99 protein-coding genes, 1 tRNA gene and 2 riboswitches (2 of these 102 cut by a window edge) are annotated in these 115,002 nt (G+C 70.5%); of the genes, 61 read left to right on the forward strand and 39 right to left on the reverse strand.

Going from position 1 to position 115,002, the window contains the following annotated elements; all coding sequences use genetic code 11:
• Together ACFWQG_RS00345 and ACFWQG_RS00350 are read left to right on the forward strand one after the other, a co-directional pair.
• Positions 1-656, forward strand: partial view of an Fpg/Nei family DNA glycosylase gene (locus ACFWQG_RS00345; protein ID WP_378505581.1) — the 3' portion only. 220 nt of this gene lie to the left of the window's left edge; only the last 656 of its 876 coding nucleotides appear in the window; the start codon falls outside the window, past its left edge; its stop codon occupies positions 654-656.
• Positions 657-751: 95 nt separating this feature from the next.
• Positions 752-1,309, forward strand: a complete 558-nt coding sequence (locus ACFWQG_RS00350; protein ID WP_378505582.1) for a hypothetical protein — start codon at positions 752-754, stop codon at positions 1,307-1,309.
• A 118-nt stretch (positions 1,310-1,427) separates the two neighbouring features.
• On the opposite strand, the gene ACFWQG_RS00355 is transcribed toward ACFWQG_RS00350, so the two are convergent.
• From ACFWQG_RS00355 to ACFWQG_RS00365, 3 genes are all read right to left on the reverse strand, one after another.
• On the reverse strand, positions 1,428-1,556 hold the full coding sequence (locus ACFWQG_RS00355; protein ID WP_378505583.1) for a hypothetical protein: 129 nt from the start codon (positions 1,554-1,556) through the stop codon (positions 1,428-1,430).
• A gap of 166 nt (positions 1,557-1,722) precedes the next feature.
• Positions 1,723-3,210 (reverse strand): carboxylesterase/lipase family protein, encoded by a 1,488-nt coding sequence (locus tag ACFWQG_RS00360; protein ID WP_378505584.1) that lies wholly within the window; start codon positions 3,208-3,210, stop codon positions 1,723-1,725.
• On the reverse strand, positions 3,203-4,654 hold the full coding sequence (locus tag ACFWQG_RS00365) for a dihydrolipoyl dehydrogenase family protein (RefSeq protein WP_378505585.1): 1,452 nt from the start codon (positions 4,652-4,654) through the stop codon (positions 3,203-3,205). Before ACFWQG_RS00365 ends, ACFWQG_RS00360 begins: the two co-directional genes overlap by 8 nt.
• A gap of 123 nt (positions 4,655-4,777) precedes the next feature.
• Between ACFWQG_RS00365 and ACFWQG_RS00370 the strand changes: the two genes are divergently transcribed.
• Positions 4,778-5,599 carry an FAD:protein FMN transferase gene (locus tag ACFWQG_RS00370; RefSeq protein WP_378505586.1) on the forward strand — a complete coding sequence of 274 codons (822 nt, stop codon included), beginning with the start codon at positions 4,778-4,780 and terminating at the stop codon, positions 5,597-5,599.
• Positions 5,600-5,617: 18 nt separating this feature from the next.
• Here ACFWQG_RS00370 and pgi read toward each other — a convergent pair whose 3' ends face one another.
• Positions 5,618-7,267 (reverse strand): glucose-6-phosphate isomerase, encoded by a 1,650-nt coding sequence (pgi, locus tag ACFWQG_RS00375; protein ID WP_378505587.1) that lies wholly within the window; start codon positions 7,265-7,267, stop codon positions 5,618-5,620.
• A 185-nt stretch (positions 7,268-7,452) separates the two neighbouring features.
• Positions 7,453-7,595, forward strand: a riboswitch (cobalamin riboswitch).
• A gap of 181 nt (positions 7,596-7,776) precedes the next feature.
• Between pgi and metE the strand changes: the two genes are divergently transcribed.
• Complete coding sequence (metE, locus tag ACFWQG_RS00380; protein WP_378505588.1) at positions 7,777-10,059, forward strand: 5-methyltetrahydropteroyltriglutamate--homocysteine S-methyltransferase; 2,283 nt, start codon at positions 7,777-7,779, stop codon at positions 10,057-10,059.
• 78 nt (positions 10,060-10,137) lie between these two features.
• On the opposite strand, the gene ACFWQG_RS00385 is transcribed toward metE, so the two are convergent.
• Positions 10,138-11,562, reverse strand: coding sequence for a short-chain fatty acyl-CoA regulator family protein (locus tag ACFWQG_RS00385; protein ID WP_378505589.1), 1,425 nt, complete (start codon positions 11,560-11,562; stop codon positions 10,138-10,140).
• Positions 11,563-11,861: 299 nt separating this feature from the next.
• Here ACFWQG_RS00385 and prpD point away from each other — a divergent pair, with 299 nt between their 5' ends.
• The 8 genes from prpD to ACFWQG_RS00425 all read left to right on the forward strand — a co-directional run bounded on the left by prpD (position 11,862) and on the right by ACFWQG_RS00425 (position 20,794).
• Positions 11,862-13,364 (forward strand): 2-methylcitrate dehydratase PrpD, encoded by a 1,503-nt coding sequence (gene prpD / locus ACFWQG_RS00390; RefSeq protein WP_378505590.1) that lies wholly within the window; start codon positions 11,862-11,864, stop codon positions 13,362-13,364.
• Between the two features lies 1 nt (position 13,365).
• A complete protein-coding gene (gene prpB / locus ACFWQG_RS00395; protein WP_378505591.1) occupies positions 13,366-14,280 on the forward strand; it encodes a methylisocitrate lyase in 915 nt (304 codons plus the stop codon).
• Positions 14,277-15,398 carry a bifunctional 2-methylcitrate synthase/citrate synthase gene (locus ACFWQG_RS00400; RefSeq protein ID WP_378505592.1) on the forward strand — a complete coding sequence of 374 codons (1,122 nt, stop codon included), beginning with the start codon at positions 14,277-14,279 and terminating at the stop codon, positions 15,396-15,398. The genes prpB and ACFWQG_RS00400 overlap by 4 nt, the downstream gene beginning before the upstream one ends.
• An 11-nt stretch (positions 15,399-15,409) precedes the next feature.
• Entirely contained in the window at positions 15,410-15,703 is a 294-nt protein-coding gene (locus tag ACFWQG_RS00405; RefSeq protein WP_378505593.1) for a hypothetical protein, read from the forward strand.
• Between the two features lie 33 nt (positions 15,704-15,736).
• Positions 15,737-15,929: riboswitch (cobalamin riboswitch) on the forward strand.
• Positions 15,930-15,955: 26 nt separating this feature from the next.
• A complete protein-coding gene (locus tag ACFWQG_RS00410; RefSeq protein ID WP_378505594.1) occupies positions 15,956-17,542 on the forward strand; it encodes an ABC transporter substrate-binding protein in 1,587 nt (528 codons plus the stop codon).
• Positions 17,539-18,498, forward strand: coding sequence for an ABC transporter permease (locus ACFWQG_RS00415; protein WP_378505595.1), 960 nt, complete (start codon positions 17,539-17,541; stop codon positions 18,496-18,498). Before ACFWQG_RS00410 ends, ACFWQG_RS00415 begins: the two co-directional genes overlap by 4 nt.
• Before the next feature lie 215 nt (positions 18,499-18,713).
• Positions 18,714-19,331 carry an ABC transporter permease gene (locus ACFWQG_RS00420; RefSeq protein WP_378505596.1) on the forward strand — a complete coding sequence of 206 codons (618 nt, stop codon included), beginning with the start codon at positions 18,714-18,716 and terminating at the stop codon, positions 19,329-19,331.
• Positions 19,328-20,794: an ABC transporter ATP-binding protein gene (locus ACFWQG_RS00425; RefSeq protein WP_378505597.1), complete on the forward strand. Its 1,467-nt coding sequence runs from the start codon at positions 19,328-19,330 to the stop codon at positions 20,792-20,794. Before ACFWQG_RS00420 ends, ACFWQG_RS00425 begins: the two co-directional genes overlap by 4 nt.
• Here ACFWQG_RS00425 and ACFWQG_RS00430 read toward each other — a convergent pair.
• Both ACFWQG_RS00430 and ACFWQG_RS00435 read right to left on the reverse strand, forming a co-directional pair.
• Entirely contained in the window at positions 20,708-21,754 is a 1,047-nt protein-coding gene (locus ACFWQG_RS00430) for an LLM class flavin-dependent oxidoreductase (RefSeq protein WP_378505598.1), read from the reverse strand. The genes ACFWQG_RS00425 and ACFWQG_RS00430 overlap by 87 nt on opposite strands.
• Positions 21,755-21,803: 49 nt before the next feature.
• The gene (locus ACFWQG_RS00435; protein WP_378505599.1) at positions 21,804-22,130 is read right to left on the reverse strand and encodes a chorismate mutase; all 327 of its coding nucleotides are present in this window, start codon (positions 22,128-22,130) and stop codon (positions 21,804-21,806) included.
• Between the two features lie 280 nt (positions 22,131-22,410).
• On the opposite strand from ACFWQG_RS00435, the gene pcrA reads away from it, so the two are divergent.
• A complete protein-coding gene (gene pcrA, locus ACFWQG_RS00440) occupies positions 22,411-24,885 on the forward strand; it encodes a DNA helicase PcrA (RefSeq protein ID WP_378505600.1) in 2,475 nt (824 codons plus the stop codon).
• 49 nt (positions 24,886-24,934) lie between these two features.
• On the opposite strand, the gene ACFWQG_RS00445 is transcribed toward pcrA, so the two are convergent.
• Positions 24,935-25,843: a M23 family metallopeptidase gene (locus ACFWQG_RS00445; protein ID WP_378506027.1), complete on the reverse strand. Its 909-nt coding sequence runs from the start codon at positions 25,841-25,843 to the stop codon at positions 24,935-24,937.
• A gap of 739 nt (positions 25,844-26,582) precedes the next feature.
• Here ACFWQG_RS00445 and sucC point away from each other — a divergent pair.
• The 6 genes from sucC (at position 26,583) to purH (ending at position 33,634) form a co-directional block, all read left to right on the forward strand.
• Positions 26,583-27,752 (forward strand): ADP-forming succinate--CoA ligase subunit beta, encoded by a 1,170-nt coding sequence (sucC, locus tag ACFWQG_RS00450; RefSeq protein ID WP_378505601.1) that lies wholly within the window; start codon positions 26,583-26,585, stop codon positions 27,750-27,752.
• Between the two features lie 13 nt (positions 27,753-27,765).
• A complete protein-coding gene (sucD, locus tag ACFWQG_RS00455) occupies positions 27,766-28,680 on the forward strand; it encodes a succinate--CoA ligase subunit alpha (protein WP_378505602.1) in 915 nt (304 codons plus the stop codon).
• Positions 28,681-28,874: 194 nt separating this feature from the next.
• A complete protein-coding gene (locus tag ACFWQG_RS00460) occupies positions 28,875-29,747 on the forward strand; it encodes a DUF5336 domain-containing protein (protein WP_378505603.1) in 873 nt (290 codons plus the stop codon).
• Positions 29,748-29,759: 12 nt separating this feature from the next.
• Positions 29,760-31,370 (forward strand): DUF6350 family protein, encoded by a 1,611-nt coding sequence (locus ACFWQG_RS00465; protein WP_378505604.1) that lies wholly within the window; start codon positions 29,760-29,762, stop codon positions 31,368-31,370.
• A 72-nt stretch (positions 31,371-31,442) separates the two neighbouring features.
• Positions 31,443-32,084 (forward strand): phosphoribosylglycinamide formyltransferase, encoded by a 642-nt coding sequence (gene purN / locus ACFWQG_RS00470; RefSeq protein ID WP_378506028.1) that lies wholly within the window; start codon positions 31,443-31,445, stop codon positions 32,082-32,084.
• Complete coding sequence (purH, locus tag ACFWQG_RS00475) at positions 32,081-33,634, forward strand: bifunctional phosphoribosylaminoimidazolecarboxamide formyltransferase/IMP cyclohydrolase (RefSeq protein ID WP_378505605.1); 1,554 nt, start codon at positions 32,081-32,083, stop codon at positions 33,632-33,634. Before purN ends, purH begins: the two co-directional genes overlap by 4 nt.
• Before the next feature lie 82 nt (positions 33,635-33,716).
• Here the strand turns inward: purH and ACFWQG_RS00480 are convergent, their stop codons facing one another.
• The 3 genes from ACFWQG_RS00480 to ACFWQG_RS00490 all read right to left on the reverse strand — a co-directional run bounded on the left by ACFWQG_RS00480 (position 33,717) and on the right by ACFWQG_RS00490 (position 36,065).
• A complete protein-coding gene (locus ACFWQG_RS00480; RefSeq protein ID WP_378505606.1) occupies positions 33,717-33,908 on the reverse strand; it encodes a hypothetical protein in 192 nt (63 codons plus the stop codon).
• Positions 33,909-34,473: 565 nt separating this feature from the next.
• On the reverse strand, positions 34,474-35,445 hold the full coding sequence (locus tag ACFWQG_RS00485) for an alpha/beta hydrolase family protein (RefSeq protein ID WP_378505607.1): 972 nt from the start codon (positions 35,443-35,445) through the stop codon (positions 34,474-34,476).
• A gap of 47 nt (positions 35,446-35,492) precedes the next feature.
• Positions 35,493-36,065 (reverse strand): DUF4126 domain-containing protein, encoded by a 573-nt coding sequence (locus ACFWQG_RS00490; RefSeq protein WP_378505608.1) that lies wholly within the window; start codon positions 36,063-36,065, stop codon positions 35,493-35,495.
• 102 nt (positions 36,066-36,167) lie between these two features.
• On the opposite strand from ACFWQG_RS00490, the gene ACFWQG_RS00495 reads away from it, so the two are divergent.
• Together ACFWQG_RS00495 and ACFWQG_RS00500 are read left to right on the forward strand one after the other, a co-directional pair.
• The gene (locus ACFWQG_RS00495) at positions 36,168-37,577 is read left to right on the forward strand and encodes a sigma 54-interacting transcriptional regulator (RefSeq protein WP_378505609.1); all 1,410 of its coding nucleotides are present in this window, start codon (positions 36,168-36,170) and stop codon (positions 37,575-37,577) included.
• Positions 37,577-39,526, forward strand: coding sequence for a VWA domain-containing protein (locus ACFWQG_RS00500; protein ID WP_378505610.1), 1,950 nt, complete (start codon positions 37,577-37,579; stop codon positions 39,524-39,526). Before ACFWQG_RS00495 ends, ACFWQG_RS00500 begins: the two co-directional genes overlap by 1 nt.
• Before the next feature lie 71 nt (positions 39,527-39,597).
• Here the strand turns inward: ACFWQG_RS00500 and ACFWQG_RS00505 are convergent, their stop codons facing one another.
• Positions 39,598-40,524 carry an AEC family transporter gene (locus ACFWQG_RS00505; protein ID WP_378505611.1) on the reverse strand — a complete coding sequence of 309 codons (927 nt, stop codon included), beginning with the start codon at positions 40,522-40,524 and terminating at the stop codon, positions 39,598-39,600.
• Between the two features lie 104 nt (positions 40,525-40,628).
• Here ACFWQG_RS00505 and ACFWQG_RS00510 point away from each other — a divergent pair, with 104 nt between their 5' ends.
• Positions 40,629-41,420 carry an RsiV family protein gene (locus ACFWQG_RS00510; protein ID WP_378505612.1) on the forward strand — a complete coding sequence of 264 codons (792 nt, stop codon included), beginning with the start codon at positions 40,629-40,631 and terminating at the stop codon, positions 41,418-41,420.
• Positions 41,421-41,480: 60 nt separating this feature from the next.
• On the opposite strand, the gene rpsR is transcribed toward ACFWQG_RS00510, so the two are convergent.
• The gene (gene rpsR, locus ACFWQG_RS00515; protein ID WP_050062834.1) at positions 41,481-41,738 is read right to left on the reverse strand and encodes a 30S ribosomal protein S18; all 258 of its coding nucleotides are present in this window, start codon (positions 41,736-41,738) and stop codon (positions 41,481-41,483) included.
• A gap of 455 nt (positions 41,739-42,193) precedes the next feature.
• Here rpsR and cycA point away from each other — a divergent pair, with 455 nt between their 5' ends.
• The 7 genes from cycA to ACFWQG_RS00550 all read left to right on the forward strand — a co-directional run bounded on the left by cycA (position 42,194) and on the right by ACFWQG_RS00550 (position 48,837).
• A complete protein-coding gene (cycA, locus tag ACFWQG_RS00520; protein ID WP_378505613.1) occupies positions 42,194-43,630 on the forward strand; it encodes a D-serine/D-alanine/glycine transporter in 1,437 nt (478 codons plus the stop codon).
• Positions 43,631-43,666: 36 nt separating this feature from the next.
• Positions 43,667-44,278 (forward strand): trimeric intracellular cation channel family protein, encoded by a 612-nt coding sequence (locus tag ACFWQG_RS00525; protein ID WP_378505614.1) that lies wholly within the window; start codon positions 43,667-43,669, stop codon positions 44,276-44,278.
• Between the two features lie 73 nt (positions 44,279-44,351).
• The gene (locus ACFWQG_RS00530; protein WP_378505615.1) at positions 44,352-45,038 is read left to right on the forward strand and encodes a response regulator transcription factor; all 687 of its coding nucleotides are present in this window, start codon (positions 44,352-44,354) and stop codon (positions 45,036-45,038) included.
• On the forward strand, positions 45,038-46,510 hold the full coding sequence (locus ACFWQG_RS00535; RefSeq protein ID WP_378505616.1) for an ATP-binding protein: 1,473 nt from the start codon (positions 45,038-45,040) through the stop codon (positions 46,508-46,510). The genes ACFWQG_RS00530 and ACFWQG_RS00535 overlap by 1 nt, the downstream gene beginning before the upstream one ends.
• A 103-nt stretch (positions 46,511-46,613) precedes the next feature.
• The gene (locus ACFWQG_RS00540; RefSeq protein ID WP_378505617.1) at positions 46,614-48,074 is read left to right on the forward strand and encodes a trypsin-like peptidase domain-containing protein; all 1,461 of its coding nucleotides are present in this window, start codon (positions 46,614-46,616) and stop codon (positions 48,072-48,074) included.
• A 71-nt stretch (positions 48,075-48,145) separates the two neighbouring features.
• Complete coding sequence (locus tag ACFWQG_RS00545; protein ID WP_378505618.1) at positions 48,146-48,643, forward strand: molybdenum cofactor biosynthesis protein B; 498 nt, start codon at positions 48,146-48,148, stop codon at positions 48,641-48,643.
• Entirely contained in the window at positions 48,640-48,837 is a 198-nt protein-coding gene (locus tag ACFWQG_RS00550) for a hypothetical protein (protein WP_378505619.1), read from the forward strand. Before ACFWQG_RS00545 ends, ACFWQG_RS00550 begins: the two co-directional genes overlap by 4 nt.
• A 72-nt stretch (positions 48,838-48,909) precedes the next feature.
• Here ACFWQG_RS00550 and mscL (ACFWQG_RS00555) read toward each other — a convergent pair whose 3' ends face one another.
• The 5 genes from mscL (ACFWQG_RS00555) to ACFWQG_RS00575 all read right to left on the reverse strand — a co-directional run bounded on the left by mscL (ACFWQG_RS00555) (position 48,910) and on the right by ACFWQG_RS00575 (position 51,942).
• Entirely contained in the window at positions 48,910-49,305 is a 396-nt protein-coding gene (gene mscL, locus ACFWQG_RS00555) for a large conductance mechanosensitive channel protein MscL (protein WP_378505620.1), read from the reverse strand.
• 372 nt (positions 49,306-49,677) lie between these two features.
• Positions 49,678-50,067: a large conductance mechanosensitive channel protein MscL gene (gene mscL, locus ACFWQG_RS00560; protein ID WP_378505621.1), complete on the reverse strand. Its 390-nt coding sequence runs from the start codon at positions 50,065-50,067 to the stop codon at positions 49,678-49,680.
• 125 nt (positions 50,068-50,192) lie between these two features.
• The gene (locus ACFWQG_RS00565; RefSeq protein ID WP_378505622.1) at positions 50,193-50,855 is read right to left on the reverse strand and encodes an SAF domain-containing protein; all 663 of its coding nucleotides are present in this window, start codon (positions 50,853-50,855) and stop codon (positions 50,193-50,195) included.
• 85 nt (positions 50,856-50,940) lie between these two features.
• On the reverse strand, positions 50,941-51,216 hold the full coding sequence (locus ACFWQG_RS00570; RefSeq protein ID WP_378505623.1) for an FmdB family zinc ribbon protein: 276 nt from the start codon (positions 51,214-51,216) through the stop codon (positions 50,941-50,943).
• Between the two features lie 96 nt (positions 51,217-51,312).
• Positions 51,313-51,942 carry a 5-formyltetrahydrofolate cyclo-ligase gene (locus ACFWQG_RS00575; RefSeq protein WP_378505624.1) on the reverse strand — a complete coding sequence of 210 codons (630 nt, stop codon included), beginning with the start codon at positions 51,940-51,942 and terminating at the stop codon, positions 51,313-51,315.
• A gap of 52 nt (positions 51,943-51,994) precedes the next feature.
• On the opposite strand from ACFWQG_RS00575, the gene ACFWQG_RS00580 reads away from it, so the two are divergent.
• The 6 genes from ACFWQG_RS00580 (at position 51,995) to ACFWQG_RS00605 (ending at position 57,701) form a co-directional block, all read left to right on the forward strand.
• Positions 51,995-52,915 (forward strand): UTP--glucose-1-phosphate uridylyltransferase, encoded by a 921-nt coding sequence (locus tag ACFWQG_RS00580; protein WP_378505625.1) that lies wholly within the window; start codon positions 51,995-51,997, stop codon positions 52,913-52,915.
• 23 nt (positions 52,916-52,938) lie between these two features.
• A complete protein-coding gene (gene glp, locus ACFWQG_RS00585) occupies positions 52,939-54,198 on the forward strand; it encodes a gephyrin-like molybdotransferase Glp (protein WP_378505626.1) in 1,260 nt (419 codons plus the stop codon).
• A 4-nt stretch (positions 54,199-54,202) separates the two neighbouring features.
• Entirely contained in the window at positions 54,203-54,859 is a 657-nt protein-coding gene (locus tag ACFWQG_RS00590) for a GNAT family N-acetyltransferase (protein ID WP_378505627.1), read from the forward strand.
• 195 nt (positions 54,860-55,054) lie between these two features.
• On the forward strand, positions 55,055-55,867 hold the full coding sequence (glpR, locus tag ACFWQG_RS00595) for a gephyrin-like molybdotransferase receptor GlpR (RefSeq protein WP_378505628.1): 813 nt from the start codon (positions 55,055-55,057) through the stop codon (positions 55,865-55,867).
• 88 nt (positions 55,868-55,955) lie between these two features.
• A tRNA-Ala gene (locus ACFWQG_RS00600) sits at positions 55,956-56,031 on the forward strand.
• A gap of 236 nt (positions 56,032-56,267) precedes the next feature.
• The gene (locus tag ACFWQG_RS00605; protein ID WP_378505629.1) at positions 56,268-57,701 is read left to right on the forward strand and encodes an Ig-like domain-containing protein; all 1,434 of its coding nucleotides are present in this window, start codon (positions 56,268-56,270) and stop codon (positions 57,699-57,701) included.
• An 88-nt stretch (positions 57,702-57,789) separates the two neighbouring features.
• Here the strand turns inward: ACFWQG_RS00605 and ACFWQG_RS00610 are convergent, their stop codons facing one another.
• A complete protein-coding gene (locus tag ACFWQG_RS00610) occupies positions 57,790-59,556 on the reverse strand; it encodes an AMP-dependent synthetase/ligase (protein ID WP_378505630.1) in 1,767 nt (588 codons plus the stop codon).
• Positions 59,557-59,702: 146 nt separating this feature from the next.
• Here ACFWQG_RS00610 and ACFWQG_RS00615 point away from each other — a divergent pair, with 146 nt between their 5' ends.
• The 3 genes from ACFWQG_RS00615 to ACFWQG_RS00625 all read left to right on the forward strand — a co-directional run bounded on the left by ACFWQG_RS00615 (position 59,703) and on the right by ACFWQG_RS00625 (position 62,421).
• Positions 59,703-59,858 carry a hypothetical protein gene (locus ACFWQG_RS00615; protein WP_378505631.1) on the forward strand — a complete coding sequence of 52 codons (156 nt, stop codon included), beginning with the start codon at positions 59,703-59,705 and terminating at the stop codon, positions 59,856-59,858.
• Between the two features lie 105 nt (positions 59,859-59,963).
• Positions 59,964-60,800 (forward strand): SDR family oxidoreductase, encoded by an 837-nt coding sequence (locus ACFWQG_RS00620; protein WP_378505632.1) that lies wholly within the window; start codon positions 59,964-59,966, stop codon positions 60,798-60,800.
• Positions 60,801-61,011: 211 nt separating this feature from the next.
• The gene (locus ACFWQG_RS00625; protein WP_378505633.1) at positions 61,012-62,421 is read left to right on the forward strand and encodes an Ig-like domain-containing protein; all 1,410 of its coding nucleotides are present in this window, start codon (positions 61,012-61,014) and stop codon (positions 62,419-62,421) included.
• Positions 62,422-62,482: 61 nt separating this feature from the next.
• Here the strand turns inward: ACFWQG_RS00625 and ACFWQG_RS00630 are convergent, their stop codons facing one another.
• A complete protein-coding gene (locus ACFWQG_RS00630; protein WP_378505634.1) occupies positions 62,483-63,175 on the reverse strand; it encodes an ABC transporter ATP-binding protein in 693 nt (230 codons plus the stop codon).
• Between the two features lie 17 nt (positions 63,176-63,192).
• Complete coding sequence (locus ACFWQG_RS00635) at positions 63,193-64,260, reverse strand: FtsX-like permease family protein (RefSeq protein WP_378505635.1); 1,068 nt, start codon at positions 64,258-64,260, stop codon at positions 63,193-63,195.
• 128 nt (positions 64,261-64,388) lie between these two features.
• Here ACFWQG_RS00635 and ACFWQG_RS00640 point away from each other — a divergent pair, with 128 nt between their 5' ends.
• The 3 genes from ACFWQG_RS00640 to arcA all read left to right on the forward strand — a co-directional run bounded on the left by ACFWQG_RS00640 (position 64,389) and on the right by arcA (position 67,488).
• Positions 64,389-65,582 (forward strand): sensor histidine kinase, encoded by a 1,194-nt coding sequence (locus ACFWQG_RS00640; protein WP_378505636.1) that lies wholly within the window; start codon positions 64,389-64,391, stop codon positions 65,580-65,582.
• The gene (locus ACFWQG_RS00645; RefSeq protein ID WP_378505637.1) at positions 65,579-66,202 is read left to right on the forward strand and encodes a response regulator; all 624 of its coding nucleotides are present in this window, start codon (positions 65,579-65,581) and stop codon (positions 66,200-66,202) included. The genes ACFWQG_RS00640 and ACFWQG_RS00645 overlap by 4 nt, the downstream gene beginning before the upstream one ends.
• Positions 66,203-66,282: 80 nt before the next feature.
• Entirely contained in the window at positions 66,283-67,488 is a 1,206-nt protein-coding gene (gene arcA / locus ACFWQG_RS00650; protein WP_378505638.1) for an arginine deiminase, read from the forward strand.
• On the opposite strand, the gene arsC is transcribed toward arcA, so the two are convergent.
• The gene (gene arsC / locus ACFWQG_RS00655; protein ID WP_378505639.1) at positions 67,485-67,859 is read right to left on the reverse strand and encodes an arsenate reductase (glutaredoxin); all 375 of its coding nucleotides are present in this window, start codon (positions 67,857-67,859) and stop codon (positions 67,485-67,487) included. The genes arcA and arsC overlap by 4 nt on opposite strands.
• Positions 67,860-67,926: 67 nt before the next feature.
• Here arsC and ACFWQG_RS00660 point away from each other — a divergent pair, with 67 nt between their 5' ends.
• From ACFWQG_RS00660 to ACFWQG_RS00680, 5 genes are all read left to right on the forward strand, one after another.
• Positions 67,927-68,364, forward strand: coding sequence for a nuclear transport factor 2 family protein (locus ACFWQG_RS00660; RefSeq protein WP_378505640.1), 438 nt, complete (start codon positions 67,927-67,929; stop codon positions 68,362-68,364).
• A 36-nt stretch (positions 68,365-68,400) separates the two neighbouring features.
• On the forward strand, positions 68,401-68,760 hold the full coding sequence (locus ACFWQG_RS00665) for a GntR family transcriptional regulator (protein ID WP_378505641.1): 360 nt from the start codon (positions 68,401-68,403) through the stop codon (positions 68,758-68,760).
• 40 nt (positions 68,761-68,800) lie between these two features.
• A complete protein-coding gene (locus tag ACFWQG_RS00670; protein ID WP_378505642.1) occupies positions 68,801-69,193 on the forward strand; it encodes a DUF2784 domain-containing protein in 393 nt (130 codons plus the stop codon).
• Positions 69,194-69,257: 64 nt separating this feature from the next.
• A complete protein-coding gene (locus ACFWQG_RS00675; protein WP_378505643.1) occupies positions 69,258-69,689 on the forward strand; it encodes a DoxX family protein in 432 nt (143 codons plus the stop codon).
• Positions 69,690-69,756: 67 nt separating this feature from the next.
• Complete coding sequence (locus ACFWQG_RS00680; protein WP_378505644.1) at positions 69,757-71,421, forward strand: BCCT family transporter; 1,665 nt, start codon at positions 69,757-69,759, stop codon at positions 71,419-71,421.
• 4 nt (positions 71,422-71,425) lie between these two features.
• On the opposite strand, the gene ACFWQG_RS00685 is transcribed toward ACFWQG_RS00680, so the two are convergent.
• A complete protein-coding gene (locus ACFWQG_RS00685; protein WP_378505645.1) occupies positions 71,426-72,985 on the reverse strand; it encodes a dolichyl-phosphate-mannose--protein mannosyltransferase in 1,560 nt (519 codons plus the stop codon).
• A gap of 23 nt (positions 72,986-73,008) precedes the next feature.
• Between ACFWQG_RS00685 and rsmI the strand changes: the two genes are divergently transcribed.
• Entirely contained in the window at positions 73,009-73,839 is an 831-nt protein-coding gene (rsmI, locus tag ACFWQG_RS00690) for a 16S rRNA (cytidine(1402)-2'-O)-methyltransferase (protein WP_378505646.1), read from the forward strand.
• 399 nt (positions 73,840-74,238) lie between these two features.
• The gene (locus ACFWQG_RS00695) at positions 74,239-78,291 is read left to right on the forward strand and encodes an NACHT and WD repeat domain-containing protein (protein WP_378505647.1); all 4,053 of its coding nucleotides are present in this window, start codon (positions 74,239-74,241) and stop codon (positions 78,289-78,291) included.
• Here ACFWQG_RS00695 and ACFWQG_RS00700 read toward each other — a convergent pair.
• From ACFWQG_RS00700 to metG, 3 genes are all read right to left on the reverse strand, one after another.
• Positions 78,249-79,562 (reverse strand): aminodeoxychorismate synthase component I, encoded by a 1,314-nt coding sequence (locus tag ACFWQG_RS00700; RefSeq protein WP_378505648.1) that lies wholly within the window; start codon positions 79,560-79,562, stop codon positions 78,249-78,251. The genes ACFWQG_RS00695 and ACFWQG_RS00700 overlap by 43 nt on opposite strands.
• A 59-nt stretch (positions 79,563-79,621) precedes the next feature.
• Positions 79,622-80,701, reverse strand: a complete 1,080-nt coding sequence (locus tag ACFWQG_RS00705; protein WP_378505649.1) for a DUF2786 domain-containing protein — start codon at positions 80,699-80,701, stop codon at positions 79,622-79,624.
• Between the two features lie 65 nt (positions 80,702-80,766).
• The gene (metG, locus tag ACFWQG_RS00710; RefSeq protein WP_378505650.1) at positions 80,767-82,323 is read right to left on the reverse strand and encodes a methionine--tRNA ligase; all 1,557 of its coding nucleotides are present in this window, start codon (positions 82,321-82,323) and stop codon (positions 80,767-80,769) included.
• A gap of 20 nt (positions 82,324-82,343) precedes the next feature.
• Between metG and ACFWQG_RS00715 the strand changes: the two genes are divergently transcribed.
• Positions 82,344-83,183: a TatD family hydrolase gene (locus ACFWQG_RS00715; protein ID WP_378505651.1), complete on the forward strand. Its 840-nt coding sequence runs from the start codon at positions 82,344-82,346 to the stop codon at positions 83,181-83,183.
• Positions 83,184-83,230: 47 nt separating this feature from the next.
• Here ACFWQG_RS00715 and ACFWQG_RS00720 read toward each other — a convergent pair whose 3' ends face one another.
• On the reverse strand, positions 83,231-83,980 hold the full coding sequence (locus tag ACFWQG_RS00720) for an amino acid ABC transporter ATP-binding protein (protein WP_378505652.1): 750 nt from the start codon (positions 83,978-83,980) through the stop codon (positions 83,231-83,233).
• The gene (locus ACFWQG_RS00725) at positions 83,977-85,428 is read right to left on the reverse strand and encodes an amino acid ABC transporter substrate-binding protein/permease (RefSeq protein WP_378505653.1); all 1,452 of its coding nucleotides are present in this window, start codon (positions 85,426-85,428) and stop codon (positions 83,977-83,979) included. The genes ACFWQG_RS00720 and ACFWQG_RS00725 overlap by 4 nt, the downstream gene beginning before the upstream one ends.
• Before the next feature lie 190 nt (positions 85,429-85,618).
• Between ACFWQG_RS00725 and ACFWQG_RS00730 the strand changes: the two genes are divergently transcribed.
• Positions 85,619-86,746 (forward strand): transglycosylase family protein, encoded by a 1,128-nt coding sequence (locus ACFWQG_RS00730; RefSeq protein WP_378505654.1) that lies wholly within the window; start codon positions 85,619-85,621, stop codon positions 86,744-86,746.
• 23 nt (positions 86,747-86,769) lie between these two features.
• On the forward strand, positions 86,770-87,672 hold the full coding sequence (gene rsmA, locus ACFWQG_RS00735; RefSeq protein WP_378505655.1) for a 16S rRNA (adenine(1518)-N(6)/adenine(1519)-N(6))-dimethyltransferase RsmA: 903 nt from the start codon (positions 86,770-86,772) through the stop codon (positions 87,670-87,672).
• A gap of 79 nt (positions 87,673-87,751) precedes the next feature.
• Here rsmA and ACFWQG_RS00740 read toward each other — a convergent pair whose 3' ends face one another.
• From ACFWQG_RS00740 to ACFWQG_RS00750, 3 genes are read right to left on the reverse strand one after another with little or no spacing between them, the layout of a single operon-like run.
• Entirely contained in the window at positions 87,752-89,980 is a 2,229-nt protein-coding gene (locus ACFWQG_RS00740; RefSeq protein WP_378506029.1) for a heavy metal translocating P-type ATPase, read from the reverse strand.
• A gap of 24 nt (positions 89,981-90,004) precedes the next feature.
• On the reverse strand, positions 90,005-90,916 hold the full coding sequence (locus tag ACFWQG_RS00745; RefSeq protein WP_378505656.1) for a hypothetical protein: 912 nt from the start codon (positions 90,914-90,916) through the stop codon (positions 90,005-90,007).
• Entirely contained in the window at positions 90,913-91,119 is a 207-nt protein-coding gene (locus ACFWQG_RS00750; RefSeq protein ID WP_378505657.1) for a heavy-metal-associated domain-containing protein, read from the reverse strand. The genes ACFWQG_RS00745 and ACFWQG_RS00750 overlap by 4 nt, the downstream gene beginning before the upstream one ends.
• Positions 91,120-91,301: 182 nt before the next feature.
• Between ACFWQG_RS00750 and ACFWQG_RS00755 the strand changes: the two genes are divergently transcribed.
• Both ACFWQG_RS00755 and ACFWQG_RS00760 read left to right on the forward strand, forming a co-directional pair.
• Positions 91,302-92,729 carry an MFS transporter gene (locus ACFWQG_RS00755; protein WP_378505658.1) on the forward strand — a complete coding sequence of 476 codons (1,428 nt, stop codon included), beginning with the start codon at positions 91,302-91,304 and terminating at the stop codon, positions 92,727-92,729.
• Positions 92,726-92,869: a hypothetical protein gene (locus tag ACFWQG_RS00760; RefSeq protein WP_378505659.1), complete on the forward strand. Its 144-nt coding sequence runs from the start codon at positions 92,726-92,728 to the stop codon at positions 92,867-92,869. The genes ACFWQG_RS00755 and ACFWQG_RS00760 overlap by 4 nt, the downstream gene beginning before the upstream one ends.
• A gap of 71 nt (positions 92,870-92,940) precedes the next feature.
• On the opposite strand, the gene ACFWQG_RS00765 is transcribed toward ACFWQG_RS00760, so the two are convergent.
• Positions 92,941-98,427, reverse strand: coding sequence for a carboxyl transferase domain-containing protein (locus ACFWQG_RS00765; RefSeq protein ID WP_378505660.1), 5,487 nt, complete (start codon positions 98,425-98,427; stop codon positions 92,941-92,943).
• A gap of 711 nt (positions 98,428-99,138) precedes the next feature.
• On the opposite strand from ACFWQG_RS00765, the gene ACFWQG_RS00770 reads away from it, so the two are divergent.
• From ACFWQG_RS00770 to ACFWQG_RS00800, 7 genes are all read left to right on the forward strand, one after another.
• Positions 99,139-100,527, forward strand: coding sequence for a wax ester/triacylglycerol synthase family O-acyltransferase (locus tag ACFWQG_RS00770; RefSeq protein WP_378505661.1), 1,389 nt, complete (start codon positions 99,139-99,141; stop codon positions 100,525-100,527).
• A 53-nt stretch (positions 100,528-100,580) separates the two neighbouring features.
• Positions 100,581-100,775, forward strand: a complete 195-nt coding sequence (locus tag ACFWQG_RS00775; RefSeq protein ID WP_378505662.1) for a hypothetical protein — start codon at positions 100,581-100,583, stop codon at positions 100,773-100,775.
• Positions 100,776-100,917: 142 nt separating this feature from the next.
• On the forward strand, positions 100,918-101,853 hold the full coding sequence (locus ACFWQG_RS00780) for a 4-(cytidine 5'-diphospho)-2-C-methyl-D-erythritol kinase (RefSeq protein ID WP_378505663.1): 936 nt from the start codon (positions 100,918-100,920) through the stop codon (positions 101,851-101,853).
• Positions 101,853-103,631, forward strand: coding sequence for an ABC-F family ATP-binding cassette domain-containing protein (locus tag ACFWQG_RS00785; RefSeq protein WP_378505664.1), 1,779 nt, complete (start codon positions 101,853-101,855; stop codon positions 103,629-103,631). The genes ACFWQG_RS00780 and ACFWQG_RS00785 overlap by 1 nt, the downstream gene beginning before the upstream one ends.
• Positions 103,632-103,749: 118 nt before the next feature.
• Positions 103,750-104,241, forward strand: a complete 492-nt coding sequence (locus tag ACFWQG_RS00790; RefSeq protein WP_378505665.1) for a nuclear transport factor 2 family protein — start codon at positions 103,750-103,752, stop codon at positions 104,239-104,241.
• Positions 104,242-104,272: 31 nt separating this feature from the next.
• On the forward strand, positions 104,273-105,127 hold the full coding sequence (locus tag ACFWQG_RS00795; protein WP_378505666.1) for an SDR family oxidoreductase: 855 nt from the start codon (positions 104,273-104,275) through the stop codon (positions 105,125-105,127).
• A 275-nt stretch (positions 105,128-105,402) separates the two neighbouring features.
• The gene (locus ACFWQG_RS00800; RefSeq protein WP_378505667.1) at positions 105,403-106,194 is read left to right on the forward strand and encodes a hypothetical protein; all 792 of its coding nucleotides are present in this window, start codon (positions 105,403-105,405) and stop codon (positions 106,192-106,194) included.
• Between the two features lie 27 nt (positions 106,195-106,221).
• On the opposite strand, the gene pnuC is transcribed toward ACFWQG_RS00800, so the two are convergent.
• Positions 106,222-106,884, reverse strand: coding sequence for a nicotinamide riboside transporter PnuC (pnuC, locus tag ACFWQG_RS00805; protein ID WP_378505668.1), 663 nt, complete (start codon positions 106,882-106,884; stop codon positions 106,222-106,224).
• On the reverse strand, positions 106,884-108,542 hold the full coding sequence (locus ACFWQG_RS00810) for a peptide chain release factor 3 (protein ID WP_378505669.1): 1,659 nt from the start codon (positions 108,540-108,542) through the stop codon (positions 106,884-106,886). Before ACFWQG_RS00810 ends, pnuC begins: the two co-directional genes overlap by 1 nt.
• Before the next feature lie 218 nt (positions 108,543-108,760).
• On the opposite strand from ACFWQG_RS00810, the gene ACFWQG_RS00815 reads away from it, so the two are divergent.
• Positions 108,761-110,395 (forward strand): fatty acyl-AMP ligase, encoded by a 1,635-nt coding sequence (locus ACFWQG_RS00815; protein ID WP_378505670.1) that lies wholly within the window; start codon positions 108,761-108,763, stop codon positions 110,393-110,395.
• A 4-nt stretch (positions 110,396-110,399) separates the two neighbouring features.
• Here the strand turns inward: ACFWQG_RS00815 and ACFWQG_RS00820 are convergent, their stop codons facing one another.
• The 5 genes from ACFWQG_RS00820 to ACFWQG_RS00840 all read right to left on the reverse strand — a co-directional run.
• Positions 110,400-112,028, reverse strand: a complete 1,629-nt coding sequence (locus tag ACFWQG_RS00820; protein ID WP_378505671.1) for a LuxR C-terminal-related transcriptional regulator — start codon at positions 112,026-112,028, stop codon at positions 110,400-110,402.
• Positions 112,029-112,046: 18 nt separating this feature from the next.
• Positions 112,047-113,156 carry a flavin-containing monooxygenase gene (locus ACFWQG_RS00825; RefSeq protein ID WP_378505672.1) on the reverse strand — a complete coding sequence of 370 codons (1,110 nt, stop codon included), beginning with the start codon at positions 113,154-113,156 and terminating at the stop codon, positions 112,047-112,049.
• 143 nt (positions 113,157-113,299) lie between these two features.
• Positions 113,300-113,878: an aminoacyl-tRNA hydrolase gene (gene pth, locus ACFWQG_RS00830; protein ID WP_378505673.1), complete on the reverse strand. Its 579-nt coding sequence runs from the start codon at positions 113,876-113,878 to the stop codon at positions 113,300-113,302.
• 94 nt (positions 113,879-113,972) lie between these two features.
• Positions 113,973-114,593 carry a 50S ribosomal protein L25/general stress protein Ctc gene (locus ACFWQG_RS00835; RefSeq protein ID WP_378505674.1) on the reverse strand — a complete coding sequence of 207 codons (621 nt, stop codon included), beginning with the start codon at positions 114,591-114,593 and terminating at the stop codon, positions 113,973-113,975.
• 176 nt (positions 114,594-114,769) lie between these two features.
• A protein-coding gene (locus ACFWQG_RS00840; RefSeq protein ID WP_378505675.1) for a GAF domain-containing protein crosses the window boundary here: on the reverse strand, positions 114,770-115,002 show its 3' end. It continues 1,063 nt past the right edge of the window; only the last 233 of its 1,296 coding nucleotides appear in the window; the start codon falls outside the window, past its right edge; its stop codon occupies positions 114,770-114,772.

Consider the following 115,002-nt stretch of genomic DNA (forward strand, 5'->3'; position numbering starts at 1 on the left):
ACCTCTCCCGGGCAGGCTGGCTGCGCTGGCAGGACAACCCCGGCCAGACGCCGCCGAAACCGGGGAAGGGTCCGCTGGCGTTGCGACTGCACCTGTTCGCACCGGACGGCACCACCCCCGCGATCGACCTCACCGAGGCCGGAACCCAGAAGCGGCTTGCGGTCTGGTTGGTGCGCACCCCCGCCGAGGTGCCCGGCGTCGCGAGGCTCGGGCCGGACGCGCTCGACGTCACCGATACCGCGCTCGCGAACCTGTTGTCGAGGTCGGCGGCGCGGATCAAGAACGTGCTCACCGACCAGTCGTTGCTTGCCGGGATCGGCAACGCCTACTCCGACGAAATCTTGCACGAGGCGCGGCTCTCGCCGTTTGCGACGGCGAACAAGTTGTCGCCGGAGCAGGTTTCCATGCTGCACGCGGTGATGCGCTCGGTGCTCGGCGACGCCGTCACCCGGTCGGTCGGCCAGGACGCGGCTCGGCTCAAGGGGGAGAAGCGTTCCGGGATGCGGGTGCATGCCCGCACCGGGCTGCCCTGCCCGGTCTGCGGGGACACGGTGCGCGAGGTCTCGTTCGCGGACCGGTCCTTCCAGTACTGCCCGACCTGCCAGACCGGCGGTAAGGTCCTCGCGGACCGGCGGATGTCGAAACTGCTGAAGTGACCCGAACGGTCCGGTTCCCCCGATTTCGGGGGAGGCCGGGCTACCGTTCGGGTCGGCCCTGCACCGGGCAGGGTGGCAACTCGGGAGGTGCACTCTTGTTCGGACGGACCATGATCGGCATCATCGCCGTGAGCGCGGCACTGTTCACCGCGGGCTGCGGCAGCGACGACTCGACGCCGACAACCACCACGCCGACACCAACAACAACCACCACCACGACGGCCGCAGCGACGACCACCACCACGACACCGGCGTCCGCGCCTGCGCAGGCCCCTGCCGGGGTGCCGGTCCCGGCATCCGAGGTGCCGCACCACGGGGCGGTTCCACCGACGCAGGTCCCGACCCCGGCGGCGGGCCCGGTCGGGGCGGACGGCTCGACCGGCAACAACCTGACCGCGGAATACTGTGCGCAGAACGAGGATCCGGGCTGCCCGGCCGGGAGCTTCGTCGGGCCGAATGCGATCCCGAACCCGGATGGCAGCGGCAACTACGTGCCGTGTGAGGGGACCATCTGCACCAACCCGGATCACGGTGCAGGCACGGACCCGCAGGAGAACGGCGGCGCGGTGATGGAGAACCCGAATGGCGACGGGGAGGCGGTGCCGTGCGAGGGCACCATCTGCACCAACCCGAACAACGGTGCGGGGGAATAGCACTCGCGAACCAACCCACCCGAGATCGTGGCGATTCCACGGTCTCCGGCGCACATGATTCGAGTGGGGTCCCGGCCGGGGCCCCACTCGAATCATTGGTGCGGCGGTGTCGGGTCCGCTACCCGGCGAGTTCCTCGGCCGCCCCGGCGGAACCGGTGAAGAAGCTCACCGCGCCAAGCAGGTCGCTCGCCGCGCCGGTGAAGTCGGCGGCGAAGTCGAGGAACGGAATGATCTCGGCGGAACCCATCAGTGCTCTCCTGTGTCAGTGCATCGAACAGTGGACGGGACGGGGACGTCCCGGGAATGAGCATCCGGCGCGGCCGCGGCGTATCGCAATGCCGTTGACGCGACCTTGACGGCGGCCGCCGCGGATCTTGACGCGCACCCTCACCGGCGGTGCCGGTAGTCCAACCTCACCGGCGGTGCCGGTAGTCCACCCACGCCCGGCGCTTGTCCCCGTCCGGGTCGTGCTCGATGCGGGCGGGGGCATCGACGATCAGCGTTTCCCGGTTCTCGATGCTGTACCGCGGCCAGGTGTCCCGTGGCCTGCCGTACCTGGCGAAGTGCAGCCAGTGCGTTTGCACGATGTTGGTGACCATGCGCAGGCCGTCCCTCCCGCCGAGCGCGGACGCGGCCTTCCCGAGCGGGTGGTCGACCGCTCCGAATACCGCGAGCAGTTCGGTGGCGTGCGTTGCGCCGAACCCGGTCCAGCGCAGCAGGTTCGGTGCGAAGTCATAGCGGTAGGAGTAGGTCGGGGCGGTTGCGGTGTGTCCCTGCGCGACGAGGATCGACGGCTCCCAGAAGGTGACGTCGCCGCCGAGTTGCACCGCGGCGCGCCGCCCAGGGTAGCGGGGGTAGGCGGTGAGGATGCGTGCCCTCACCCGCGGCTGTGTCTCGGCGAACATCTTCTCGATCCGCACCGGGTCGGTGGGGATGATGTCGAGGAAGCGCGGGAACATCGTGCCCTCGTTGGCGTTGGTGCCGACGATCAGCGGCACCGGATGCGCATGACCGGCGGCGAACGCGTCGAGCGGATGCCGGGGCAGCAGGTCCCCGTCCACGACCGGTGCGAACGCGCGGGTCCCCGGCGCCTCGTCGGCGCCGCGCGCGACGAGGGCGTCGCCTGCACGGACCATCGCCTCGGGAGTGGCCTCGGTGAGGGCCCGGACGGGGTCGCCGTCCGCACCGAGCAGCTCGAGGAACTCCGCCGACCACGCCTTGGCGCGGTCGCGGCCGTACGCGGATGCGGCGGGCGGGCTTTCGGCGATCGCCTGCCGGAACAGTCCGGCCGCGGCCGGCGTGCACATCAGGGTGGTGACGGCGTTGGCTCCGGATGACTCCCCCAACACCGTGACGTTCTCGGGGTCGCCACCGAACGCGGCGATGTTGCGCTGCACCCACTGCAGCGCCGCGATCTGATCACGCAGGCCGAGATTGGAGTCGAATCGCCGCCGGGGTGAGGAGAGGGCGGTGAAGTCGAGATAGCCGAGTGCGCCGAGGCGGTAGCCGATCGAGACGTACACGATGTCGCCGCGGCGGACGAGCGCGTCACCGCGGTACAGCGGGGTGGACGCCGCTCCGCCGCTGTATGCGCCGCCGTGGATGAACACCAGCACGGGCCGGGGTTCGATGCTCGGGGTCGCTGGGGTGAGAACGTTCAGGGTCAGACAGTCCTCACCGGACCGACCCGGCCCGGCCATCCGCCCCGACTGCGGGGGCGCACAACCGAATTCGGTGGCGTCGCGTACCGCCGTCCATGGGGTGAGCGGCTGGGGAGACCGCAGGCGCAGGTCGCCGACCGGTGGGGTCGCGTAGGGGATCCCGCGCCACGACCGCAACCCGTGCTGTTCACGGCCCTGCACCGGCCCGTCGGCGGTGGTGACGACCAGGGGATCAGCCACGGCGTGCCTCCAGCAGGCGCAGCCACACCTCGGCGACCGTCGGGTAGGCGGGAACCGCGTGCCACAGGGTGTCCAGGGGCACCGATCCGACGACCGCGACGGTGGCGGCGTGTAGCAGTTCGGCGACCTCGGTGCCCACGAACGTCGCCCCGAGCAGGGTGTCGGATGCGCGGTCGATGACGAGCTTCGCGTGCCCGGCGAAGTCGTCTCGGGCCAGGGAGGATCCGGCGACGGCGATGTCCAGCTCGACTGTCTCCACATCGAAACCCGCTGTGCGGGCGTCCTGCTCGGTCCGGCCGACCGAGGCGACCTCCGGGGTGGTGAACACCACCTGCGGGACGGCGGCCCGGTCGGAGGTCGCCGCGTGCCGGGACCCGTCGATCGGCCGGGACTCGGCGCGGGCGGCAATCACGTCGCCGCAGACCCGGCCGTGGTACTTGCCCATGTGGGTCAGGGGCGTGCGCCCGGCGGCGTCGCCGACCGCGTACAGCCACTCGCCGGGTGCCCCGACGACGGTGAGGTGATCGTCGGTGCGGAGGGTGTCGATCCCGAGTGTGGACAGGCCGAGGTCACCGGTGGCAGGCCTGCGTCCTGCCGCGACGAGCACCTCGTCCACCGGCAGGTCGGTGCCGTCGCGGAGGGTGAGGGTCACCGGTCCGCCGTGGATCCGGCCGATGCCGGTGTCGCGTGGTGCGTCCCGGTGCACCGATGCCACCTCGGTGCCCGTCCGGACCGCCACCCCGCGGGACCGGAGTGCGGCAGCAACGGCGTCCCCGGCGAACGGTTCCGCCGTCGTCAGCAGGCCGGGCCCGCGGACCAGGAGCGTCACCTCGCTGGCCCCGAGGTCGAGCAGCCAGGTCGCGGCCTCGCAGGCGACGACGCCGCCGCCGACGATCGCGATCCGCTCCGGAACGTCGACCAGGTTGGTTGCGTCGCGGGACGTCCACGGCAGCGCCTCCCGCAGTCCCGGGGTGGCGGGGACGGTCGCGGTCGATCCGGTGGCGAGGACGACGGCGCAGCGGGCCAGCACGGTCCGGGCCCCGTCCGCCCCGGTGACCTCGACGGTGCGTTCGCCGGTCACCCGGCCCGCCCCGCGGATCACGTCGACGCCGACCCCGGCCGCCCAGCGGACCTGCCCGGCGTCGTCATGATGGGAGGTGAAGGTGTCCCGCCGCGCGAGCACCGCCGGGACGTCGAGCGCGCTGTCTCCCAGCGGTTCCCGCACCCCGGGCATCGCTCGCGCGGAACCGCGGACGGACCCGGGACGGAGCAACGCCTTGCTGGGCATGCAAGCCCAGTACGAGCACTCGCCGCCGAGCAGTTCGTGCTCGACGATCACGGCGGTCCGGTCGGAACCCGCGACGGCATACTGTGCGGCGATCTCGCCGGCCGGGCCGCCGCCGATGACGACGACGTCGTACTCGTTCGCTGCTGCTTGCGGCATGGGACCACCGTAGAGTGCCCACGGAATTCCTTCAGTTCATCCACAGGAACGGGGCGCATACTGGAGGTTCAACACCCGTCCGGCCGCGGGTGGCATTGTCGAATCGTCGTGGAGTGCAGTGTGATGGCCCCGAGTTCGGTGTGGAAGATGTGGGGGAGCGAAGTCGAGGTGCGGGTCACCGAGTGGGCGGCCCTCGCCGATGCGGCTGCGCTGACGGAGGCCGCGATGACGCAGGTGAAGGCCGTCTGCGACCTCGGGAGCGGGGATGCGGAGATCCACCGCCTCAACCAGGCGCAGGGCACCCCCGTCCGGGTCAGCACCGAACTCGGCGGTCTGATTCGTGCTGCCCTGTGGGCGGCCCGGATGACGGGCGGTGCGGTGACACCGGTGTCGATCGAGACCCGAGATCCGATCGGCGCGGTCCCGATCGCCCCGTGCTTCCACGACGTGCGGGTCGATGGCGACACCGTCTTCGCACCGTTCGGCACGTTCCTCGACCTCACCGCGACCGCGAAGGCCGGGACCGCGCATCGGGTGGCCCGCCGCGCCGCCGACGACCTCGAGTGCGGGGTGCTGGTGCGGGTCGACGACGTCGTCGCGACCTGGGGGCACTGCCCGATCGGCGGGTGGCAGGTCGAGACGGGCGTCGCTCGGCGGGCCGGGGGCGCGGACCGTGTCGAGGTGCGGGCGGGCTCCGCGATGGCGTCGGCCAGGGCGCCCGCCGTCTCGTCCGACGGGCCGGACCCGGGAGTCGACTGCGTCACCGTGATCGCGGACGACGGACTGTGGGCCTACGCGGCGGCGATGGCTGCGGTCGGGCGGGGCGTCGCGGCGCTGCGCTGGCTCACCGAGAACGATCTGGCCGCGCGGGTCGCCTACCGGCACGGCAGCGTGCGGACCACCGACGCCTGGCTGCACCTGCCGCCGCACGGGCACGCCGCGTGACGGGCGACCCGACGGCGCTCAGACCGCGCGCCCGCGCCTACCGCGGTACCAGCGCACCAGGGTGTCGGTCGACGAGTCGGACTGCGGCTGCGGGGCGTCCGCTGCGGTGAGGACCGGCTCGAGTTCGAGTGCCTGCACCTTGCCGAGTTCGACGCCCCACTGGTCGAACGAGTCGATCCCGAACACCACACCCTCCACGAACACCTGATGCTCGTACAGCGCGATCAGCTGGCCGAGCACGGACGGCGTGATCCTCGGCGCGAGGATTGTCGTCGACGGTCGGTTGCCCGGCATCACCTTGTGCGGCACCAGTTCCGGGTCGGTTCCTTCCGCAGCGATCTCCTCGGCGGTCCGGCCGAACGCGAGGACCTTCGTCTGGGCGAACAGGTTGCTCATCAGCACGTCGTGCATCGACCCGACGCCGTCGATGGTGGCGAGATCGTCGGTGGGTTCGGCGAATCCGATGAAGTCGGCGGGCGCCAGCCGGGTGCCCTGGTGCAGCAGTTGGTAGAAGGCGTGCTGGCCGTTGGTGCCCGGTTCACCCCAGAAGATCTCCCCGGTCGGCGTCGACACCGGGGACCCGTCGGCCCGCACCGACTTGCCGTTCGACTCCATCGTCAGCTGCTGGAGGTAGGCGGCGAAGCGGCCGAGGTCGTTCGAATACGGCAGCACCGCACGCGAATCCGCGCCGAAGAAGCTCGAGTACCAGAGGCCGATCATGCCGAGCAGGACCGGGGCGTTCGACTCGAGTGGCTGCTCGGCAAAGTGCCGGTCGATCAGGTGGAATCCGGACAGGAACTCGCCGAAGGCGTCCCGGCCGATCACGCACATCAGCGACAACCCGACCGCCGAGTCCACCGAGTAGCGGCCCCCCACCCAGTCCCAGAACCCGAACATGTTGGCCGGGTCGATGCCGAACTCGGCGACCCGATCGGCGTTCGTCGAGACCGCGACGAAATGCTTCGGCACCGCCTCCTCGCCGAGCGCCGCCACCAGCCAGCGGCGGGCGGCCGTCGCGTTGGTGAGTGTCTCCAGCGTGGAGAACGTCTTCGAGGCCACGATGAACAGCGTCGTCGCCGGGTCCAGGCCTGCCAGCTTGCCGACCAGGTCGGCGGGGTCGATGTTGGAGACGAACCGTGCGGTGACGCCGGAGTCGACGTAGTGGCGCAGCGCCCGGAACGCCATCACCGGACCCAGGTCGGAGCCGCCGATGCCGAGGTTGACGACCGTGGTGATCCGCTCGCCGGTGGCGCCGCGCCACTCGCCCGACCGGAGCCGGTCGGTGAACCCGCCCATCCGGTCGAGGACCTCGTGCACGTCCGCCACCACGTCCTGGCCGTCCACGATCAGCCGCGCGTCCCGCGGCAGTCGCAACGCGGTATGCAGGACCGCGCGGTCCTCGGAGGTGTTGACATGCTCGCCGCGCAGCATCGCGTCGCGCCGCTCCTCGACGCCTGCCGCGCGCGCCACCTCGACCAGCAGGCGCAGTGTCTCCCGCTCCACCCGATGCTTGCTGTAGTCGATGTACAGGTCACCGGCGGTGACGGTGAGCTCGGTGCCCCGGCCCGGATCCTCGGCGAACAGCTCACGCAGCTGTCGGTCGGCAACCGACTCGTGGTGCGTGCGCAGCGTCTGCCAGGCGGGGGTGGTGGTGATGTCGAGGCTCATGATTTCGACCCTATCGGCCGCGGTCGGGGAACGCTGGTGTGCGCCGGACCGACCAGGGTCCGATGCGGGTCCGCGGGCGGCTATCGTGGTCGGTGCAGTCGGTTTGCCGCGTCCCGGTCATGAGGAGCCCCGAAGTACTTCGGCGCGGCGTCGAATCCCGGTCGGGCATGCTCCGGCCCGGGGTGAGAGGGAACCCGGTGAGAATCCGGGACTGTCCCGCAGCGGTATGCAGGAACGACCGCCGTCACACGCACTGGGTGAGAGCCCGGGAAGCGACGGCCAGTAGGTCGGGTCGGACACGGCCCGGTGCCCGCGAGTCCGAAGACCTGCCCTCTGCGCCGGGCACGCCGTGCCCGGCGGTTCGTCGCCTCGTGGACAGGGCGGGTGGACCTGTATGCGGCACTGCTCCGCCCAGGATGGGCGGCACAGCCACGTTCCGTGGCAGGGCTTCGTCAGGTGTACCCGTCTGCCGGTGACGGCCACACCTACGTACGCCATGGAGCAGTTTCGTGACCGCTACACCTTCTGATCAGCCACGCTTCACCGCGACCGTGCTGGGCTCGCCGCGGATCGGGCCCCGCCGCGAACTCAAACGCGCCATCGAGTCCTACTGGGCCGGTCGCCTCGACCGTGCCGGACTCGACGAGGTCGCACGCACCCTCCGCGCGCAGACCTGGACCGGCCTCCTCGCGGCCGGCATCGACTCGGTGCCCGTCAACACGTTCTCCTACTACGACCAGGTCCTCGACACCGCCGCGATGCTCGGTGCACTGCCGGAGCGCGTCCGCGGCATCGCCGATCCGCTCGACCGGTACTTTGCCGCCGCCCGCGGCACCGCGGACGTCGCGCCACTCGAGATGACGAAGTGGTTCGACACGAACTACCACTACCTCGTGCCCGAGATCGGGCCCGGCACCACGTTCGAGCTCGACGCCTCCAAGGTGCTCGGCGAGCTGGACGAGGCGATCGCCGAGGGCGTACCCGCCCGTCCGGTCGTCATCGGACCGGTCACCTTCCTGCTGCTGTCGAAGGGCGTCGACGGTGCCGACGGCCTGCTCGGCCGCATCGACGACCTGCTTCCGCTGTACGAGGACCTGCTCGGACGCCTCGCCGCCGCCGGGGCCGGGTGGGTGCAGCTCGACGAGCCGTCGCTGGTCCAGGACCGCACCGACGCCGAGATCGAGACCGCGCGCCGGGTCTACGAACGACTGTCGGGCCTGACGGAGCGTCCCGCGATCCTCGTCGCGTCCTACTTCGGCAACCTCGGCCCCGCCCTGCCCGCACTGGCGAGCACCGCCGTCGAGGCGATCGCGGTGGACCTCGTGCACGGCGATGCCGACGCGCTCGCGGCGGTGCCCGCATTGGCCGACAAGCTGGTGGTGGCGGGCGTCGTCGACGGCCGCAACGTCTGGCGGACCGACCTCGAGAAGGCGGTGGCCTCGCTCGACGCCCTGCTCGGGTCCGCCGGTGCGCTCGCCGTCTCCACGTCGTGCTCGCTGCTGCACGTCCCGTACAGCCTCGCGGCGGAGACCGGCCTCGACGACGCGCTGCGCTCCTGGCTGGCGTTCGCGGACGAGAAGGTCATCGAGGTCGTCGCGCTGGCGACGGAGCTGGCCCAGGGCACGCGCGCCGCCGCCGACGCGTTCGCCGCCTCCGCGGCGGCCGTCGCGTCGCGGCAGGGCGATCCGCGGCTGCGTAACGACGAGATCCGTGCCCGCGTCGCGCAGGCGCTGACCGCGGCCGGTCGTTCGCCCGCCGACCAGCGTCGCGTCGTGCAGGCCGAGAAGCTCGGACTGCCGCTGCTGCCGACCACCACGATCGGTTCCTACCCGCAGACGTCGAGCATCCGCGTCGCCCGCGCCGCCCTGCGGTCCGGCGAGATCGACTCCGACGAGTACGTCTCGCGTATGCGTACCGAGATCGCGGATGTTGTTGCGCTGCAGGAGAAACTGGGCATCGACGTGCTGGTGCACGGCGAGCCGGAACGCAATGACATGGTGCAGTACTTCGCGGAGCAGCTCGACGGCTTCGCGGCCACCGAGTTGGCCTGGGTGCAGTCCTACGGGTCGCGCTGCGTCCGCCCGCCGATCCTGTTCGGTGACGTGTCCCGGCCGAAGCCGATGACCGTCGACTGGACCGGCTACGCCCAGACGCTGAGCGAGAAGCCGGTCAAGGGCATGCTCACCGGTCCCGTGACGATCCTGGCGTGGTCGTTCGTCCGCGACGACCAGCCGCTCGCCGACAGCGCTCGACAGATTGCGCTCGCGATCCGGGATGAGGCCGTCGACCTTGAGGCCGCAGGCACCGCGATCATCCAGATCGACGAGCCGGCCCTGCGTGAGCTGCTGCCGCTGCGCAAGGCGGACCAGCAGGAGTACCTGGACTGGTCGGTCGGGTCGTTCGTGCTGTCGAGCTCGGGCGTCCGGGACGAGACCCAGATCCACACCCACCTGTGCTATTCCGAGTTCGGTGAGGTTGTCGACGCCATAGCCGGACTCGACGCCGATGTCACCTCGATCGAGGCGGCCCGCTCGCACATGGAGGTCCTCGACGACCTGAACGCGGCCGGCTTCGGCCTGGGTGTCGGCCCCGGCGTCTACGACATCCACTCCCCGCGCGTTCCCGGTGTCGAGGAGATCACCGCGTCGCTTCGTGAGGCACTGGCGGCCGTCCCCGCGGAGCGGCTGTGGGTCAACCCCGACTGCGGCCTGAAGACCCGCGGCCCGGTCGAGGTCGAGGCGTCGCTGAAGAACATGGTCGACGCTACCGTCGTGGTGCGCGCCGCACTGTAGGCGCCTGCGGTACCTGTGCGCGGTCTCGGTGGCCCCCGCTGCCGAGACCGCGCACAGGGGCCGCGTCGTGAGGGTTCGCTACGGCGTCTGTGGATACGGTTGCCGGGAGCTGAGATTCAGGTCCACCCAGACTGGCCGCCCGATCTGCGGGAACGCCCGTTGCGCGCAGTCGGTGCGCTCGCAGATCTTGCATCCGGCGCCGATCGGATCCGGCGACATCTGCTCATCGATGCGCAGTCCCCGGGAGTACACGAGACGGTCGGCATGTGTGATGTCGCAGCCCAACCCGATCGCGAAGCTACGCCGCGCGGTGCCGTACGGGCGGGGGTCGTCGTCCGTGGTGCGGGCCACCCACAGGTACGTTCGCCCGTCCGGCATCTGTGCGACCTGGGTGCGGATCCGGCCCGGCGTCGCGAACGCGTCGTGCACCACCCACAGTGGGCAGCTGCCCCCGATACGGGAGAAATGAAATGCCGTGGCGGACTGGCGTTTCGATATGTTGCCCGCCCGGTCGGTGCGGACGAAGAAGAGCGGGATTCCGCGCCGGGTCGGTCGTTGCATCGTCGAGAGCCGGTGGCAGATCGTCTCGAAGCCGACCTCGAACTGCAATGACAGCATCTCGATGTCGTAGTGCAACCGTTCCGCCGCGTCGAGGAACATGGTGTACGGCAACAGCAGTGCCCCGGCGAAATAGTTCGCCAGCCCGATCTTCGCCACCTCGCGGGACCCCTCGCCGAGCCCGGCTGCTGACGCGACGAGATCGTCGATCGTGGTCGCCTGGGTGAGAAAGGCGAGCTGGGTTGCGATCTGGAACGCCCGCTGCCCGGGTGTCAGGTGCCGGGACAGGGTCAGGATGCGGTTCGCCTCGTCGTAGGAACGTTTCGGACCAGGATTCTCCGGCGGATCGGTGCGCAACCGGACGACGATGGCGTGTTCCGATTCGAGCAACGCAGTCAGCTGAGTGTCGAGGGAGCCGGGGCGCAGGCCGCTCGCGGTGAACATCAGCTCGGCGGCGTCGTCGAGCTCGGCAATGTGATTGTGCCTGTCGTAGAAGAAGTCTCGAACCTCTTCGAACGGCAGGGGTACCAAAGGTTCCGTCGTCGCCTCCGACGGCGCGGACAGGGAAGCGCTGTACTGCTCCAGCCGTTCGGTCGCGGCCAGCAACCGGCGGTGGACGCCGACCAACGCGGCGCCGATCTCCGGCATCCGCGCGACCAACTCGTCCACCGCGGCCGCACCGGGGGTGCCGGACCCGATCGCTCGGAGCACGTCGTGGAGATCGGCCGCCAGCCGTGCGTCCTGATCGGCCGCGAAGAACTGAGGATCGAGGTCGAAGCTGGCGGTCAGCTTGAGCAGGACCGGAACGGTCAAGGGGCGCTGATCGTTTTCCAACTGATTGACGTAGCTCGCCGAGAGATCGAGCGTTCGGGCCAGCTCCAACTGCGTCAGTCCGCGTTCCTCCCGCAGCCGACGCAGTCGCGGCCCGCCGTAGACCTTCTGCATGGTGGCGTCCTTCGGGGTCGAGGCCAAGTGCCGACCGATCGTCGAGCTGGACCGAGGCGGCGAACCAACTGCACCGACGACTCTAGCGGCCGCTGGCAACCGAACCGAGACCCAGGACCGGCGCCGCCCCGCGAATTTGCACCATTCGCAGAATGCGCCGACACGCACCACCGAATTTCGCACGTTCAGTCCCTTCCGGTGGTACCGGTTCCTCCCTAGGTTGTGGATATCGCCCTCGATCGGCCTTCTACCGGTTGAGAACTCAGTGTCAGACGTCGCCACCATCGGAGGACATCATCGTGAAGACGCATCCCGTTCGCACCCATCGCTCCGCCGAGGACTTCCCGAAGCACGAGCATCTCGCGTGGAAGATCGCCGAGGTTGCGACCGATCCCGTCGCGGTACCCGCGGACACCGCAGACATGGTGGTCAATCGGATCATCGACAACGCCTCGGTCGCCGCGGCCTCGCTGACGCGCCGCCCGGTCGCCAACGCGCGGGCCCAGGCACTGACGCACCCGTACCGTCCCGGCGCGGCGGTGTTCGGCGTGCCCGGCACCTTCTCCCCGGAGTGGGCCGCCTGGGCCAATGGGGTCGCTGTTCGCGAACTCGACTTTCACGACACCTTCCTTGCCGCCGAGTACTCGCACCCCGGCGACAACATCCCGCCGATCCTCGCGGTCGCTCAGCATGCTGGCCGCAGCGGCAACGACCTGATCCGCGGCCTCGCCACCGGCTACGAGATCCAGGTCGACCTGGTTCGTGCGATCTGCCTGCATGAGCACAAGATCGACCACGTTGCGCACCTCGGACCCGCCGCGGCCGCCGGGATCGGCACCCTCCTCGGACTCGACACCGAGACCATTTACCAGGCCGTCGGGCAGGCGCTGCACACCACCACCGCGACCCGGCAGTCCCGCAAGGGGGAGATCTCCAGCTGGAAGGCGTACGCACCGGCCTTTGCCGGCAAGATGGCCGTCGAGGCCGTGGACCGGGCGATGCGTGGCGAGGGTGCGCCATCCCCGATCTGGGAGGGCGAGGACGGCGTCATCGCCTGGCTGCTCGGTGGCCCGAATGCGGAGTACAACGTGCCGTTGCCCGGACCGGGCGAGGCCAAGCGCGGCATCCTCGACACCTACACCAAGGAGCATTCGGCCGAGTACCAGAGCCAGGCCCCGATCGACCTGGCGTTCCGCTTGCGCGAGCGGATCGGCGACCTGAGCCAGATCACGTCGATCGTGCTGCACACCAGCCACCACACCCACTACGTGATCGGCACCGGATCGAACGATCCGCAGAAGTTCGACCCAGCGGCGTCTCGCGAGACCCTCGACCACTCGATCATGTACATCTTCGCGGTGGCGCTGCAGGACGGGACCTGGCACCACGAGCGGTCCTACGCTCCTGACCGGGCGCAGCGCCCCGACACGATTGAGTTGTGGACGAAGATCTCCACCGCCGAGGACCCGGAGTGGACGCGCCGATACCACTCCGCCGACCCGAATGAGAAGGCGTTCGGTGCGCGCGCCGAGGTCACCCTGAAAAGCGGTGAGGTGATAGTCGACGAACTCGCGATCGCGGACGCGCATCCGCTGGGTGCGCGTCCCTTCGCGCGCGAGCAGTACATCGCGAAGTTCCGGACCCTCGCCGACGGCGTCATCGCCCGCGCCGAGCAGGACCGCTTCCTCGACGCCGCGCAGCGCACACCGGAGTTGAAGGCGGGCGAGCTGAACCGGCTTAGCGTCACCGTCTCCGACGACGTGCTCGCCCGTGCGCCGAAGTCGCCGAAGGGTGTGTTCTGAGATGGCTAGCCTCATTGCCGCGGCCGCGTCGGCCGCGGACAAGCGGATCGCCCTTCGCGCCGGGCTGACCGGCGGGACCATCCAGCGCCTGCCCGGTGCGATCAACCCGTTGACGGCCAAGCTGATCCAGCAGATCGGGTTTGACGGCGTCTACGTCTCAGGCGGTGCCTTCTCCGCCGCGCTCGGGCTGCCCGACATCGGCCTGACCACGCTCACCGAGGTCGTGGCGCACAGTCAGCAGATCGCCGGTGTCACCGACCTGCCGGTGCTCATCGACGCCGACACCGGCTTCGGCGAGCCGATGTCCGCCGCGCGCACGGTCCTGGCCGCCGAGGACGCGGGCATCGCTGGCCTGCACCTCGAGGACCAGGTCAACCCGAAACGGTGCGGTCACCTCGACGGCAAGGCGATCGTGTCGACCGACGAGATGGTGCGGCGCCTGCGGGCCGCCGTCACCGCCCGGCGCGATCCGAACTTCGTCGTCTGCGCCCGCACCGACGCTGCGGGCATCGAGGGTCTGGATGCCGCCATCGAGCGTGCGAAGGCATACGCCGATGCCGGTGCCGACCTGATCTTCACCGAGGCCCTGCGCACCGAGGCCGACTTCGAGGCGTTCCGCGGTGCAGTGGACGTTCCGCTACTGGCCAATATGACCGAGTTCGGAAAGTCGAAACTTGTTCCGGCGCAGATATTGCAGGACATCGGCTACAACGCCGTGATCTACCCGGTCACCACTCTGCGTCTCGCGATGGGAGCGATCGAGGCCGGGCTGCGCGAGATCCATGCGAGCGGTACGCAGGAGGGTCTCGTCGATCAGATGCAGACCCGCTCCCGACTGTATGAGCTGCTCGAGTACGAGCGCTACAACGAATTCGATTCCGGAGTCTTCAACTTCACGCTCGGAGGGAACCAATGACGAAGGCAGTCCCGACGATCCACAAGGGGCTCGCCGGTGTCGTGGTCGACACCACCGCGATCTCGAAGGTCGTTCCCGAGACCAATTCGCTGACCTACCGGGGATATGCGGTGCAGGACCTGGCCGTGAATTGCACCTTCGAGCAGGTTGCCTACCTCCTGTGGAACGGCGAACTGCCCACCGACGCCCAACTGGGGCTGTTCTGTCAGCGTGAGCGGGCCAGTCGGCGCGCCGATCGTTCCCTACTCTCGCTCGTGGCGAGAATGCCGGATAACTGTCATCCGATGGACGTGGTCCGCACCGCGATCAGCTGGCTCGGCGCCGAGGACCCGGAGGAGGCGGACAACTCTCCGAAGGCCAATCGGGAGAAGGCGCTTCGCATGATGGCTGTGCTGCCCACGATCGTGGCGGCCGATCACCGTCGTCGCCACGGCCTGGACCCGATCGCCCCGCACAGTCATCTCGGGTTCGCCGAGAACTTCCTGAACATGTGTTTCGGTGAGATTCCGGACCGGGAGATCGTGCACGCCTTCGAGGTGTCGCTGATTCTGTACGCGGAGCACAGTTTCAATGCCTCGACGTTCGCGGCGCGCGTCGTCACCTCCACACTGTCGGACATCTACAGTGCCGTGACCGCCGCGATCGGCACCCTCAAGGGTCCGTTGCACGGCGGCGCGAACGAGGCGGTCATGCACGCCATGCTTGAGATCGGTGAGCCGGAACATGCCGAGGCCTGGATGCGCGGCAAGTTGTCCCGCAAGGAAAAGGTGATGGGCTTCGGCCACCGGGTCTACAAGAACGGCGACTCGCGCGTACCTGCGATGCGTACGGCGTTCCTCGACGTCGCCGCGAAAACGGATGGCGGCGCCTGGGTTCGCATGTACGACATCCTCGAGCGCACCATGAGTGATGCCACCGGGATTAAACCGAATCTCGACTTCCCCGCAGGTCCGACCTACTACCTGATGGGCTTCGACATCGAGGTCTTCACCCCGATCTTCGTGATGAGCCGGATCACCGGGTGGACCGCGCACATCATCGAGCAAAGCGAGTCCAACGCGCTAATCCGACCGCTCAGCGAGTACACCGGCGTGGCACAGCGTGCGGTGGGAGCCTGAGCACCGGTTCGGTGGCGCGGGTCCCTGCCCTCGCGGCGGACTACGTCGATGCACACCTGTGGACGCGATCGGCGTTGACCCTGCGGGACCGCAGGCGGCTGATGTCCTTCGCGGTGTCGCGGTCGGCGCCGAGTCCCGCGGTCGCACATCTGGTCCTGCATGTCTTCCGGTGCACTGACGTGTGCCGCCCGTGGCACGAGTTCGTCGGACTCACCACCGACGAACTCGCCGCCATCCTCCGGGACACGGTGATCGCCCGCGACCACCTCGTCCGGGTCTCCGCACGGCACGAGTGTCTCGGCTGAACCTGCCCGAACGGCAGCGCAGGTCGGCGACACCGCCGCCCGAGTTGTCGGCTTTCGTCTTGTACTGTTCGACCCGACGCAGGGAACACCGGTGCGAATCCGGGGCTGTCCCGCAACTGTCACCGAGGAGCGAACCCCCACGCTCGGCCACGACCGCATGGTTGGAAGGCCGGGGGCGAGTGCTGATCCGGGAGCCAGGACACCTGAGTCGGGGGCCGGACACACGAAGGCCAGAACACCACGAGGATGGACATGAACAACTCGATATTCACCACCCGCCCGGGGTGGCGGGCCGCGCTGCGTGCGGGAGCACTCGCCGTCACCGTGGTCGCCGTCGCCGCGGGCTGCTCGTCCGGATCGGGCGCGTCCGACGGCGTCGCGGACGACCACCTGACGATCTACAACTCCTACAAGATCGCGGGACTCGATCCCGCAGCCACCGGGACGAACTGGCTCTTCGACTGGGGCGTCGCCGAGAACCTGCTCCAGGTCGACGAGGACGGCGCGATCTCGCCGTGGCTCGCGGAGAGCGTCGAACGCCGCGACGACCTGACCTGGGTGATCGAGCTCCGTGAGGGCCAGACCTTCCAGAACGGCAAGCCCGTCACCCCCGATGCGGTTGCCGCGGCCCTGACCCGGCAGATCGAGAAGTCCACGGCCGCGCAGGTCTACCTCGCGCCCGGCACCCGGGCCGTCGTCGAGGGCGGTGCCGTCGTCCTGCGCACCCCGAGCCCGAACGCGATGGTGCCCGCCGGTCTCGCCGCCCGCGACAACTCGCTGCAGATCTACGACGTCGAGGCCGTCGAAGCCGCGGCCGGGGACTCTGCGAAGATCGTCGGCAGTGGCGCCTACACCGGCCCGTACGCCATCACCGAATGGACCCCCACGGATCTCGAACTTGCCCGCTACGACGGGTACTGGCAGGGGATGCCCGCACTCACCGGGATCAGCGTGGACGTCGTCCCGGACGAGCAGGCCCGCATCGCTGGCGTCGAGAGCGGCGAGGCGGACATGGCGTTCTACCCGTCGACCGGCGCCCGACTCGCGCTCGACGGTCGCACCGACGTGGCGGTCAAGAACTCCCCGATGGCGTTGCAGTCCCTCCTCGTCGAGATGAACCTCAAGGAGGGCATCTTCACCGACACCGACGTCCGGAAGGCCTTCACCCTCGCCATCGACTACCAGGGCATCGCCGACAACATCGGCAACGGCTCCTTCGCCGCCGCAGGGGGGCTGTACCCCGACGTGATGCCGTACGCGGTGGACAACCAGAAGCTCGACCTGGACGAGGCGAACTCCCTCCTCGACGCTGCAGGCTGGGTGTCGGGCGCCGACGGTGTCCGTACCAGAGACGGGCAGCGTCTCACCGTTCGGTTCGTCACGCAGGCGCAGGGACCCGAGACCACCGACGTGGCGATCGGCATCCAGGAGCAGGTTGCTAAGGCCGGCTTCGACCTGCAGATCGACGTCGCCGAAGACTCCGCTGCGGTCAAGGAGAACCCGGCAGGTTGGGAATCGTCGGCTGCGCTGAGCGGATCGTTGTCCGGGACGGCCGATCCCGTGCAGCCGTACCTGGTGCGGTGGACCACCGGCGGATCGTCGAATGCGCAGGGCATTTCCAACCCGGAGCTCGACGCGATCGGAGACACGCTCCGCCACACCTTCGACGAGGGTGCACGCGACGAGTTGCTCGAACGCGCCCAACAGATCTTGGTCGTCGATCAGGCCTACGTTGTCGCGGGAACCTTCAAGTACTTCACGGTCGTGACCTCGGACGAATGGTCCGACTACGAGGTGTCGAACGTCCGCAGGCACATTCGGTACGACACCGGGGCGTGAGGGCGGCAGTGGGGCCGTCGCTGGGCCGCCTAGTCCAGGCCGTGGTCACCGCCTGGGGAGCGAGCGTCCTGATCTGGGCGCTCCTGCCCCTGGCACCCGGCGACCCGGCTCGATTGACGCTGGGCGCCCAGGGCATCCCCGAGCCGACCGATGTTCAGATGGCGGAGGTGCGTGCGCAACTGGGGCTGGGCCTTCCTCTGCCGCAGCAGTATCTGCGCTGGCTCGGGGGAGTGCTGCGCTTCGACCTCGGATCGTCGTACGTGACCGGTCGGCCCGTGACGACGGAGTTCGCCGAACGGCTTGGGCCGACCCTTCGGCTCGCGCTCACTGCCGTCCTTCTCGCGGTCGTACTGTCCTTGGTGCTCGGGTTGGTCGCCGCCCGCTATCGCGACCGGTGGCCGGACGCGGGCGCGCGCGCAATCGCGCTCGTGTCCGCGTCGGTGCCGGGATTCGTCGTCGGGCTCGTGCTGATCCAGGTCGTCGTGATCGAACTGGGAATCGGCAGGGTGGTGCTCGACGGGTCATGGTCGGCGGTTGCGTTGCCCGCGATCTGCCTGGCGTTCGGCCTCTTCGATGTGTGGTCGCGGCTCCTGCGAGCGAATCTCGTCGACGCCATGCGTGGTTCCGTCGTCGAGGTGGCCCGCAGTCGGGGTGCAACACCTCGCCGGGCCCTGCTGCGTCATGCTTTGCCGCACAGCCTTCCGCCGTACCTGCACGCCGTCGCGGTCGGGGTGGGAGCCGTCCTCGGCGGTGCTGCGATCATCGAAACGGTGTTCACCTGGCCAGGAATCGGGGCGTACGTCGTGTCGTCGGTCGCCACCCGGGACATGCCGGTCATCCAGGCGTTCGCCCTGCTGGCGACGTTGACATATGTTGCCGTCAACCTGGCCGCGGACAGCCTCGCGGCAGCACTCGATCCGCGGCTTCGTCGACGGTCGCGAGGTGTGCCGTGTTGATACGGAGCAGGTCCGTTCGACCCGCAGGCCGGGATTGGTCGTTCCGGGCAGGGGTCGGCCTCGCGGTCGTGGTGGTGTTGGCGGCGCTCCTTGGTCCGCACCTGATCGGCACAGACCCGAACGCACCGGACTACACGGCGAAGTTGCGGCCCCCCGGCACGGCGCATCCGTTGGGAACCGACCAGTTCGGGCGCGATCAGGCAGCGAGGGTAGTGGTGGGTCTGCGCCGATCCCTGTTCTCCGCGCTCGTGGTTCTCGCCGGATCCATGACGGTGAGCATCCTCGTCGGAGTGATCGCCGGGCTTTCGCCTCGGTGGCTCGACTCCGTCCTTGGCCGAGTCATCGATGTGCTCCTTGCCATCCCGAGCCTGGTCCTTGCCCTCGCGATCGTCGGGCTCCTCGGGCCGGGCTATCTGAACCTGCTGCTCGCGTTGATCGTGTCGTCGTGGGCCGCGGACGCCCGACTCGCGCGGTCGCTCACGCTGGACCTGGCGCACCGCCCGTACGTGACCGCAGCACGCCTGTCGGGCATCGGCACGGCGGAGATCGCGTTCCGGCACATCGTTCCCGCGGTCATGCCGCGACTGTTCGTCGTCGCGACACTGCGGCTCGGCGGGATCGTGGTCGCGCTCGCCGGTCTCTCCTTCCTCGGACTGGGTGTCCAGCAACCCGATGCCGAGTTGGGTGCCATGCTCGGCGACGCCCGAAAGTTCCTGACCGCGGCGCCCTGGCTGCTCATCGTCCCCGCCACTGCGATCCTCGCAATGACGACCGCCGCCAACCTGATCGCGGACGGTCTGCATCGCCGGGGATCGGTAAGGGGACGAGCATGACGACGGACCTGGCAACGACATCGTCCCCGGAACCGTCCTCGCCGGATGGCGCCGTCGACGGCCACGAGCCGATGATCCCTGCCCTCGCCGTGACCGGGCTGTCGGTGAGCTATGCAGACGGCCGCATGGCCCTGCGAGACATCTCGATTTCGGTGGCGCGCGGGGAGACGGTCGCGGTCATCGGTGAAAGTGGATGCGGGAAGAGCACCCTGATCAAGGCCGTGCTTGGCCTGCTCCCTGCCGACGCCCGAGTGCGCGGATCGGTGATGGTCGAGGGCTGCGACTCGGTTGGTGCGACGGAGGACGGCCTGCGCGAACTCAGGGGCAGCCGGGTCGGGTACGTGTCGCAGGATGCCTACGGTGGCCTTGACCCCCTGATGCGAATCGGGGCGAACGTCGAGGAGGCGTGGCGTGCGAAACGTCGTCCGGTCCCGTCCGGTGCGGCGGCGACCCGGTTACGCGACCTCGGGGTTTCGGACAGTGAACGGCGGATCCGAGAGTGGCCGCACATGTGGTCGGGCGGCATGCAGCAACGCGCAGGCATTGCGGCCGCGACCGCCCTGGATCCAGTGCTGGTGGTTGCGGACGAACCCACCTCTGCTCTCGATCCGGCAACCGCGAACGCGGTGTTGGATACCCTGGTTGAGCGCACCGAGAGCCTGCTGATCGTCAGTCACGACCTGGCGCTGGTTGGCAGACACGCGGACCGCGTCTACGTGCTCCGAAACGGCACGCTGGTCGAGGAGGGTTCCGCCGCACAGGTTTTCGCCGAGCCAGAGGACGCGTACACCTGGAGCCTGATTGACGCGCTTGACCCCGTTGGCGTGGAATCGACACTCGACGATTCCACGATCGTGCTCGAGGTCGAGGAGGTTCGGCATCAGTACAAAGGACGGCAGGTGTTGGCGCCCACCAGCTTCCGGCTCCATCGAGGTGAGATCGTCGGCATCCGTGGACCCTCCGGGTCGGGCAAGAGCACCCTGCTGCGCCTGCTGGCCGGTCTGGAACCGGTGCGGGGCGGAACGGTGCGGTGGTCGGGGAAGGCGGCGCCCGAACCACGGTCGGTGCAGATGGTGTTCCAGGACGCGGTGGGGAGCCTCGACCCTCGATGGCCGATCTGGAAATCGGTGGTCGAGCCGGTGCGGATGCGCGGACGCGCCGCACGGACGGCGGCGGCCGCCGCGCTCGCCGAACTCGGCCTCTCGGACGTCCCGATGACGGCCCGCCCGTCCGAGCTGTCGGGAGGGCAGTGCCAGCGGGTCGCGCTGGCCCGCGCGCTGGTCGCGAGGTCGCCCCTGCTGCTGGCGGACGAACCGACGGCTGCCCTCGACCCGACGGTCGCAAGGCGGGTCCTCGGGTCGATACGGGAGCTGGCGTCAGCCGGCGCGGCGGTCGTGGTGGTCAGCCACGACGACCGAGTTCTCGGGCAGCTCTGCGACCGGGTGCTCACCCTCGGTGAGTAGGGGACGCAACCGCTGGGCGATCCCCATCAGGATCGGGGTCCACTGGGACAGGGTGAGCCGGACCGGCTGGACGTTGCAGAGCAGGTCGGTGGCGAACGGGAGCCCGGGGTCGAGCCGAAGCTCGTCTGCGATGGTCTCCGCGGAGCCGTGATACATGTGGCCGGTGTCCAGGTAGTCGGAGGCGGTGAAGCCGGAGGGAAACCTGCCGGTCCCGATCCCGCGCGTCACCCATTCCGATATCTGGTCGGTGATCAGGTTCCGTGCACTGGCGACGTCGTCGCTGCACACCACCGGACGCGACAAGCCCACCCTGGGCCGATTCGCGGCGGCGACGTACTCGGCGAGCAGCTGGGCAGCGCCCGCGTCGGTGGGCCCGGCCGGGCTCGAACTGCGTCCGGACAGCACACCAAGGCCGAGCCGGGTGGCAAGGTCGATGCCCTGCCGGGACGCGGTTCCCAGCCAGATCCGGTCGCGAATCCCGCGTGCGTCGGGGGTGACCAGGCCGCCTTCGAGGAGCTCGACGAGGGTCTCGACAGTGGACCTCAGATCCGCATGCCGACTGTCGTGGTTCCGTCCGAACCTTCGGGCGATGTCGGCGTCGGCTCCCGCGCCGAGGCCGAGCTCGAGCCGGCCACCGCTCAGCGCATCCACCGTTGCGGCATCCTCCGCCAGCCGGATCGGGTCCTCGAGCGAGCCGACGATCACCGCCGTGCCGAGCCGGATCCGGCTGGTGCGTTCGGCCACCGCGGCCAACACGACCAGCGGCGATGGGGAGTGCCCGCGCTGCGCACCGAAGTGGTGCTGCGCGAGCCAGAACGAGTCGAACCCCAGCTCTTCTGCCACACAGGCGAGTTCCACGGTCTCCCGGAGCTCGGTTCGGGAGCTCCGGGATCCGGCGCAGTGACTGATGACCCCGAGACGGTTCACCCGACTCCTCCTCCGCGTGCCTTGCTGTGCCACCGTTCCCGTCGTCTACGCCGCGGGTGACACCCGCGCGGAGCGGCCGGGTTCAGCGCCCGAGACGCCCACGGCCGAGGCGCAACAGCAGCATGGCCAGGGTGTGACCCTCCTGGCCGAGCTCGCCGAACCGCTCGAGCACCTTCATCTCGCGGCTGTGCACGAGGCGGGGACCACCGGAGGCCATCCGGGTGCGGCCGATGATGCGGGAGACCTCGGTCCGCCGCTTGATCGCGGCGAGGATCTCCGCGTCGAGCCGGTCGATCTCCTTGCGCAGCTCGTCGATCTCGGCCTCACTGGTCGGGATCGCGATGTCGTCGGTGCCGGTCGCCGGGTCGTTCTTGGCGGCGTCGTCGTGCGATGAGATGGGGGCGCCCATGTCTACTCCTCGTGTCACACACTGGATCGTTGTCGGTCCCGCGGGTCGTTACCCGATCCAGGCCGTCTCACGAAAAGGGCCCCGGATCCGGTTGCGGACCGCGGGGCTCGTGGATTGGTCAGGCCACGGGCACCGGAGTCCGGTACCCGTAGAAAAATCGCCACTGCAGGCGATTGTCGGCGCTGAGCATGCCCTCATTTTGCCATGCCCGGCGGCACCCGCCGCCGCGTGGGTGGTGCCGGGGCCTGCTGTCGGTGTGCGGCGGTAGCGTGGACAGGCGATGAACACATTCTCCGCCGCATCATTCTCCGGCGCAGCCCAGGCTGGCCTCCGTACCTCGACCGCGGATCTCCTCGATGGGTTGAACCCGCCGCAGCGGGACGCGGTCGTGCACACGGGGTCGCCACTGCTGATCGTTGCCGGTGCAGGATCGGGCAAGACTGCGGTCCTGACCCGCCGCATCGCCTACCTGCTGGCGGAACGCGGCGTCACCCCCGGCCAGATCCTGGCCATCACGTTCACCAACAAGGCAGCAGCGGAGATGCGGGAACGGGTCGCGCAGCTCGTCGGCCCGCGCGCGACCAGCATGTGGGTGGCGACCTTCCACTCGACCTGCGTTCGGATCCTGCGGATGCAGGCCGCGCTGCTGCCCGGGGTGAACTCGAACTTCACGATCTACGACGCGGACGATTCGCGGCGGCTGCTGACGATGATCTCGAAGGACCTCGAGATCGACCAGAAGAAGTACTCGGCGCGGCTGCTGGCCACGCACATCTCCAACCTGAAGAACGAGCTGATCGGCCCGGAGCAGGCCGAGACCGACGCCGCGCAGGACCCCAACGAGGTGGTGCGGCTGGTGGCCCGGGTGTACGGGCACTACCAGGCCCGGCTGCGCGCGGCGAACGCGTTCGACTTCGATGACCTGATCGGCGAGACGGTCGCGCTGCTGCAGCAGCACCCGCAGGTTGCCGAGTACTACCGGCGCCGGTTCCGGCACGTCCTTGTCGACGAATACCAGGACACCAACCACGCCCAGTACGTCCTGGTGCGCACGCTGGTCGGGGAGGCGAGCACGCCGGACGCGGCCGCCGTGCCGCCGTCGGAGCTGTGCGTGGTCGGTGACGCGGACCAGTCCATCTACGCGTTCCGCGGCGCCACCATCCGCAACATCGAGGAGTTCGAGCGGGACTATCCGCAGGCCCGCACGATCCTGCTGGAACAGAACTACCGTTCCACCCAGAATATTCTCACCGCCGCCAACGCGGTGATCTCCCGGAACACCGGCCGCCGCGACAAGAAGCTGTGGACCGACTCCGGTGAGGGCGACCCGATCACCGGGTACGTCGCCGACAACGAGCACGACGAGGCATCCTTCGTCGCGTCCGAGATCGACCGCCTCGTCGACGCCGGTGACGCGAAGTTCGGTGAGGTCGCGGTGTTCTACCGCACCAACAACTCCTCGCGCGCGTTGGAGGAGGTGTTCATCCGGCTCGGCCTGCCCTACAAGGTGGTCGGCGGGGTCCGGTTCTACGAGCGCAAGGAGGTGCGTGACGTCGTCGCCTACCTGCGGGTGCTGGAGAACCCGGACGACACGGTGAGCCTGCGACGGATCCTCAATACCCCGCGCCGGGGCATCGGGGACCGCGCGGAGGCCTGCGTCGCGGTGCACGCCGAGCAGCGCGGCATCGGGTTCGCTGCCGCGCTGCGGGACGCAGCGGCGGGCACCGTCCCGCTGCTGAACACCCGCTCACACAAGGCGATCGCCGCGTTCGTCGACATGATGGACGAGATCCGGGACGGGATGCAGCCCGACGACACCGGGCTGATCGACATCGGCGACGTGGTGGAGTCGGTCCTCGACCGGACCCGCTACCGCGCGGAACTCGAGGCGAGCAGCGATCCGCAGGATGGGGCGCGACTCGACAATCTGAACGAACTCGTCAGTGTGGCAAGGGAGTTCAGCTCAGATGCGCGCAATGCGGTGGGCCTGGACACGGAGATCGACGAGTCGCTCGAGGGCGCGCTCGCGGCGGCCGGCGAGGACGATCCGGCCCTCGGCGAGGGCGAACCCGATCCGGGATCGCTTGCCGCGTTCCTGGAGCGGGTGTCGCTGGTTGCGGACTCGGATCAGCTGCCGGACAACGGTGACGGCGTGGTGACGCTGATGACGCTGCACACCGCGAAGGGGCTCGAGTTCCCGGTCGTGTTCGTGACGGGCTGGGAGGACGGCCAGTTCCCGCACATGCGTGCCCTCGGCGACCCGGCGGAGTTGTCGGAGGAGCGGCGCCTGGCCTACGTCGGCATCACGCGTGCCCGCCAGCGACTGTACGTGACGCGCGCGGTGCTGCGGTCGGCGTGGGGGCAGCCGATCACGAACCCGGAATCGCGGTTCCTGCAGGAGATTCCGCAGCACCTGCTCGACTGGCGCCGGGAAGATCCGGGACCGGGTGTTGGGGGCGCGATCGGCGGGGGCCGGTTCCGCGGCGGCCAGGGGTACGGCGGCGGCTACGGCACCGGAGGGGGTGTCGGTGGCCGCGAGCGGGCGGAGTCGACGCCGAGCTTCGGCGCGGCCCGACCCCGCAACAACCACCTCGTGCTCGCGGTCGGGGACCGCGTCAGCCATGACAAGTACGGCCTCGGGACCGTCCTCGAGACGAAGGGTGCAGGCACGACCGCGACGGTCACCGTCGACTTCGGCTCCTCCGGCAAGGTGCGGTTGATGCTCATCGGCGGTGTGCCGATGGTCAAGCTGTAGACCGGGCCCGGGCCGGGCCATGGCCCGGCCCGCGTGGTGCGGGAGCCGATCAGTCGCGTTCGACGCCGAGGCTGATGCCGCGGGTGGCGAGCCACGGGATCGGGTCGATCTTGTCGTTGCCCGCCAGGTGGACCTCGAAATGCAGGTGCGGACCGGTGGAGAAGCCGCGGTTGCCCATGCGGGCGATCTGGTCGCCCGCCATCACCTGCTGGCCGACCGACACCAGCGACGAGTCGATGTGCCCGTAGACGGTGATGGTGCCGTCGGCGTGCTGCAGCCGCACCCACATGCCGAAGCCGGAGGCGGGACCGGAGTCGATGACGACGCCGTCGGCGACCGCGTAGATCGGGGTGCCGATCGCATTGGCGATGTCCACGCCGGCGTGGATCGTTCCCCACCGCGAACCGAAATGGGAGGTGAAGGTGCCCACCGCGGGGAGGGCGAACAGCGGCCTGCGGGCCGCGGCCTCGCGGGCGGCGCGCTCCTCACCGAACCGCTGGCCCTTCGCGAGCAGGTTCGAGAACTGGGTCAGGTCCGCGGGATCGGCGACGTTGAGCACCTGCGGGGCCTGCGACGGTGCTGCGCCTTCGGTGGTTGCGGCGAACTGTGCGGCCTGCGGCGCGGCGGTGGAGGCGATCGCGGACGCGTCGTCGGCGGCGAGGGCGATCTCGGGTGCCTGCTCCGGCCCGCTGTTCGCGGCCTGGCCCGCGGCGACCACGGCGCCTGCTGCCACCGCGACGACGGCGGCGCGGCCCTTGAGGGCGGTGGGTGGGGTTGGGATGCGGTGCGCTCCACCGCGCCGGGCGGGAGCTGCAACATTCGCGAGGTCGGACACCCGTGTGAGGTCGGCATCGGGGCGGTCCGTTGGCGCCGGTGTGTCACCGGGCAGTGCCGCGGTGACCGTGGTCGGGCTGTCGTCGAACGGGTCGGGGTGGAACGGGGTGTTGCGGTGATTCATGGAGCCGTGGGTCTCGAGACGTGATGACCCGGTGTAACGCTGTGCCGAGTACTGCGGATGTGACTGTCTGCCCGCGTCGTCGACGACGAACCGGTCGCTGCGCCTGCTGGTCTGCTGCGCCGGTCCCGGTCGGGAGGTGACGGTCTGGGCTGCGAAGTCCCGCCTCGGTTCGAGGTCCGGTGCGGGGGTGGTGCCGAAGTCGCTGGTCGTGGACGGTGCGCGGTGTCTTGACAAGAACCTGCCGTCCTCTCGCTCGTGACCTGCCTGTGACTTGGACTCAGCGACGGTAACGAAACGGTCGCAGGAGCCGCAACCTCTGGCGGAAGACCCGCCGTGGAGTTGTGATATGCATCACAAATCAATAACGGGCGATTCCGACATAAGGTCCACCGGGTGTTCGTCGGCGCAGCCGCAGGGTGGGGCGGGTGGGCGTGGGGGCGCCCGAGGGCGTATACCTGATCGGGTGACCCTTGACCACCGGTCGGGTTGTCGCGTCGATGGTCGCGCCAGGGATGCTGGCCGGGATCGTCGGCACGGTGCTTCGCGCAGGCGTCGCTGGAGCGGTTTTCGGCCCAGCGGCCCGTGGCCTGCGGCGTATGCATCCGATGTCGTGACATAGGCCACATAGCACCAAGGCGAGGGCCGTGTCACGGAATCAACTAGATATTGTCCCGGACGGACCCGCTCCTACCCCTCGAGCGGGCGTCAACGCAGTCAACGCAGACGAGACGGTGAGCAGATGGATCTCTTCGAATACCAGGCGAAGGAACTCTTCGCCAAGCACGACGTGCCCACGTCGGCCGGCCGTGTTACCGACACCGTCGCCGGTGCCCGCGCGATCGCCGAGGAAATCGGCAAGCCCGTGATGGTCAAGGCGCAGGTCAAGGTCGGCGGCCGCGGCAAGGCCGGTGGCGTCAAGTACTCGCCCGACGCGGACGCCGCGCAGGCGAACGCCGAGGCGATCCTCGGCCTGGACATCAAGGGCCACGTCGTCAAGAAGCTGCTGGTCGCCGAGGCGAGTGACATCGCCGAGGAGTACTACATCTCCTTCCTGCTCGACCGCACCAACCGCACCTACCTGGCGATGTGCTCCGTCGAGGGTGGCGTCGAGATCGAGGTCACCGCCGAGGAGAACCCCGACGCCCTCGCGAAGATCCCCGTTGACGCCGTCAAGGGTGTCGACCTGGCGTTCGCGCGCAGCATCGCCGAGGCAGGCAAGCTGCCCGCAGAGGTGCTCGACGCCGCGGCCAACACGATCCAGAAGCTGTGGGAGGTCTTCATCAAGGAAGACGCTCTCCTCGTCGAGGTCAACCCCCTCGTCCGCACGCCCGACGACCAGATCCTCGCCCTCGACGGCAAGGTCACCCTGGACGCGAACGCCGACTTCCGTCAGCCCGGCCACGCCGAGTTCGAGGACAAGGACGCCACCGATCCCCTCGAGCTCAAGGCCAAGGAGAACGACCTCAACTACGTCAAGCTCGACGGCGAGGTCGGCATCATCGGCAACGGCGCGGGCCTGGTCATGTCGACCCTGGACGTCGTCGCCTACGCCGGTGAGAAGCACGGCAACGTCAAGCCGGCCAACTTCCTCGACATTGGTGGCGGCGCCTCCGCAGCGGTCATGGCGGCTGGCCTCGACGTCATCCTGAACGACGTCCAGGTCAAGAGCGTGTTCGTCAACGTCTTCGGCGGCATCACCGCCTGTGACGCGGTCGCCAACGGCATCGTCGGCGCCCTGGAGACCCTGGGTGACGAGGCCAACAAGCCGCTCGTCGTCCGTCTCGACGGCAACAACGTCGAGGAGGGTCGCCGCATCCTCGCCGAGGCCAACCACCCGCTGGTCACGGTCGTCGCCACCATGGACGAGGCCGCCGACAAGGCCGCCGAACTCGCGTTCGCCGCGAAGTAAGGGACACAGAACAATGGCTATCTTCCTGACCAAGGACTCCAAGGTCATCGTCCAGGGCATCACCGGCGGCGAGGGCACCAAGCACACCGCGCTGATGCTCAAGGCGGGCACTCAGGTCGTCGGCGGCGTCAACGCGCGCAAGGCCGGCACCACCGTGTCGCACACGGACAAGGACGGCAACCCCGTCGAGCTGCCCGTCTTCGCTTCGGTCGCCGAGGCGATGGAGAAGACCGGCGCGGACGTCTCGATCGCGTTCGTCCCCCCGGCGTTCTCGAAGGACGCCATCGTCGAGGCCATCGACGCCGAGATCCCGCTCCTGGTGGTCATCACCGAGGGCATCCCGGTGCAGGACTCCGCCTACGCGTGGGCCTACAACGTCGAGAAGGGCAACAAGACCCGGATCATCGGCCCGAACTGCCCCGGCATCATCACCCCGGGCGAGGCGCTGGTCGGCATCACCCCGGCCAACATCGCGGGCAAGGGCCCGGTCGGCCTGGTCTCCAAGTCCGGCACCCTGACCTACCAGATGATGTTCGAGCTGCGTGAGTACGGCTTCTCGACCGCCATCGGCATCGGCGGCGACCCGGTCATCGGCACCACCCACATCGACGCCATCGAGGCGTTCGAGAAGGACCCCGAGACCAAGCTCATCGTGATGATCGGCGAGATCGGCGGCGACGCCGAGGAGCGTGCGGCCGACTACATCAAGGCCAACGTCACCAAGCCGGTCGTCGGCTACGTCGCGGGCTTCACCGCTCCCGAGGGCAAGACCATGGGCCACGCTGGCGCCATCGTCTCCGGCTCCTCGGGCACCGCTCAGGCCAAGAAGGACGCCCTCGAGGCGGCGGGCGTCAAGGTTGGCAAGACGCCGTCCGAGACCGCCGCACTCGCGCGCGAGATCCTCGAGACCCTGACCGTGGGCGCGTAAGCACCCCCCCTGGTTCACGCCGACGGGCACCTGCACATGCAGGTGCCCGTCGGCGTTTTCGGGGGAGCGCGCCCGGCGAATCGGGAGGTCCGCGGCGCGGCGCCGCGCGGCACCGTGCCGTCACCGCTGGGTGCGCTAGCGTTGGTCCACCACCCTTTCCGGGAAATCCACCGCCCCATGTCGAGGAGCCGACGATGACGTATCCGCCAACAGGACCCGGCTATCCGTCCGCGGGCCCCGCGGGTCCGGGCCAGCCGCCGTCCCCGCCGGCAGGCGGGCTCGCCGGCCGGCCACTTCCGCAGCTGCTGCTCATCGCGGTTGCCGCGCTCGGGGTGGTGAACTTCGTCGCCGGGTTCGCGCCGTACGCGAAGGTCACCACCTTCAACGACACCCCGCTCTCGCAGAGCTCCTTCGAGGGCGGCTATCCGGTGCTCGCGCTCGCGCTGCTGCTGACCGGTGGCCTGCTTGCCGGGCTGACGCTGCTGCCGGGGCAACAGCATCAGGCGACGGCGGCGGTGACCTCCCTGGTCGGCTTCCTCGTTGCGCTGTTCTTCCTGTTCACCCTGTCCGACGGGGTGAGCCTCGCGTGGGGCGGCATCCTCAACCTGATTCTGGCGTTCGTGCAGGCGGCCGCCGCGATCGCGGTGCTGTTGTTCAGCCTCGGCCTGGTCCGAACGCCCGCCCCGCGTCCGTCCGGCTACGCCCAGCAGCCGTACGGTGCGCCCGCACCCGGGTACGGCCCGCCGCCCGGGTTCCCGCCGGGATACGGCCAGGGACCGCAGCAGTCGCCCGGGCAGCCCGCCGGGTACGGTCCGCCCACCGGATACGGCCCGCCGCAGCCCGGCTACGCACCGCAGCCCAACCCGTACGCGCCCCCGCCGGGGGCGCCGACGCCGCAGCAGGCGCCCGGCCAGCCCTACGGGCAGCCGCAGGCGCCAACACCGCCGCCGTCCACACCGCCGCCGTCGACGCCTGCCACAGGCTCGGACCCGGACGCGGGAGGCGACAACCCCGCCGCGCCGACCCGCGCCTTCGGGGTGGACCAGCCCGGCCGGACCGACAGCTGACGTCGCCGGACGATGGACTCCGCGCTCAGCCGCATTCCCAGCCGCTCTGACGGTCAGCGGCGTTCCCCGCGCCCGCCGACGCCGCGCCCGCCGAAAGCGACTCGCCCCAGTCCGACGCCCGAACAGGCGCGGGCCCTGCTCGGGCTGGCGCTGCGCCCATCGCTGCTCACGGTCGCCCTGATCGGCACCGGCATGCTCGTCACCCTGGTCGCCGCGAACAGCGACCTCACCGGGACGAGCGGAGCGGTCGCTGCGGGGTGGCTCGCCGTGCACCAGGTTCCGCTGTCGATCGGCGGCGCCGCGCTGGGCGCCCTGCCGCTGCTGCCGACGCTGGTGATGGTCGCGGTGGTGGCCAGGGGCTGCGCCAGGGTGGTGCACTCGTCAACGCCGCGGCACGAATGCTGGTGGGTGCTCGGCGCGGCCGTCGGTGGGCCGGTGGTGGTCACCGCGATCGCGCTTGCCGTCGCCGCGGACGCGTCGTCGGTGATCGCCCTGTCGATGCCGAATCCGGTGGTGGCGTTCGCCTGGGTGATCGCCGTGCACGTGATCGGGGCGGGCATCGGGATCGGGATGCGCCTGTGGCGCCCGGCCGTCACCTTTCTCGGCGTGCCCGACTGGGTGCTCGCCGCCGCCCGCCCGGCGATGCGCGCGGCGATGGCGTTGCTCGCCACCGGGGCCGCGATCACCGTCGTGTCGCTGCTCGCGTCCTGGTCGACGGTCGGGATGCTCATCGGGTCCGGGGAGGGGTTCGCCGGCGGCCTCGGGTTGACGCTGCTGTCGATCCTGTACCTGCCGAATGTGGTGGTCGGTGCCACCGCGGTGCTGGTCGGCTCCTCCGTGCACGTGGGTTCCGCGTCGGTGAGCCTGTTCGATGTTGTCGGGGGTCCGGTGCCTGCGCTGCCGGTGCTCGGGGCACTGCCGGAGCAGGCGGGCGGCGACGGCTGGCTCGCCACGCTGGTGATCCCGGCGGCGATCGGGGTGCTGTTCGGGCGGGAGTGCGGCCGCCGCGCCGCGTCCCCGCTGCTGGCCGCGCAGACGGCGCTGGTCGGTGCGGTCGCGGTCGCGGTGGTGTTCGCCGTCCTCGGGTTCACCTCCGGCGGTGCGCTCGGGTCGTTCGGCTCGGTCGGCGTCACCCTCGTCACGTTCGCGGGTGCCACCCTGGGCTGGCTCGCGGTGTGTGGTTCGGCGGCCGGTGCCCTGACGCGGTGGCGCACGCACCCGGAGTCGACGCCCGCCCGCGAACCGGCGCGTCCCCGTCCCCCCGCCGCGACCCTGGCCCTGCCCGGAGCCGCCGCGTCCGCCGCGGTGACGGAGGCCCCTGAAGAGTCCGGTGCAGCCGAGTCCGGTGCAGCCGAGTCCGGTGCAGCGGGGGACGAGTGCGCCACCGACCCCGCGCCGCGACCCGGGCCCGCGGTGGTGGAGGCCGAACTGATCGACGACGCGGCCACCGCACCGCCGGTGCTGGACGTCGAGCCGGGAGCGGTCGTGGACGCGGAGGTGGTCGACGACGAGTCGGAGTTCCCGCCCGCGTCGGACGTGGCTGCGGGCGACGGCGTGGCGCAGGTCACTGACCTGCGGTCGGACGAGGACCTGCCCGACGGGACCCGGACCAGCAGCGACTAGTCTTATCGGGCGTCGGCGCTGCCGACGCGATCCACGGCCGGCTCTCCGGCCGACGCCCCGAGGAGTAGAGCCCTGACTGCCCCGCACGTGTTCCGGCCCGACGCCACCGGTACGCCGGTCCGGGTCGTGGTACTCGCTTCCGGTACCGGAAGCCTGCTGCAGTCGCTGATCGCGGCCGCCGTCGACGACTTTCCGGCGCGGATCGTCGCGGTCGGCGTCGACCGCGACTGCGCGGCCGCCGGGCACGCGGAGGCCGCGGGCATCCCGTTCTTCACGGTCGCCCTCGGCGCACACCCGGACCGCGCCGCGTGGGATCGCGCGCTGACCGACGCCGTCGCCGCACACACCCCGGACCTGATCGTCTCCGCAGGCTTCATGAAGATCCTCGGCCCCGAGTTCATGGGCCGGTTCGGGGGTCGGATCGTCAACACCCATCCCGCGTTGCTGCCGTCGTTCCCCGGCGCGCACGCCGTCCGGGATGCTCTCGCCTACGGCGTCAAGGTGACCGGATCGACCGTGCACCTGGTGGATTCGGGTGTGGACACCGGGCCGGTGCTGGCCCAGGAGCCGGTCGCGGTGCGGGAGGACGATGACGAGGCGAGCCTGCACGAGCGCATCAAGACCGTGGAACGGCGACTGCTGGTGGAGGTTCTCGCCGCCGTCGCGACGCGAGGAGTTGTTTCCGATGGACGAAAGGCCGTGATCCCGAAGTGACCGAACGTAAGGCCCTGCGCCGCGCACTGGTGAGCGTGTACGACAAGACCGGCCTGGTGGAACTCGCCACCGGCCTGCACGAGGCGGGCGTCGAGCTGGTCTCCACCGGATCGACCGCCGCGACGATCGCCGCGGCCGGGATCCCGGTCACCCCGGTCGAGTCGCTGACCGGCTTCCCGGAATGCCTCGAGGGTCGGGTGAAGACGCTGCACCCGCGCGTGCACGCCGGCGTGCTCGCCGACACCCGCAAGCCCGATCACCTCGCCCAGCTCGAGGAGCTCGGCATCGAGGCGTTCCAGCTGGTGATCGTGAACCTGTACCCGTTCACGCAGACCGTCGCCTCGGGTGCCACCCCCGACGAGTGCGTCGAGCAGATCGACATCGGCGGCCCGTCGATGGTGCGTGCCGCGGCGAAGAACCACCCGTCGGTCGCGGTCGTGGTTGACCCGGCTCGCTACTCGGAGGTGCTGACCGCGGTCGCGGCCGGCGGCTTCACCCTCGCCGAGCGCACCGCCCTCGCCGCGCAGGCGTTCCAGCACACCGCGTCCTACGACGTCGCGGTCGCGTCGTGGATGACCTCGACCCTCGTCGACTCGGATGCGCAGTTCCCGGAGTGGGCCGGTGCGAGCTGGGACCGCAGCGCGGTGCTGCGGTACGGCGAGAACCCGCATCAGGCCGCCGCCCTGTACGTGAACCCGGCCGCCCCGGCGGGTCTGGCGCAGGCGACGCAGTTGCACGGCAAGGAGATGTCGTACAACAACTACACCGACGGTGACGCCGCGTGGCGTGCCGCCTTCGACTTCGAGGCTCCTGCGGTCGCGATCATCAAGCACGCCAACCCGTGCGGTGTGGCGATCGGTGCGGACATTGCCGAGGCGCACCGGAAGGCGCATGCCTGCGACCCGGTCAGCGCGTTCGGCGGCGTCATCGCCGCCAACCGCGAGATCACCGTCGAGATGGCCGAGCAGGTCGCGGAGATCTTCACCGAGGTGATCATCGCCCCGTCCTACGCGCCCGGTGCCGTCGAGGTGCTGGCCCGTAAGAAGAACGTCCGCGTGCTCGAGGCCGTCGCGCCGACCGAGTCCGGCATCGAACTGCGCCCGATCTCCGGTGGTGCGCTGTTGCAGCAGCGCGACGTCCTCGACGCCGAGGGGGACAACCCGGCGAACTGGACCCTCGCGGTCGGTGAGCCCGCCGACGAGCAGACCCTGAAGGATCTCGAGTTCGCTTGGCGTGCTTGCCGTTCGGTGAAGTCCAACGCGATCCTGCTGGCATCCGACGGGGCGTCCGTCGGGGTCGGCATGGGGCAGGTCAACCGGGTCGACTCCGCGCACCTCGCGGTGAACCGTGCCGGTGACCGGGTGGCGGGCGCGGTCGCGGCGTCCGACGCCTTCTTCCCGTTCCCGGACGGACTTCAGGTGCTCATCGACGGTGGCGTCAAGGCCGTCGTCCAGCCGGGTGGGTCGGTCCGCGACAACGAGGTGATCGACGCGGCGCGTGCGGCGGGCATCACCATGTACCTGACCGGGGCGCGGCACTTTGCGCACTGACGCGAAGCGGCATTTCGCGCACTGACACGGACGCTGTCCGCCGAAAGGTGTGCACCCAAGTGGGTGTGCACCTTTCGTGCGTTCAGGCGGCGTTGCCGGAGATGACGATGCGGGCGGCGCCGCGGTCGAGCAGTTCCCGGGCAAGGTCGGTGGCGGCGGCGCGCTGGCAGGCGTCGGTGTGCGACAGGTCGAGGGTGACGGCGTGCCCGGTCAGGTCGTCGGGCAGGTCGGCCAGCGGGCGGGTCGGACTCAGTTGGTTGAAGCGCAGTTTCATGTCGGAGCTCCTCGGCTCGGTGGTGCGCCTTCGAGTGTGTCGGCGCTGTGTGTTCGGGACGTTTCGGTCGGGCGACGGTTCGGGAAATTGCTCGGGTAAAAGAAAAGGCACCCGGGCGGTGTGCCCTGGGTGCCGAGAACTCTGATCCGTTTGTCGTCAGGATGGTCCTCGGCGTACACGCTTGGCGAAAATGCAGGAACGCCACATGGCCACGTGTGCCGCCGATACGTGCGTCAACGTCGACATGGCCGGGTTCCCTTCTCTTCGTGGTCGGTTGTTAGCGGAGCACGTTACCGCACGGCGACGTGTGCGCGCATCTCGATAACGTGGTCGGCGTGTCGCGGCGCCGGGCGTTGGCCCGCGGGCGACATCGCCGCGCTTCCGGAAAAGGTGTGTGCACAGTGGGTTTCGCGGGCGCACGGGGGTTTTCGGCGTGCAGTGGGGGTGTGGGTGCGCGAGGGGGCGTGTGCACAGGGGATGTGCGCGGGCGGGGGTGGCGCGGGGGCGGGACGGCGTACGCGCCCGCCCGGGTAGGGGAGCGCGTACGCCGGTGCTGCCCGCCCGGTCAGGAGGGGAGGGCGGCGAGCCAGTTCTCGAAGGCGGTTCGGAACTCGCTCGAGAACGGCAGGTCCTCGATGTAGTCGGCGCCCGTCGAGGGCCGATCGCCGATCTCCTTGAGGACGTGGTTCACGGTGGTCATCCGGACCGGGGTGACCACGGCGCCGGTCAGCGCCGCGTCGAGGGCGTCCACGTCGGCGCGGGCCACCTGGATGTCGCGGTCCGCGCAACTCGTCAGCACGGGCAGCCCGGCGGGCAGCCGGGTCGCCAGATCGCGCGGGTCGAGGGCGTCCTCCTCGGCGAGCGCCTTGGCGTTGACGGACACCAGGCCAGCCAGCCGCAGCGGTTCCGGCAGGTCGTCGGGAACGGTGCCGTCGGCGCGCAGCGATTCGACGGCCGCGGTGAGACCGGTGCGCAGCTGGTCGGCGAGCTCGACGGGGAGCTGACCGGCAGCGACGGCGGCGTCCACCTGCCCGGTGATCTGCCGGGTCAGCAGGTCCAGCAGACGAACCGCGAGCGGCTCGACGAGGCCGAGGCCGCTCAGGGTCGGGGTGTCCTCGCGCACCGCGAGGGCCATCGCGACCAGGGCTCCCTCACTGTGGCCGATCACCAGAAGCCGGTCCGCGTCGATGTCGGGCTGGGCGGCGAGATTGCGGAGCGCGTCGGCGGCGGTGTCGACGAACACCGAGAAGCCGAGTCCGGCCACGTCGTCGACGGTGTAGGGGCCCAGACCGGTCTCGCCGCTGCCGAGCTTGTCGTACCGCAGGCTCGCGATGCCGGACTCGGCGAGGGTCTCGGCGAGGAACCGGAGGGTGCCGATCGGTCCCGGCATCACGCCGCTGTCGCCGTTGCGGTCGGTTGGCCCGCTGCCGGCGAGGAGCAGCGCGGCCGGGGCGGGTCCGGCGAGCCGGTCGGGAACGAGGAGGCTGCCGTGGACGGTGACGTCGCCGCTGGTGAAGGTGATTTCGGTGTCGACCATGCCGACCAGTCTGTCAGGTTCGCGGTGCGAGTCCCGGCGCGCCCGCGTCACCCGGCGGCCGGGCGGCGGAGCAGGCGCACGCCCTTCCATGCGAACCACGCCAGGCCCGCGATCGCGACCGGGATCAGCAGCGGCAGCAGGAACGCCACCAGGACGAGCGTGAACGCGACGCCGTCCTCGGCGACCGACAGCACCGGGTTGGCCACCCCCGCGGTGGACGCGGTGCTCACCGCCCGGGTGCCGGTCTGCGCGGTGCTGAATGCAAGCGCGGTGGGTGCTCCGACGATGATCCCGGCGATCACCGCAGTCGACGGGTCGAGGTCGGTGAATACCGCGCCTGCCGCGATCGCGGCGGCGATCGGCCTGCTGACCGTGCCGAACACCCCGAGGGCGTTGTCCACGAACGGGATCAGGTCCGCGGTCAGTTCCGCTGCGGTGGCGATCGCCAGCGCGACCAGAGCTGCGCCCGAACCGACCCAGGCAAACGACTCGCCGAGGGAGATGCCGAACCACCCGAAATGCGCGGCGGCGCTGAGCATCAGCAGCGGAAGGAAGGTTCGCAGTCCGGTCGCGGCGGCCAGTCCGAGGCCGAGCAGCGCGGGCAGCACCCAGGTGTCCATCCGCGCAGTGTACGAAGCGCGGCCAGGATCAGCGCGTCGACCGCGCGACCGGCGTTCGCGCCGGGAGGGGATGCCGAATCCGCCGAAGCCTCGTAGCGTGAGGTGGTGACTGCGTCCACCGCCGAGTCCCGGTCGCCGCGCCCCACCACGAGGACGGTGGGAGCGTTGCGGGCCTCCGGGCACGTCCAGCGCCCGGTCCGGGACGAGATCCGCGACAACCTGCTCGCCGCGCTGCGCGACGGCCGCGACCCGTGGCCCGGGATCGTCGGCTTCGCGGACAGCGTCCTGCCGCAGCTGGAACGGGCGCTGATCGCAGGCCACGACATCGTGCTGCTCGGTGAGCGTGGCCAGGGAAAGACCCGATTGCTGCGGACACTGCCGCTGCTGCTCGACGAGTGGAGCCCGGTGATCGCAGGATCGGAGCTCGGCGAGCACCCCTACGACCCGATCACGCCGGCGTCGATCCGGCGTGCCGCCGAACTCGGTGACGACCTGCCGATCGAGTGGCGGGGCCGCGACGAACGGTACTCGGAGAAGCTCGCGACCCCGGACACGTCGGTCGCCGATCTGGTCGGTGACGTCGACCCGGTCAAGGTTGCGGAGGGACGCAGCCTCGGTGACCCGGAGACGATCCATTTCGGTCTGGTTCCGCGCGCGCACCGCGGCATCGCCGCGGTCAACGAGCTGCCCGACCTGGCCGAGCGGATCCAGGTGTCGCTGTTGAACGTGATGGAGGAACGCGACATCCAGGTGCGCGGCTACACGCTGCGGTTGCCGCTGGACGTGCTGGTGGTGGCCAGCGCAAACCCGGAGGACTACACGAACCGTGGCCGCATCATCACCCCGCTCAAGGATCGGTTCGGTGCCGAGATCCGCACCCACTACCCGCTGGACATCGACGACGAGATCGCGGTCGTCGTGCAGGAGGCGCAGCTGCGGGCCGAGGTCCCGTCCCCGCTGCTGGAGATCCTCGCCCGGTTCACCCGGCTGCTGCGCGAGTCCCCGTCGATCGACCAACGGTCCGGTGTGTCGGCGCGCTTCGCGGTCGCCGCGGCGGAGACGGCCGGGGCGGCCGCCGTTCATCGCGGTGCCATCCTCGGCGAATCCGACCCGACGGCTCGGCCGGTGGACCTCGGAACCGTCGTCGACGTGCTCCGGGGCAAGATCGAGTTCGAGTCCGGCGAGGAGGGGCGGGAGAGTGAGATCCTCGACCATCTGCTGCGCAGGGCCACCGCCGACACGGTCCGGGATCGGCTCGGCGGCATCGATTTCGCCGATCTGGTCGGCGCCGTCGAGTCCGGGTCGCCGGTCGTCACGGGCGACCGGGTCACCGCGAAGTATCTGCTCGGAGAATTGCCCGATCTTGACGTCGTGGACGAGTTGGCCGAGCGGCTCGGGGCGCGAACGGTCGGTGCCCGCGCCGCCGCGGTCGAGCTTGCACTCGAGGGCCTGTATCTGGCGCGTCGGATCGCCAAGGACACCGACGACGACGGGCAGCTGGTGTACGGCTGATGTACCAGCGCTACGGGCGGTATCACGGTGGACCTGATCCGCTGGCGCCCCCGCTGGACCTGCGGGAGGCGCTCGACGCGATCGGGGCCGACGTCCTCGCCGGGTCGTCGCCGCGGCGGGCGCTGCGCGAGTTGCTGCGACGCGGCACGTCGACGATGGCTGGGCTGGATCAGCTTGCCGCGCAGGCGAACCGGAGGCGAAGGGAGCTGCTGGACGCGCACAACCTCGGGGGCACGCTCGACGAGGTGCGCGAGCTACTGGACCGGGCCGTCCTCGCGGAACGCAAGGAACTGGCCCGGTCCCTGGACGACGACGCCCGGTTCGCCGAGCTGCAACTCGCGGATCTGCCCCCGTCCACCGCGCAGGCGGTCCGGGACCTGTCCGGCTACCGGTGGCGGGATCCGCAGGCCCGCGCGGACTACGAGCAGATCCGCGACCTGCTCGGTCGGGAACTGCTGGACCAGCGGTTCGCCGGAATGAAGCGGGCGCTGGAGAACGCAACCGACGACGATCGTCGGCGGGTCGACGAGATGCTCACCGACCTGAACGCGTTGTTGGACAAGCACTCCCGCGGCGTGGACGCACCGGAGGACTTCGAACGGTTCATGGCCGAGTACGGCGCGTTCTTTCCGGAGAACCCGCGGGACGTGGAGGAGCTGCTCGACACGGTAGCCCGCCGGTCGGCGGCCGCGCAGCGGCTGCGGAACTCGCTGTCCCCCGAACAGCGTGCCGAGCTGGACGCCCTGGCGCAGCAGGCATTCGGCAGTCCCGGCCTGGTGCAGCAGCTGGACCGGCTTGATGCGAACCTGCGCGCGGCCCGGCCGGGGGAGGACTGGGATGGGAGCCAGCGTTTCCGCGGCGACGACGGGATGGGCCTCGGGGCGGGCACCGCCGCCCTCGCGGACATCGCCGACCTCGAACAGCTCGCGGAGCAATTGTCGCAGGAGTACGCCGGTGCGCAGCTCGACGACATCGACCCGGAGGCACTGCTGCGGCAACTCGGGCCGGAGTCCGCCGCCGATGCGCGAACCCTCGCCGACCTTGAACGGGCGCTGCAGCAGCAGGGGTACCTCGACCGCGGGGCGGACGGTCAGTGGCGGCTCTCGCCGAGGGCGATGCGGAAACTCGGCGAGGCGGCGTTGCGGGACGCCGCGCAGCGGCTGTCCGGCCGCAGCGGTGCCAGGGACACCCGCCGGGCAGGCGCGATGGGGGAGCCGACGGGGTCGAGCCGGTCGTGGGAGTTCGGCGACACCGAACCGTGGGACGTGACCCGCACCGTCACCAATGCGGTTCTGCGGCAGGCCGGTGCCTGCGGGCCGCCGGTCCCGGTGCGGATGCGCGTGACCGACGTCGAGATCGCCGAGACGGAGCAGCGAACCCAGGCCGCGGTGGCGCTGTTGGTGGACACCTCGTTCTCGATGGTGATGGACGGCCGCTGGGTGCCGATGAAGCGCACGGCGCTGGCGTTGAATCATCTGGTGCGCACCAGGTTCCGCGGGGACGACCTGCGGCTGATCGCGTTCGGCAGGCAGGCCCGCACCGTCACCCCGGAGGAGCTGGCGGGCCTGGACGGCGCCTGGGATCAGGGCACCAACCTGCACCATGCGCTGCTGCTGGCCGGGCGGCACCTGCGGCGCAATCCGAATGCGCAGCCGGTGGTGCTGATCGTCACCGACGGCGAGCCGACCGCGCATCTGGAACCCGATGGTCGCGCCTTTTTCGACTATCCGCCGCATCCGCGGACGCTCGGGTTGACGGTCCGGGAACTCGACAACCTCGCGAGGCTCGGAGCCCAGGTGACGATCTTCCGGCTCGGGGACGACCCCGGTCTCGCGCGGGTGGTGGACCGGATGGCGCAGCGGGTTGGCGGCCGCGTCGTCGCGCCCGACCTCGACGGGCTCGGCGCGGCGGTGGTCAGCGACTTCATTCGGCTGCGGCGACCGCGCTGACGTCGGCTCCGCCGACTGTGCGTGATTTTTACCCCAATGAGGGTGCGCATCACGCACGGGCGCGGAGCGCGCTAGGCCAGGAGGGCGGCGACGAGGCCGATCGTCGGGATCGAGGCGAGCGTGGTGACCAGGGCGGTGTCGCGGGCCAGGACGATTCCCCGCTGGTAACGGCTGGCGTAGACGAAGACGTTCTGTGCCGTCGGAAGGGCGGCGACCACGACGACCGCGAACAGTTCGTGCCCGTCGAGACCGAGGGCGAAACGGCCCATCAGGTACGCGAGGACCGGTTGGACCACGATCTTGAGCACCGATGCCACCGCGATCTCGCGCCGCGGCGCCACCCCGCGCTGCAGCACCCGAACCCCGTACAGCGCGATGCCGAACGCGAGCAGCGCGCCCGGCACCGACGCACCGCCGACGATGCGGAACGGTTCGGTGATCGCGGCGGGCGGCGTCCATCCGGCGACCGAGACCGCGAGCCCGGCGACCCCGGCCAGCACGATCGGGTTCTTGAACGGGGTGGTCACGGTCTGCACCCAGGAACTGCTCCTGCGCCCGGTCGTCAGGTCCAGCATGGTCAGCGCGATCGGGGAGTAGACCACGATCTGGAACAGCAGCAGCGGGGCGACGAACGAGGCGTCACCGAGCACGAACACCGCGATCGGGATGCCGAGATTCGCCGAGTTCACGTACGACGAGGCGAGGGCCCCGATCGTCGCCTCCGGGATCGGGCGGCGCATCACCGTCCGGGTGAGGACGAAGTAGGCGATGCCGAGGGCGAACGCGGTGGCGGCGGCGACGGCCAGGGTCGGCGAGAAGATCACCGACAGGTCGGCCTGCGCGAGCGAGTCGAACAGCAGCGCCGGGGTGGCGACGAAGAACACCAGCCTGCTGAGGACGAACTCGCCATGCTCGCCGAGCACCCGGAAGCGGCCGAGGAGGTAGCCGATCGCTATGACGACGAAGATGACGGTGAAGCCCGCGAACACTCCGGACACCCGACCTCCTCGTCAACGAACCCCGGGAAGTCTAGTCGGTAGCCGATCTAACGATGCCGCGCGTCACGCTTGTCCGGGAGCGGGCCGGTGGTGAAGATGGACGAATGTCGATCTCTCGGGTCCTCGTGATGCCGGTGACCGTGGCCGCGGTGCTCACCCTCGCGGCGTGCGGCGACAGCACGGACGGGACGGCGACCACCGCCGCCGCCAGCGGGTCCTCGGCGGAGGCGGCGCCTGCCGCACCGGCGGGACCCCCGCCCGCGACACCGGTGGAGCAGCCGCCGGAGTACCTCGCCACCACCGCGCAGGTCACCGGCGACACCGGCCGCGTCCGCTACGACGTCACCGTGCCGCAGGTCGAGGGGGGCGACCCCGAGGTCGCCGCGGAATTCAACGAGTCGATCCGCGCGGCACTGCAGGACCAGATCGACGGGTCGGCTGGCGAGCGGTTCACGCTGGAGTCCCGCCCCGAGTCGGGCGTCGCGCACATCGGTTCCCGGGTTCTCAGCGGCCTGCTGGTGACGTCGTGGAACGCCGACCCGCCGGGCGCGCACCCGACGCCGGTGGTCGCGACCGTGGTGATCGACGCGGACAATGCGCAGCCGATCACCCTCACCACCCTGTTCCCGGATCTGCAGGCCGGCCTGAATCGGCTGTCGGAGGAGTCGGCGCGTCTGCTCCCCGCGACGGCGGCGGGCGCCGACTTCGAGCGCAGCGGCATCGAGCCGACCCGGCAGAACTTCGCGAACTGGCTCGCAACCCCGGCGGGAATGGAGATCCACTTCACCGACTACCAGGTCGGTCCGCACGCGATCGGGCTCGTCCAGGTGACGGTGCCGTGGGAGCGGCTGCGGGATGTGATGGCGCCCGCGATGGTCGGCGTCGTCGCCAGCTGACGCCGGACATGACAAGGCCGCGTCGTCCGGGTGGACGACGCGGCCTTGTCGGATGCTGGACTACCGGCTGGTGAACGGCAGCAGTGCCATCTCGCGGGCGTTCTTCACCGCGACGGCAACCTGACGCTGCTGCTGCGGGGTGAGGCCGGTGACGCGGCGGCTGCGGATCTTGCCGCGGTCGGAGATGAACGTGCGGAGCAGGTTCACATCCTTGTAGTCGACGTGCTCGATCTTGGCCGCGAACAGCGGGTTCTTCTTGGGCTTGCGGCCGGTGTCCGCGCCGCGGGACTTCTTGGACGGGCCCCTCTTGACTGCCATTGCTTCCCTCTCGAGTGTTACCAGCTGGACCTGCGCACGCCTGGCAGTTTCCCCGCGATGAGCCGGTTCGCGCAGCACGCGCGCTGGCTCGAACTTCCGCAGATGACCGCGCGGACGAGAAGTCCGCAGCGTCACGATGACGCAATCGTACCGGACCGGCATCGGGGAACAGATTCCGCGGCGAGCTCGACGCCGCGCCCCGCCGATGAGCGCCGCCCGCGAGACCCCGCGGCCGCGCAGGGCCGGACGACCGGTGTGGGTCCCGCAGCGTCCGCGGCGCGTTCGCTACGATATTCAGCGCCTGACGTCGCTCGACGCGGTCGGGTCGACGCCGCCCGGCGTCACAGTCCAGTCACGGCATTGCCGTGCGGAGTTCCATTCACGGCGTGCCGTGGTGCGTCTCGACGGCTTGTCGAGGCGGTCATGCACGGCCCCGTCGTGGGCGAGGAGTACCCGTGTCCGAAGACATCCAGATCGATGCGGGAGCGGACCGCGAACCCGGTCTGTCCCGGCAGCTGTCGAACCGGCACATCCAGCTCATGGCGATCGGCGGCGCGATCGGCACCGGCCTGTTCATGGGGTCCGGCAAGACCATTTCCCTGGCCGGGCCGTCCGTGCTGTTCGTCTACATGATCATCGGCACGATGCTGTTCTTCGTGATGCGGGCGATGGGCGAGCTGCTGCTGTCGAACACCGGCTATCGCTCGTTCGCCGACTTCGCGGGTGACCTCCTCGGGCCGTGGGCGGGCTTCTTCACCGGGTGGACCTACTGGTTCTGCTGGATCGTCACCGGCATCGCCGACGTGATCGCGATCGCGGGCTACGTCTCCTACTGGTGGGGCTCGCTTCCGCTGTGGATCCCCGCACTCGCCTCCGTCGCGCTGCTGATCGGCCTCAACCTGCCGACCGTCAAGGCGTTCGGTGAGACCGAATTCTGGTTCGCGCTCATCAAGATCGTCGCGATCGTCGCGTTGATCGTTGTCGGGCTGGCGATGGTGTTCACCCACTTCGTCGCGCCGAACGGTGCCGAATCGTCCTTCGCGAACCTGTGGAACGACGGCGGCTTCTTCCCGACCGGGCCGATGGGCTTCGTTGCGGGCTTCCAGATCGCGACCTTCGCGTTCGTCGGCATCGAGCTGGTCGGCACCGCCGCCGCGGAGACGAAGGACCCCGAGAAGAACCTGCCGCGGGCGATCAACGCGATCCCGGTGCGGGTGATGCTGTTCTACGTCGTCGCGCTCGCGGTGATCATCTCGGTCACCCCGTGGCGGGAGATCAGCGCCGACCGCAGCCCGTTCGTCGCGATGTTCGCGCTCGCCGGGCTCGGCATCGCCGCGTCCGTCGTCAACTTCGTGGTGCTCACCTCGGCGGCATCGTCGGCGAACTCCGGCATCTACTCCACATCCCGGATGGTCTACGGCCTCGCCAGGGACGGCGACGCCCCGTCCGCCTTCGCGCGGCTCACCCGGCGGCGGGTGCCCGCCAACGCCCTGTACCTATCCGGTGTCTTCCTGCTGTCCGGTGTGGTGATGGTCGCGGTCGGTGACTCGATCATCGAGGCCTTCACCATCGTCACCACCATCTCGTCGCTGTGCTTCATGTTCGTGTGGTCGATGATCCTGATCAGCTACATCGTCTACCGGCGACGCCGACCCGACCTGCACGAGCAGTCCGCGTTCAAGATGCCCGGCGGCGTTCCGATGTGCTACGTGGTGCTCGCCTTCTTCGCGTTCCTGGTGTGGGCGTTCACCCAAAAGTCGGACACCCTGCAGGCGCTGCTGGTCACCCCGGTCTGGTTCCTGGTGCTCGGCGTCGTGTGGGTGTTCCTGCGCAAGCGGCCGGTGCAGATGGCGCGGGCGGCCGCCTTCGCCGCCGACACGCGTCGCGACTGACCTCGAATCGGCATCGTCGCCGGGCAGGATCGATCCGTGCTGCTGACGGTGGTCGAACTGGTCGGTGTGGTCGCCTTCGCGGCATCCGGTGCCCTGGTCGGGGTCGCCAAGCGCCTCGACTTCTTCGGGGTGTGCCTGATCGGGGTGTTCACCGCGATCGGCGGCGGTGTGCTGCGGGACGTGCTGCTCGGGATCACGCCGCCTGCCTCGCTGAACACCTGGAAGTACTTCGTGACCGCGCTGCTCACGTCGGTGCTGGTGTTCTTCGCGCATGCGGCGGCGCAGCGGTTGCGCCGCGGGATCCTGGTCCTGGACGCGGTTGGGATGGGCCTGTTCGCCAGCAGCGGCGCGGCAATCGCACTCGACGCGGGGGCCAGCAGTCAGGCCGCGATGCTGATCGGTGCCACCACCGCGATCGGCGGCGGCGTCCTGCGGGACATCCTCGTCAACGAGATGCCGCTGCTGCTGCACCGCGACCTCTACGCGATCCCCGCGCTGGTCGGCTCGACGGTCGTCGTCGGGTGCGCGGCACTGGGCTCGGCGCCAGCCACCGGCCTGGTGGTTGGCACCGTGTCCGCGTCGCTGCTGCGCCTGGTGGCGCTGTGGCGGGGGTGGAACCTCCCCGGCCCGCGACACGTGGACGGCTGACTCCGGCCGGGTTGAGCGACACGGCTCAGCCGCCTCTCAGCGCGATCTCAGTTGCCGGGTAGAAACTATGATCATGCGCATCCTGGTGGTCGACGACGACCGAGCCGTGCGGGACTCCCTCCGCCGATCCCTGACGTTCAACGGATATACCGTCGACCTCGCGGTCGACGGTCTCAACGCGTTGGAGCAGGTCACCGCCGAGCGGCCCGACGCGGTGGTCCTCGACGTGATGATGCCGCGGCTGGACGGGCTGGAGGTGTGCCGGCGGCTGCGCAGCGCCGGGGACGACCTGCCGATCCTGGTGCTCACCGCGCGGGATTCGGTGTCCGAGCGGGTCGCAGGCCTGGACGCGGGCGCCGACGACTACCTGCCGAAACCCTTCGCGCTCGAGGAACTGCTCGCGCGCCTGCGGGCGCTGCTGCGCCGGGCCGTGCCGGATGTGGGGGAGGACTCGGAGGCGCTGACGTTCGAGGATCTCACCCTGGACCCGGTCACCAGGGAGGTCACCCGCGGCGGCCGGTCGATCAGCCTGACCCGCACCGAGTTTTCGCTGCTGGAGATGCTGATGGCGAATCCGCGTCGGGTGCTCTCCCGGAGCCGGATCCTGGAGGAGGTATGGGGGTACGACTTCCCGACGTCGGGGAACGCGTTGGAGGTCTACGTCGGCTACCTGCGTCGCAAGACGGAGGCGGACGGTGAACCGCGGTTGATTCACACGGTGCGCGGAGTCGGATACGTGCTGCGGGAGACTCCGCCGTGATGGTTGCCCCGTTTGGCCGATCGGCCGCCAATCCGTCTTCCCCGCACGACATTCCCGAGATGCGTCCGCCCATGCCGCTGACCAGGTCGGTGTCGCTGCGGTGGCGGGTTGCGCTGCTGGCGGCGTCGGTGGTCGCGATCGCGGTTGCGGTGATGGCGATCGCCGCCTATGCCGTCGTGTCCCGTGCCCTCTACAACGACGTCGACTCCCAGTTGCGCAGCAGGTCGGCGACGTTGATCGCGAACAACTTCGACGCGCTCGACGTCCGGATGATCTCGCTCGCGACGGTGTACTCCAACGACATCAGCGTCGCGTTGGTCTTCCCGGACCTCAAGGTGTACATGCCGCCGGGGTCGAACACGCCGATCGGCGAGGCCGAGATGTCCGTTGCGCGAGGCGAACACGACTCGACGCTGCGGACCTTCGCCGGTCAGCGGGTGTACGCGCAGCGCACGAACCTCGGGTCAACCCTGGTGATCGCGCAGCGGCTCGCCCCGACCGGGGAGGTGCTCGAACGGCTCGCCTGGGTGCTGTTCATCGTCGGTGGATGCGGTGTCGGACTCGCGGCGCTCGCGGGCATGGCGGTGGGGCGCACCGGGTTACGTCCGGTGGCGCGGCTGACCGCTGCCACCGAGCAGATCGCCCGCACCGACGAGCTGACACCGATTCCGGTCACCGGGAACGACGAACTGGCCCGGCTGACGATCTCGTTCAACACCATGCTCCGGGCCCTCGCCGAGTCCCGTGACCGGCAGAGCAGGCTCGTCGCCGACGCGGGCCACGAACTGCGGACCCCGCTGACCTCCCTCCGGACCAACATGGAGCTGTTGATCGCGGCGGGAAGGCCCGGGGCGCCGCGGATCCCGGACCAGGACATGGCGGAGCTGCGCGCCGATGTGATGGCCCAGATCGAGGAACTGTCCACGCTGGTCGGCGATCTCGTCGACCTGGCGCGGGAGGACGCGCCGGAGACGGTGCACGAGCGAATCGACCTGGCGGACACGGTGGAACGGGCTCTCGAGCGGGTTCGTCGCAGGCGGAACGAGGTCGATTTCCACGCGGAGACGGTGCCCTGGTTCGTGTACGGCGACGGTGCCGGGCTGTCCCGCGCGGTCCTGAACGTGCTCGACAACGCCGCCAAGTGGAGCCCGACCGCGGCCGAGGTCCGGGTGCGGATGCGGCAACTCGACGGCGGGCACCTCGCGTTGACGGTCGATGATGCGGGCCCCGGAATCCCGGACGAGGACCGGCAACTGGTGTTCGAGCGGTTCTACCGGTCCACCGAGGCACGGTCCATGCCCGGCTCGGGGCTGGGGCTGGCGATCGTCCGTCAGGTGGTCGTCAAGCACGGCGGTACCGTCGAGGCGGGCCGGTCCGACCGGGGCGGCGCGCTGCTCACGATCGTGCTGCCCGGCGAGGCACCCGCGGGCGCAGGCGGCCGCCACCCGGGGAGCAAGATCTCGGCAAACTGAAGGGGCGGTCTCAGGTCCCTCTAAGACCGACAGGACAGGCTGGGGTCAACGAGATCGAATCGCAGTCGCACCGACCGGTGCGCGGGGAGAAGGATCAGACGAGATGACCGAGGATCACACGGGCAGGGACCGCAGCGACCGGCACGACTCCGGGCAGCAGGGCTCGCCCTGGGCGCAGCACGGGTCCACCAACGACCCGGCTGCAGGCGACGCGCCCCCCGGATACCCCACCGGTGACCACCCGACCGCGCAGTATCCGACCGCGCAGACGCCGACAGCGCAGTACCCGTCCGCGGGTCAGGCGGGAACCCACCCGACCGCGCAGTACCCGTCGGCGGCCCAGCACTACCAGCAGCCCGGATACGGGCAGTCGGCCTACGGTTCCTATCAGCCGGGACCCCCGCCGGGCGCGGGTGCAACCCCGGCGGGGTGGGATCCCCGGCAGGCCGAGTCGAAGCTCAAGAAGGGCCGCACCGCACTCGTTGCGGGGGCGGTCGCGTTGGCCCTCGTCAGCGGCGGCGTCGGCGGTGCCGTCGGGGCGTGGTCGCAGGGCGGCGGCTCCGGCCCGGTGACCAGCGCGCTCGACGCGCCCCGCACGAATGCCACCCAGACCGCGAACGCGCCAGCCGGATCCGTCCAGGCGGTGGCGCAGAAGGTGCTGCCGTCGGTCGTGCAAATCCAGGTCGAGGGTGCGCAGGCGGAGGGGGAGGGTTCGGGCATCGTCCTGTCCTCCGACGGACTGATCCTCACCAACAATCACGTCGCCACCGGTGCCGGAGCGAACGGCAAGCTCACGGTCGCGTTCTCGGACGGGTCGACGGCGTCCGCGAAGCTGATCGGGGCCGACCCGATGTCGGACCTGGCGGTGATCAAGGTCGAGGACCGCACCGACCTCACCCCGATCGAGCTGGGCACGTCCGCGGACCTTCAGGTCGGGCAGTCGGTCGTCGCGATCGGCTCGCCCCTCGGACTGGCAGGCACCGTCACCAGCGGCATCGTGTCGGCCCTCAATCGCCCGGTCTCCACGAGCGGTGAGGCGGGCAACCAGAACACCGTGATCGACGCCATCCAGACCGACGCCGCGATCAACCCCGGAAACTCCGGCGGCGCGCTGGTGAACATGGAGGGCAAGCTGATCGGCATCAACACCGCGATCGCGACCCTCGGCGGCGAGGCGGGGGCCGGTCAGCAGGGCGGCTCGATCGGCCTCGGCTTCGCGATCCCCGTCGACCAGGCCCGGCGGGTCGCCGACGAGCTGGTGAACACCGGTAAGGCAACCCAGGCGATCATCGGGGTGTCGGTGTCCTCGCGGGATGTCACCAACGGTGCCGCGGTCCAGGACGTCACCCCCGGTGGGCCCGCCGACAAGGCTGGCATGCCCCGCGGCGTGGTGATCACCCGCGTCGACGACCGGGTGATCGACAGCGGTGACGCCCTGATCGCCGCGATCCGCTCGCATGCCCCCGGCGACGAGGTGAAGATCACCTACACCGACCCGAATGGTGCGAATCCGAAGACCATCGACGTCACGCTGGGTGTCGCGCCGACCCAGGGCGGCCGCTGATGGCGACCGGATGGCAGTGGATCGGCGGCTCCCCGGCGCCGGTCCGCGGTGCTACCACTACCGTAGGAGTCATGGACATCGAAGCTCCGCTGGCTGGCCGCGCACTCGTGGTGATCGTCGACGACCGAACCGCTCACGGTGACGGAGTGGACTCCACGGGACCGCTGGTCACCGAGTTGCTCTCCGAGGCCGGGTTCTTTGTCGACGCCGTCGTCGCGGTCGCCGCGGACGAGGTCGAGATCCGCAACGCCCTCAACACGGCCGTGATCGGCGGGGTCGACCTGGTGATCTCCGTCGGCGGCACCGGGGTGTCGCCGCGGGACGTGACGCCGGACGCAACGACCGCCGTCCTGGACCGGGAGATCCCCGGCATCAGCGAGGCGCTGCGCTCCTCCGGCCTCGCTGCCGGCGCGTTGGACGCGGGCCTCTCCCGCGGCGTCGTCGGGGTGTCGGGCAGTACCCTGGTGGCGAACCTGGCCTCGTCCCGCGCCGCGGTGCGCGACGGGATGGCCACCCTGACCCCGCTCGCCAGCGCCGTCATCGGCGAGCTCTCCCGCATCGAGGAGTGACGATCACCGACTCCGCGCCCGGCGCGCATCCCGGCCGAGACCCGAACGTGCGGGCCCGGCTGGCGCGCATCTTCGGCGACGTGCTTCCCGACACCACCCGCGACGAACGCGGCGAGTCCGACGGAACGGCCGGTGCGAGCGAGGGCTCATCCGACGAGTGGCTCCGCAGGCAGGTGCCCCCGCACCACGGCTGAGCCTGGACATCGGTACCGAACAGTGTGGCCCGCACCGAAAACGGTGCGGGCCACACTGGTGCGCGCTGCGGGTCAGTCGATCGAGCGTTCCACGGGACGCTCGGCGAGCAGGTCCCGGATCTCGGTGAGCAGGTCCACCTCGGTGGCCTCCAGCGCCTCCTCCGCGGTGACGAACCGCGACTTGGCGTGGGTGTACGGCACGATCAGGATGAAGTAGACCACCGCGGCGATGATCACGAAGTTGATCGCGGCGCTGATCACCGCCCCGATGTTGACGAAGGTTTCCGGGTTGCTGGTGATCTGGAAACCGAATCCCAGCTCGGCGCTGCCGACGGACGCGACGAGCGGATTGACGATGTTGTCGGTGAAGGCGGTGACGATGGCGGTGAATGCCGCGCCGACCACGACCGCGACCGCGAGGTCGAGCACGTTGCCTTTGAGCAGGAAGTCCTTGAAGCCTTTGAGCATGCCTTGTCCTCGTTTCGCTTGGTACGGGGGCCCGGACCTTCCGAATGCTAAGGAGATCGCTACCTCACCGCAAACGAGACGGCGGCGTGTCTCGGCTCGAACAACGCCGGTCGCACGCGGTCCGCGGCGCGCACTGGTGCCGCCGGTTGATCGTGTGCAACGGTGAGGCGCACGCGTTCACCAGTGTTTTTCGCGTCCCCGCTCGGCGCGTGAGCCGACGGGTCGCACCCACCGGTCCCCGCACCACCGACGGCCGCCGGACGGCACGGATCCGCGCGGAGTGTCGGACGAGTCATACCGGACCTCGACGTGGTCGGCGCCTCCCCCGCACGGCCGCTGTCGGCCCGATCGCCCCCTCCTGACGCGCCGGCCTCAGGTGCGTTCGGTGGAGCGATCGGCGAGCAGGTCGCGGATCTCGGTGAGCAGTTCGATGTCCGTGGCCTGCTTTTCGTCCTCGGTCATGAACCGTTCCTTGGCATGGTTGTACGGAACGATGAGGACGAAGTAGACGACCGCGGCGATGATCACGAAGTTGATCGCGGCGGTGATGACCGCGCCGATGTTGACGAACGTCTCGGGGCTGTCGGTGAGCTGGAAGCCGAAGCCCAGCTCGTTGCTGCCGCCGAGGGTGGCGATGATCGGATTGATGACGTACGTGGTGAACGCGGTGACGATGGCGGTGAAGGCGGCGCCGATGACCACCGCGACCGCGAGATCGAGCACGTTGCCTTTGAGCAGGAAATCCTTGAAGCCCTTGAGCATGACCTGTCCTCGTTTCACGACGGATTCGACAACGGACCGGGTGGTGAAAATGCTAGGGGCAGTGCCGCGGGTGGGGCAACCTCCGCGCGCGGGGCAGTGGACCCGCCAGTCGGTGGACGGGCCGGTCAGTGGAACGTGACGGTCAGCGCGCCGGTGAGCGACGCGGCGGCGACGGTGGTTGCGGTGGCCTCGGGCAGTGCGGCAAGCACCACCGGTGCCCGCGCGGCGCGTCCGTCGTCCTTCTCCCCGACGAGGACCACGGTCGCGGCCGATGCGAGGACCCGCGGCGCGGCAGCCCCCTCCGCGTCGACGGCCAGGATGTCGACGCGGTCACCGACCCGCACCAGCCCGGCCACCTCCGCGTCCTCGATCCGGACCGGGACGATCCGCGCGTCCGGTCCCGCTGCGGCCTCGGCGAGTCGGGAGCCGAGGATTCGGACGTCGGTGAGCGGTTCCCCGGCCCGGGCCGGGCCGGCAAGGGTGTGACCGACGGCGGCGTCGAGGCTGCGCAGAGAACCATCGGGAACGGGGTCGGGGACGTCGAGCAACCGGAGATCGGCGGCGGTGAGGACGGTGCCGGGCCCCAGGTCCCGTGCCGTGGCGACGATCGACACCCGGTCGGTCTGCTCGCCCCGGATCGCCAGGACGAGGGCGAGGGCGGCGAGGATCCCCGCCGCGATCCGGCGGGGCAGGGCGGTCCGCGTCCAATCGGGGCGGGTCAGCCGCAGCAGTCGGTCGACCGGGGTGGGGGACAGGGCGCCGGGGCGGCGCCGGGCATCGCGGACCATGCCCCAACGCTAGGGCGACCGGGCGGGCACACCCCGCCTCCGGATCCACCCTGTGGATGGATTCGGGGCCTGTGGAGAAAGGGGATCAGCTGGTGGCGGGCGCGGGGGTGGCCGAACCGGAGGTCGACGACGAATCCGACGACGGGGTGCTCGCCTTCGCCGGTTCGCTCGCGGTGCTCGCGCCGCCACGGCTGTCGGTCCGGTAGAAGCCGCTGCCCTTGAACACGATGCCGACGGAGTTGAACAGCTTGCGCAGCTTGCCGTTGCACTCGGTGCAGACGGTCAGCGAGTCGTCGGTGAACGACTGCACGATGTCGAAGCGGTTGTCGCATTCGGTGCAGGCATAGGAGTAAGTGGGCACTGCAGGTTCCTCCGCGCGGATACTCGAGCCCCGGCAGGTGATACCGCGGGCACTGGCACTTTACCGTCCCGAGTGCCAACGCCGGTAATCGTCGGCCTATTCCGCCCCGCCGAGCACGCGCAGGCCGCCGACCGGGGTCAGGACCTCTCGCATCCGCACGTCGTGGGGGTCCTCGGGCAGTTCGTCGACCACCTCGGCGTCGCGGACCACCGCAATCAACCGGGGCACCGCATGCTCGCCGCGCCCGGCGGCGAACACGAGGGTGCGGTCATAGAAGCCGGCGCCGCGGCCGAGGCGGACACCCCGACGGTCCACCGCGAGCGCGGGGATCAGCAGCAGGGCCGCCGCGGCGACCGTCTCCGGCGGCAGGTGCGGCGGCGCGGGTTCCCGCAGCCCGAACGGGGCAGGGACCAGCGCGCCCTCGCCGCGATAGGGGGCCCACCAGAGCGGTCCCGGCGCGTGCGCCACCGGCAGCAGGACCCGGCGGACGCGGGCGGCGAGGGCGTCGAGCACGGCAACCGACCCGGGTTCCCTGCCGACCGGGACGTAGGCGCACACCGTCGCGTCGGGGCCGAGCTCGGTGCCGATGCGGGCAGCGGCCGCCGCGAGTGCGGCGTCCTCGGCGGCCTTGGTGTCCGCGTCCACGTCGCGACGGCGCGTCAGGATCTCGGTGCGCCACGCATCCTTGGTCGCCGGCGGGGTTGGGCCGAGGTCGGACTCGTTCATACCGGCAACCCTAGGATCCCGGGCGCGCGGCCGACACGGATAGGGTGTGGCCATGACAGACAGCGGCACCAACATGAACAGGGCCTTCCGCACCGCGGTGGTCCCGGCGGCGGGGCTGGGCACCCGGTTCCTGCCCGCGACCAAGACGGTGCCGAAGGAACTGCTGCCGGTCGTCGACACACCGGGCATCGAGCTGGTCGCGGGCGAGGCCGCCGATTCGGGTGCCAACCGGCTGGTCATCGTGACCTCGGAGGGCAAGGACGGCGTCGTCGCGCACTTCGTCGAGGATCTCGTCCTGGAGACCAAGCTCGAGGCCAGTGGCAAGTCGCACCTGCTCGAGAAGGTCCGCAAGGCGCAGGGCCTGCTGAAGGTCGAGTCGGTCGTGCAGGACGAGCCGCTCGGACTCGGTCACGCGGTCTCCTGCGCGGAGTCCGTCCTCGACGAGGACGAGGACGCGATCGCGGTGCTGCTGCCCGACGATCTGGTGATGCCGCGCGGCGTCCTCGAGACGATGGCCCGGGTCCGGGCCAAGCGCGGCGGCAGCGTGCTGTGCGCGATCGACGTGCCGAAGGATCAGGTCAGCGCTTACGGGGTGTTCGACGTCCAGGAGGTTCCGGACGCGACGAACCCCGATGTACTGAAGGTCGTCGGGATGGTCGAGAAGCCGAAGCGGGAGGACGCGCCGTCCACCTTTGCCGCGGCGGGCCGCTACCTGCTGGACCGGGCGATCTTCGACGCCCTGCGCCGCATCACGCCGGGCCAGGGCGGGGAACTGCAGCTCACCGACGCGATCGCGCTGCTGATCGAGGAGGGGCACCCGGTGCATGTGGTGGTCCACCGCGGGGGACGACACGACCTCGGAAATCCCGGAGGCTACCTCCGCGCTGCGGTTGACTTTGCGCTCGACAGCGAAGAGTACGGTCCGTCGCTGCGTGAGTGGCTCGTCGAGAGACTGCAGCAGACGGAGCGGTAGTGGGGTCGGGAGGCAGCGTCTACATGCGCTCGGTTGAGGAGCAGCAGGCCAGGGTCACCGCCGCCGCCGTCGCGCCACGACCGGTGCGGGTCGCGATCTCGGAGTCGCAGGGACTGCTGTGCGCCGAGGAAGTGGTCGCCGAGCGTCCGCTGCCGGGATTCGACCAGGCGGCGATCGACGGCTACGCGGTGCGCAGCGTCGACGTCTCCGCCGCGGACTCCGGTCAACTCAGCGAGAGCGGTGAGCCGGTCAACATCGTCCTGCCCGTCGTCGGTGAGGTGACCGCGGGGTCCCGCCAGCCCACCCGGCTGCAGCCGCGGCAGGCGGTGCGTGTCGACACCGGCGCCCCGATGCCGACCCTCGCCGACGCGGTTCTTCCGCTCGACCGCACCGACGGCGGCCAGAACCGGGTCCGGGTGCTGCGCCCGGTCCGGTCCGGCGACTACGTCCGGCGGGTCGGCGACGACGTTCAGCCCGGCGATGTCGCGGTTCGGGCGGGCACCATCATCGGCGCGGCCCAGGTCGGTCTGCTCGCCGCGGTCGGACGCGACAAGGTGCTCGTGCATCCGAGGCCGCGGCTGTCGGTGATCAGCGTCGGCGGCGAACTCGTCGACGTGGACCGCACTCCCGGTCCGGGGCAGGTGTACGACGTGAACTCGTACGCGCTCGCCGCCGCCGCCCGTGATGCGGGCGCGGACGTGAACCGGGTCGGGATCGCGGGCACCGACATGCGTCGCCTGCGGGAGGTCGTCGAGGGGCAGTTGATCCGCTCGGAGATCGTGGTGATCGCCGGGGCCGTCGGCGGCGGCGCCTCGGACCAGGTGCGGGACGCGTTGCGGGAGCTCGGCGACCTCGAGGTGGAGCGGGTCGCGATGCACCCGGGGTCGGTGCAGGGCTTCGGTCAGCTCGGCCGCGACGAGGTCCCCACGTTCCTGTTGCCGTCCAATCCGGTCAGCGCCCTGGTGGTGTTCGAGGTGATGGTGCGGCCGCTGATCCGGATCGCGTTGGGCCGCAGGCAGTCGATGCGGCGGGTCGTCACCGCCCGCACCGTCGCGCCGATCACTTCGGTCGCCGACCGGAAGGGCTATCTGCGGGGACAGTTGATGCGCGACGAATCGACCGGCGAGTACCTGGTGCAGGCGCTCGGTGGCGCGCCCGCGGCGTCCTCGCACCTGCTCGCCACCCTCGCCGAGGCGAACTGTCTGGTGCTGGTCGACGCGGAGGTGACCGACCTGCGGACCGGTGACCGGGTGGACGTCGCCTTTCTTGCACAGCGGGGCTGACCGGGTGTCGACGGCCCTGCGCCGCTATTCTCCGCACCCCGGCTGGCCTGCCCGGCTCGGCCCGCTGGTGGTGCCCGCGGGTCGGGTGACCCTACGACCGATCCGGCTGCGCGACGCGGCGACCTGGAGTCGGTTGCGGATCCGGGACGAGGACCATCTGCGGCCGTGGGAGCCGACCGGTGAGGGTCCGTGGGATGCGCGGCACCACATCGGGAACTGGCCTGCGCTGTGTTCGTCGCTGCGCTCGGAGGCCCGCAAGGGCCGGATGCTGCCGATGGTCATCGAGCTCGACGGCCGGTTCTGCGGGCAACTGACGATCGGCAACGTGGTCGGCGGAGCGTTGCGGTCCGCGTGGATCGGATATTGGGTGTCGAAGGAGGATGGCGGCCGTGGCGTCGCCACCGCGGCGCTCGCGTTGGGTCTCGACCACGGGTTCGGTCCGGTCGGGTTGCACCGGATCGAGGCGACGGTGCGCCCGGAGAACCTGCCGAGTCGGGCGGTGCTGCGCAACGTCGGGTTCCGGGAGGAGGGCCTGCTTGAGCGGTACCTGGATGTCGACGGGCAGTGGCGGGACCATCTGTTGGTGGCGATGACGATCGAGGAGTTGGAGGCGACGGCAGCGGATCGGCTGGTGCGCGCCGGGCGCGCCTCGTGGGGCTGACGACCGTGCTGGCTACCGATTGGCTACCCGGGATGCGCGGATGCGGCAGTAGTGACTAATGTGGCATGTGGGAAAGCTGAGTCGGCGCGTCTGCGGGGAACAGTGCGCCGACGCAACTAGCCTGAGTGGACCAACCGGGTCGAATATGCAGGTGACAGCTGTGCTGGCAGCCGACAGGGAGGGAGGTCGCCCGACATGCCGAACTCGCTCGTGGTCATTGCGCTGGTGGCGATGTGGCTGTTCGTGCTGCTTCCGATGCAGGCCAAGCGCAGGCCGCGAATTCGTCAGACAACGGACGCGGCGCTCGCCACCCGGGTGCTCGACCGCGACCTGCACGCCCGCCAGAATCGGCGCGGCCCGGCGACCGGGCACCGCAGCGACCCCAACTGGCGCCCAGACCCCAATCGCCCCCTGCACGCGGAGGACTGGATGGAAGCGCACGCTCGAGCGGACGTGGACCCCCACGATCTCGACTACGACGACCCCGACCTGGATGCCGAGTACGACGACGACATCGACCGTGCCGTGCCGCGCTACGACGAGCGCGGCGGCACCCCCTACCGGCGCGGCCGCGGCGGCTTCGACCCCGAGGCCGACGCGATTGCCCGCGCCGCGCGGTACGCCTTCCGGCAGCGGGCGGTCCTCGGGTTGGTGCTCGCCGCGATCATGGCGGGTGCGCTGGCCCTGATCGTCTCCTCGACACTGTGGTGGGCGTGCGCGGCAGCGCTGCTCGGCACCGTCGGATACCTGGCGTACCTGCGTCGTCAGGTGCAGATCGAGCAGGAGATCCGGCGCCGCCGGATGGCCCGGCTCGGCCGGTCCCGGCTCGGGGTGGAGTCGCACGACGACGAGGAGCTCCGCCTGGTGCCCTCGCGCCTGCGGCGTCCCGGTGCCGTCGTGCTCGAGGTCGACGACGAGGATCCGGTCTTTGACCACCTCGACCGGCACGACCCGTACTTCGACGAGGACGACGATCCGGGTGAGGTCCGTCGCGTGGTCGGCCAGTAGTCCCCGAAACGGGTGTTGACCAGCTGATTTCATGGTTGCTCGAGGAGCCTGTTAGAGTTGCCGGGCACTCCTTCGGAGGGCAAGGACTGGGGCTGTGGCGCAGTTGGTAGCGCGCTTCGTTCGCATCGAAGAGGTCAGGGGTTCGATTCCCCTCAGCTCCACCAGTAGGACAGACAAGGCGTCGCCCGCATTGCCGGCGGCGCCTTGTCTGCGTCTCGGGACCCTCCGCCGCGTGTAGGTCAATCGTCCACCTTCCCTCCCGAATCGGCGCTGAACCATCGATCGATGTGGTCTACTCCTTCGCGACTTTGTGCCGGCGAGGCCGCATGCCGAGGTAACTGGCGCACCGAACCCTGGAGCACGGCGACCCGCCCTGCGCGGTCCGTCGTGGAGGAGACACATGTCTGACAACAACACTCGTCGCGCGGTCGGGGCGGTCGGAGCCTTCGCGGTTGCCGCGGGCTTCGCGGTGGTCGCAGGGTCGGGCGTCGCCGCCGCCGCGCCGGTGAGCGTGGACTGGTGGGACGGGAACTCGCACTTCACGCGCACGATCAGCAACAGCACCCCGAAGGAGGGCGACGTGGTCACCACGTCGACCCGGTTCGAACGCAAGGCGTGGACCAGCCTCGAGATCATCAACCAGGTCAAGGACGTGCACCCGACCTGCCTGACCTACGTCGAGGGCTCGGCGAAGGTCGACGGGACGCCGCGTGCCCTCGACAGCCAGGGGCCGGACTTCGCGAAGGTCACCGGCAGCTGGACGGTGTACCCGAACATCGATCCCAAATCGCACACCTTCGAGTTCTCCTACACGGTCGGTCCGGACTGCGATCGCTCCGTTCCGCTGATGACGACGATGCACTACGCGGGCGGTCTCGGCGAGGGCGTCTACCAGGGCAAGGGGCCGACGCTCACGGTCGCGAGGAACACCACCTCCACGACGCTCGCCGCGGTGTCCGGCGCGCAGGTCGGCGCGGCGGTGACCCTGTCCGCGGCGGTCACCGGCGGCGCGAACGGTGACACCGTCGAGTTCTTCGACGGCGGAGCCAAGATCGGCGCGGGCACCCTCACCAACGGTGTCGCGACCTACGCCTGGACCCCCGGCAACCGTGGATCGCACGCACTGGTCGCCAAGTTCCCCGCCACCGCGAAGGCGGACGCGTCCGAATCCTCGGCGCAGACCGTCCAGGTCACCGACGCCGACGTCGCCTCGTCGACCGCGCTTGCCGCGGTGTCCGGCGCTCAGGTCGGCCGCCCGTCCGTGCTGAAGGCGACGGTCACCCCGGCGGCCGCCGGCGGCACCGTGGTCTTCAAGGACGGCAACGCCACCCTCGCCGAGGTGCCGGTCGCCGCGAACGGTGAGGCCACCTACACCTGGGTGCCGTCGACGGCGGGCAGCCACGCGATCGGCGCGGCCTTCTCCGGCCGGGTAGGCGTGACCGGGTCCGCGGCGAACGCGACGGTCGAGGTCGCGGAGGCCCCGGCGGGCAACACCGCATCCAGCACCGCGATCGCGGTCGGCGCGAACCCGAAGGTCGGGGTCGCGAACACGGTCTCGGCGCAGGTCACCCCCGGCAACGCGGGCGGCTCGGTCACCTTCAAGGACGGCGATACCGTGCTCGGGACGGTGCAGGTCGACGCGGCCGGAACGGCGGAACTGTCGTGGACGCCTGCGACCGCGGGGCAGCGGGTGATCACGGCGGAGTACTCGGGTGCGGGCACCGTCAACGCCTCGGCCGACGCGGAGTCGGTGCAGGTGGCGGCGGCCGATGGCGGCACCCCCGGTGGTGACGGCGGCACCGGAAGCCTGGACGGGCTGTTCGGCTCCAGCTAGTTCCCTGACTCACCCGGATCCCCGTCACCGGCGCACGGTGGCGGGGATCCGCTGCGTCCGGGGCCGTTCGCGCCGCGATGGTGTGGGATCAGCCCGCGTAGAGGTCGTCGATCCGGTCCGCGTACTTCGCGGTGATCGGGGCGCGGCGCAGCTTCATCGTCGGGGTGAACTCGTCCCCGCCCGGCTCCCAGACGTCGGGGAGGATGGTGAACCGCTTGACCTGTTCGACCTGCGACAGGTGGCTGTTGGCGGCGTCGACGGCCCGCTCGACTTCCGTCCGCACGTCCGGGTTCACCGCGAGTTCCTCGGCGGTCTCGTCGGTGCTGCCGGTCCGCGCCGCGAACGCGGCTGCCACCTCGGTGTCGAGGGTGAGCAGCGCGGTCACGTAGGGGCGGTTGTCGCCGATCGCGACGGCCCCCGCGATCAGTGGGCTCGCGGCGTGCAGGGCGTCCTCGATGGCGGCGGGGGAGATGTTCTTGCCTCCGGTGGTGACGATCAGTTCCTTTTTCCGGTCGACGATGGTCACGTAGCCGTCGGTGTCGATGGTCGCGATGTCGCCGGTGTGCAGCCAGCCGTCGGCGTCCAGGGCGTCCGCGGTCTTCTCCGGCTCGCCGCGGTAGCCCCGCATCACGCCCGGACCCGAGACGAGCAGCTCGCCGTCGTCGGCGAGCTTCATGTTGACGCCTGCCATCGGTTCGCCGACCGTGCCGATGCGGATCGAACCGGGCCGGTTCGCCGTGCCGGTCGCGGCGGTTTCGGACATCGCCCATGCCTCGCAGCACGGGATGCCGAGGCCGAGGATGAAGGCCAGCACGTCGGGCGACATCGGGGCGGCGGCGGTGATCGCGAGGCGCACCTCGTCCAGTCCGAGCTTGCGGCGGATCGGGGCGAGCACGAGCCGCTCGGCCGCCGCGTGCTGCAGTTCCAGGCGGTGCGGGATCGGGACGCCTGCCGAGCGCATCCGCGCGGTGCGGATGCCGACGTCGATCGCCCAGCCGGCCAGCCGCCGTTTCGGTGCGCTGGTCTCCGCGTCGAGCGCCGCCTCGACCCCGGCCTTCACCTTGTACCAGACCTGCGGGACGGCGAGAAAGATCGTCGGGCGCACCTCCGGCAGCGCGGTCACCGCCTGCTTCGGGTTTGCGAGGGTGGTGATCTCGGTGGCGAAGAAGATCCCGCAGTAATGGGCGACGTTGCGGTTCGCGATGTGGGCGTCCGGGAGATAGGACACCCCGCGGTCGTCGGAGGTGGGGTGCGCGAGTTCGACGCTCGCATCCCGGAAGGCAATCACGTTCGTGTGGGTGAGTTCGACGCCCTTCGGCGGCCCGGTGGTGCCGGAGGTGTAGATGACCGTGATCAGGTCGTCGGGGCGGACGGCCCGCCAACTCGTCTCGAAGTCAAAGTCCGGGTCGGGTTCCGCCTCGACGTCCGCGAGGCCGATCGTGCCCTCCGGTGTGCCGTCGACGCACACGATGCGCTCGACCGGGGTGCCGGGCGCTGCCTCCCGGATCACCGGCAGGAACTGGCTCTCGCACACCATGATCCGGCAGCCCGCGTTGGTGAGCACGTGGTGCAGTTGCTCGGCGGCGAGGGTGTTGTAGACGGAGAACGGGGTGGCGCCTGCGTGTACCGCTGCCGTGTCGACGAGGTGGAACTCGGGACGGTTGGTCAGCATTAAACCCACCGTGTCCCCGTGTCGGACACCGAGTTTCGCGAGCCCGGCGGCGATGGCGCGGACCCGACCGGCGTACTGGCTCCAGGTGATTGTCACCGACCCGTCGGCGGTGCGCAGCGCCACCTTGTCCGGGTGGCGGGCTGCCGTGTCCTGGAACGCCGCGCACAGGGTGTCGAGGCTCATGGCGGATCCTCCTTCGGTGGGTGAAGGCGAGAGGGCGCCCGTCCATCCGGGGCTGCCATGTGACCCACGTCACCTCCAGGATAACGCTCCGTGCGGCGTGATCGGGACGGTTGGCGAACGGTCCGAACCGGCGCACACTTGACGGCATGGACCACAGGATGTCGGACGACGAGTTGCGAAGGGCGATCCGGACGTTGCGGGAGCGCGCCGACTACGCCCGCGGTCACGACGACGCGGCAGCAGCGGACGAGATCGAACGCACGATCCGCGAGTACCAGGACGAGATGGGGACCCGACTGTAGATCGGACCCCGCACCGGCGGCAGCAACCGCCGAGGGTGACCCCTGCGCCGGTCGCCCGCACGTACACTCCGATGCGGATCGTGCGGACCGGCATTGGGGGCAGTGATGAAGGAGCTCGGCGGTAAGAAGTGCCTGATCACGGGCGCGGGGAGCGGAATCGGTCGGGCGACCGCCCTGGCGTGCGCGGCCGAGGGTGCGCACCTGCTGCTCACCGACATCAACGAGGTCGGGCTGGCCGAGACCGTCGCTCTCGTCACCGGCGCCGGCGGCGTCGTGACGGAGTCGCGGGCCCTCGACGTCGCGGACTACGAGGCCGTCACCGCGTGGGCGACGCAGGTCGGTGGCGAGCATGGCGCGCTCGACATCGTGATGAACGTGGCCGGGATCTCGGCATGGGGGACCGTGGAGAACCTTGAGCACCGGCATTGGAAGTCGATGGTCGACGTCAACCTGATGGGCCCGATCCACATCATCGAGAACTTCGTGCCGCCGATGGTGCGCGCGGGGCGCGGCGGTCACCTGGTGAACGTGTCGTCGGCGGCCGGGCTGCTGGCCCTGCCGTGGCACGCCGCCTACAGCGCAAGCAAGTTCGGGCTGCGAGGCGTCTCGGAGGTGTTGCGGTTCGACCTGAAGCAGCACGGGATCGGGGTCTCGCTCGTCGTGCCGGGGGCGGTTCGGACACCGCTGGTGGGGACGGTCGAGATCGCGGGCGTGGACCGGGACGATCCGCGGGTCCGCAAGGCGGTGCACCGCTTCGAGCGGCGGGCGGTCACGCCCGAGCACGTCGGGGCGTGCATCGTGCGGGGCGTCAAGCGCGGGCGGTTCCTCGTCTACACCTCCGCCGACGTCCGGTTCGGGTACTGGTGGGCACGGAAGTTCGCGCCGCCCTACGAGTTCGTGATGCAGCAGGCCAACAACCAGTTCGGCAAGTTCCTGCGATAGCGCCGGCAGCGCAGGGCCCCGACCGGGCAGCGCGGAGCAGATCAGGACGCCCGTCCAGTCAGTTCGGTGAAACCGGCGATGCGGGTGACCGAATCGTGATCTACTGCTCCCCGATTTCGGCGCTGGACACCCCACAGCGAGGGGGTGGGCGCCGGGACCCACCACTTCTCGGGGGGCTGGTCGGTCCTCCCTCAGGTTCGGAAGGAATGGCATGTCGGGGATGTCTGGACGCCGCATGATCGCGGCGGCGAGCGCGTTGGGCGTGGCCGCCGGATTCGCGGTCGCATTGGGAACGGGGGTCGCGAACGCCGACCCCGCAACGGTGTCGTGGACGGACGGCGGTGCGAGCTTCACCCGCACGCTGAGCAACCCGACGCCCGCCGAGGGTGAGGTCGTCACGGCCACCACCACCGTCACCGCGGCGGGCAACACGATCAACTGGCTTGAGGATGTCCGCCCGACCTGCATGAACTACAAGCAGGACTCGGTCAAGGTCAACGGCCTCCCGGTTCCCGTCGCCGCCGTCGGCGCGGGCACCGTCAAGGTCCAGGGGTCCTGGGACGCGACCACCGAGCAGAAGTTCGAGTTCCAGTACACCGTCACCGCCAACTGCACCCGCGAGGCCGCGCAGAACAGCGGCGTCTCCTACGGTGGAAGCGCGGCATCGGGTGCCTACACCACCCAGGGTCCCGGGATCACCGTCACCAAGAACGCCACCACCACCACGCTGCAGCCGGTCGGTGCGCTCAAGGGCGGTGTCCAGTCGACGCTCACCGCGAAGGTCACCGGCGGTCGCGCCAACGACGTGGTCAAGTTCTACAAGGGCGCCGACGAGATCGGCACCGGCATGCTCGCCGCGGACGGCGTCGCGACCTACGCGTGGACCCCGTCCAACAATGACGCGGGCACCTTCGACATCACCGCGAAGTTCCTTGGCACCGGCTTCGCGCTCGAGTCGGTCTCCGCGGCGCAGAACGTCACCATCGAGGCGGGCGACCAGGTCACCCGGACCACAGTGATCGTCCCCGCAACATCGCTGGTCAACACCGATGTCGTGCTTGAGGCGCAGGTCGAGCCCTTCCCGGGTGCGGGCACGGTGACGTTCAAGAACGGGATGACCGTGCTCGGCACCGTCGACGTCGACGCCAACGGCAAGGCCAGCCTGGTGCAGAACTTCACCGTCAGCGGCGCCAAGACGATCACCGCGGTCTTCTCCGGCGCCCCCGGATTCGCGGCGTCGACGTCCGCCGCCCAGACCATCCAGGTCGGCGTGCCCGGCGGCGCCGACGTCGCGACCACGCTGACGCTCGACATCCCGGCGCAGGCGCAGGCGGGTCGCTACATCTTCATGCGCGCGAACGTGGCGCCGAAGGCGAGCGGGGGCACCGTGCAGTACTTCAGTGGGCAGGAGCCGCTCGGCAACCCGGTCAACGTCAACGACGGTCTCGCCCAGCAGAGCTACCTGTTCGGCGAGGTCGGCGTGTTCGACATCCGCGCCGTGTACAGCGGAGCCCCCGGCTTCCTGCCGTCCGAGAGCACCACGACCATCACCGTGACCGACGAGCCGCTGCCCAACACCGGTGGTGGCAGCTCCGACCTGATGGGCATGTTCGCGTCGTAGCATTCCCGGCCCGAACGAACGACACCCCGCCCCGGCAGTGCCGGGGCGGGGTGTTCGTCGTTCAGGCGGTGACGCGGGTGGATCCGTCGAACGTCAGTGCCCCGCTGTGCATCTCGTAGACGGCGTCGACCAGGTCCAGCGGTCCGAGGTCGTGGGTGACCATCACGACCGCGACATTCCGCTCCCTGGCTACCGAACCGAGCAGGGCGACGATCTCCCGGCTGCGCGGCTCGTCGAGCGCGGACGTCGGCTCGTCCACCAGCAGCACCGACGGATCGTTCATCAGGCTGCGGGCGATCGCCACCCGCTGACGCTGCCCGCCGGACAGCTGGTGCGGGCGCCGGTCGAGGTGCCCGCCGAGGCCGAGGGTGGTGAGCAGATCCCTCGCCCGGTCCCGCTGATCCCGGACCCGGCCGCCGGATAGGTGCGTCATCAGCAGCAACTGCTCGGTTGCGGTCAGCGAGGCCATCAGATTGGACTGCTGGAACACGAAGCCGAGTCGCTCGCGCCGCAGCGTGGTGCGCTGGGCCCGGCTCAGTCCGGTGAGATCGGCGCCGTCGAGGCGGACGGTGCCGGAGTCGGGGGTGGTCAGCAGGCCGGCGACCGCGAGGAGGCTGGACTTGCCCGACCCGGACGGCCCGGTCACGGCGGCGAACTCGCCGCGGTCGACGACGCAGGTGACGTCGTCGAGGGCGCGCAGCCGGGTGTCGCCGTCGGGGTAGGTCAGCACGATGTCGCGAAGCTCGATGCTCATGGGAAGGTCCTTCCTGGTCAGCGGGCCGCGGCGAGCGCGGTCCTCGGGTCGATCGAGGCGATGCGGGTCACCGCGGCGGCGGCGCCGAGCATGCCGAGGGCGATCAGTGCGACGAACGGCAGCAGCACGCCGCCGACGGTGAGGGTGAACGGGACGGCCTGTGCGGCAATCGTTCCCAGCCCGACGGCGGCCAGCGTCCCGAGCCCGGTGCCGAGCACCAGCAGCACCAGCCCCTGCCCGAGCGCATCCCGCAGCAGGTATCCGGTGGACGCGCCGACCGCCTTGAGCACCGCCAGGTCCGGGCCACGCTGGATGGTCCACACCGTGAAGAAGGCCCCGACCACCAGTGCGCTGACCACCAGCAGCATGCCCTGCATCAACAGCAGTGATCCCCGCTCGGAGCTGTACCCGCCGATGGCGTTCACCGCGTCGTCCACGTCGGTGATCGCGGTGCCGGTCGCGGCGCCCGCCGCGGTGGCGTCGAAGCCGGGGGAGGTGCGCAGCGCGACGACGGTGCCGTCGCTGCCCGCCGCGGTCGGCAGCGCCAGCCAGTCCGCGCGGTCGAACCACACCACCGGCTGGTGGTTGTAGAACGAGTCGTCGACGAGAGCGGCAACCGTCACGGTTCGGCCGCCCGCGTCGACCCGCTGCCCGACCGCCCAGCCGTTGTCCTCGGCCAGCTCGGTGTCCACCGCGACCTCCCCTGCGGCGAGCGGCACCGGGGCGGCGAACGAGGCGCCGTCCACGCCGAACGCGCTCGCGCCGACGTCCCGCCCGTCCACCGTCAACCGCACCGGTGCGATACCGATCAGCGCGGCCTCCTCCACCCCGGCACGCGCCGCGAGCGCGTCCCGCTGGGCGCCGTCCACCCGGGATTCGGAGAACGACAGGTCTTGGCCCTGCGCGGGCACCCCGAACGCGAACCGGTCCGCCCCGATGCCCCGGACCGCCGCGATCGACTGGTTGCCCAGCCCGGCCGTCAGACCCGACAGCATCACCACCATCAGCGCGATCAGGAACAGGACCACACTCATCAGAGTGAAGCGGCCCTTGGCGAAACGGAGATCACGAATACCGATGAACATGACATCCAGCCTCGCCCGGGAACGGGTGCGCTCGCATCGCGCGACGGTTGGGTGTGGTGGTCAATCGAAAGTTGGAATGACTGCGCCGCGGCAGGTCGACGGCCGCCGGCGGTGTTAGCGTGGACGAAATGCAGCTCCCTCACGACCGCGGCCCGATGCCGGTGTTGCGGGTGATGACCCTCGGCGCCCACGTGCTGTTCGTGCTGCTGCTCGCGGTCGGCGTGGCCCGCGCCCTGACCGGTGACGCGAACCCCGCCGCTGCGGTCGCCCTCGCCGCGCTCCTATTCGGCTGGTACCTCGCAGGCGTCTGGTTCGCGGGGCGGTCCGCCGCCACCGGCCGCCCCGGATATGGTCGGCTGTGGCTCGGCGTCCTCGTCCTCGGCTGGCTGGGACTCTCCGCGCTCGACGGCAACTTCGTCTGGGTGGCGTTTCCGCTGTTCTTCCTGTGCTTCCACCTGCTGTCCACCGCGGCGGCGCTGGCGTCCACGGTCGCGATCACCGCCGTCGCGGTCGCCGCGACGCTGTGGCACGGCACCTCGAACACGGTCGCCTCGATCCTCGGGCCGGTCTTCGGTGCCGCGGCCGCCGCCGGGATGGCGGTGGTCTACCAGCAGCTCGTCCAAGACGCGCAGCAGCGCCGCCGACTCTACGACGAACTCGCCCGCTCCCATCACGAATTACTCAGCGCCCAAGACGAACTCGCCCTGGTGCAGCGGGAAGCCGGGGCGGTCGCCGAGCGTGAGCGGCTGGCCCGCGACATCCACGACACCCTCGCCCAGGGATTCTCGTCGATCGTGCTGCTGGCCAGGGCCGGGGAACGGGCGTCCGATCCGGTCGCGGCGCTCGCCCGAATCGCCGACACCGCGCAGGACAACCTCGCCGAGGCGCGCCGGGTGGTGGGGGCGCTGACGCCGTCCGCCCTCGAGGACGCCTCGCTGGCCTCCGCGCTCGGCAGGCTCGTCGGCCAACTGCGCGACCACACCGGAATCGACGCGGGCCTCGTCGTCGACGGAGAACAGGCAGGACTGCCGATGGAATACGACGTCGCGCTGCTGCGCGTTGCGCAGAGCGCGCTGGCCAACGTCCGGTTGCACTCCCGGGCACAGCAGGTGCGGGTGACCATCGCCTACACCCCCGACGAGGTGCGTCTCGACATCGTCGACGATGGGGTCGGGTTCGACCCGGACGCGGCGCCAGCGCCGACCTCGTTCGGCCTGCGCGCGATGCGGGAACGACTCGACTCGCTCGGCGGATCACTCGTCGTCGAGTCCGCCGTCGGGGACGGAACGGCCCTTGCCGCGACGCTTCCGGTGCCATCATGACCCTGAGAATCGTGCTGGTCGACGACCACCCGGTCGTCCGGGCGGGGCTGCGTGCCCTGATCGGATCGCACGACGGGCTCGACGTCGTCGGGGAGGCGTCCTCGGGGGAGGACGCGCTCGACCTGGTCCGCGCGCAGCGACCCGACGTCGTGCTGATGGACCTGCGGCTCGGCGAGGGCATGGACGGCGCGCAGGCGACCGCGGCGATCGTCGCGGAACCGGGTCCGCCGCGTGTCGTGGTGCTCACCACCTACGACACCGACACCGACATCCTGCGGGCCGTGGAGGCAGGCGCGTCGGGCTACCTGCTCAAGGACAGCGACCCGCAGGTGCTCGTCGATGCGATCCGGTCCGCGGCACGCGGCGACACCGTCCTCAACCCCGCTGTGGCACAACGGCTCTACCGGAGGATTCGCGACCCGCGGGTGGACCTGAGCAGTCGGGAGACGGAGATCCTCGCCCTCGTCGCCAGGGGCCTCTCCAACCGGGCCATCGCCAAGGACCTGTTCGTCACCGAGGCCACCGTGAAATCGCATCTGGTGCACGTCTTCTCGAAACTGGAAGTGGACAGCCGCACCGCGGCCGTCGCGGTGGCGAGGGAACGTGGGCTGATCAGCTGAGCCCCCGCCGCGCTACGCCCTGCGCGGCTTGCCGCGGTATGCCCTGCGCGGCCCGCCGCGGTCGGTACTACTGTCGGATCATGAACGAGAGCCAGCCCCCGCGGGTCGATTCGGAGGTGGGGCGGCTGCGCACCGTGCTGCTTCACCGGCCGGGAGACGAGCTCAAACGGCTGACACCGCGCAACAGCGACCAGCTTCTCTTTGACGGGCTGCCATGGGTGGACCGGGCCAAGGACGAGCACGACGCGTTCGCCGACCTGCTGCGCTCGCGTGGGGTGGACGTGTTGCTGCTCTCGGAGGTGTTGACCGAGACGCTGACCGTCAGTGGCGCCGCACGCATCCAGGGCATCGCGGCGGCAGTCGACCCGAGACGACTCGGACACACACTGGCGCAGGAGCTTTCGGGGTACCTGCGGACCGTCGCGCCGGACACCCTCGCGACGGTGCTGACCGCGGGGATGACCTTCGACGAGTTGCCGATCGGTCCGGGCGGGCCGTCGCTGGTGCGGCGGATGCATCACGGCGGCGACTTCGTCATCGAGCCGCTGCCGAACCTGCTGTTCACCCGCGACTCGTCGTTCTGGATCGGGGACCGGGTCGCGATCACCTCGCTCGCCCTCCCCGCCCGGGTGCGGGAGGCGTCGCTGACCGACCTGATCTACGCACACCATCCGCGGTTCCTGGGGGTGCGCCGCGCCTACGAGTCGCACACCGCGCCCGTCGAGGGCGGTGACGTGCTGCTGCTCGCTCCGGGGGTGGTCGCGGTCGGGGTGGGGGAGCGGACCACCCCGGCAGGCGCGGAAGCACTGGCGCGCAGCGTCTTCGAGGACGGGCTCGCGCACACGGTCCTGGTGGTGCCGATCGAGCAGCGGCGCGCGTCGATGCACCTCGACACGGTGTGCACGATGGTCGACGTCGACGCCGTCGTGATGTATCCGGCGGTCGCGCACACCCTCTCCGCGTTCACCCTGCGCAGTGAGGAGACCGGGGTGTCCATTCGAGGTGCGGAACCGTTCCTGGACGCCGCCGCCGCCGCGATGGGCATCGACAAGCTCCGCGTCATCGACACCGGCCTCGACCACGTCACCGCCGAGCGGGAGCAGTGGGATGACGGGAACAACACGCTCGCGCTCGCGCCGGGCGTCGTCGTCGCCTACGAGCGCAACGTGGAGACGAACGCGCGGCTCGAGGCGTCGGGCATCGAGGTCCTGCGCATCGCAGGCTCCGAACTCGGGTCCGGCCGCGGCGGACCCCGGTGCATGTCCTGCCCGATCAGCCGCGACTAGAGGATGGTGGTGACCTTCTCGACCGGCCGGGCGAGGACCGTCCCGCGGTCGGTGACGACCAGGGGTCGCTCGATCAGGATCGGATTTTCCACCATCGCGTCGAGCAGTTCGTCCTCGCTCGCGTCGGCCAGTCCGAGGTCCTTGTAGATGGCCTCCTTCCTCCGGATTGCCTCGCTCGGCTTGAGGCCCGCGTCGTCGAGGAGCTTGCGCAGCCCGTCCCGGGACGGCGGCGTCTCCAGGTACTTGACGACGGTCGGCGTGATGCCCGCCTCCTCGATCAGCGCGAGCACCTTGCGGGAGGTGCTGCAGCGCTGGTTGTGGTAGATCGTCGCGGTGTGCGCCGGAGTGCTGCCTGCGGAAGTCGTTGCCATGCCCCATAGTGTGCCCGCATCACCGAAATCGCGGACGGCGGCGGCCCGGGTGGGGTTCCATGACCCGATGGACTCCGCGTACCTGCACCTCTGGATCGAGGCCACCGACCTGCTGACCCGGTACGCCCGCGCCGTCGACGCCAGGGACTGGGACCTGTACCGCACGGTGTTTGCCGCGGATGCCCGCATCGACTACAGCACCTCGGGCGGGCCTGCCGGCGATCGGGAGGCGGTGATCGAGCAACTCGAGCCGATGCTCGCGCTGTTCAGTCGCACCCAGCACTACGTCACCAACATGGATATTCGCGGCTTCGACCCGGATGGCGGCACGGCGTCGGTCAGCGCGATGTTCTACAACCCGCTGATCGTTGCGCCGGGCAAGCAGTTCTTCTGCGGCGGCTGGTACCACCACGAGTTGGTGCGCACGCCGGACGGCTGGCGCAGCGTCCGGCTCGTGGAGGAGGCGGCGTGGTTCGATCGCGCCGAGGAGGCGTTCTCCGGGTAGCCCGCGCGGGCGGCGTCCACGGGCTAGCCTCGCGAGATGCGCATCGACATCGATCCGGCTGCGGCGACCGCCCCGTTCGAACAGGTGAAGTTGCAGATCCTCGAGCAGGTGCGGGACGGCGGGCTGATCGCGGGCACGAAGCTGCCGACGGTGCGGGCGCTGGCGGAGCAGTTGGGGCTGGCCGCGAACACGGTCGCCAAGGCGTATCGGGAACTCGAGGCGATGGGTGCGATCGAGACCCGCGGGCGGCTCGGGTCGTTCGTCGCGGCGACCGGCGACGCGTCGCGGGGTGTCGCGGCCCGCGCGGCAACCGAGTACGTGGCAACCGTCCGGAGCCTCGGGTTGTCCGACGGCGTTGCCCGATCCCTGGTTGAGGCCGCGATCCGCGGCGCGTGAGGGCCTACGCTCGGAGGAGGGCGCGCCAACGGAGGTGGCCATGGTCTACCGCGTCGTCGAGGTGCTCGCGATGGTCGGACACTTCGCGTTCCTCGGGTATCTGGTGTTCGGTGGCTTCCTGGCGTGGCGCTGGCCGCGGACGATCGCGGTGCACGGGGCCGCCGTGCTGTGGGGTGCCGGGTCCGTGCTGGTCGGGTACGACTGTCCGCTGACCGCGGTGCAGAACTGGGCGCGGGTTGCGGAGGGCGGGTCGCCGTTGCCGTCGTCCGGCTTCATCGCGCACTACATCACCGGTGTGCTCTACCCGGTCGACGCCGAGAACCTGGTTCGGCTGCTCGTCGTCGCTGTGGTGCTGCTCTCGTGGATCGGGTATCCGCGTCAGGCCCGAGCATCGGCACACCGCCACCCCCGGATGGTTGACGCTTCAACCTAACCATGTCACAGTGAATGAGTTCCCGAGGCGGGAACCCGCGCCGCACACCGAAAAGGACCGCGACATGAAATCCAGCGCACTCCGCGACATTGCCCTGCTCATCGCCCGCGTCGGCATCGGCGTGATCTTCGTCGCCCACGGCTGGCAGAAGTTCTTCACCTATGGCATCAGCGGGGTGCAGTCGTCGTTCGAGCAGATGGGGGCGCCGGTGCACAACGTGTCCGCGGTCATCGCCGCGACGGTCGAACTCGTCGGCGGGTTCGCCCTGATCGCCGGAATCGCCACCCCGATCGCCGGCCTCCTGCTGTTCCTCGACATGGTCGGCGCGTTCTTCATCGCGCACGTCGACAAGGGCATCTTCGTGTCCGAGGGTGGCTACGAACTGGTCCTCGCGCTCGGCGTCGCCTCGCTGCTGATCGCCGCAACCGGGGCGGGCCGGTTCAGCGTCGACGCCCTGATCGGGGGACGCGGAGGCGCACGGACCGTCACCGCGTAGCGCGCCGGGGACGCGCCGCCCGTCGCCGAAGTTTGCTTTTGCCCGGGAGGGCACGCAACGTTAGGGCATGGTGGGGAGAACCGAACTGTCCGAGGATGACGCCTCCGAGCGCCCGGCTGCTGGCCCGCTCGCCCCGTCGGGCGGCGGGGCGCCGCGCACCGACCGCGTCGTATTCGGTGTCGCCGCTGCCGCCGCCGCCGTCATCCTGATCTGGGGACTCGTCGACCCCGATGGGCTCGCCTCGGTCACCGGGACGGTCCTCGACTGGCTGGTCACGAACATCGGATGGCTGTTCATCCTCGCCGCGAGCGGGTTCGTGCTGTTCGCCCTGTGGCTCGCGATCAGCAGATACGGCCGGATCCCGCTCGGCAAGGACGGCGAGAAGCCCGAGTTCAGCACCGTCAGCTGGATCGCGATGATGTTCAGCGCGGGGATGGGTATCGGGCTGATGTTCTTCGGCGTCGCCGAGCCGCTCGCGCACTTCGTCACGCCCCCACCCGGCACCGAGGGGCAGAGCCGGGTCGGAACGGCGATGGCGACCACGATGTTCCACTGGAGCCTGCACCCGTGGTCGACCTACGCGGTCGTCGGCCTCGCCCTCGCATACGGCACCTATCGGCGCGGCCGCAAGCAGCTGTTCAGCTCGGCCTTCGTCGCGCTCCTCGGCCGCCGCGCGGAGGGGCCGATCGGCAAGGTCATCGACATCCTCGCCATCTTCGCGACGATGTTCGGCACCGCCGCGTCCCTCGGTCTTGGGGCACTGCAGATCGGCTCGGGCCTCGAGGTGGTCGGCTGGTTGGAGAAGGCGGGGGTGCTGCTGCTGGTCTCGATCGTCGCGATCCTGACGCTGGCGTTCGTCGCGTCCGCCGTGTCCGGGGTGTCGCGCGGAATCCAATGGCTGTCGAACACCAACATGGTGCTGGCCCTCGCCCTTGCCGTGTTCGTCTTCGTCCTCGGGCCGACCGTGCTGATCCTGAACCTGATCCCCACCACGATCGGCGCCTACGCGAGCCAGCTCGCCGAGATGTCCGCCCGCACCGCGGCGTCGAGCAACCCCGCCACCGCCGAATGGCTCTCGTCGTGGACGATCTTCTACTGGGCGTGGTGGATCTCCTGGACCCCGTTCGTCGGGATGTTCCTGGCCCGGATCAGCCGCGGCCGCACGATCCGGGAGTTCGTCGTCGGTGTGATCGTGGTCCCCAGCGTCGTCAGCCTGCTGTGGTTCAGCGTGATGGGCGGTGCCGGGATCGGTGAGCAGCGCGACGGCATCGAGCTCGCGACCCGCGGCACGTCCGAGTCGCAGCTGTTCGGAATGCTCGAACACCTGCCCCTGTTCGGGGTGTCGACGGTGCTGGTGATGATCCTGGTCGCGATCTTCTTCGTCTCCGGAGCGGACGCCGCCTCGATGGTGATGGGGACCCTCTCACAGCGCGGGAACCTGGCACCGAGCCGCTGGGTGGTGGTGTTCTGGGGCATGCTCACCGGCGGTGTCGCGGCGTTGATGCTCTGGACCGGTGGCGAGGACGCCCTCGACGGCCTGCAGACCATGACGATCATCGCGGCCGCCCCGTTCGTGGTCGTGATGATCGGGCTGTGCGTGTCGCTGTACCGGGACCTGCGGCACGACCCGATGATCCTGCGGCCGCATCAGCGGCGGAAGCTGCCCCTGCACGGCCAGCTGCCGCACCGGCACCGCCGGGCCGGCGACACCGGGTCGGCGACACCCCCCTGACGGGTCAGCGCCAGCTCGGCAGCCACAGCTGCTGCTGCCACATCTCCGGGGTGATCGGCAGGGCCGTCAGGATCGGCCAGAGCCAGACGAAGTTCGCCACCACCAGCCCCAGGTACAGGGCCACCGCGAGCAGGCCGACGCCGCGCCGTTCGGCCGCCTGCCGCGCGGACCCGATCACCTCGCCGCACACCAACGCCAGACCCATCACCAGGAACGGCGCCAGCGCGACCGCGTAGAAGAAGTACATCTGCCGGTCCATCGTCACGAACCAGGGCAGCAGCCCGGCGCCGTAGCCGACGAGGACCGCCGCGTACCGCCAGTCCCGTCCGACCACCGTGCGCCACAGCGCCCACCCGAGCATCGGCAGCGCCAGCCACCACATCGCAGGCGTGCCGATCAGCATCACCGCCTTAACGCAGCTCTCCGCGCCGCAGCCGGACACCTGGTCGCCCTCGGCGAAGTAGTACAGCATCGGCCGCAGGCCCATCGGCCACGTCCACGGCTTCGACTCCCACGGGTGGTGGTTGCCCGCGGAGTTCGTCAGTCCGGAATGGAACTCGAGCACGTTGCCGCTGTAGTACCACAGCGACCGCAGCGCGGAGGGCACGAAGGAGAAGGTGCCGCCGTACCCGAGCTGGTCGCCGACCGCATGCCGGTCCACCCCCGTCTCGGACGTGAACCACGCCCAGTAGGACGCCAGGTACACCCCGATCGGGACGAGCACCAGCGCATACAGGCCGGGCCCGATGTCGCGCACCGCGGCGCCAACCCACGGTCGCCGCACCCCGTGGTAGCGCCGGGCCGCGACGTCAAACGCCACGCACATCAGCCCGAAGAACGCGATGAAGTAGATCCCGGACCACTTCGTTCCGCACGCCAGGCCGAGCAGGACGCCCGCCCCGAACCGCCACCACCGCACCCCGAGCCGCGGGCCGAACTCGGAGTGCGCGATCCGGCCCTCCGCGAATACCACCGCCATCCGGCCCCGCACCTGGTCGCGGTCGACGATCAGGCACCCGAACGCGGCGACGACGAACACCGCCATGAAGATGTCGAGCATCCCGATCCGGGACGAGACGAACGTGACACCGTCCGCGATCAGCAGGATGCCCGCGATCGCGCCGACCAGCGTGGACCGCGTCATCCGCCGCACGATGCGGATCACCAGCAGGACCAGCACGGTGCCCGCGACCGCCGCGGCGAAGCGCCAGCCCCAGCCGTTGTAGCCGAAGATCGCCTCGCCGAGCGCGATCAGCTGCTTCCCGACCGGGGGGTGCACCACCAGCCCGTAGCCGGGGTTGTCCTCCAGTCCGCCGCCGGTGAGCGCCTGCCAGCCCTGCGGCGCGTAGTGCTTCTCGTCGAAGACCGGGGTCCCCGCATCCGTCGGATAGCCGAGCATCGTGAAGCGGGTGATCGCGGCGACCGCGGTCAGGAACAGGGTGACCACCCAGCCGCGCAGCCGGTCGGTCGGACCCGGATCGGGGACGGGCGCCGCGGGACCCGGGCCGACCAGGACGGGGTGGTCGACGCGGGGCGTCGAACGCGCGTCGGTCAACTGGGTCACCGGACGATCGTAGGCTGTCGGGCATGAACGGTTGTCTGGTCCTCGCTGCCACGCCGATGGGAGAGGTGCGTGACGCCTCGGAGCGGCTGCGCGACGCCCTCGCGACCGCGGACGTGGTCGCCGCCGAGGACACCCGCCGCACCCGGCACCTCGCGTCGGCGTTGGGGGTGACGATCACCGGGAAGGTCGTCAGCTTCTACGACCAGGTGGAGACGACCCGACTGCCCGCGCTCGTCGAGGACGTCGCGGCGGGGCGGACGGTGCTGCTGGTCACCGACGCGGGCATGCCGTCGGTCAGCGACCCCGGCTACCGGCTCGTTGCGGCGTGCGTGGCGCGGGACCTGCCGGTCACCTGCCTGCCCGGCCCGTCCGCGGTGACGACCGCGCTGGCGTTGTCGGGGCTGCCGGTCGAGCGGTTCTGTTTCGACGGGTTCCCGCCGAGGAAGCAGGGGCCGCGCCGGTCCTGGCTGGAGACCCTGCGCGCCGAATCCCGGGCCTGCGTGTTCTTCGAGGCGCCGCACCGGCTCGCGGACTGCCTCGCCGACGCCGTCGAGGTGCTCGGTGGGCAGCGCCGGGCCGCGGTGTGCCGGGAACTGACGAAGACCTACGAGGAGGTGCGCCGCGGCACCCTCGCCGAGCTCGCGGCGTGGGCGGTCGAGGGAGCGCGGGGGGAGATCACGGTCGTGCTGGAGGGGGCAACCCCGGTCGCGGCCCGGCCGGAGGATCTCGTCGGCGAGGTCGAGCGGCTTGTCGCGGATGGTGCCCGGCTGAAGGACGCATGCGCGGTGGTCGCCACGAACGGTGTGTCGAAGCGGGAGATCTATGAGGCGGTGCTCGCCGCGCGCAAGGACTGACGCGGCCGGTCGGGCGTCGGCGCTCAGCTCGGCATGCCCGCGAGCACCACGATCAGCCCCACCGATGCGGCGATGACGAGCGCGGCCGCCAGGGTCGGCGGGAACATCGCGGCGATCTTGACGGCGATTCGGCTCATGGTCGACTCCTAGGATTCTGCGTGTTCGGCGTGCCCAGGTGCAGCGTGCCCGGCGGGAACTACCCCTCGAGAATCGTCAGTCCCCGCCGGCGCCGCTACGTGGTGCAGGACCCCACCTGCACCGGACACCACTGTGCCGCCCCGACCGCACCCGACCAATTGGTCTGCCCGAGGATTCCGGTATTCTCCCTGTTCACACGCTATGAGGAACTATTCCGCAGCGGATTTTCCGCGGGTGGGAACCGGAAGGTGGACGGACCGGATGCCGGAAGGGCCCGATGCCAGGCTGCATTTTGCCGACCAGTTGCGGCTGCTGTTCGCGACCGCTGGCGGACCGCCGCTCAAGACCGTCGTCTCGGAGGCGGGTGCGCTCGGTCGGGCCATCGGCGCGGACAAGCAGGTGTCGATCCAACGGCTGAGCGACTGGCGCTCCGGCAAACGGGTGCCCGCGAGTTTCGACGCGGTGCGACCGGTCCTCGTCGTCCTGATCCGGACCGCGCAGTCGATGCACGGCAACCCCCCGACCCCCGGCCTGTACTCCCTCAAACAGTGGCAGTCGTGGTGGCAGGGCGCCCGCGACGGCGGCGCCGCGACCCGCAACCGGGCCGAGTCGGACCGGGCCGACGCCACGCCACCGCTGGCCGGGGTGCGCCCGTATCGCGGTCTCGAGCCCTATCGGGCGGAGGATGCCCGGCTGTTCTTCGGCCGGACCGAGAGCCTGCAGCGGCTGATCGACGTGGTGACCGCCGCCCAGGGGCGGGGCATGACGATCGTCACCGGCGCGTCCGGGGTCGGGAAGTCCTCCCTCGTGCAGGCCGGCCTCGTTCCCGCGCTGCTCGGCGAAGCGTCGGGGAGCCCCGACGCCGGCACCGCCGCGGGCGTCGCGATCGTCCTCACCCCGGGACCCGATCCGCTCGGGGCGCTCGCCGCAGCGGTGCCCGAGCTCGGTGCCCTGCCGCCCGCCGCGGACGCGGCCGCGGTCCGGCTCGCGATGCGCTCCGCCGCGGACCGGCTTGGGGCCGCCCAGCTGGTGATCGTCGTCGACCAGATCGAGGAACTGTTCACCCAGTGCCGCGACCCCCGGGCCAGGGATCCGTTTCTGCGGCTGCTGGACCTGGCCGCCTTCTCCCTCGGCCCCGACGAGACGGCCGACGCCGCCCCCCTGATCATCGCGACGATGCGGTCCGACTTCTACGCGCGGGCACTGACCCATCCGGTGCTCGCGGATGCGCTCGAACGCCGCAGCCGGGCGGTGTCGCCGCTGTCGCGGGCCGACATGGTGGAGGTCATCACCCGGCCTGCGCAGCTGATCGGGCTGAAGCTCGAGGCCGGGCTGGTGGACCTGATCCTGCACGACCTCGGGGTGCTGACGTCCACCGACGGCGGTGGCACCGTGCTGCCGCTGCTCTCGCACCTGCTCGATTCGATGTGGGAGCGGCGGCGCGGCGGACAGCTCACCGTCGCCGCCTATCGGGCGACGGGCGGGGTCCGCGGGTCGGTCGCGGCCACCGCGGAACGCACCTGGGAGGGCCTCGACGAGCGCGAACGCCTGCTGGCCAGGGCGATCATGGTGCACCTGGTGTACGTGACGCAGACCGGGGCCGACGTCAAGATCCGGCGGACGCTGCCGCAGCTGCTTGCGTTCGCAGGCGGGGCCGCGGACCCGGCCAGGCAGGTCGTCGACCGGTTCATCGGGGCCCGGGTGCTCGTCGCGGACGCGGACAGCGTCGAACTGATCCACGACGCGGTGATCGACGCCTGGCCGCGGCTCAAGACCTGGATCCAGGAGGACCGGTCGTACTCGGCGGTGCGCCAGCAGATCGAGGAGGACGCGTCCCGGTGGGAGGAGTCCGGTCGCGACAGCAGCCTCCTCTACCAGCGGGGCAGGCTGGACATCGTCCGCGAATACGATGCGCCGCGGATCGCGGCGGAAGGCTATCCGGACCCCGGTCGTGACGGTGACCGGGTCCCCGCCACCCTGACCCCCGTCGCCACCGAGTTCCTGTCCACGTCGACGCGGAACGTGCGGCGCAGCACCTGGATCGCGCGGGCGGTGATGGCTGCGCTGGTGCTGTCGACGGTGGTGGCCCTTGTCGCGGTGTCGATGGCGTGGTCGGCGAAGAACCGCGCCGAGTCGGAGCGCAGCGCGGCCCAGTTCCGTCAGGTGGTGGCGCTGGCCGACTCGCTGCGCAGCACCGACCCGACCACCGCGGCGCGGCTCTCGCTCGCCGCCTGGCAGATGCGCCCGGGCAGCGACACCGCCTACTCGCGGCTGATCGCGAGCGAATCGACGCCGATCGGGCGGGCGCTCGACGGTCACACCGGGCCCGTGTACGGCGTCGCGATCTCCCCGGACGGGTCGATGATGGCGTCCGCCAGCGACGACCGGACGGTGCGGCTGTGGGACATGCGGGACCCCGCGGCCCCGCACCCCGTCGGTGTGCTGCTGACCGGATCCGAGAAGTACATCGCGTCGGTGTCCTTCGCGCCGACGGGGCGGGTGCTGGCCGCGGGCGCCGGGGACGGCACCGTGTCCGCGTGGGATGTCACCGACCCGGCCGCACCCCGACCGCTCCTCGAGGGGGCGCGCGCCGGGACGAAGGCGGTGCACAACATCCGGTTCAGCCCGGACGGGCGCACCCTGGCTGCACCCAACGACGACGGCACCGTCACCCTGTTCGATACCTCGACCGTGCTGACCTCGCCGCCCGCGCCGGGACCGTATCCGGCGACGACGCTGGCCGCCCACCCGGCGGGCGTGCGGACCATCTCGTTCCGCGCGGACTCGGCGGTGATGGCGACGTCCAGCGACGACCGCAGCGTCAGGCTGTGGGACATGAGCAACCGGTCGGCGCCGACGCCGCTGCCGCCGGTGCAGGCGGACTTCGGGGACGTGGTGCATTCGGTGGCGTTCGCGCCTGACGGGCGCACCCTCGCCGCCAGCAGCGATGACGGGGTCATCCGGTTGTTCGACACCACCGACGTGCGCGCCGTCCGGGAGGTCGGTGCCCCGGTGCACGCGCACACCGGGGCGATCTGGACGATCGCCTTCGCCGCGGACGGTGCGACGCTGGTCAGCGCGTCCTGGGACGGGACCGTCAAGCGGTGGGCGGTCGCGACCGGGCGCGGCACGATGAGCGAGGTGAAGCCGGCCCTGACCGGCAACGGGGGCGGGGTGCCCGCGCTGGCGGTGTCGCCGGACGGGTCGACCGTCGTGACCGGCGGGCAGGACTCGAACCTGCGGGTGTGGACACTGCCCCGCTCCGCGCTGTCGGTGTCGGAGGCGGCGTTGACGCTGCCGTCGATCAGCAGGGATGGGTCGCTGATGGCGACCGGCGGCTACGACTCGGTGGTCCGGATGTGGCGGGTCGACGGGGACGGTCGTGCCGGGGTGGTCGGGTCGGTGCACCTGCCGCGGCCGTTCGGCGGGGCCCACATGGTTGCACTGTCGCCGGACGGGACGCTGATGGCGACCGCGCCGACGACCGGCGGTCAGGTGCAGGTCTGGGACGTCGCCGACCCCGCCCGGCCCCGCCCGCTCGGCGAACCGATCACGATCCGGACCAGGTTCACCTGGGAGTTGGCGTTCAGCCCGGACAACCGGACGCTGGCCACCGGCGACGACGACACCAGCGTGCAGCTGTGGAATCTCACCGATCCGGCGCACCCGATTCCGTGGGGGGACCGGCTCGACGGCCCAAGCAACCTCGTGCGCACCGCGGCGTTCAGCCCGGACGGGTCCACCCTGGTTGCCGCCGACGCCGATGGGGGGGTGTTCGCGTGGCGGGTCGACGATCCGGCCCGGCCGGTGCCGCAGCACGTCGACGACGGCGGCGGCGGGGCGGGGATCAACGCGGTGTCGTTCGCGCCCGACGGGTCGGCGATGGCGACTGGAAGCGACGACCAGACGGTGGTGATGTGGGACCGCGCGGAGGACGGTTCGCTGACGGTGCGGCAACCCGCGCTGCGCGGGCACAGCGGCACCGTCTACTCGGTGTCGTTCGGTTCGGACGGCAGGCACGTGGTGTCGGGCAGCGATGACGGCACCGTTCGACTGTGGGACGTCGCGGACCGCGATCACATGCGCGAGGTGGGCGGACCGATCGCCACGGACGGGTCGGGTCGATGGCAGGTCGCCTTCCTGCCGGGGTCGGACACGGTGGTGGCCGCGGACGGCGACGGCGTGCTGCGGGCGTGGCGGCTGGATGTCGCCGCGATCATCGACCGGATCTGCGCGTCGTCGTCGCCGCTGACGGCGGACCAGGAGACCGACTACGAGCTGTCCAGGTCGGCGCGGGGGGAGTGCTCCGGATAGCGCGGGATCCCGGCAGGCCGGAGGGTCACGATGCTGGACGCCTTGTCGAGGCATTCCTGCCACTCCGCGTCGGGGTCGGAGTCGATCGTGATGCCGCCGCCGACCCCGAGTTCCGCGCGGCCGTCGGGGGCGAACTCGACCGTCCGGATCGCGACGTTCAGTTCGGTGCCCGCCAGCGGGGACGCGAACCCGACGGTGCCGCAGTACAGTCCGCGCGGGTACGGCTCCCACGCGGAGAGTAGCTGTCGGGCACGGTGTTTCGGGCATCCCGTCACCGACGCGGGCGGGAAGGCGGCGTCGAACAGGTCGGCCGTCGTTGTGCCGGACGGGACGGTGGCGGCGACCGTGGATACCAGGTGCCACACGCCGGGCGCGGGGTGCACGCCGAGCAGGTCGGTGACGGTGACCGTGCCGGGGACGGCGAGGTGGCCCAGGTCGTTGCGCACCAGGTCCACGATCATCACGTTCTCGGCGACGTCCTTGACCGACGCGCGCAGCCGCCGCGGGTCGGTGTCGATCGGGAGCGTCCCCTTGATCGGGCTCGACGTCACCCGGTCGCCGTTCCTGGCGAGGAACAGTTCCGGCGACAGCGACGCGGCGGCCCCCCACGACCCCTGGAGGTAGGCGGCCCGCGCCGGGCGGGTCGCCTCGGTCGCGTCGGCGAAGAAGTCCAGGGACTCGCCGTCCATCGTGCCGGTGTACCTGGCGCACACACATGCCTGGTACACCTCGCCCGCGGCGATCGCATCGAGGCACGCGAGCACGCCGGAGCGGTGTGCGTCCCGGTCGGGTGCCGTCCAGTCGAGATGCCAGGGCCGCGGCCGGGTTCGCGGTCGGGTGACGGCGGTCGACCATGCCGGTGGGCAGGGGCGGCCGGTGAGCGACTCGTACCACCAGCAGCCGTCCGCGTCGAGCCGCAGGACACAGTCCGTCCAGCCCCCGGCGGCCTCCGGCAGGGCGGCGGTCCGGCCGCTGTCGGGCGTGTCGGGGTAGCCGCGGTACCCGATCCATCCGCCGCCGATCAGCGGGGTGTCGCCGCGCCCGGCGGTCGTCGGCGTGGTGATCGGCGCGGCGGGGGGACGCGTCAGCGCGAACGCCCGCCGCGGCGCGACCGGCCGGGTCGTGACACTCGGGACCAGCACCGCCCCGGACCCGAACCAGTCGCCGATCAGCGCGGCCGGCCCGGGCGCGCCCGTCGCGGCGGCCTGCGACGCGAGCGCCCGCAGCACCGCCGCCGGTTCCCCGCCGGTGCCCAACCGTTCGATCCGCATGCGGAAAGGGTGTCACGAGGGTTCCCGACCCCGACACACCGGCAGGCGCGGGCGGCCGCTCACCCGGTGACCGCCCGCCGTGGCGGGGCGAGGTGCGCGGCGTCCGCCGCGGATCGGCCAGCCGCGACCCCGTCGAGGTCGCTGACGCTGAATCCCCAGGACCGCAGCTTCGGCCCGAACAGGCGGTCCACCTCGGCCTGCACGGCGTCGGACCGGCGGGCCAGGATCGGCAGCAGATCACCGAACTGTGCCCGGGCGTCGATCACGGCCTGCGCGGTGGCCGCCTTCTCCGCCTCGGTCAGGCGCTGCCCGATCCGGACCGCGAAGCCGTAGAGGAAGGCGCGACGGAACGGCGCCGCGCTCGCGCCGCGCGCCTGCTCGGCCCGCATCGCACGGGTGGCCTGGACCAGGAGCGAGGTGAACAGCAGGTCGACCTGCTCGAGGTCCGCCGGTGTGCCGATCACGGTCGCGATGTCGTCGACCGCGTTGAAGAGGGTGCGGACGTGGTTGGCCTCGCCGACCGTGGTCAGCAGCAGACCCTTCTGCTTGCTGTAGGGCCGGTCCACGTGGATGCGCCGGGCGTGGACGGTGACGTCCCGGCCAGCGGAGGAGTCCGCGGTGAGAAGAGTCGCGGTGACGGAGTGCCGGGTCATCAGTTCCTGAGCCTTGGCGGTGAGGGTCTCGGCCTCCTCGGTGAACTCGGTGCTCTCGGCCTTGGCGAGCAGCCCGCGAATCCGGTTCAGCATCTTGACGTCCGCGGTGTCGGCGGGGGTTCCGGGGTGGGTCGACCGGACGTCTGGCCACAGCGACGGCGGTGGGCACAGTCGCCGCAGCGGCTGCAGGTGCTGCAGCAGCCGCAGGCCGCCCGGTGTCAGCGGCGGCTCGTCGACCCGGCGCGGATAGCCGTCGGCGAGCGCCCTGAGCTGGTCCGCCCAGTGCAGCGGTGCCCGAGCCCAGGCACCGCTGCGATTGGCCTCCCCGAGGATCAGCAGCGCAATCGGCGCGACCTCGACCCCGGCGAGGCCACGCCGGGCGACGTGCAGGACGTCACCCGGCTGCCACCCGTTCTCGTATGCGTGGCGCAGGGCCTGCTCCGCCCCACACCCCTCGGCTCGAATGCCTGTTCGATTCATCCCCATGGGTGCAGTGTGCATCGGGGGTACGACACGTTTCCCCGCCGCAGGTCACGGGGTGTTTCGGGGGGTCAGGCGTCGGTGGCCTCGACGTACCGGGGGAACACCGCCGCCGGAGCGGGCAGGTCGGTGCCGGCGGCGATCCGCGTCCCCAGGTCCGTGAACTGGCGATTCTCGGGCCCCTGGCCGAGCACGGTGAGGATCTTGTCCGCGGCGTCGGGCATCACCGGCTGCACCAGGATGCCGACGATGCGCACCACCTCGATCGTCACGTACAGCACCGTCGCCATGCGCGCCGGGTCGGTCTTGCGCAGCACCCACGGTTCCTGCGCGCTGAAGTAGCGGTTGGTCTCGGCGAGGACGTGCCAGATCTCCTCGATGCCGAGGTGGATGGCCTGCACGTCGAACTCCGCGCGCACCTTGTCGAGCAGCGCATCGGCCTTGGCGAGGAGGGCGGTGTCGGCGTCGGTGAACTCGCCCGGCGTCGGGACCTGGCCGTCGCAGTTCTTCGCCACCATCGACAGCGACCGCTGCGCGAGGTTGCCCAGTTCGTTGGACAGGTCCGCGTTCATGCGGGTGACGATCGCCTCGTGGCTGTAGCTGCCGTCCTGGCCGAACGAGATCTCCCGCAGCAGGAAGTAGCGGACGGCGTCGAGTCCGTACTCCTCGACCAGGCCGAGCGGGTCGACGACGTTGCCGAGCGACTTCGACATCTTCTCGCCCTTGTTGTACAGGAAGCCGTGCACGAACACCCGCTGCGGTAGGTCGATGCCCGCGGACATCAGGAACGCGGGCCAGTACACGGTATGGAACCGGCTGATGTCCTTGCCGATGATGTGCAGGTTCGCCGGCCAGTACCTGCCGAACGACTCGGCGTCGGTATCGGGGAACCCGGCACCGGTCAGGTAGTTCGTCAGCGCGTCCACCCACACGTACATCACGTGGTCGGGGTCGCCCGGCACCGGAACGCCCCAGTCGAACGTGGTCCGCGACACCGACAGGTCCTTCAGTCCGCCGGAGACGAAGCTGACGATCTCGTTGCGGCGGGTCGCCGGCGCGATGAACTCGGGGTGCGCCTCGTAGAGGGCGAGCAGCCGGTCCTGGTAGGCGGACAACTTGAAGAAGTAGGTGGACTCCTCGGTCCACACCACCGGGGTTCCGGTGTCGGTGGAGATCCGGCTGCCGTCCTCCAACAGGGTCGTCTCGCCCTCGGTGTAGTACGCCTCGTCGCGCACCGAGTACCACCCGGCGTAGGTGTCGAGGTAGATGTCACCGGCCGCGACCATCCGCTCCCAGATGGCCTGACTCGCCGCGGTGTGGTCGGCGTCGGTGGTCCGGATGAACCGGTCGTAGGAGACGTTCAGGACCTTGTCCATGGACTGGAACACGTCGGAGTTGCGCGCCGCGAGGTCGCGGACGTCGATGCCCTCCTTGGCTGCCGTCTGCTGCATCTTCAGCCCGTGCTCGTCGGTGCCCGTCATGAAGAAGACGTCGAAACCGTCGAGCCGCTTGAAGCGGGCGAGCGCGTCCGTCGCGATGTACTCGTACGCGTGCCCGATGTGCGGGGCGCCGTTGGGATACGCGATCGCGGTGGTGATGTAGAACGGGGGCCGGCTAGGTGCAGTCATGGTGCGCCTATCGTATCGGTGTGCCCAAGGATCGTCCGGCCCCGGATCTGCCCGAGCCCCTCGCGCCGCTGATCGACGCCCACACCCACCTCGACGCGTGCGGCGCCACCGATGCCGCGTCGGTCGCCGAGATCGTCGACCGCGCGGAAAAGGTCGGGGTCGGCAGGGTCGTGACGGTGGCGGACGACCTGGCCGCCGCCCGGTTCGCCGTCGACGCCGCGGGCTGGGACCGCCGGGTGTACGCCGCGGTCGCGATCCATCCCACCCGAGCGAACGTGCTCGACGACGCCACCAAAGCCGAGATCGAGCGGCTCGCCGCCGACCCGAGGACGGTCGCGGTCGGGGAGACCGGCCTCGACTACTACTGGCCCGGGAAACTCGACGGGTGCGCGACGGTCGAGGAGCAGGTCGAGGGCTTCCGCTGGCACATCGACCTCGCCAAGCGGCTGCGCAAGCCGCTGATGATCCACAACCGCGAGGCCGACCACGACCTCCTGACCGTCCTGCTCGACGAGGGCGCACCGGACACCGTGATCTTCCACTGCTTCTCGTCGGACGCGACGATGGCGCTGGCCTGCGTCGAGGCCGGGTACGTGCTCAGCTTCTCCGGCACCGTCAGCTTCCGCAACGCCCGCGAACTGCACGAGGCCGCGAAGCTCGTCCCGGACGACCAGTTGCTCGTCGAGACCGATGCCCCGTTCCTGACCCCGCACCCGTTCCGCGGCGCCCCCAACGAGCCGTACTGCCTGCCGTACACCGTGCGATCCCTGGCGGCGACCCGCGGTCAGGACCCGTTCGAGCTCGCCGCCGCCGCGACCGCCACCGCCGAACGCGTCTACGCACTTCGCGACCGTGCGTGATTTTCACCCCAATCGGGGTGAAAATCACGCACAGGCGCGAAGCGCATTTACAGGACCTTGCGGAGGAAGTCCTGGGTGCGCGGCTGCTGCGGGTTGCCGAAGACCTCCTCGGGGGTGCCTTCCTCGACGAGATAGCCGTCGGCCATGAAAATGACGCGGTCGGACACCTCCCTGGCGAAGCCCATCTCGTGGGTGACGACCACCATCGTCATGCCGCCAGCGGCGAGGTCCCGCAGCACCTGCAGCACCTCGCCGACCATCTCCGGGTCGAGGGCGCTGGTCGCCTCGTCGAACAGCATGACGTCGGGGTTCATCGCCAACGCCCTGGCGATCGCGACCCGCTGCTTCTGGCCGCCGGACAGGTTCGCGGGCTTGGCGTCCTGCTTCTCCGCGAGTCCGACCTGGGCGAGGAGTCGAATCCCGGCTTCCCGGGCCTCGCCCTTGGTGGCCTTCTTCGTCTGGACCGGGGCGAGCATGACGTTCTCGAGGGCGGTCATGTGCGGGAACAGGTTGAAATGCTGGAAGACCATTCCGATGCGCTGGCGAATCCCGTCGATGTCGACCTTCTTGGCGGTGAGGTCGACGCCGTCGACCACAACCGTGCCGCCGGTGATGTCCTCGAGCCGGTTCAGGCAGCGCAGGAAGGTGCTCTTTCCGGATCCGGACGGGCCGATGACGCACACCACTTCGCCGGGAGCTATCTCGACGTCGATGCCCTTGAGTACCTCGTTGTCGCCGTAGGACTTCTTCAGCCCGGTGACCCGGATCTTGCTCTCGGTGGTGACGGGCTCGCTCACGCGTTGACCTTCCTCTCGAGCCGGCCGGACAGCTTGGTCAGCGCCATGATGATGACAAAGTAGAAGATGCCGACGATCAGCCACATGTTGAACGACTCGAAGTTCCTGGCGATGATGATCTTGCCGGTCTGGGTCAGTTCGGCGATGCCGATCACGGACAGGATCGAGGTGTCCTTCAACGTGATGACGGCCTGGTTCACGAACGACGGCATCATCGTCCGGAAGGCCTGCGGCAGCACCACCTTGCGCATCGACGGCAGATAGCCCATGCCGAGACTGCGGGCGGCCTCCATCTGACCGCGGTCGACGGACTGGATGCCGCCGCGGATGATCTCGGTGATGTAGGCGCCCGCGTTGAGGCTGAGGGTGATGATGCCCGCGGTCATCGCAGGCATCGTGAAGCCGAGCGCGGCGGGGATGCCGAAGTAGATGAAGAAGGCCTGCACCAGCAGGGGGGTGCCGCGGAAGATGTCGACGTAGACGACGCCGATGCCCCGCAGGATCCGGCTGGTCGAGACCCGAAGGAATCCGAAGACCAGGCCGAGCAGCAGCGCGATCGCGAGCGACACCACGGTCAGCACGATCGTCAGCCACAGGCCCTTCATCAGCAGCGGGAAGCTGTCCTTGAGGAGGGAGAAGAAGGTGTTGCCGCCCTGCGCCTGCTGGGCTCCCTCGCCGAGATACCGGTCGATGATCTCGTCGTACTGCCCGTTGGCGCGCAGGTTCGCCAGTCCGGCGTTGAACTTGGTCAGCAGTTCGGCGTTCTGTCCCTTCGACACCGCGAACCCGTACGAGTTGCCCGCCTGCTTGTCGCCGACGGCCCGCAGCCCGTTGCCCTGCGCGATGCCGTACAGCAGCACCGGGTAGTCGTCGAACACGGCGACCGAGTTCCCGGTCCTGACGTCGTCGTACATGCTGGCCGAGTCGTCGAAGGTCACGGTGGTGAAGCCGTACTGGTCCCGGATCGACTCCGCGAACAGGGCGCCCTCGGTGCCGGTCTTGATCGCAACACGTTGCCCGCGCAGATCCTCGAACGACTCGATGGAGTCGTTGTCCTTCGCGACGGCCAGCTGGACACCGGACTCGAAGTACGGGTCGGAGAAGTCGAAGACGAGTGTGCGTTCGTCGGTGATGGACATGCCCGCAATGACGCCGTCCACCTGCCTCGACTGCAGGGCCTGCACTGCGGCGTTGAAGCCGAGCGGCTTGATCTCGTACTCGAAGCCCTGATCGGCGGCGATCGCGGCGAGCAGGTCCATGTCGATGCCGACGAAGTTGCCCTGCGCGTTCTGGAATTCGAACGGGGCGAACGTGACGTCGGTCGCGATGACGTAGGTCCGGTCGGCCTGGGCGGCGGCGGTGCCCGCGCCGAGGACTCCGGCGAGCAGGGCGAGCGCACCGATCAGGGCGGCGGCGGCGACGGATCGCACGCGGTATCTGGTGCTCATTCGAGTCAGCATCCTCGCCACGGGCGCGTGCCGGTGTTCCGCACGCGGCGTGTCGGGGTCCGGGGTGAGGTCGGTCCCATTTTCGCTGGTTGTTCCCCGTGCGGTTGCCGGAGCGCCGCGCCTTCGTTACCGTACCGTGATCGCTTAAGTCCGGGATCACGTCCCGGTAACCGACAGCTCAGGACTTCTCGTGTCACCTCTCACTCGAATTAACCGGGCGAACTCGCGACTGCTGCGTCTCGTCGTCGGAGCCCTTCTCCTCACCCTCATCGCCGGTGGCGCACTGGCGGTAAGCCGCCACAAGACCGTCATGGTCGACGTCGATGGCGAGACGGTCGCGGTGAGCACCATGTCCACCGACGTCGGCTCGGTCCTCGACGCCGCGGGCTACCGGGTCGGGGACCGCGACGTCGTCGCACCGGCACCGGACGCCGCCGTCTCCGACGGGGACACGGTGGTGCTGCGCCGCGCGCGTGAGCTGACCCTGACCGTGGACGGCGCGCCGCGAACCCTGTGGACGACCGCACTGACCGTCGACGAGGCCCTGTCCAGGGAACGCCTCGCCGGTGACGTGCACGTGTCCGCCTCCCGTTCCCAGCGCCTGCCGCTCGAGGGGGCCGACCTCGAGGTGACCAGCCCGAAGGCGGTCCGACTGCTCGACGGGGCTGCCGCGCCCACCGACCTCCGCCTCGCCGCGCCGACCGTCGGCGACCTGCTCGCCGCGCAGGGGGTGCCGCTCGAGCAGCAGGACACGGTCGAACCGGCCGCGGACGCCCCGGTCACCGAGGGACTTCAGGTGAAGGTCACCCGCATCCGCACCGAGAACCGGACCGAGACCCAGCCGGTCGCGCCCCCGGAACAGCGGGTGGAGGATCCGACGATGAACATGAGTCGCACCGTGCAGGAGAGCCCGGGCGCGCCGGGACTGCGGGACGTGACCGTCGCGGTGACCACCGTCAACGGGGTGGAATCCGGCCGCGAGGAACTTTCCGAGAACGTCATCACCGCGGCGCAACCGAAGGTGGTCCGGGTCGGAGCCAAACCCGGCACCGAGGTCCCGCCGGTGGCGAACGGCGCCACCTGGGACGCGCTCGCGCAGTGTGAGGCGACCGGCAACTGGAACATCAACACCGGCAACGGCTACTACGGCGGTGTGCAGTTCGACCAGAACACCTGGGAACGGCAGGGCGGACTGAAGTACGCCCCGCGGGCCGATCTCGCGACCCGCGAGGAACAGATCGCGATCGCGTCGAAGACGCAGGCGACGCAGGGCTGGGGCGCGTGGCCCTCGTGCACGAGCCGACTCGGCCTTCGCTGACCCCGCTGCGTTAGATTCATCGGGTGTCCGACGAACCTGCCACCGCTTCCGACCTGCCCGAATCCGCTCCGCGGGGGTTGGCGGCCCTGCTCGGACCCGCCGAGGTGCGGGCGCTGGCTGCCGAGTTCGACATCCGGCCCACCAAGCAGCTCGGCCAGAATTTCGTGCACGACGGCAACACCGTCCGCAAGATCGTCGCGGTCTCCGGTGTCACCCGCAACGACGTGGTGCTCGAGGTGGGGCCGGGGCTCGGCTCGCTGACCCTGGCATTGCTCGACGTCGTGGAGCGGGTCGTCGCCGTTGAGATCGACCCGAAGCTGGCGGCCCGGCTGCCCGCGACCGTCGCCGAGCGAGCCCCCGAGCTGGCGGACCGGTTGACCGTGGTCCTCGCGGACGCCATGCGGGTGTTGCCCGCCCAGGTCCCCGCCGAGCCGACCGCGCTGGTCGCGAACCTGCCGTACAACGTGGCGGTGCCGGTGCTGCTGCACCTGTTCGCCGAGTTTCCGTCGCTCCGGACCGCCCTGGTGATGGTGCAGGCGGAGGTGGCGGACCGGCTCGCCGCGCGGCCAGGCAACAAGATCTACGGGGTGCCGAGCGTCAAGGCCTGCTTCTTCGGTCGGGTGCGCCGGGCTGGCTCCGTTGGGCGTCAGGTGTTCTGGCCGGAGCCGAAGATCGAGTCCGGCCTGGTCCGCATCGACCGGTACGAGGAAGCGCCGTGGCCGATGGACGAGGAGCACCGCAAGCGGGTCTTCGCCGTCGTCGACGCCGCGTTCGCGCAGCGCCGCAAGACCCTGCGTGCGGCACTGGCCAGCTGGGCAGGATCACCCGCCGAGGCGGAACGTCGACTCGTCGCCGCGGGCATCGACCCCACCGCACGGGGCGAGGTCCTTGACGCGTCCGCCTTCGTTCGCCTCGCTGCCGGATAGCCGCTCCTCCCGCCGCATTTCCCGAATGGCCCATCGATTCAGTCCAGGCTGAATCAAGGGGCCATTCGGGAAGGCGTGGCTAGCGGAAGCGGCGCAATCGCAGGCTGTTGCTCACCACGAACACGCTGGAGAACGCCATTGCGGCGCCGGCGAGCATCGGGTTGAGCAGGCCTGCCGCGGCCAGCGGCAGGGCGGCCACGTTGTAGGCGAACGCCCAGAACAGGTTGCCCTTGATCGTGCGGAGGGTCTTGCGGGACAGCCGGATCGCGTCGGCCGCGGCCCGCAGATCGCCGCGAACCAGGGTCAGGTCACTGGCCTCGATCGCGACGTCGGTGCCGGTGCCCATGGACAGCCCGAGGTCGGCCTTGGCGAGGGCGGCCGCGTCGTTGACGCCGTCACCGACCATGGCCACCACCTTCCCCTCCGCTTGCAACCGCGCCACGGTCTCCACCTTGTCCTGCGGCAGCACCTCGGCGATCACCTCGTCGATGCCGACCTGGTCGGCGACGGTGCGGGCGGCCGCGGCGTTGTCGCCGGTCAGCATGATCGGGGTCAGGCCGAGTGCCTTCAGCTGCGCTACGGCCTCCGCCGACGTCGGCTTCACCGCATCCGCGACCACGAGCACGCCGCGGGCCTTGCCGTCCCAGCCCACCGCGACCGCGGTGCGTCCGGCGGATTCGGCTGTGCGAAGGGCGGATTCGAGATCGTCCGTCAGTGGCTGCGCCCAGTCCGCCAGCAGGCGGGGCCTGCCGACGATCACCGCGTGGCCGGCAACGACACCCTGCACACCGAGGCCCTCGACATTCGCGAACTCCTCCGCCTCGGGAACCGGTCCCGCCGCGGCCGCCGCGCCCGCGATCGCCCTCGCGATCGGATGCTCGGAACCCGCCTCGAGCGAGCCGGCGAGCCGCAGCACCTCATCGGCGAGCTCACCCTCCGCCGCGACCACATCGAGCAGGGTCATGGTTCCGGTGGTCACGGTGCCGGTCTTGTCCAGGACGATCGTGTCGATCCGCCGGGTCGACTCGAGCACCTCGGGTCCCTTGATCAGGATGCCGAGCTGCGCGCCGCGGCCGGTGCCGACCATCAGTGCGGTCGGGGTGGCCAGGCCGAGTGCGCAGGGGCAGGCGATGATCAGGACCGCGACCGCCGCGGTGAAGGCCGCGGCGACGGAACCGCCGGTGCCAAGCCAGAATCCGAGGGTCGCGACGGCGAGTGCGATGACCACGGGAACGAAGATGCCGGAGATCCGGTCCGCGAGCCGCTGGGCCTTGGCCTTGCCGGTCTGCGCGTCCTCGACCAGCTTCGCCATCTGTGCGAGCTGGGTGTCTGCTCCGATCCTGGTGGCGCGCACCACGATCCGCCCGCCGACGTTGACGGTGGCGCCGACGACGGTGTCGCCGGGTCCGACCTCGACCGGAACGGACTCGCCGGTCAGCATCGACGCGTCGACGGCGGACGAACCGGAGGTGACCTCACCGTCGGTGGCAATCTTCTCGCCGGGGCGGACGACGAACAGGTCGCCCGCCGCGAGTTGGTCGACCGCGATCCGCTGTTCGACACCGTCGCGCAGGACGGAGACCTCCTTGGCGCCCATCTCGAGCAGCGCCCGCAGCGCCGCCCCGGAGCGGCGCTTGGCCCTGGCCTCGAAGTAGCGGCCGGCCAGGATGAACGTGGTGACGCCCGCCGCCGCCTCGAGGTAGATGTTCCCGGTGCCGTCGGTGCGGGCGATGGTGAACTCGAACGGGTGCGTCATGCCCGCGACCCCGGCGGTGCCCCAGAACAGTGCGTACACCGACCAGCCGAGCGCGGCGAGGGTGCCCATCGACACCAGGGTGTCCATCGTGGCGGTGCCGTGCCGCAGGTTCGTCCATGCCGCCCGGTGGAACGGCAACGCGCCCCACACCACGACCGGGGCGGCAAGGGTGAGCGAGAGCCACTGCCAGTTGGGGAACTGCAGTGCCGGGATCATCGCCATCGCGATCACCGGCACGCTCAGAACCAGCGAGACCAGCAGGCGCAGGCGCAGGCCCGACGTCGGGTCGTCGTCGACGGCAGCGGGTTCCACGTCCTCTTTGGGGAGGGTGGCGGTGTACCCGGCATCCTCGACGGCGGTCACCAGGTCGGCGGGGAGCACGTCTCCGCTGATCGCCACGCGCGCCTTCTCGGTGGCGTAGTTGACGGTGGCGGTCACCCCGTCGAGTTTGTTGAGCTTGCGTTCGATGCGATTGGCGCAGGAGGCGCAGGTCATGCCACCGATCAGTAGCTCAACCTGTCCCTCGGTCGGCGCGGGTGCGACGGGGTTCATCATGACTCCTCTCCGGGTGTCGGGTCAGTGTCCGTGGCCGGTGCTGGCGGCCGGGGCGGGAGTTGGGTGGGCGTCCGGGGTGCCCGGCTGGTCGGCGGTCACGGTGAATTCGGCGGTGCGGACGGTGTTCTGGTGCCGGAAGTCGAGGAACAGCCGGTAGGTGCCCTGGCTCGGCGCCTGTGCGTGGAACACGATCTCGGGTCCGGGCGCGGTGACGCCGTCGCCCGGTGCGCCCTGCGGATGGACGTGCAGGTAGGCGAGGTCGCCGGTGCGCAGCGCGACCAGGTGCCCGAAGGCGCCGAGGTAGGGCTGTAGATCGGTCACCGGGACCCCGTCACGACTGACGTTCAGGGTCAGCGGGCCGCCCCCGGTGTCGAGTTCACCGGTCAGTTCGACCCGGTAGCCGTCGACCTCGGCGATGCGGTCGAGCGCGAGGGTCGGCGCCGGGGCGGTGTCGCCTGCCACGTCGACGGTCCGCCCCAGGGTCAGCGCGGGCCCGTCGGTGGGCCGGAAATCCGCGAAGACGCGGTAGCTGCCGCCGGACTGCCAGGCCCAGTCGACGGTCCAGGTGCCGTCGTCGGACATCGTCGGGTGGACGTGCCGGTACCCGGTGGTGTCGGACCGCACGACGATCAGGTGGAGCTTCTTCTCGTGCTCCTCGGTGAACGCGGTGACCGGTTCGCCGGTGGGGCCGGTGATCCGGAAGCTCAGCGCATCCGGGCCGGTGGTGATCTCGGACAGGGTGTATCCCTGCTCGGACACCTGGAGGCCGCCGGGGGTCTCCGGTGCGGCGTTCGGCGTCTCGAGGTGGGTGTCGCCGTGGGTGGCGGTTGGCATGTCGATCGGGCTCCCCACGGCCGCCCCGACACCGAGGGCCGCCGCGAAGATCGCGGCGAGCCCCCCGGTGTAGGCGGCCAGCTTGGTGGCGGTGTTCATGACGCCACGGCGTAGCCGGCCTCTTCGACGGCGGCACGGACCGCGGCGGCGTCGACGGGGACGGCGGAGGTGACGGTGACCAGCCCGGTGGGGACGTCGACCTGGACGGCGGTGACGCCCTCGATCGAGCCGACCTCCTCGCGGACCGAGCTTGCGCAGTGCCCGCAGGTCATGCCGGTGACGGTGTAGTTCGAGGTCTCCATGGCGTTCTCCTTCGACTCGTGCATATACCCAGTGGGGGTATTGCTCCAACGAGAGGAAACATACCCCCAGTGGGCATATCGCGCAACCCGGTTTGAGGATTGCGTCATATACCCACTGGGGGTATATACGAGGGGGCGTGATCGATGAGCGGTCGCGCACCGACAGACGGAGGGGATCGGAAATGACTCGCACAGAAGAGCGGGTGCGATCACGAAAGTGGTTGGCACTCGCGCTGATTGCTCTCGCACAGTTCATGGTCATCATGGACACGTCGATCATCGGCGTCGCACTGCCACAGATGGGGGAGGACCTGGGATTCACGCAGCAGAACCTCACCTGGGTGTTCAACGCCTACGTCGTGGTGTTCGGCGGACTGCTCCTGCTCGGCGGCAGGCTGTCGGACCTGTTCGGCGCCCGCCGGATGTTCGGGCTCGGCTGGCTGATCCTGCTGGTCGGCTCCGTGCTCGCTGGCGTCGCCGCGAACGTCCCGGTCGAGCTCGCCGGTCGGGCGGTTCAGGGGGCGGGCGCGGCGCTGATCGCCCCGTCGGCGTTGACGCTGCTGATGATGCTGTTCGGGGCGACGCCGCGCGAGCTGACCCGGGCCCTCGCCGTGTACGGCGCCGCGGCCCCGGCCGGCGGGACGGCGGGCGTCTTCCTCGGCGGTCTGCTGACCGAGTACGCCTCGTGGCCGTGGGTGTTCTTCGTCAATATCCCGGTCGCGGTCCTCGCGCTGATGGCCGCGCCAGCGCTGCTGCCGGGTGGCCGCGGCGCCGCCACCGGAGGCGTCGACCTGCTCGGCGCGCTCACCGTCACGGTCGGCATCGGTGCCGCGGTGTTCGGGATCGTGCGGGCACCGGAGGCAGGCTGGACCTCGGCAGGAACCTGGGGCAGCCTGCTCGTCGCCGCGGTGGCCCTTGCCGGGTTCCTCGCGCTCCAGGCGTCCCGGCGCGACCCGCTGGTGCGCCTGGCGATCTTCCGGACCCCGAACCTGGGTGCGGCCAACATCGCCCAGTTCCTGCTCGGCGCGGCGTGGATCCCGATGTGGTTCTTTCTGAACCTCTACCTGCAGCAGGTGCTCGGGCTCTCTGCCTTCCCGAGCGGCGCCGCGCTGATCCCGATGACCGCGCTGATCATGATCGGCATGATCGTGCTCGCACCCCGGCTGATCGGGCGGTTCGGCCCCAACCCCCTCGTGGTGGTCGGGTTGCTGCTCCTCGCCGCCGGGCTGGGCTGGCTGTCGCTGGTGCGCCCGGACGGCAACTTCTGGGTGGACGTGCTGCCCGCGTCGCTGCTGTCGGCGCTCGGGATGGCGCTGGCGTTCATCCCGTCGCTCGGCACCGCCATTTCCAGTGCCCGCCCGGAGGAGGGGGGACTTGCCTCGGGCATCGTCAACACCAGCTACCAGCTGGGCTCCGCGTTGGGTCTCGCGGTCGCCACCGCCGCGGCGGCGGGGGCAGGCGCGGCCCGGGTCGGCGACCTGGTCGCGTTGACCGACGGCTTCTCGGCCGCGTTCGTCACCGCCGCGCTGATCGCCGTCGCTGGCGCGGTCCTCGCCGCGCTCACCCTGCGGCCGGTCCGCACCGAGGCCGAGCCGGTGTCGGTCCGATGAGGCCGGGCGAGTTGCTCGCGGACCGGCGACTGCGAGCGGCGCTGCGCTGCCTCGGCGGATGCCTGCTGACGGCGGCCCGCGAGTGGCTCCGCCCGAGCCGCGAGGGTCACCTCGACACCGGCGAGCGGCCGACCCGATAGTTCACGCTGCACACGAACGGCGTCACCGGAATTCGATCCGGTGACGCCGTTCGGGTGTGCGGGCGGTGGTGCTACTGCGCGTTCAGCACCCTGCCCATGCCGCGCTCGACCGCGGCGACGAGCCGCGGACGCAGGTCGGCGGCGGGGACGATGTCGTGCACCGAACCGACCTCCTTGGCCCGCTCGATGTTGTGGATGGCCTCGAACTCCGCGGCCACCTCACCCAGCTTGGCGCTGCGGACCGCGGCCCGCTCGGCCGCCAGATCCACCCGCAGCTGGGCGCGCGCCGCGTCGTCGTCGGTGGCGGCGAGCCGCGCCTCGAGGCCCTGCACCGCCGGGTCGGCCGCGGTGCGGGCATTGACCTCACGGGTGAACACGACCGCCGCGGCAGGGGCGCCACCGAGGACCGACGCGAACGAGCCCTCGACCGCGAGCACCTCCATGTTCTCGTTCAACGCGCCGGAGAACACCACGAACGCGCCGCCGTGGTAGCGCGAGACCACAACGAACACGATCGGGCCGTCGAAGTTGACGATCGCGCGGCCAATCTCGGCGCCGTACTCGAGCTGCAGGTTGCGCAGCGACTCCGGGGAGCCGTCGAAGCCGGACAGGTTGGCCAGCACCACGACCGGTCGGTTTCCGGACGCCGCGTTGATCGCGCGGGCCGTCTTCTTCGACGACCGCGGGAACAGGGTGCCCGACGTCCACTGGTCCGGGCCGTCGGTCGGGAGGAAGCCCTTGCGGGCGATGGCCCGAGACTCGATGCCGACCACGGTGACGGCGTTGCCGCCGAGGTGTGCGTCGAACACCACGGAGGTGTCCGCGTCGGCCATGTCGGCCCACCGCTCAAGCACGGCGTGGTCCTGGTCGACGACGGCGCGCATCACCGTGCGGATGTCGAACGGCTTCTTGCGGTCCGGGTTGGTCTCGGCGGAGAAGATCTCGCCGACCGTGGTGAACTCGCTCGACGGGTGCACGTGCGGGAAGGAGCGCACATCCCGGTCGACCGGGTCGGTCGACTCGGCCTTGCGCGGGAACCGTTCCCCGGCACCGAGATACGCGTGCTCGTAGTGCGCGAACAGGACGCCGATCGCGGCGGTGAGATCCGGTGCCCAGTACTGGGCCTGGCCGTTCGGTCCCATCACGCGGTCGTAGCCGCCGATGCCGAAGTTGTCCTCGGCGGAGACGCCACCGGAGTAGTCCAGCGACTGCTTGCCGGTGAGCACCATCGCCGACTCCGGCGTCATCACCAGGATGCCCTTGGTGTGCATGAGCATGGTGGCCTCGGCGTTCCAGTACGGCTGGGCGCCGACGTTAATGCCCGCGACGATGACGTTGATCTCGCCGCCGTTCTGGGTGAACGTGATGATCCGGCGCAGGCCGCGCGAGACCCAGTCCATGTTCTCGGTGCCGGACTGCATCGAGATGGTCGCACCGGACGAAAGCGCAAACCATTCCACCGGTGCGCCAAGGGATTCGGCGAGGTCGATCGCGGCGACGACGCGCGAGCACTCGGCCTCGGCGACGGTGCCGAGGGCCTTGGTCGGGTCGCCGAACAGCGCGACCCGGGTCATGCCGTCGGGGTAGCGCTCGGTCGGGGTGGTGACCAGGCCGACGATGAGGCCCGCGGTGTTGCGGCCGTAGGGCCGGTCGACCGGAACCAGGGCGCCGGTGCCGTCGAGGTCGTACTCGACGAAGCTGCCACCGGCGGCAAGGGCCGGGATCAGCTCGTACGGGTAGACGGTGCCTCGGGACTTGGACCGCTGGACCTTCTGGGTGTACTCGTCGAGCGGCTGGAGGGGCTGCGTCGGCGGCTCGGTGACCGCGACCTGCAGGCCCGCGCCGGACCGGTAGGAGAACCGGACCGCGACCTGACGCGGTGTCGCGGTCGGCGACTCCTGCAACCGGCAGAACATGGTGATCTGCTCGATGCCCGCGCCGACGGTCAGCGGCGCGACGTGCTTGGCGATCGCGGCGAGGCGGTCGGCGGCGACGTCGAGGCGCGGCCACACGTAGAGCACGACCCGATTGTTGTCGAGGCGGTTGCGGCCGCGACCCGCCTGCGCGTTGCGGATGCCGGCAAGGCAGGACGCGACGGCACGCTCGATCGCGGGCGCGGCCTCGATCGTGCCCGTCTCGTCGAACTGCAACGTCAGGTCCCGAACCTGAGCCATCGCGATCAGCCGCTCATCGGACGGGTTGTCCTTGGCAGCAAGGTGATACAGGTAGGTGTCCGCGGGCGCGGGCAGCCGGGTGCCGTTGAAGTTCTTCAGCCGCCACATGTCCAGGCGCTGCGCGGTCAGCGGGTGCATCCCGCGGATGATGCGGTCCTCGTCCAGTCCGCCCGCTTCCGCGGGGCGGAAGGTGACCTGACGCTGGGTGGTCATCGCACCGGGAACGGTGACGGTGACGGTGACCCGGCGCCACGGCGCGGACGGATTGTGTGCCAGCAGCAGCGACCTCAACTCCTCGGCGAGGGCGTCGTCGTCCGCCGGGGCGTCCCGCCAGGTCAGGTACAGGTCGGCGACCAGGTTGACCGGCGCGGGGCCCGCGGCGGCGTCGACCGCACCGAGCGCCTCGGTCAGCCGCGCGCGGTCCGCGGTCACCGACACCAGGTGCAGCTGCTCACCGGAGAGTTCGAAGGTGCCGGTGACACAGGGCAGTCCGTGCCCGTCGGCTGCCTTGACGTCGGACAGCCCGCGGATCTTGTAGTACTGCCGGGTGACCACCTCGAGCAGGTCAGCGGGCGCCGACCACGGCTCGGCGAGCAGGCCGACCAGCGGCTCCGGGGTGTCGACCATCGCGTCGATGCGGGCCGCGCGGTCGGTGGCGCCGGGCTGCTCCGCGAGGTACTGCAGGCTGCCGCGGACGCCGTCGTAGATCTGCTCGCGGGCCCGGCGGACCACCGGCTCGTCGAAGATCCGGAAGTGCAGGCTCCGGGCCATGTCCCCGATCAGCGGGTAGCGCAGCTGGGTTGCGACGATCAGCCGGTCCAGGACCTCCTCGAGCTCACCGGTCAGGTCGCCGCCGACGGGGCAGTCCCGAAGCCAGTGCGAGAGCAGCCCGGCGACGGCGGGGACCTGCGCCTCGAGGCGCTGCAGCGCGACGAACAGCCGGTGCACCGCCTCCTCGAGCTCGGGGGTCCGATCCAGTTCGGTGACGTCGTAGTGGCGCAGCGAGCGGGACAGCTTGGCGCGGAACGACTCCGGCAGGCCCTCGAGCTCGACGTCCAGCGAGTGCAGGAACGAGTGGAAGTGCTCGCGCGGGGAGTGCACCCGCTCGTCGGTGTCGTCGCCGTCGGTCGGGCGGTTCCGCGACAGCTCACACAGGTCGGCGAACGTGGTCAGCAGCGCGAGCTCGGCCCGCACCAGGGTGGGGTCGGATTCCGGCAGCCGGTCGCGCAGCGCCTCGTACTCGCCGCGCAGCGTCGCGGCGCGGGTGTCGTCGACGTCGAAACCGGTGATCGTCGCGGTGAGCGCGTCGAGCCGTGCCAGCGCCTCGGTGAGGTCGTCCCGGTCCCGCGCGGCGGGGGCAGCGAACTCGACCCGCGGGGCGGCGGTGGTGACGGTCTCCTCCGCGACCTGATCCACCCGCAGCAGCGCCGCACCGGCGTCGACCTGGGCGTTCACGGTGGCGAGGACCTCGCGGACGGTGCCGGCGTACGGCGCCCGGATCGCGGTCTCCATCTTCATCGCCTCAAGCACGACGAGGGTGTCGCCTGCCTCGACCTCGTCACCGACGGCGACGGGCAGCGCGACAACGACCGCGGGCGAGGGCGCCCGGACGACGCCCGCCTCGTCCTGGCTGATCTGGTGGCTGATGCCGTCGACCTCGACGAGGTGGTGGGCGGGGCCGGTGACGGAGACGACGTGGTGGCGCCGCCCGCCGACGACGAGACGCCGCTCGTACTCGCCGAGCCGGTCCACCTCGACCTCGACCGCACCGCTGTCGCCGTCGACGCGGTAGCGGTGCGGGCCGACCTGGCCGACCTCGAACTGGTACGCCTGGCCCTGGTAGCTCAGCTCGACGCCGCGTCCGAGGGTGTTCTTGGTGCGGGGCCGTCCGCCGCGGGCGGAGGTGAGGAAGGCGCTGCGCTCGCGGGCCTCCTCGGCGTCGTAAACGCCGATGGCGGTGGCGAGCAGCGCGATCGCGGCGGCGGGCGTCGGGCCGTTCGCGGTGCCCGTGCCGGTGCGGTCGAGCCAGCCGGTGTCGGCGGAGGCGGTGACGACCTCCTCGCGGTCGAGCAGGTCGAGCAGGAACGACTTGGTGGTGGTGCCGCCGTCGAGGACCACCGTGGTCTCGCGCAGCGCGGTGCGCAGCCGGGCGAAGGCCTCGGCGCGGTCCCGGCCCCAGGCGATGACCTTGGCGACCATCGAGTCGTAGTCGGGCGGGATGACGTCGCCCTGCGCGATGCCGGTGTCGACACGCAGCCCGGAGCCGAGCGGGAACTTCAGCAGCCGGACGGTGCCCGGTGCGGGAGCGAACCCGTTGTCGGCGTCCTCGGCGTTGAGCCGGGCCTCGACCGCGTGACCGAACTCGGTGGGGCACTCGCCGACCAGCGGGCGGCCGGATGCGACCTGGATCTGCAGCTTGACCAGGTCGAGTCCGGTGGTGAATTCGGTGATCGGGTGCTCGACCTGCAGGCGGGTGTTGACCTCGAGGAAGGTGAACACCTGCTGGGAGGGCTGGTAGAGGTACTCGACGGTGGCGGCGCCGCAGTAGCCGGCGGCCTTGACCAGCTCCGCGGACACCGTCCGGAGCTGGGCGGACTGCTCGGCGGTCAGCAGCGGGGACGCGGATTCCTCGATGACCTTCTGGTTCTTGCGCTGGATGGAGCAGTCCCGGACGCCGGGCGCCCAGACGTTGCCGTGCGCGTCGGCGATCACCTGGACCTCGACGTGGCGGGCCTCGGTGACCAGCCGTTCGATGAAGACGACCGGGTCGCCGAACGACCGTTCGGCCTCGCCCTGGGTGCGTTCGAGGGCGAGCTCGAGCTCCTCCTCGGCGTACACCTTGCGGATGCCGCGGCCGCCGCCGCCGGAGCGGGCCTTGATGATCAGCGGGTAGCCGATGGCCTGGGCGTGCCTGCGGGCGTCGGCGCGGGTCTCGACGGGGCCGCCGGACCACGGGGCGACCGGGACGCCGACCTTCTCGGCGAGCAGCTTCGCCTCCACCTTGTCGCCGAGCAGGCGCATCGCCTCGGCGGACGGGCCGATGAACGTGATCCCGAGCCGGGCGCAGACCTCGGCGAACGCCGGGTCCTCGGCGACGAAGCCCCAGCCGACCCAGACGGCGTCGGCGCGGGCCTCGACCAGGGCGCGCTCAAGTTCGGCATGGTCGAGGTACGGGGTGGCCGCGGTGGTGGAGGGGCGCAGGGTGACGCCCTCGTCGGCCTGCCGGACGAACATCGCGCGCCGCTCGGCGTCGGTGTGCAGTGCGATGACGGTGATGGCCGCGTCACCGGACGCCGAGGCATTCTCCGCATTGATCTCCCGGACCGCACGGATCAGGCGTACCGCCGCTTCCCCCCGGTTGACGACTGCAATTCGTCTGAACATCTGGTTGGCCACCGTTCCTCGTACCTCGTTTGTTCACAGTTGTCGTCCACGCGCGTGCACGGGCACCCGATGCGGACAGGCCGCGACCGCGACAAACCACATGGCGACGAACCTCGGGGCTTGAGCGCGGGACGCTCGACTGCCCGTGACGGGACGGACGGCCGCTGGATCACCGGCACACCGAGCGGGCGGAGGTCGTCGCGGTCGACGGTCGACCGGTGGGATTCCGGTGCTTCCTCCGGTGCGTGAACGGCGCTACCGATAAGCCAGCATGCATTATTTCGGTGGCGCTGTCATGTCGTTACGGGTCACTCAACATCGTTTTGCCGCAACGGTATTCGCATACAGATCGGGTGGGGTCGGCGTTCCCGAATGGCTACTTTCGAGTAGCTTTGCGCGTACTCGTCAGTAGCGATCCGCCACGCGCCGCGATCCCACCGCGTGGGCTTTCTGTGACCCGGAGTAGCGCGGTCGGCGCCGCACCTGGTGTCGCCGCAGGTGAGCGCCGCGCCGGGCGCCCGTGCGGCTTCCGTCGACGCGGGCGTTCGGTGCGCGGATCGACGACACGGAGCATTCTGAACGTTCGCCCAGGTGGTGACCTAGCGCTCGATGCTGTAGAAAAACAGCATCATGATCGAACCGTGACCATTATCACATTTGTTTGTGACCCGAGGTGACGTACATCACCACACCGGACCTGATTGGTTGACCATGCTCCTGCCGATGGCCCCCACCGACTCGATGTTCCTGCTCGGCGAATCCCGGGAGCATCCGATGCACGTCGGCGGACTGGTCCTGTTCGAGCCGCCCGAAGGCGGCAGTGCCCGCGACGTCCGGGACATGCTCGACGCCGCACTGGAGCGTGACTGGGTCTCGCCGCGGCTGCGGTCTCGCCCGCGTCGATCCCTGACCACCCTCGGGCAGTGGGGCTGGGAGACGGAGGAGCAGATCGACCTGGCGCATCACGTCCGGCACGATGCGCTACCCCAGCCCGGTGGTGTCGCCGAGCTGATGACGCTGGTGTCGCGCCTGCACGCGAGCCTGCTCGACCGGGATCGGCCGCTGTGGGAGATGCACCTGATCGAGGGCCTCGCGGACGGACGGTTCGCCGTGTACACGAAGATCCATCACGCCCTTGCCGACGGTGTCGCGGCGATGCGCTTGCTGCGGTCGGCCCTCAGCGAGGATCAGGACGCCAGGGACATGCCCGCGCCATGGGAGCCGGCAGCGCCGAGGCTGGAGCTGGTTCCGGCCGCGGCGGCGGAGGGCGCGGCCGACCTCGCTGGCGCGGCGGCGCGGGCGGCCCGGGCGGCGATCGGTGAGGCGATGGGGTTGGTGCCCGCGCTCGTCGACACGGTCGATCGGGCGGTGCACGGGCGCGGCGGAACCCTGGCACTTGCCGCGCCGTCGTCGCTGCTCAACGTGCCGATCGGCGGTGCCCGGCGGTTCGCGGCCCGGTCGTGGCCGCTGGAACGGCTGCGGCTGGTGGCCAAGTGCGCGGACGCGACGATCAACGACGTGGTGCTGGCGATGTGCGCGGGTGCCCTGCGGACCTTCCTCGCCGACATCGACGCGCTGCCCGCCGAACCGCTGCACGCGATGGTGCCGGTGTCGCTGCGCAACGAGCAGCACCGGGGCGGCGAGGGCAACGAGATCGGCATGCTCACCTGCAATCTCGGCACCCATCTCGCCGATCCCGAGGAGCGGCTCGGTGTCGTCCGGGCGGCGATGGCCGACGGCAAGGACGCGATGCGGTCCCGGAGCGCCACCCAGATCCGGGCGATGAGTGCGCTGGGGGTCGCGCCGCTGGCGCTGGGGATCGTGCTGGGCCGCCACAGTCCGATCCGCCCGGCGAACGTGATGATCTCCAACGTGCCGGGTCCGCGCGCCCCGCTGTACTGGAACGGCGCCCGGATGACCGCGCTGTACCCGCTGTCCATCCCGGTGGACGGGCAGGCCCTCAACATCACCTGCACCAGCACCGACAGCGAGATCGCGTTCGGCCTCACCGGGTGCAGGCGCACCGTTCCGGCCTTGGCTCCGCTGCTCGACCACCTCGACACCGAACTCGCCGAACTCGAACGGGTGGTGGGCCTGTGACCACCTGCGTCCATTCCGGCGGGTCCGCGACCTCGGCAGGAAGGAGTTCCGACATGGACCACAGCGCACACGGCAGGCACCGCCCCCGCCGCGGTGACACCCGCATGCGATCGTCCACGGTCATCGCGCTCACCTCCGCGGCGGTGGCCGCGACGCCAGCCGCGGTGATGACCGGGTCGGCGCCGCTGGCGCTGCTGATCGCGGGAGGAACCGTCGCGGGGGTCGGCCTCGCCGGTGTCATGATCTGAGCCGGATCGACGAGATTCGCGGCAGCACAGGTGACTTCGGTGTGGCAGTGATCCCGGCAGGTCGCCCGCGGCGCGGCCGATGTCCAGCGGCCGTGCCCGGTCCGGTGCTGGGCCCGGGTGGCCTCCACTAGGCTGGGTCCCCGTGCTGTCCGTAGTTCCGCGCCCGGTGACCGTCCGTGCGCCGTCGAAGGTGAACCTCCACCTGGGAGTCGGTGACCTGCGCGAGGACGGCTATCACGACCTGACCTCGGTGTTCCAGGCGCTGTCGCTCGGGGATGACGTCGTGCTCACCGAGAGCGAGACCCTGTCGGTCCGGGTGCGGGGCGAGGACGCGGCGGCGGTGCCGACCGATCGCAGCAACCTGGTGTGGCGGGCCGCCGAACTGCTCGCCCGGCGGGCGGGGCGGTCCCCGGAGGTCGCGATCACGATTGTCAAGGGGATTCCGGTTGCGGGCGGGATGGCCGGCGGAAGCGCCGACGCGGCGGCGACGCTGGTCGGGCTGAACGAACTGTGGCGGCTCGGCCTCGATCGCGACGAGTTGCTCGTGCTCGGCGCGGAACTCGGCAGCGACGTCCCGTTCACGCTGCACGGGTTGACCGCGCTCGGGACCGGCCGGGGCGAAGAGCTGCTTCCGGTGCTGTCGCGCAACAGTTTTCACTGGGTGCTCGCGCTGGCAAAGGGCGGGTTGAGCACGCCTGCGGTGTTCGCCGAACTCGATCGGCTGCGCGCGGTGGGCGCCCCGCCGCGGATCGGCGGTGCCGAGGACCTGATTCAGGCGCTCGCCGCGGGGGATCCGGGCCAGCTCGCCCCGCTGCTCGGGAACGACCTGCAGCCCGCCGCCCTGTCCCTCAAGCCGGAGCTGCGACGCACGTTGCGCGCGGGGACCACCGCGGGCGCGCTGGCGGGCATCGTGTCCGGCTCGGGCCCCACCTGCGCCTTCCTCTGCGCCGACGCGGACTCCGCGGTCGCGGTCGGTGCCGAACTGGCGGGGGCAGGCGTGTGCCGCACGGTCCGGGTCGCGCACGGGCCGGTGCCCGGCGCACGCATCATCGACGACGAGCGGGAAACGGAACACTGATGGCGAATCTGATCAACCTGGAGCAGGTGTCGAAGTCGTTCGGCATCAAGCCCCTGCTCGACTCGGTCTCGCTCGGCGTCGAGGAGGGCGAACGAATCGGTGTCGTCGGCCTCAACGGCGGCGGCAAGACCACGATGCTCGAGGTGCTCGCCGGTCTCGAGGAACCCGACTCCGGCCGGGTCAGTCGGGTCGGGGATCTGCGGATGGCGGTCGTGACCCAGCGCGGTGTCCTCCCGGCGGGCGCGACCGTCGCCGACGTGGTGCTGGCGCCGCTGGGGATGGCCGAGCACGAGTGGGCGGGTGACGCACGGATCCGGTCCATCCTCGCGGGCATCGGCATCGACGCGGTGGGACTGGACCGGGGCGTGGAGGGGTTGTCGGGCGGGGAGCGGCGTCGGGTCGCGCTGGCCGCGGCGCTGGTGCAGGACCTGGACCTGCTGGTGCTCGACGAGCCGACCAACCATCTCGACGTCGAGGGTGTGCAGTGGCTGGCGGAGCACCTGCTGTCCCGGCGCAGCGCACTGGTCGTCGTCACCCACGACCGCTGGTTCCTCGACACCGTCGCCACCCGGACCTGGGAGGTCGTCGGCGGCAAGGTCGAGAGCTACGACGGCGGCTACAACGACTGGATCTTCGCGCGCGCCGAACGGGCCAGGCAGGCCGACGCCGCCGAGGAGCGCAGGCAGAACCTGGCCCGCAAGGAACTTGCGTGGCTGCGCCGCGGCCCGCAGGCACGGACGTCCAAGCCCCGGTACCGGGTCGAGGCGGCGGAGGCGTTGATCGCGAATGTGCCGCCGCCGCGGGACACGGTCGCGCTGGCGTCGTTCGCCAAACGCAGGCTCGGCCGCGTCGTCATCGAACTTGAGGACACCCGGCTGACGACCCCGGACGGCCGGGAACTCGTGCACGACCTGACCTGGCGGCTCGCGCCGGGTGAGCGGGTCGGTCTGGTCGGGGTCAACGGGTCCGGCAAGACCACGCTGCTGCGCACCCTGGCCGGTGAGCTGGAGCCGGCGGCGGGTCGGCGCATCCAGGGCCAGACCGTCGCGATCGGCTGGCTGCGGCAGGAACTCGACGACCTGCCCACCGACATGCGGGTGCTCGACGCCGTGAAGGACGTTGCCGAGCGGATCACGCTGGGGGACAAGGACATGTCCGCCGGTCAGCTGGCCGAGCGGCTCGGTTTCACCCCGGCACGGCAGCGCACCCCGGTCGGGGACCTGTCCGGTGGCGAGCGTCGCCGCCTGCAGCTGACCCGGGTGCTGATGGGCGAACCCAACGTGCTGCTGCTCGACGAGCCGACCAACGACCTCGACATCGACACCCTGCAGCAGCTCGAGGACATCCTCGACGGCTGGGCGGGCACCCTCGTGGTGATCTCCCACGACCGGTACCTGATCGAGCGGATCTGCGACTCCACCTGGGCGCTGTTCGGCGACGGCAGGCTGACCAACCTGCCCGGCGGCATCGAGGAATACCTGCGCCGCAGGGCAGCCGTTGACCGGGCGGCCGCGCCGGGTCCGGCGCCGGTCAGTGCGCCAACCACGAGTTCGGTGCGGGACGGCGCGGCCGACCGGGCCGCGCGCAAGGAGTTGAGCCGGATCGAACGGCAGGTCGCGAAGCTGTCCGATCGGGAGGCAACGCTGCACGCCTCGCTGGCGGCGGCCGCCACCGATCCGGGAGAACTGCAGAAGCTGGACGCGGAGCTGCGCGCGGTGGTGGCGGAGAAGGAATCCGCGGAGGAACGCTGGATGGAGTTGGCCGCGGATCTCGACTGACGACTCCACCGGGTGAATGACGGCGGACGTGTTCGGTGCGCCGGCGGGCGGGAAGACGACTAGGCTGACGGGCGGGTCGGTCCTGGCGTTCATGGTCCCGTCGTGAAAGGCGCGCGTGATGGATCTCGAGGCACTCGCGGAGATTACGAAACTCAAGCATCGCTACACGCGGGCGCTGGACACGAAGGACTGGGAGCTGTTTCGGGAGACGCTGCTCCCCGACGCCACCGCCACCTACGGTGAGCACCTCCGGTTCGAGGACCGGGATGCGTTGTGCTCGTTCATGGAGATCACGCTCGGACCACACGTGCTGACCGAGCATCTGTGCGGGCAACCGGAGATCGACATCACCGGCGACTCCGCGGCCGGAACGTGGGTGCTCGCGGACACGGTGATCATCCCGGAGGACGGAATGCTGTTGCGCGGTGCGGCCTTCTATCACGACCGCTATGCCCGCGACGAGTCCGGCGAGTGGCGGATCGCGCACACCGGGTATGAACGAACCTACGAACTGGTGATCTCGCTTGCCGACATGCCGAGCCTGCAGTTGACCTCGAACCGCTGGGCAATGGCGATCACCCCGCAGGCCGAAGCCGAATCGCCGTCGTGACCGGCGCGGCGCGGCGATGCACACTCGACGGATGATTTCCGAGATCGTCACCCGCGCTGCCCTGCAACCGCTCCCGTCGCTGCGCACCCTCACCTCCGCGGTGCTGCCGGGCCGCGGCCACCCGATCCGCGGAACCCGGATCCTGCTCACCGGCGGGTCCTCCGGTGTCGGCGAGGCCGCGGCGACGGCCTTCGCCGACCGCGGGGCCGAGGTGATCCTGGTGGCGCGCGGCGCCGACGACCTGGCGGTGGTGCGGGACCGGATTCGGGCCGCAGGCGGGGCCGCACACAGCATCCCGTGCGACCTCACCGACCCGGATGCGATCGCCGACCTGGCGGCGCGGGTCGACGCCGAGCACGGGCCGCTGGACGTGCTGGTGAACAACGCGGGCCGCTCCATTCGGCGGCCCGTCTCCGAGACGGTGGACCGGGTCCACGACTTCGAACGCACGATGGCGCTCAACTACTTCGGTCCGGTGCGGCTGACGCTGGCCCTGCTGCCGGGGATGCTCGACCGGGGGCGGGGGCACGTCGTGAACGTCGCGACGTGGGGCGTGCCCGGTGGCGTGATGCCGAAGTTCGCGGCCTACCACGCGTCGAAGGCCGCGATCGCCGCCTTCGGTCGGGACCTCGGCGCGGAGGTCGCCGGCCGCGGGGTCGCGGTCACGACGGTGCACTTCCCGCTCATCCGGACCCCGATGATCGCCCCGACCGCGGACTACGACGCGATGCCAGCGCTCACCGCCGACCAGGCGGCCTCCTGGCTGGTCGACGCCGTCCGCACCCGGCCGGTCGAAGTGATGCCGGGCTACGCCGAACTGCTCCGGCTCGTCGGCTCGGTGTCGCCGAGCATCGCCGACGCGCTGGTGCGCCGCACCGGGATCTGAGCCGGTAGATCCGCCGGGACACGCCGCCGCCCACCCGAATCGAGTCTCGACGGTGTCCGATGGTGAACTGTCGACATTCACCTGGCCTGGCGAAAGTCATTCCAGTCGTGGCACATTCGCGGGGTGACGGAGTGGTCTCGGCGTGCCGCGTACCCGGCGCAGGCCGATCGGTCGTGTTACGTTTCACCACCGTAGGCGCCTACAAGTCACGAATCCGCAACCACGAAAGCCTCGCGGAGGCGTGTGCCTTCCCGAGCGAAGACGTTGGAGGACGCATGGCGAAGTGGAACACTTGGATCGGTGGGGCCGCGGCCGCATTCGCGGCGGCAGGGCTCGTCGCCGCGGCGCCCCCGGCGGCAGCGCAATCCCTGGACATGGGCAGTCTCGGGGGCAGCGCCGAGGGAAGCAGCTGGACCGGAAACTCGACCGGCAGCCTGTTCTGCGGAACGACCACGGTGTATCCCTTCCTGCAGTGGGGTTGGCATCCCGACAGCTCGAGGGCACCGCAGTTCGCCGAGAACCCCGAGGGTGTTTCGGGCGGGACCGGCGCGGGCTCGCTCGACGTCGGGGTCGACGGACCCTCGGACGTGGTCGCCTTCCTGCACCCCACCCACACTGCACTTGTGCAGGCCGAGGGTCTGGGCATGGATATGTTCCTCGACGGTAATGTCGGGCCGTCCTACCAGCTGCGGGTGATCGGTGCCGAGCGCACCGACTCCGGCGGCGACGGCCACGACGTGGGATTCACCTCGCTCGTCTGGGAGCCGCGCTACAACGGTGGCAATCCCGCGGCCGGGCAGTGGAAGAGCTACTCGAACCTCGAGGACGGTCAGTGGTGGAGCACCCGCGATATTGCGGGGACGAGTGGACGTACCCCGGTCTCGCTCCAGACCATCAAGGATGCCAACCCCGAGGCCCAGATCACCAACTACGGGGTCCAGGTGGGCTCCGGGGCGGCGGCAAGCACGCAGTTCGTGGACAAGATCCGGTTCGGATGCACGACCTGGGATTTCGAGACCCTGTCGGGCTTCAGTTCCGGTAGCGACGGCAGCAGCGGGAGCAACTGACCGCAGCCGCGGGTGTGGGCCCCACCGTCATGGCTGGGGCCCACACCGGTCGGGGTGGCGCCGCTGAATCCTCAGCCACACCGCGAATCCCCACACCACGAACGCGCCGTAGACGAGGTACAGCACCGCCGACGGGTAGTAGCCGGCCAGGAACAACTGCGGAACACCAACGGCGTCGACCGCGATCCAGATCAGCCAGAACTCGGTCCAGCCGCGGGCCATCCCGTAGGTGGCGAGCAGCGACCCGGTGAAGATCCAGGCCTCCGGCCACGGCCCGTACGAGCCGATCCGCTCGAAGATCTGCGCACACACCGCCGTGCCGAGCACCATCGCCGCGACCAGCAGCACCCGGTCGCGGCGCGGCGCCCAGTGCGGCAGCACCGCCTGCCCGGACTCGTGCCGGGACCGCAGCCATCGCGCCCAGCCGTAGACGCTGACCGAGATGAACATCAGCTGCCGTCCGGCCTGCCCGTACAGGTTCAGCTCCTGCGGGGTGTGGAAGAGCGCACCCATGAACACCGTGAACAGCAGCGCGTTGCCCGCGATGCCGATCGGCCACGCCCACAGCACCCGCTTCATGCCGCCGATCGCGGACGCGATGCCGAACCCGTTGCCGATGATCTCGCGCCACAGGATGGTCGCGCCGCCGAGGTGCAGTTGGGCGTCGAACAGCGCGACGAGCGGGTTCACTAGTCGGCGGTGGCGACGAGCGGCTCGAGGGTCAGGTCGGGGTGCTCCTTCTGGATGTACTGCAGCCGCCACTTGTCGCTGACCAGGGCGAGCATGACGCCGTCGGAACGGGTGAACACCTCGACGCCCCGCTGCCGGCCGAGTTCGACGGCGGACTCGGCGTCGGTGCGCCGCGCCAGCTGGTAGGGCAACCCCTCCATCCGCGCCTCGACGTTGAACTCGGCCTTCATCCGGGCCGCGACGACCTCGAACTGCATCGGCCCGACGGCCGCCATCACCGGCGACGCGTCGCCGCGGATGTCGTTGCGCAGGATCTGCACCACACCCTCGGAGTCGAGTTGTTCCACGGCCCGCCGGAACTGCTTGTACTTGCTCGCGCTCTCCGCCCGCAGCGTCGAGAAGTGCTCCGGGGCGAACGACGGGATCGGCGGGAACTCCACCTTGGTCTCGGTAAACAGGGTGTTGCCGGGGGCGAGCGCGGTCGCGTTGACGAGGCCGACGACGTCGCCGGGGTAGGCGCTGTCGACGGTGGACCGTTCCCGACCGAACACGGTCTGCGCGTACTTGGTGGCGAACGGCTTGCCGGTCTGCGCGTGCGTGACGACCATGCCGCGTTCGAAGACCCCGGACACGACGCGCATGAACGCGAGCCGGTCCCGGTGGGCGGTATCCATGCCCGCCTGCACCTTGAACACGACAGCGCTGAACGGGTCGGTCACCTCGCGCGGGGCCCCGGCGATGTCGTCGCGGGCCCCCGGCGACGGGGCAAGCGCGACGAGGGTGTCGAGGATCTGCCGGACGCCGAAGTTCAGCATCGCGGACGCGAAGATCACCGGCGAGGTCTGGCCGGCGAGGAACATCTCCTGGTCGTGGTCCTGCCCGGACGCGGACAGCAGCTCGCTCTCCTCGACCGCGGTCGCCCACGCCTCGCCGTCCCGGTCGGCGGCGAGGTCGGCATCGAGGATCTCCTCGGGCGCGATCTTCGCGCCGCCAGCGGTGCGGGTGAAGCGAACATACTCGCGGGGGGCGCCGTCCGCCCCGCGGCGCAGCAGGCCGCGGAAGTCGCCCGCGATGCCCACCGGCCAGTACAGCGGAGTCGGGGTCAGTCCGATCCGGTCCTGGATCTCGTCGAGCAGTTCCAGCGGAGACTGGCCGGGCCGGTCCCACTTGTTGATCACGGTGACGACCGGGATGCCGCGGTGCCGGCACACCTGGAACAGCTTGAGGGTCTGCGGCTCGAGACCCTTCGCGGCGTCGATCAGCATGACCGCGGCGTCGACGGCGGTGAGCACCCGGTAGGTGTCCTCGGAGAAGTCGGAGTGGCCGGGGGTGTCGACCAGGTTGACGACGTTCGGTTCCTCGTCCGGGTCGGTCTCGGGGGACTTGTAGTTGAACTGCAGCGCGGTGGAGCTGACGGAGATGCCGCGCGCCTTCTCCATTTCCATCCAGTCGGACACCGTCGACTTGCGGCCCGCCTTGCCGTGCACGGCACCCGCCTCGGCGATCATCTTCGCGTGTAGGGCGAGCGCCTCGGTGAGCGTCGACTTGCCCGCGTCGGGGTGGGAGATGACCGCGAAGGTGCGCCTGCGCCCGGCCTCCGCGGCGAGCGCCTTGACGGACTTGTCGGGGGCGGCGGTCGTCGACGCGGGCTCGGTCACCGAAATCTTCCTCACTACGGACTGGGGTCTGCTCGTCGGGCGTGCGGGCAGTGGCGATACGCCGGTTCTCCAGGTTACCCGCAGCGGGATCGTCCGTTCCGACACGCATCACCGAACCCGGGCGCATGCTTTGGGTGTAACACCACGGCCCGTGTGACGTATAACACAACAGCGGCGATCGAGGGTTGTGCGTGTGGGGACCCGGTGGGGAGTGCGCGATGAGCAGATTCACCGACGAGATGTACGAAACCTCCGTGACCAGCAGTCGAGGGCTGGTCACCGGTGAACCCGATGCCCCGGTGCGGCAGACCTGGGGTCGGATCCACCTCCGCGCTCGACGGGTGGCGGGCGGCCTCGGCGCGGCGGGCGTCGGACCGGGCGACGCGGTCGCCGTCCTTGCCGGGCTGCCCGCCGACATCGCCCCGGTATGCCAGGCGATCTGGATGCGCCGCGCGGCGGTCACGATGCTGCACCAGCCGACCCCCCGCACCGACCTCGAGGTGTGGGCACGGGACACCGAGCTCGTGGTGACGATGATCGGTGCGCACGCGGTGGTGCTCGGTGCCCCGTTCGACGCGGCCGCGCCCGTCCTCGCGGCCCGCGGAATCACCGTCCTCCCCGTCGACCGGCTGCTCGCCGGACATCCGGTCGACGCACTCGACGCGCACGAATCCGATGTGGCGTTGCAGCAGTTGACATCCGGATCCACCGGATCGCCGAAGGCGGTGCGGATCACGCACGCGAACTTCTACGCGAACGCGTGCGCCATGGTGAACCGGCTCAAGGTCGACGTCGAGAACGATGTGATGATCAGCTGGCTGCCCCTCTTCCACGACATGGGCATGGTCGGCTTCCTCACCCTGCCGATGCAGATGGGCGCCGAGGTTGTCGTCGTCACCCCGCTCGACTTCCTGCACGCCCCGCTGCTGTGGGCGGACCTGATCGGTCGATACCGCGGAACGGTGAGCGCAGCACCGAATTTCGCGTATTCATTGCTCGCGCGGCGGCTGGAGCAGGCGCCCGACGGGGCGTACGACCTGTCGTCAATGCGCTGCCTGCTCAACGGGGCCGAACCGGTGGACGCGGACACCATGCTTGCCCTCGCCGCGGCGGGCGAGCGGTTCGGTCTGGACCCGGCGGCGCTGGCCCCGACCTACGGGATGGCGGAGGTGACGCTCGCGGTGTCGTTGCCGTCGCCGGGGCGGGGGATGGTCCTCGACCTCGTCGATCCCGACCTGCTTGACGCGATGCGCAGCGCCGTCCCATCGACGCGGCACAACGCACGCAGAATGGTCACCCTCGGCAAGGTGGTGTCCGACCTCGAGGGGCGCGTCGTGGACGAGGAGCGCAGGGACCTGCCCGCACGGAACGTCGGGGTGATCGAGGTCCGCGGCCGGTCCGTCACACCCGGCTACCTCACCGTCGACGGCCCGCGTCCCGCGCAGGACGCGGACGGCTGGCTCAGCACCGGTGACGTCGGGTACTTCACCGAGGACGGTCTCGTCGTGGTGTGCGGCCGGGTCAAGGACGTCATCATCATGGGCGGCCGCAACGTCTATCCCACCGACATCGAACGGGCCGCGCTGACGGTCCGCGGCGTGCGCCCCGGCAACGCGGTCGCGGTGCGGCTCGACGCAGGGAACCGGCGTGAGTCGTTCGCCGTCGCCGTCGAGACCAACGCGATCGACGACCCGGCGGAGGTGCGACGCATCGAGCACGAGGTGGTGCACGCCGTCGTCACCGAGATCGGGGTGCGGCCCCGCACGGTCGCGGTGCTCGGGCCGGGCAGCATCCCGAAGACGTCCTCCGGCAAGCTGCGCCGCTCCCATTCGGCCGCCCTGCTGCGTGGATGACCGATCAGGTCAGGTGATGCGCGAACGCGAACGCCGCCGCAGCGGTCCGGGAGGTGACGTTCAGCTTGCCGAAGATGTTCGACAGGTGCCGTGCCACCGTCTTCTCGCTGAGCACCAGCTCGGCGGCGATCGCCGGGTTGGTTCGGCCGGCGGCGACGAGCCGCAGCACCTCCAGTTCGCGAGCGGTGAGCCCGCCGGGTGTGGCCGGTCGCAGCAGCATGTCCACCTCGTGCTCGGCGGGGGCGGCGCCGATGGTGTGGAAACACCTTCTGGCGGATTCGAATTCGGTGATCGCGGAGGTCTCGTCGCCGAGGTCGCGCAGCGCGCAGCCGATCCGGACCCGGCAGCGTGCCGCCTCGTACCGGGACCCGAGGTCGTGCCAGCCGCGCGCCGCCCGGCGGAGATGGGCAATCGCGGTGGCCGGCTCCGATCGGGCTGCGGCGACCCGCCCCGCCGCCGCGTTCGCGGCCGCGCGCACCGCGTCGACCCCGAAGCGTTCGGCCGTCGCGGACAGCTCCGCGGCGCATACCGACGCCTCGTCGATCTCGCCGGCGGCGAGCAGGATCTCGACCGCGGCGGGCAGCACCGAGCAGCGGTGCACGGGGTCGGCGCGTTCGGCGAGCAGCCGCCGGGCCGCGCCGAGGGCCGCGGCGGTGCGGCCGCGGGCGAGCCACAGCAGCGCCATGCCGGGCTGCGGCTCGTGCCCGTACTCGACTGCCTGCGCGTACGCGGCGGCGGCCGCGTCGTAGTCGCCACGCAACCGCAGCACGTCCGCGCGTTCGGCGGTCGCCAGTCCGGCGGCGACCGGGGTGTCGGCCGCCAGGTAGCGGCGCACGGCCACGTCGAACTCCTCGAGGGCAGCATCGAAGGCGCCGCGCCAGCGCATGATCTGCCCGCGGTGCACCGCGCACTGCCCGGCGAAAGCGATCAGGCCGGGCTGACGTTCGCACCAGGTGGTCAGCGCCATCGTCCATTCGGACATCCGGCCGATGTCGGCGATCTCCTGGCAGCCCTCGATGACCGTGCAGTAGACGTAACCGGCGAAGACGGTCGACACCTCGCCGCCGGAGATCGCGACCATCGCCTCGTCGAGCAGGGCGACGCCCTCGGGCACCGCCCCCGCGTACAGGGCTAGGCGACCGCGCGCGGACAGGCCCATCGCGATCAGGTCGGGGTCCTCGAACCGTCGGCCGTGCGCGACGATGTCGTCGGCGCGGGCGGCCGCGTTGGCGAAGTCGCTGGCGGACAGGCTGCGGTACATCAGCGCGATCTGCAGGTATCCGCGCTCCACGACGTCGCCGGGCACCTCGGCCAGCAGTCGCTGCGCCCGCTCGACCCAGCCGTTGCCGACCGCCACCTCCCCGGTGGTCAGCAGCAGCATTGCGAGCTGGACCGCGCAGCCAGCGGCCCCGGTCCGGTCGCCGGACTCGAGACGCAGTTGGCAGGCGCGCTGCCAGGCGGCGACGCAGTCGTTCTTCCGGCCCGTCAGGTGCGCTGCCGCTGCCAGCCGGGCGAAGTCGTCTCCGTCGAGGGCGGTGGCGACAGCGGCATCGCTCAGCGCTTCGTACGCCGCGACCCATTCTCGGCGTTCGTAGGATTCCCGCGCCCGCACCAGGCGTTCGACCACGCCCACGTGTCGAGGATACGGCGATCAGGCAGCCTGCTGAACAGGCCGGCGGATGCCGGTGCGGTCGGCGATCCTGCGCGCGACGTAGTCGGCGTCCCGTCCGACGCCGGGAAACACCATGGAACTGAACGCGTACTGGAAGCTGAGCCCGCAGAAGTACAGCCCCGGTACGTCCGCCGCCTCGCCCCGATACTCGCGCGGCCAGCCGTCGTCGCCGATCACCGGCGGCTCGATCCAGTCGAACACCTGACGGAACCCGGTGCACCACACGATGTTCCGGACGTCGAGGACGCTTCCGTCCTCGAGTGCGGGCCGGCCGTCGACGGACCCGGACACCCGGGCGGTGGTCCGGCGCACGCCGACGCGGGCCAGGTCCGCGCGCTTGACCCGGAGCATCGGTCCGCCGTGTAAGCGGATCGCGGTCATCTCCTTGCGGCCGAGCGGGGTCCGCCGGGTGAGCAGGTGCCGCCACGCGAACACCAGGACCGGGAGCGCGAGCCGGATCCGGCGCGAATCCCACGGCAACGGGATCTGACCGCAGTCCCGTCCAGCCAGGGTAGTCGCACGCGTGCCGGCCAGTTCGTAGGCGATGTCGGTGCCGGAATGCGACGCGCCGACCACCAGCGCCGGGCCGGGGAGCAGTTGGCCGGGGCGCCGGTAGTCGCTCGAGTGCAGTTGCCGGATGTCCGGGGACAGCTCGGCGGCCACGTCGGGGACGTGGGCGGTGCGGCCGAAGGTGCCGGTCGCGACGACGATGTTGTCGCAGGTGATGGTGTCGCCGTCGAGCGAGGCGGCGAACCCGCCGCCGGGTCGGGAGGTGAGCCGGTTCACGGCGGTGCTCAGCCGCACCGGAAGGTCCCAGTGCAGGGCGTAGCGTTCGAGGTAGTCGGCGACCTCGTCCTTGCCCGGGTAGTGCCAGCGATCCTCCGCGGGGAACGGCAGCCCGGGCAGGCCGTCGTACTTCGCGGGCGTGTAGAGCCGAAGTGAGTCGTAGTGCCGGCGCCAGTTGTCGCCGATCCGGTCCTGCCGATCCACGATCAGGCAGTCCCGGCCCCGCCGCTGCAGGTGGTAGCCGGTGGCCAGGCCAGCCTGTCCGGCCCCGACGATGAGCGTCTCGATGTGCTGCGCGGTCATGGTGTCCTCCCGTGTCGGTGGACACTCCACGCTAGGAAGTGGGGGCCGCTGCGCGCGTCGGGCGAATCACCCATCTGCCGCCCCACCTCCGTGAGTACTTTCGGCCCACCGGGGGGCCAGAAGGACTCACGGGCGCGGGGCGCCTAGTGCAGCTGGTTCTGTGCCGTTTCGAGGCCGACGCGAAGCAGCAACTCCACCGCGTCGGCCGCCTCCTCGCGGACCAGGTCCAGTTCCTTCCGCTCGACCGAGGAGAACGGCTTGAGCACGTAGTCGGCGGGGTCCATCCGGCCCGGCGGTCGGCCGATGCCGACCCGGGTGCGCAGGTAGTCCTTGGTGCCGAGGGCCTGCGAGATCGAGCGCAGCCCGTTGTGGCCGCCCTCGCCGCCGCCGAGCTTGAGCCGCAGCGTGCCGTAGTCGAGGTCGAGTTCGTCGTGCACCACGACGAGATTCGCCGGTGCGACGGAGAAGAACCGGGCGAGTGCGGCGACCGGCTTCCCGGACAGGTTCATGTAGGAGCGCGGCTTCGCGAGAATCACCTGACGGCCGGCGAGCCGGACGGTGACGGCGTCGGATCCGGACTTCTTGTGCGCGCTGAACCGGGACCGTTCCCTGGCGGCGAGGGTGTCGACGACCATGAATCCGATGTTGTGCCGGGTCTTCTCGTACTGGGGTCCGGGGTTACCCAGCCCGACGACGAGGGCGGTGTCGGTCGAGTCGCTCAACGCTGACGGTCCTGTCCTTCGAATGCGCGACGACGCGCCGCCCGGTGCGGGCGACGCGTCGTCGACGTCAACTGATGTGGTCCGAGCGGGTGGATCAGGCCTCTGCGGCTTCGCCCTCGGCTGCCTCGGCGGCGGCCTCTTCGCCCGCGCCCTCGAGGGACTCGGCGGACGGGGCCTCGACGATGTTCACGAGCAGCAGCTCGGCGTCGTCGGCGAGGGTGGCGCCGGTGGGCAGCTCGACGCCGCCAGCCAGGACCTGGGTGCCTGCCTCGGCGCCCTCGATGGAGATCTCGACCTGCTCGGGGATGTGCAGGGCCTCGACCTCGAGCTTGATGGTGGTGACGTCCTGGGTGACCAGGGTGCCGGAGGCGGCCTCACCGGTGAGGACGACGGGCACCTCGACGGTGACCTTCTCGCCCTTCTTCACGACCAGCAGATCGGCGTGCTCGATGTGGCGGCGGATCGGGTGGACGACGACCGACTTGGTCAGCGCGAGCTGCTCGGTGCCCTCGATGTCCAGGGTGACGACCGCGTTGGTGCCGTGCGCGCGCAGGATCGCGGCGAACTCGCGGGCGTTCACGCTCAGGTGCTGCGGGTCGGTGCCGTGGCCGTACAGCACGGCGGGCACGTTGCCGTCGCGGCGGGCGCGACGGGCGGCACCCTTGCCGAACTCGGTGCGGACGGCGGCCTTGAGGTTGTTGACATCTGTCGACATGGGAATCGGCTCCTACGGATCACATCAGTGTTTGCAAGTCGGATGTCATCTCGAACGGGGGGCGACGGACGCGCACGGCCCCGGAGCAGGTGCTCGTTGGGAATCAGCCATGGCCGCGTCGATCACGGTGAGCCTGCGTAAGCGGGTTCACCCTCGCCGAGACAACGCGAGACAGCTTACCCGACGGGGCGGGGCGGCCGCCACTGCCGGGCAAGTGCCCGCACCCCGGGGCTGGTGGACCGTCGGAGGAAGGTGCTGTCGGCGAGGCGATCGACGTCGCCGAGGGCGACCGTGAACTGCACCGACCCCGCGAGACGGTAGGGCCGACCGTCGACGACGGAGCCGAGGACGCGGCGCAGCCGGGAGATCTCGGCGCGCACCGCAACGGCGTGGTCGGGGTCCCCGTAGA

It is taken from the genome of Rhodococcus sp. NPDC058532 (assembly GCF_042719255.1).
GTDB lineage: Bacteria > Actinomycetota > Actinomycetes > Mycobacteriales > Mycobacteriaceae > Rhodococcus_G.

Coding starts and splice junctions, on each gene's coding strand:
- ACFWQG_RS00825 (WP_378505672.1), bottom strand. CDS start 113,156: ATGACCGCGCAGCACATCGAGACGCTCATCGTCGGGGCCGGACAGGCT.
- glp (WP_378505626.1), top strand. CDS start 52,939: ATGCGCTCGGTTGAGGAGCAGCAGGCCAGGGTCACCGCCGCCGCCGTC.
- ACFWQG_RS00425 (WP_378505597.1), top strand. CDS start 19,328: ATGACGACGGACCTGGCAACGACATCGTCCCCGGAACCGTCCTCGCCG.
- ACFWQG_RS00400 (WP_378505592.1), top strand. CDS start 14,277: ATGACGAAGGCAGTCCCGACGATCCACAAGGGGCTCGCCGGTGTCGTG.
- ACFWQG_RS00695 (WP_378505647.1), top strand. CDS start 74,239: ATGCCGGAAGGGCCCGATGCCAGGCTGCATTTTGCCGACCAGTTGCGG.
- ACFWQG_RS00785 (WP_378505664.1), top strand. CDS start 101,853: ATGGCGAATCTGATCAACCTGGAGCAGGTGTCGAAGTCGTTCGGCATC.
- ACFWQG_RS00485 (WP_378505607.1), bottom strand. CDS start 35,445: ATGGTCGACACCGAAATCACCTTCACCAGCGGCGACGTCACCGTCCAC.
- ACFWQG_RS00800 (WP_378505667.1), top strand. CDS start 105,403: ATGGCGAAGTGGAACACTTGGATCGGTGGGGCCGCGGCCGCATTCGCG.
- sucC (WP_378505601.1), top strand. CDS start 26,583: ATGGATCTCTTCGAATACCAGGCGAAGGAACTCTTCGCCAAGCACGAC.
- mscL (WP_378505621.1), bottom strand. CDS start 50,067: ATGCTCAAGGGCTTCAAGGATTTCCTGCTCAAAGGCAACGTGCTCGAT.
- arcA (WP_378505638.1), top strand. CDS start 66,283: ATGAACGAGAGCCAGCCCCCGCGGGTCGATTCGGAGGTGGGGCGGCTG.
- ACFWQG_RS00615 (WP_378505631.1), top strand. CDS start 59,703: ATGGACCACAGGATGTCGGACGACGAGTTGCGAAGGGCGATCCGGACG.
- sucD (WP_378505602.1), top strand. CDS start 27,766: ATGGCTATCTTCCTGACCAAGGACTCCAAGGTCATCGTCCAGGGCATC.
- ACFWQG_RS00635 (WP_378505635.1), bottom strand. CDS start 64,260: ATGTTCATCGGTATTCGTGATCTCCGTTTCGCCAAGGGCCGCTTCACT.
- ACFWQG_RS00530 (WP_378505615.1), top strand. CDS start 44,352: ATGCGCATCCTGGTGGTCGACGACGACCGAGCCGTGCGGGACTCCCTC.
- rpsR (WP_050062834.1), bottom strand. CDS start 41,738: ATGGCAGTCAAGAGGGGCCCGTCCAAGAAGTCCCGCGGCGCGGACACC.
- ACFWQG_RS00750 (WP_378505657.1), bottom strand. CDS start 91,119: ATGGAGACCTCGAACTACACCGTCACCGGCATGACCTGCGGGCACTGC.
- ACFWQG_RS00580 (WP_378505625.1), top strand. CDS start 51,995: ATGACAGACAGCGGCACCAACATGAACAGGGCCTTCCGCACCGCGGTG.
- ACFWQG_RS00665 (WP_378505641.1), top strand. CDS start 68,401: ATGCGCATCGACATCGATCCGGCTGCGGCGACCGCCCCGTTCGAACAG.
- ACFWQG_RS00610 (WP_378505630.1), bottom strand. CDS start 59,556: ATGAGCCTCGACACCCTGTGCGCGGCGTTCCAGGACACGGCAGCCCGC.
- ACFWQG_RS00545 (WP_378505618.1), top strand. CDS start 48,146: ATGGACATCGAAGCTCCGCTGGCTGGCCGCGCACTCGTGGTGATCGTC.
- prpB (WP_378505591.1), top strand. CDS start 13,366: ATGGCTAGCCTCATTGCCGCGGCCGCGTCGGCCGCGGACAAGCGGATC.
- ACFWQG_RS00700 (WP_378505648.1), bottom strand. CDS start 79,562: ATGCGGATCGAACGGTTGGGCACCGGCGGGGAACCGGCGGCGGTGCTG.
- arsC (WP_378505639.1), bottom strand. CDS start 67,859: ATGGCAACGACTTCCGCAGGCAGCACTCCGGCGCACACCGCGACGATC.
- ACFWQG_RS00670 (WP_378505642.1), top strand. CDS start 68,801: ATGGTCTACCGCGTCGTCGAGGTGCTCGCGATGGTCGGACACTTCGCG.
- ACFWQG_RS00510 (WP_378505612.1), top strand. CDS start 40,629: ATGTCGATCTCTCGGGTCCTCGTGATGCCGGTGACCGTGGCCGCGGTG.
- ACFWQG_RS00565 (WP_378505622.1), bottom strand. CDS start 50,855: ATGGTCCGCGATGCCCGGCGCCGCCCCGGCGCCCTGTCCCCCACCCCG.
- ACFWQG_RS00640 (WP_378505636.1), top strand. CDS start 64,389: ATGCAGCTCCCTCACGACCGCGGCCCGATGCCGGTGTTGCGGGTGATG.
- ACFWQG_RS00355 (WP_378505583.1), bottom strand. CDS start 1,556: ATGGGTTCCGCCGAGATCATTCCGTTCCTCGACTTCGCCGCCGACTTC.
- ACFWQG_RS00775 (WP_378505662.1), top strand. CDS start 100,581: ATGGACCACAGCGCACACGGCAGGCACCGCCCCCGCCGCGGTGACACC.
- ACFWQG_RS00705 (WP_378505649.1), bottom strand. CDS start 80,701: ATGGGGATGAATCGAACAGGCATTCGAGCCGAGGGGTGTGGGGCGGAG.
- ACFWQG_RS00815 (WP_378505670.1), top strand. CDS start 108,761: ATGAGCAGATTCACCGACGAGATGTACGAAACCTCCGTGACCAGCAGT.
- ACFWQG_RS00725 (WP_378505653.1), bottom strand. CDS start 85,428: ATGAGCACCAGATACCGCGTGCGATCCGTCGCCGCCGCCGCCCTGATC.
- ACFWQG_RS00465 (WP_378505604.1), top strand. CDS start 29,760: ATGGACTCCGCGCTCAGCCGCATTCCCAGCCGCTCTGACGGTCAGCGG.
- ACFWQG_RS00385 (WP_378505589.1), bottom strand. CDS start 11,562: ATGCAGAAGGTCTACGGCGGGCCGCGACTGCGTCGGCTGCGGGAGGAA.
- ACFWQG_RS00795 (WP_378505666.1), top strand. CDS start 104,273: ATGATTTCCGAGATCGTCACCCGCGCTGCCCTGCAACCGCTCCCGTCG.
- ACFWQG_RS00480 (WP_378505606.1), bottom strand. CDS start 33,908: ATGAAACTGCGCTTCAACCAACTGAGTCCGACCCGCCCGCTGGCCGAC.
- ACFWQG_RS00460 (WP_378505603.1), top strand. CDS start 28,875: ATGACGTATCCGCCAACAGGACCCGGCTATCCGTCCGCGGGCCCCGCG.
- ACFWQG_RS00760 (WP_378505659.1), top strand. CDS start 92,726: ATGAGGCCGGGCGAGTTGCTCGCGGACCGGCGACTGCGAGCGGCGCTG.
- ACFWQG_RS00625 (WP_378505633.1), top strand. CDS start 61,012: ATGTCGGGGATGTCTGGACGCCGCATGATCGCGGCGGCGAGCGCGTTG.
- ACFWQG_RS00620 (WP_378505632.1), top strand. CDS start 59,964: ATGAAGGAGCTCGGCGGTAAGAAGTGCCTGATCACGGGCGCGGGGAGC.
- ACFWQG_RS00410 (WP_378505594.1), top strand. CDS start 15,956: ATGAACAACTCGATATTCACCACCCGCCCGGGGTGGCGGGCCGCGCTG.
- ACFWQG_RS00490 (WP_378505608.1), bottom strand. CDS start 36,065: ATGGACACCTGGGTGCTGCCCGCGCTGCTCGGCCTCGGACTGGCCGCC.
- metG (WP_378505650.1), bottom strand. CDS start 82,323: ATGACTGCACCTAGCCGGCCCCCGTTCTACATCACCACCGCGATCGCG.
- ACFWQG_RS00645 (WP_378505637.1), top strand. CDS start 65,579: ATGACCCTGAGAATCGTGCTGGTCGACGACCACCCGGTCGTCCGGGCG.
- ACFWQG_RS00370 (WP_378505586.1), top strand. CDS start 4,778: ATGGCCCCGAGTTCGGTGTGGAAGATGTGGGGGAGCGAAGTCGAGGTG.
- ACFWQG_RS00575 (WP_378505624.1), bottom strand. CDS start 51,942: ATGAACGAGTCCGACCTCGGCCCAACCCCGCCGGCGACCAAGGATGCG.
- ACFWQG_RS00790 (WP_378505665.1), top strand. CDS start 103,750: ATGGATCTCGAGGCACTCGCGGAGATTACGAAACTCAAGCATCGCTAC.
- rsmI (WP_378505646.1), top strand. CDS start 73,009: ATGAACGGTTGTCTGGTCCTCGCTGCCACGCCGATGGGAGAGGTGCGT.
- ACFWQG_RS00740 (WP_378506029.1), bottom strand. CDS start 89,980: ATGAACCCCGTCGCACCCGCGCCGACCGAGGGACAGGTTGAGCTACTG.
- ACFWQG_RS00660 (WP_378505640.1), top strand. CDS start 67,927: ATGGACTCCGCGTACCTGCACCTCTGGATCGAGGCCACCGACCTGCTG.
- ACFWQG_RS00435 (WP_378505599.1), bottom strand. CDS start 22,130: ATGGGCGCCCCCATCTCATCGCACGACGACGCCGCCAAGAACGACCCG.
- ACFWQG_RS00540 (WP_378505617.1), top strand. CDS start 46,614: ATGACCGAGGATCACACGGGCAGGGACCGCAGCGACCGGCACGACTCC.
- pcrA (WP_378505600.1), top strand. CDS start 22,411: ATGAACACATTCTCCGCCGCATCATTCTCCGGCGCAGCCCAGGCTGGC.
- ACFWQG_RS00680 (WP_378505644.1), top strand. CDS start 69,757: ATGGTGGGGAGAACCGAACTGTCCGAGGATGACGCCTCCGAGCGCCCG.
- glpR (WP_378505628.1), top strand. CDS start 55,055: ATGCCGAACTCGCTCGTGGTCATTGCGCTGGTGGCGATGTGGCTGTTC.
- ACFWQG_RS00755 (WP_378505658.1), top strand. CDS start 91,302: ATGACTCGCACAGAAGAGCGGGTGCGATCACGAAAGTGGTTGGCACTC.
- ACFWQG_RS00500 (WP_378505610.1), top strand. CDS start 37,577: ATGTACCAGCGCTACGGGCGGTATCACGGTGGACCTGATCCGCTGGCG.
- ACFWQG_RS00445 (WP_378506027.1), bottom strand. CDS start 25,843: ATGAATCACCGCAACACCCCGTTCCACCCCGACCCGTTCGACGACAGC.
- ACFWQG_RS00675 (WP_378505643.1), top strand. CDS start 69,258: ATGAAATCCAGCGCACTCCGCGACATTGCCCTGCTCATCGCCCGCGTC.
- pgi (WP_378505587.1), bottom strand. CDS start 7,267: ATGAGCCTCGACATCACCACCACCCCCGCCTGGCAGACGCTGCGCACG.
- ACFWQG_RS00630 (WP_378505634.1), bottom strand. CDS start 63,175: ATGAGCATCGAGCTTCGCGACATCGTGCTGACCTACCCCGACGGCGAC.
- ACFWQG_RS00745 (WP_378505656.1), bottom strand. CDS start 90,916: ATGAACACCGCCACCAAGCTGGCCGCCTACACCGGGGGGCTCGCCGCG.
- ACFWQG_RS00605 (WP_378505629.1), top strand. CDS start 56,268: ATGTCTGACAACAACACTCGTCGCGCGGTCGGGGCGGTCGGAGCCTTC.
- ACFWQG_RS00835 (WP_378505674.1), bottom strand. CDS start 114,593: ATGTCGACAGATGTCAACAACCTCAAGGCCGCCGTCCGCACCGAGTTC.
- ACFWQG_RS00535 (WP_378505616.1), top strand. CDS start 45,038: ATGGTTGCCCCGTTTGGCCGATCGGCCGCCAATCCGTCTTCCCCGCAC.
- ACFWQG_RS00365 (WP_378505585.1), bottom strand. CDS start 4,654: ATGCCGCAAGCAGCAGCGAACGAGTACGACGTCGTCGTCATCGGCGGC.
- mscL (WP_378505620.1), bottom strand. CDS start 49,305: ATGCTCAAAGGCTTCAAGGACTTCCTGCTCAAAGGCAACGTGCTCGAC.
- ACFWQG_RS00765 (WP_378505660.1), bottom strand. CDS start 98,427: ATGTTCAGACGAATTGCAGTCGTCAACCGGGGGGAAGCGGCGGTACGC.
- ACFWQG_RS00770 (WP_378505661.1), top strand. CDS start 99,139: ATGCTCCTGCCGATGGCCCCCACCGACTCGATGTTCCTGCTCGGCGAA.